Annotated in this window: 80 protein-coding genes, 1 tRNA gene, 1 rRNA gene and 1 pseudogene (1 of these 83 running past the window's edge); 47 read left to right on the top strand and 36 right to left on the bottom strand. The window is 61.5% G+C overall.

Annotated features, from left to right (window positions below; translation table 11 throughout):
- Positions 1-110: ribosomal RNA gene (gene rrf / locus IFT76_RS19630) — 5S ribosomal RNA — on the top strand; the annotation flags it as partial.
- A gap of 114 nt (positions 111-224) precedes the next feature.
- Here the strand turns inward: rrf and queD are convergent.
- The gene (gene queD / locus IFT76_RS19625) at positions 225-581 is read right to left on the bottom strand and encodes a 6-carboxytetrahydropterin synthase QueD (protein WP_192059901.1); all 357 of its coding nucleotides are present in this window, start codon (positions 579-581) and stop codon (positions 225-227) included.
- A gap of 234 nt (positions 582-815) precedes the next feature.
- Here queD and IFT76_RS19620 point away from each other — a divergent pair, with 234 nt between their 5' ends.
- From IFT76_RS19620 to mrdA, 6 genes are all read left to right on the top strand, one after another.
- Positions 816-1,124, top strand: a complete 309-nt coding sequence (locus IFT76_RS19620; protein WP_122477270.1) for a PepSY domain-containing protein — start codon at positions 816-818, stop codon at positions 1,122-1,124.
- A complete protein-coding gene (locus IFT76_RS19615) occupies positions 1,124-1,435 on the top strand; it encodes a PepSY domain-containing protein (RefSeq protein ID WP_122477271.1) in 312 nt (103 codons plus the stop codon). Before IFT76_RS19620 ends, IFT76_RS19615 begins: the two co-directional genes overlap by 1 nt.
- A complete protein-coding gene (locus IFT76_RS19610; RefSeq protein ID WP_122477273.1) occupies positions 1,435-2,103 on the top strand; it encodes a response regulator transcription factor in 669 nt (222 codons plus the stop codon). The genes IFT76_RS19615 and IFT76_RS19610 overlap by 1 nt, the downstream gene beginning before the upstream one ends.
- Complete coding sequence (locus tag IFT76_RS19605; RefSeq protein ID WP_122477274.1) at positions 2,100-3,416, top strand: ATP-binding protein; 1,317 nt, start codon at positions 2,100-2,102, stop codon at positions 3,414-3,416. The genes IFT76_RS19610 and IFT76_RS19605 overlap by 4 nt, the downstream gene beginning before the upstream one ends.
- 99 nt (positions 3,417-3,515) lie before the next feature.
- The gene (locus IFT76_RS19600; RefSeq protein ID WP_122477276.1) at positions 3,516-4,589 is read left to right on the top strand and encodes an AI-2E family transporter; all 1,074 of its coding nucleotides are present in this window, start codon (positions 3,516-3,518) and stop codon (positions 4,587-4,589) included.
- Positions 4,590-4,688: 99 nt separating this feature from the next.
- Positions 4,689-6,581 (top strand): penicillin-binding protein 2, encoded by a 1,893-nt coding sequence (mrdA, locus tag IFT76_RS19595; RefSeq protein ID WP_122477278.1) that lies wholly within the window; start codon positions 4,689-4,691, stop codon positions 6,579-6,581.
- Between the two features lie 5 nt (positions 6,582-6,586).
- Here the strand turns inward: mrdA and IFT76_RS19590 are convergent, their stop codons facing one another.
- Both IFT76_RS19590 and IFT76_RS19585 read right to left on the bottom strand, forming a co-directional pair.
- Positions 6,587-7,354 (bottom strand): SDR family oxidoreductase, encoded by a 768-nt coding sequence (locus tag IFT76_RS19590; protein WP_192059900.1) that lies wholly within the window; start codon positions 7,352-7,354, stop codon positions 6,587-6,589.
- 25 nt (positions 7,355-7,379) lie between these two features.
- Complete coding sequence (locus IFT76_RS19585) at positions 7,380-9,044, bottom strand: 4Fe-4S dicluster domain-containing protein (RefSeq protein ID WP_192059898.1); 1,665 nt, start codon at positions 9,042-9,044, stop codon at positions 7,380-7,382.
- Positions 9,045-9,616: 572 nt separating this feature from the next.
- Between IFT76_RS19585 and IFT76_RS19580 the strand changes: the two genes are divergently transcribed.
- The 9 genes from IFT76_RS19580 (at position 9,617) to IFT76_RS19540 (ending at position 16,584) form a co-directional block, all read left to right on the top strand.
- Positions 9,617-10,366: an electron transfer flavoprotein subunit beta/FixA family protein gene (locus tag IFT76_RS19580; protein ID WP_122477283.1), complete on the top strand. Its 750-nt coding sequence runs from the start codon at positions 9,617-9,619 to the stop codon at positions 10,364-10,366.
- Complete coding sequence (locus IFT76_RS19575; RefSeq protein ID WP_122477284.1) at positions 10,366-11,310, top strand: electron transfer flavoprotein subunit alpha/FixB family protein; 945 nt, start codon at positions 10,366-10,368, stop codon at positions 11,308-11,310. The genes IFT76_RS19580 and IFT76_RS19575 overlap by 1 nt, the downstream gene beginning before the upstream one ends.
- A 110-nt stretch (positions 11,311-11,420) precedes the next feature.
- The gene (locus IFT76_RS19570) at positions 11,421-12,248 is read left to right on the top strand and encodes a substrate-binding periplasmic protein (protein WP_192059896.1); all 828 of its coding nucleotides are present in this window, start codon (positions 11,421-11,423) and stop codon (positions 12,246-12,248) included.
- A gap of 9 nt (positions 12,249-12,257) precedes the next feature.
- Entirely contained in the window at positions 12,258-12,611 is a 354-nt protein-coding gene (locus tag IFT76_RS19565; protein ID WP_425311949.1) for a DUF4398 domain-containing protein, read from the top strand.
- A 14-nt stretch (positions 12,612-12,625) separates the two neighbouring features.
- On the top strand, positions 12,626-13,426 hold the full coding sequence (locus tag IFT76_RS19560) for an OmpA family protein (protein ID WP_122477288.1): 801 nt from the start codon (positions 12,626-12,628) through the stop codon (positions 13,424-13,426).
- Positions 13,427-13,538: 112 nt separating this feature from the next.
- Complete coding sequence (locus tag IFT76_RS19555) at positions 13,539-14,978, top strand: aminotransferase-like domain-containing protein (protein WP_122477290.1); 1,440 nt, start codon at positions 13,539-13,541, stop codon at positions 14,976-14,978.
- A 73-nt stretch (positions 14,979-15,051) separates the two neighbouring features.
- Positions 15,052-15,561: a translation initiation factor 2 gene (locus IFT76_RS19550; RefSeq protein WP_185793013.1), complete on the top strand. Its 510-nt coding sequence runs from the start codon at positions 15,052-15,054 to the stop codon at positions 15,559-15,561.
- 131 nt (positions 15,562-15,692) lie between these two features.
- Entirely contained in the window at positions 15,693-15,944 is a 252-nt protein-coding gene (locus tag IFT76_RS19545; RefSeq protein ID WP_122477294.1) for a YkgJ family cysteine cluster protein, read from the top strand.
- Between the two features lie 37 nt (positions 15,945-15,981).
- A complete protein-coding gene (locus IFT76_RS19540) occupies positions 15,982-16,584 on the top strand; it encodes an START domain-containing protein (RefSeq protein ID WP_192055611.1) in 603 nt (200 codons plus the stop codon).
- Positions 16,585-16,632: 48 nt separating this feature from the next.
- On the opposite strand, the gene gltA is transcribed toward IFT76_RS19540, so the two are convergent.
- The gene (gene gltA, locus IFT76_RS19535) at positions 16,633-17,922 is read right to left on the bottom strand and encodes a citrate synthase (RefSeq protein ID WP_192059894.1); all 1,290 of its coding nucleotides are present in this window, start codon (positions 17,920-17,922) and stop codon (positions 16,633-16,635) included.
- A gap of 349 nt (positions 17,923-18,271) precedes the next feature.
- Between gltA and sdhC the strand changes: the two genes are divergently transcribed.
- The 9 genes from sdhC (at position 18,272) to sucD (ending at position 29,623) form a co-directional block, all read left to right on the top strand.
- Positions 18,272-18,658: a succinate dehydrogenase, cytochrome b556 subunit gene (gene sdhC, locus IFT76_RS19530; RefSeq protein ID WP_185793015.1), complete on the top strand. Its 387-nt coding sequence runs from the start codon at positions 18,272-18,274 to the stop codon at positions 18,656-18,658.
- Entirely contained in the window at positions 18,652-19,020 is a 369-nt protein-coding gene (sdhD, locus tag IFT76_RS19525; RefSeq protein WP_043190640.1) for a succinate dehydrogenase, hydrophobic membrane anchor protein, read from the top strand. Before sdhC ends, sdhD begins: the two co-directional genes overlap by 7 nt.
- A 3-nt stretch (positions 19,021-19,023) precedes the next feature.
- On the top strand, positions 19,024-20,796 hold the full coding sequence (sdhA, locus tag IFT76_RS19520; RefSeq protein ID WP_122477298.1) for a succinate dehydrogenase flavoprotein subunit: 1,773 nt from the start codon (positions 19,024-19,026) through the stop codon (positions 20,794-20,796).
- Between the two features lie 11 nt (positions 20,797-20,807).
- On the top strand, positions 20,808-21,512 hold the full coding sequence (locus IFT76_RS19515; RefSeq protein ID WP_043193659.1) for a succinate dehydrogenase iron-sulfur subunit: 705 nt from the start codon (positions 20,808-20,810) through the stop codon (positions 21,510-21,512).
- Positions 21,513-21,756: 244 nt separating this feature from the next.
- Positions 21,757-24,588 (top strand): 2-oxoglutarate dehydrogenase E1 component, encoded by a 2,832-nt coding sequence (locus tag IFT76_RS19510; protein WP_122477300.1) that lies wholly within the window; start codon positions 21,757-21,759, stop codon positions 24,586-24,588.
- 42 nt (positions 24,589-24,630) lie between these two features.
- Positions 24,631-25,863, top strand: a complete 1,233-nt coding sequence (odhB, locus tag IFT76_RS19505; protein WP_192059891.1) for a 2-oxoglutarate dehydrogenase complex dihydrolipoyllysine-residue succinyltransferase — start codon at positions 24,631-24,633, stop codon at positions 25,861-25,863.
- Positions 25,864-25,963: 100 nt separating this feature from the next.
- A complete protein-coding gene (lpdA, locus tag IFT76_RS19500; RefSeq protein WP_122715781.1) occupies positions 25,964-27,397 on the top strand; it encodes a dihydrolipoyl dehydrogenase in 1,434 nt (477 codons plus the stop codon).
- 178 nt (positions 27,398-27,575) lie between these two features.
- On the top strand, positions 27,576-28,742 hold the full coding sequence (gene sucC, locus IFT76_RS19495; protein ID WP_122477306.1) for an ADP-forming succinate--CoA ligase subunit beta: 1,167 nt from the start codon (positions 27,576-27,578) through the stop codon (positions 28,740-28,742).
- Complete coding sequence (gene sucD, locus IFT76_RS19490; RefSeq protein WP_122477308.1) at positions 28,742-29,623, top strand: succinate--CoA ligase subunit alpha; 882 nt, start codon at positions 28,742-28,744, stop codon at positions 29,621-29,623. Before sucC ends, sucD begins: the two co-directional genes overlap by 1 nt.
- Positions 29,624-29,703: 80 nt before the next feature.
- Here sucD and IFT76_RS19485 read toward each other — a convergent pair whose 3' ends face one another.
- Positions 29,704-30,267, bottom strand: a complete 564-nt coding sequence (locus IFT76_RS19485; RefSeq protein ID WP_192059890.1) for a GNAT family N-acetyltransferase — start codon at positions 30,265-30,267, stop codon at positions 29,704-29,706.
- 471 nt (positions 30,268-30,738) lie between these two features.
- Between IFT76_RS19485 and mqo the strand changes: the two genes are divergently transcribed.
- Positions 30,739-32,391 carry a malate dehydrogenase (quinone) gene (gene mqo / locus IFT76_RS19480; RefSeq protein WP_192059888.1) on the top strand — a complete coding sequence of 551 codons (1,653 nt, stop codon included), beginning with the start codon at positions 30,739-30,741 and terminating at the stop codon, positions 32,389-32,391.
- 273 nt (positions 32,392-32,664) lie between these two features.
- On the top strand, positions 32,665-33,978 hold the full coding sequence (gene brnQ / locus IFT76_RS19475; protein ID WP_192059886.1) for a branched-chain amino acid transport system II carrier protein: 1,314 nt from the start codon (positions 32,665-32,667) through the stop codon (positions 33,976-33,978).
- A gap of 58 nt (positions 33,979-34,036) precedes the next feature.
- Here brnQ and IFT76_RS19470 read toward each other — a convergent pair whose 3' ends face one another.
- The 3 genes from IFT76_RS19470 to IFT76_RS19460 form a co-directional block, all read right to left on the bottom strand.
- The gene (locus tag IFT76_RS19470; protein ID WP_043190613.1) at positions 34,037-34,363 is read right to left on the bottom strand and encodes an Arc family DNA-binding protein; all 327 of its coding nucleotides are present in this window, start codon (positions 34,361-34,363) and stop codon (positions 34,037-34,039) included.
- A gap of 382 nt (positions 34,364-34,745) precedes the next feature.
- A complete protein-coding gene (locus IFT76_RS19465) occupies positions 34,746-34,931 on the bottom strand; it encodes a PA3371 family protein (RefSeq protein WP_185793019.1) in 186 nt (61 codons plus the stop codon).
- A 10-nt stretch (positions 34,932-34,941) separates the two neighbouring features.
- The gene (locus IFT76_RS19460) at positions 34,942-35,169 is read right to left on the bottom strand and encodes a hypothetical protein (RefSeq protein ID WP_185793020.1); all 228 of its coding nucleotides are present in this window, start codon (positions 35,167-35,169) and stop codon (positions 34,942-34,944) included.
- A 299-nt stretch (positions 35,170-35,468) separates the two neighbouring features.
- Between IFT76_RS19460 and IFT76_RS19455 the strand changes: the two genes are divergently transcribed.
- Positions 35,469-35,545: transfer RNA gene (locus IFT76_RS19455), tRNA-Arg, on the top strand.
- A 209-nt stretch (positions 35,546-35,754) separates the two neighbouring features.
- On the opposite strand, the gene IFT76_RS19450 is transcribed toward IFT76_RS19455, so the two are convergent.
- Entirely contained in the window at positions 35,755-36,681 is a 927-nt protein-coding gene (locus IFT76_RS19450) for an alpha/beta hydrolase (RefSeq protein WP_192059884.1), read from the bottom strand.
- Between the two features lie 121 nt (positions 36,682-36,802).
- On the opposite strand from IFT76_RS19450, the gene IFT76_RS19445 reads away from it, so the two are divergent.
- Entirely contained in the window at positions 36,803-37,735 is a 933-nt protein-coding gene (locus tag IFT76_RS19445; RefSeq protein WP_192059882.1) for a LysR family transcriptional regulator, read from the top strand.
- A 232-nt stretch (positions 37,736-37,967) separates the two neighbouring features.
- Here the strand turns inward: IFT76_RS19445 and IFT76_RS19440 are convergent.
- The 3 genes and pseudogenes from IFT76_RS19440 to IFT76_RS19430 form a co-directional block, all read right to left on the bottom strand.
- Positions 37,968-38,228: pseudogene (locus IFT76_RS19440) on the bottom strand (NAD(P)-binding domain-containing protein); the annotation flags it as partial.
- A gap of 229 nt (positions 38,229-38,457) precedes the next feature.
- On the bottom strand, positions 38,458-39,765 hold the full coding sequence (dctA, locus tag IFT76_RS19435) for a C4-dicarboxylate transporter DctA (RefSeq protein ID WP_122477318.1): 1,308 nt from the start codon (positions 39,763-39,765) through the stop codon (positions 38,458-38,460).
- A 101-nt stretch (positions 39,766-39,866) separates the two neighbouring features.
- Positions 39,867-41,036, bottom strand: a complete 1,170-nt coding sequence (locus IFT76_RS19430) for a mandelate racemase/muconate lactonizing enzyme family protein (protein ID WP_192059880.1) — start codon at positions 41,034-41,036, stop codon at positions 39,867-39,869.
- Positions 41,037-41,135: 99 nt separating this feature from the next.
- On the opposite strand from IFT76_RS19430, the gene IFT76_RS19425 reads away from it, so the two are divergent.
- Entirely contained in the window at positions 41,136-42,029 is an 894-nt protein-coding gene (locus IFT76_RS19425; RefSeq protein WP_122477321.1) for a LysR family transcriptional regulator, read from the top strand.
- Positions 42,030-42,066: 37 nt separating this feature from the next.
- Here the strand turns inward: IFT76_RS19425 and IFT76_RS19420 are convergent, their stop codons facing one another.
- On the bottom strand, positions 42,067-43,299 hold the full coding sequence (locus IFT76_RS19420; protein ID WP_244647981.1) for an MFS transporter: 1,233 nt from the start codon (positions 43,297-43,299) through the stop codon (positions 42,067-42,069).
- A 227-nt stretch (positions 43,300-43,526) separates the two neighbouring features.
- Between IFT76_RS19420 and IFT76_RS19415 the strand changes: the two genes are divergently transcribed.
- From IFT76_RS19415 to IFT76_RS19400, 4 genes are all read left to right on the top strand, one after another.
- Positions 43,527-44,384: an AraC family transcriptional regulator gene (locus tag IFT76_RS19415; RefSeq protein ID WP_244647988.1), complete on the top strand. Its 858-nt coding sequence runs from the start codon at positions 43,527-43,529 to the stop codon at positions 44,382-44,384.
- 467 nt (positions 44,385-44,851) lie between these two features.
- On the top strand, positions 44,852-45,427 hold the full coding sequence (locus IFT76_RS19410; RefSeq protein WP_244647987.1) for a (2Fe-2S)-binding protein: 576 nt from the start codon (positions 44,852-44,854) through the stop codon (positions 45,425-45,427).
- Positions 45,427-46,422, top strand: coding sequence for an FAD binding domain-containing protein (locus IFT76_RS19405; protein ID WP_192059874.1), 996 nt, complete (start codon positions 45,427-45,429; stop codon positions 46,420-46,422). Before IFT76_RS19410 ends, IFT76_RS19405 begins: the two co-directional genes overlap by 1 nt.
- Positions 46,419-48,650, top strand: a complete 2,232-nt coding sequence (locus tag IFT76_RS19400) for a xanthine dehydrogenase family protein molybdopterin-binding subunit (RefSeq protein WP_192059873.1) — start codon at positions 46,419-46,421, stop codon at positions 48,648-48,650. Before IFT76_RS19405 ends, IFT76_RS19400 begins: the two co-directional genes overlap by 4 nt.
- Before the next feature lie 54 nt (positions 48,651-48,704).
- Here IFT76_RS19400 and IFT76_RS19395 read toward each other — a convergent pair whose 3' ends face one another.
- From IFT76_RS19395 to IFT76_RS19385, 3 genes are read right to left on the bottom strand one after another with little or no spacing between them, the layout of a single operon-like run.
- A complete protein-coding gene (locus IFT76_RS19395) occupies positions 48,705-49,349 on the bottom strand; it encodes an RraA family protein (RefSeq protein ID WP_122477329.1) in 645 nt (214 codons plus the stop codon).
- A gap of 35 nt (positions 49,350-49,384) precedes the next feature.
- Positions 49,385-50,398, bottom strand: a complete 1,014-nt coding sequence (locus IFT76_RS19390; protein ID WP_197976981.1) for a hydroxyacid dehydrogenase — start codon at positions 50,396-50,398, stop codon at positions 49,385-49,387.
- The gene (locus tag IFT76_RS19385; protein WP_122477331.1) at positions 50,370-51,719 is read right to left on the bottom strand and encodes an MFS transporter; all 1,350 of its coding nucleotides are present in this window, start codon (positions 51,717-51,719) and stop codon (positions 50,370-50,372) included. Before IFT76_RS19385 ends, IFT76_RS19390 begins: the two co-directional genes overlap by 29 nt.
- A gap of 165 nt (positions 51,720-51,884) precedes the next feature.
- On the opposite strand from IFT76_RS19385, the gene IFT76_RS19380 reads away from it, so the two are divergent.
- Positions 51,885-53,429 carry an IclR family transcriptional regulator domain-containing protein gene (locus IFT76_RS19380; protein ID WP_342365586.1) on the top strand — a complete coding sequence of 515 codons (1,545 nt, stop codon included), beginning with the start codon at positions 51,885-51,887 and terminating at the stop codon, positions 53,427-53,429.
- A 3-nt stretch (positions 53,430-53,432) separates the two neighbouring features.
- Here the strand turns inward: IFT76_RS19380 and IFT76_RS19375 are convergent, their stop codons facing one another.
- Together IFT76_RS19375 and IFT76_RS19370 are read right to left on the bottom strand one after the other, a co-directional pair.
- The gene (locus IFT76_RS19375; RefSeq protein ID WP_122477334.1) at positions 53,433-53,762 is read right to left on the bottom strand and encodes a hypothetical protein; all 330 of its coding nucleotides are present in this window, start codon (positions 53,760-53,762) and stop codon (positions 53,433-53,435) included.
- A gap of 88 nt (positions 53,763-53,850) precedes the next feature.
- On the bottom strand, positions 53,851-54,219 hold the full coding sequence (locus tag IFT76_RS19370) for a histone-like nucleoid-structuring protein, MvaT/MvaU family (protein WP_192059869.1): 369 nt from the start codon (positions 54,217-54,219) through the stop codon (positions 53,851-53,853).
- Between the two features lie 239 nt (positions 54,220-54,458).
- Between IFT76_RS19370 and IFT76_RS19365 the strand changes: the two genes are divergently transcribed.
- The 3 genes from IFT76_RS19365 to hpxO all read left to right on the top strand — a co-directional run bounded on the left by IFT76_RS19365 (position 54,459) and on the right by hpxO (position 58,121).
- A complete protein-coding gene (locus IFT76_RS19365; protein ID WP_122477338.1) occupies positions 54,459-54,869 on the top strand; it encodes a DUF3597 domain-containing protein in 411 nt (136 codons plus the stop codon).
- A 207-nt stretch (positions 54,870-55,076) separates the two neighbouring features.
- A complete protein-coding gene (gene poxB, locus IFT76_RS19360; protein WP_185793029.1) occupies positions 55,077-56,795 on the top strand; it encodes a ubiquinone-dependent pyruvate dehydrogenase in 1,719 nt (572 codons plus the stop codon).
- A 168-nt stretch (positions 56,796-56,963) separates the two neighbouring features.
- The gene (gene hpxO, locus IFT76_RS19355; protein ID WP_192059867.1) at positions 56,964-58,121 is read left to right on the top strand and encodes an FAD-dependent urate hydroxylase HpxO; all 1,158 of its coding nucleotides are present in this window, start codon (positions 56,964-56,966) and stop codon (positions 58,119-58,121) included.
- A 16-nt stretch (positions 58,122-58,137) separates the two neighbouring features.
- Here hpxO and IFT76_RS19350 read toward each other — a convergent pair whose 3' ends face one another.
- On the bottom strand, positions 58,138-59,145 hold the full coding sequence (locus IFT76_RS19350; RefSeq protein WP_192059865.1) for a sensor histidine kinase: 1,008 nt from the start codon (positions 59,143-59,145) through the stop codon (positions 58,138-58,140).
- Positions 59,138-59,578 (bottom strand): response regulator, encoded by a 441-nt coding sequence (locus tag IFT76_RS19345; RefSeq protein ID WP_122477343.1) that lies wholly within the window; start codon positions 59,576-59,578, stop codon positions 59,138-59,140. Before IFT76_RS19345 ends, IFT76_RS19350 begins: the two co-directional genes overlap by 8 nt.
- Before the next feature lie 227 nt (positions 59,579-59,805).
- Here IFT76_RS19345 and glgX point away from each other — a divergent pair, with 227 nt between their 5' ends.
- Both glgX and IFT76_RS19335 read left to right on the top strand, forming a co-directional pair.
- The gene (gene glgX, locus IFT76_RS19340; protein ID WP_240998755.1) at positions 59,806-61,980 is read left to right on the top strand and encodes a glycogen debranching protein GlgX; all 2,175 of its coding nucleotides are present in this window, start codon (positions 59,806-59,808) and stop codon (positions 61,978-61,980) included.
- A 260-nt stretch (positions 61,981-62,240) separates the two neighbouring features.
- The gene (locus IFT76_RS19335) at positions 62,241-63,821 is read left to right on the top strand and encodes a GGDEF domain-containing protein (RefSeq protein WP_192059863.1); all 1,581 of its coding nucleotides are present in this window, start codon (positions 62,241-62,243) and stop codon (positions 63,819-63,821) included.
- A gap of 99 nt (positions 63,822-63,920) precedes the next feature.
- Here IFT76_RS19335 and IFT76_RS21095 read toward each other — a convergent pair whose 3' ends face one another.
- From IFT76_RS21095 to IFT76_RS19320, 4 genes are all read right to left on the bottom strand, one after another.
- On the bottom strand, positions 63,921-64,019 hold the full coding sequence (locus IFT76_RS21095) for a hypothetical protein (protein WP_446730936.1): 99 nt from the start codon (positions 64,017-64,019) through the stop codon (positions 63,921-63,923).
- Positions 64,020-64,147: 128 nt separating this feature from the next.
- On the bottom strand, positions 64,148-65,374 hold the full coding sequence (locus IFT76_RS19330; RefSeq protein ID WP_122477348.1) for a zinc-dependent alcohol dehydrogenase: 1,227 nt from the start codon (positions 65,372-65,374) through the stop codon (positions 64,148-64,150).
- A gap of 231 nt (positions 65,375-65,605) precedes the next feature.
- Positions 65,606-65,872 (bottom strand): DUF6555 family protein, encoded by a 267-nt coding sequence (locus IFT76_RS19325; RefSeq protein ID WP_122477350.1) that lies wholly within the window; start codon positions 65,870-65,872, stop codon positions 65,606-65,608.
- A 106-nt stretch (positions 65,873-65,978) separates the two neighbouring features.
- Entirely contained in the window at positions 65,979-66,239 is a 261-nt protein-coding gene (locus tag IFT76_RS19320) for a hypothetical protein (RefSeq protein WP_163007545.1), read from the bottom strand.
- A gap of 248 nt (positions 66,240-66,487) precedes the next feature.
- On the opposite strand from IFT76_RS19320, the gene IFT76_RS19315 reads away from it, so the two are divergent.
- The 3 genes from IFT76_RS19315 (at position 66,488) to IFT76_RS19305 (ending at position 69,649) form a co-directional block, all read left to right on the top strand.
- Positions 66,488-66,697 (top strand): hypothetical protein, encoded by a 210-nt coding sequence (locus IFT76_RS19315; protein ID WP_122477353.1) that lies wholly within the window; start codon positions 66,488-66,490, stop codon positions 66,695-66,697.
- A 142-nt stretch (positions 66,698-66,839) separates the two neighbouring features.
- Positions 66,840-69,035, top strand: a complete 2,196-nt coding sequence (locus IFT76_RS19310; RefSeq protein WP_244647980.1) for a TonB-dependent receptor family protein — start codon at positions 66,840-66,842, stop codon at positions 69,033-69,035.
- Between the two features lie 77 nt (positions 69,036-69,112).
- Complete coding sequence (locus IFT76_RS19305; protein WP_122477356.1) at positions 69,113-69,649, top strand: sterol desaturase family protein; 537 nt, start codon at positions 69,113-69,115, stop codon at positions 69,647-69,649.
- On the opposite strand, the gene IFT76_RS19300 is transcribed toward IFT76_RS19305, so the two are convergent.
- Genes IFT76_RS19300 through fni form a run of 5 tightly spaced genes read right to left on the bottom strand, consistent with a single transcriptional unit; the run spans position 69,531 to position 75,492 of the window.
- Positions 69,531-70,529: a phytoene/squalene synthase family protein gene (locus IFT76_RS19300; protein ID WP_192059861.1), complete on the bottom strand. Its 999-nt coding sequence runs from the start codon at positions 70,527-70,529 to the stop codon at positions 69,531-69,533. The two genes, IFT76_RS19305 and IFT76_RS19300, sit on opposite strands and share 119 nt — an antisense overlap.
- On the bottom strand, positions 70,526-72,016 hold the full coding sequence (locus IFT76_RS19295; RefSeq protein WP_192059859.1) for a phytoene desaturase: 1,491 nt from the start codon (positions 72,014-72,016) through the stop codon (positions 70,526-70,528). The genes IFT76_RS19300 and IFT76_RS19295 overlap by 4 nt, the downstream gene beginning before the upstream one ends.
- On the bottom strand, positions 72,003-73,178 hold the full coding sequence (crtY, locus tag IFT76_RS19290; protein ID WP_192059857.1) for a lycopene beta-cyclase CrtY: 1,176 nt from the start codon (positions 73,176-73,178) through the stop codon (positions 72,003-72,005). The genes IFT76_RS19295 and crtY overlap by 14 nt, the downstream gene beginning before the upstream one ends.
- On the bottom strand, positions 73,175-74,449 hold the full coding sequence (locus tag IFT76_RS19285) for a glycosyltransferase (RefSeq protein ID WP_192059855.1): 1,275 nt from the start codon (positions 74,447-74,449) through the stop codon (positions 73,175-73,177). The genes crtY and IFT76_RS19285 overlap by 4 nt, the downstream gene beginning before the upstream one ends.
- The gene (gene fni / locus IFT76_RS19280) at positions 74,446-75,492 is read right to left on the bottom strand and encodes a type 2 isopentenyl-diphosphate Delta-isomerase (protein WP_192059853.1); all 1,047 of its coding nucleotides are present in this window, start codon (positions 75,490-75,492) and stop codon (positions 74,446-74,448) included. The genes IFT76_RS19285 and fni overlap by 4 nt, the downstream gene beginning before the upstream one ends.
- A 223-nt stretch (positions 75,493-75,715) precedes the next feature.
- Here fni and IFT76_RS19275 point away from each other — a divergent pair, with 223 nt between their 5' ends.
- On the top strand, positions 75,716-76,621 hold the full coding sequence (locus tag IFT76_RS19275; protein ID WP_185793039.1) for a polyprenyl synthetase family protein: 906 nt from the start codon (positions 75,716-75,718) through the stop codon (positions 76,619-76,621).
- Between the two features lie 117 nt (positions 76,622-76,738).
- Here the strand turns inward: IFT76_RS19275 and IFT76_RS19270 are convergent, their stop codons facing one another.
- Positions 76,739-77,011, bottom strand: coding sequence for a hypothetical protein (locus IFT76_RS19270; RefSeq protein ID WP_122477368.1), 273 nt, complete (start codon positions 77,009-77,011; stop codon positions 76,739-76,741).
- 226 nt (positions 77,012-77,237) lie between these two features.
- Between IFT76_RS19270 and IFT76_RS19265 the strand changes: the two genes are divergently transcribed.
- The gene (locus IFT76_RS19265; protein WP_122477369.1) at positions 77,238-78,095 is read left to right on the top strand and encodes an SDR family oxidoreductase; all 858 of its coding nucleotides are present in this window, start codon (positions 77,238-77,240) and stop codon (positions 78,093-78,095) included.
- A gap of 158 nt (positions 78,096-78,253) precedes the next feature.
- Here IFT76_RS19265 and IFT76_RS19260 read toward each other — a convergent pair whose 3' ends face one another.
- The 4 genes from IFT76_RS19260 to IFT76_RS19245 form a co-directional block, all read right to left on the bottom strand.
- Positions 78,254-78,967 carry an ABC transporter ATP-binding protein gene (locus tag IFT76_RS19260; RefSeq protein ID WP_192059851.1) on the bottom strand — a complete coding sequence of 238 codons (714 nt, stop codon included), beginning with the start codon at positions 78,965-78,967 and terminating at the stop codon, positions 78,254-78,256.
- Positions 78,964-79,803: an ABC transporter permease gene (locus IFT76_RS19255; RefSeq protein ID WP_192059849.1), complete on the bottom strand. Its 840-nt coding sequence runs from the start codon at positions 79,801-79,803 to the stop codon at positions 78,964-78,966. The genes IFT76_RS19260 and IFT76_RS19255 overlap by 4 nt, the downstream gene beginning before the upstream one ends.
- A 4-nt stretch (positions 79,804-79,807) precedes the next feature.
- Entirely contained in the window at positions 79,808-80,785 is a 978-nt protein-coding gene (locus IFT76_RS19250) for an aliphatic sulfonate ABC transporter substrate-binding protein (RefSeq protein WP_192059848.1), read from the bottom strand.
- Between the two features lie 131 nt (positions 80,786-80,916).
- On the bottom strand, positions 80,917-82,212 hold the full coding sequence (locus IFT76_RS19245) for an MFS transporter (protein ID WP_122477376.1): 1,296 nt from the start codon (positions 82,210-82,212) through the stop codon (positions 80,917-80,919).
- Positions 82,213-82,788: 576 nt separating this feature from the next.
- Here IFT76_RS19245 and phnN point away from each other — a divergent pair.
- Together phnN and IFT76_RS19235 are read left to right on the top strand one after the other, a co-directional pair.
- Entirely contained in the window at positions 82,789-84,582 is a 1,794-nt protein-coding gene (phnN, locus tag IFT76_RS19240; protein ID WP_192059846.1) for a phosphonate metabolism protein/1,5-bisphosphokinase (PRPP-forming) PhnN, read from the top strand.
- Between the two features lie 163 nt (positions 84,583-84,745).
- Entirely contained in the window at positions 84,746-85,162 is a 417-nt protein-coding gene (locus IFT76_RS19235; protein WP_122477379.1) for a response regulator, read from the top strand.
- Here the strand turns inward: IFT76_RS19235 and IFT76_RS19230 are convergent.
- Together IFT76_RS19230 and IFT76_RS19225 are read right to left on the bottom strand one after the other, a co-directional pair.
- Entirely contained in the window at positions 85,155-85,757 is a 603-nt protein-coding gene (locus IFT76_RS19230) for a PqiC family protein (protein WP_192059844.1), read from the bottom strand. The genes IFT76_RS19235 and IFT76_RS19230 overlap by 8 nt on opposite strands.
- A protein-coding gene (locus IFT76_RS19225; RefSeq protein ID WP_122477383.1) for a PqiB family protein crosses the window boundary here: on the bottom strand, positions 85,754-87,352 show its 3' portion. Its footprint extends 84 nt past the window's final position; 1,599 of the gene's 1,683 nt are visible here — the last part of the coding sequence; its start codon lies beyond the right edge, outside the window; it ends in the stop codon at positions 85,754-85,756. The genes IFT76_RS19230 and IFT76_RS19225 overlap by 4 nt, the downstream gene beginning before the upstream one ends.

The raw sequence follows: 87,352 nt of genomic DNA, 5'->3' as shown, positions 1-87,352 counted from the left end.
GACCATAGAGCATTGGAACCACCTGATCCCATCCCGAACTCAGCAGTGAAACGATGCATCGCCGATGGTAGTGTGGGGTTTCTCCATGTGAGAGTAGGTCATCGTCAAGATTCAATTCCGAAACCCCTATCTGCGCGAGCAGGTAGGGGTTTTGTCTATGCGCTCGAAAGAACTGGCAAGCCAAAAAAAACCACCCGGTCGGGTGGTTTTTTTTATCGTGCATATCAGTCGCCGGTGTACTCGCAGCCACTGGTGCAGGTTTCGTGGATGCGGATCTTGGAAAGCTCGGGTAACAGCGGCTTGAGCTCGTGCCAGATCCATTTCGCCAGGACCTCGCTGGTTGGATTTTCGAGGCCAGGGATGTCGTTGAGATAGTTATGATCAAGGCGCTCGTAAAGCGGCTTGAACATCGACTTGATCTCGGAGAAGTCACGGATCCAGCCGGTATGAGGATCAACGTCGCCTTTCAAATAGACGGCGACCTTGAAGGAATGGCCATGCAAGCGACCGCATTTATGGCCCTCGGGTACATGAGGAAGCCGATGGGCAGACTCGAAAGTGAATTCCTTGAAAATTTCCACGTTTGTTCCAATGTGTTGATGGGGCAGTGCTGCAGTTTATCAGGTGTCCAAGCTGCACGGTAAGTGGGCTTGGGCAGATGGGGCCGGCATCGATCCAGCAGGATTGCGCACGGGCAATACAGCGCTGACATCATCGACAAGCTAGCGTTGTGCCATTAAGTTTGAGTTAAGTCACCTTCGGTATTGTGTCTTTCGTAAACCCCATATACCTCACACATACCGAAGGTGAACCAAATGAAAACTCTGACTGCTCTGCTGCTCGCTTCTTCCCTGAGTTTCGTGGCCATCAGTGCCCAGGCCAAAGATCTCGGACCTGACGAGGCGCTTCGCCTGCGTGATGCTGGTACCATCCAGTCCTTCGAAAAGCTCAATGCCGCAGCATTGGCCAAGCATCCAGGCGGTACCATCCACGAGACCGAGCTGGAAGAGGAATACGGCAAATACATCTATCAAGTCGAGCTGCGCGACAATAAAGGCGTCGAGTGGGATGTGGAACTTGATGCAACCACCGGCCAAGTGCTCAAAGACCATCAGGACACCTAATGAACATATCGCCAGCGGGTCGCGCAATGATGGTCGGGCTGCTGGCGTTTTGCTCATTGGCGGTGGCTCGCGATCTGGACCAGGATGAAGCGCTGCGACTCAGACAGGAAGGTGTAATCCTTCCTCTTGAACAATTGCTCGGTCAAGCCATGGCGCGTTACCCAGGGGCACGTCTGCTGGAAGCCGAGCTTGAAGAGAAGCAACAGAAGCTGGTGTATGAGGTCGAGTTGCTGACCACGGCAGGTGTCGTTCGCGAGATAAAGCTGGATGCGGCCACAGGCGATTTGCTCAAAGACGAGGAAGATGACTGATGCGCTTGCTGTTGGTGGAAGACAACGTCCCCCTGGCCGATGAGCTGAGCGCCAGCCTCAGTCGCCAGGGATACGCTGTGGATTGGCTGGCGGACGGTCGAGATGCGGTGTATCAGGGCCAGACCGAGCCGTATGATCTGATCATCCTCGATCTTGGACTGCCTGGCCTGCCTGGGCTGGAGGTGCTGGCCCAATGGCGAGCGGCAAACCTCTCTACCCCCGTGCTGATTTTGACCGCGAGGGGCTCATGGGCGGAGCGGATCGAAGGTTTGAAAGCGGGGGCCGACGATTACCTGACCAAGCCCTTCCACCCTGAGGAGCTGCAGTTGCGTGCCCAGGCACTGGTGCGCCGCGCCCGTGGCTTGTCCAACATGCCGCGCCTGGAAGCGTCCGGTCTGCACCTGGATGAGGGTCGCCAGTGCGTGCAGCAGGCCGGGGTCGATATTCAGCTGACGGCTGCCGAGTTTCGCCTGCTGCGCTACTTCATGCTCCATCCGGAGCAGATTCTTTCCAAAGGCCATCTGGCCGAGCACTTGTATGACGGCGAGACTGAGCGCGATTCCAATGTGCTGGAAGTTCACGTCAACCATCTGCGGCGCAAACTGGGTCGCAGTGTGATCGAAACCCGCCGAGGGCAGGGCTACCGCTTCGCTGGAGTCGTGCAGTGAGATCGATCCAGGCGCGATTGAGCGTCGGGTTGATCAGTGTTCTGGTGATCGTGGGACTGGTCCTTGCTCAATTGAGCCTGTGGTTGTTCGAGATGGGCCTGCAGCGCTATCTCGAAGCCGGTTTACGCAACGAAAGCGAGAACCTTCTGGTAGCGATGCAGCGTGGGCCGCAAGGTCTGCAGTTGGATCAGCACCGTATTTCTCCCGCCTACGAACGGCCGTTCTCGGGGCACTACTTCCGCATAGACTTTCCCGATGGGCATTGGCGCTCGCGTTCGCTATGGGATCTCGAGCTGCCCGTACCGGATCAGTCAGGGCTGTATTCGGGTTTGAAGCTGGGCCCGGAGGGTCAGTTGCTGCTGGTGTTGCGTGCCGATTACCGTCGGCTCGGGCAGCCACTGTCGATCATCGTCGCCCAGGACTACACGCCGGTACGCACCAGTTTTCAGCGGGTACGCCAGATTGGCCTGGGCATGGGCCTCGCTGCGTTGATTGCGGTACTTGTGCTGCAGCGCATCACGGTCACGCGTTCGCTCAAGCCACTGGAGCGCACGCGCGAACAGATCGCGCAATTGCAGCTCGGTCAGCGCTCGCAGCTGGACAGTGCAGTACCGGTGGAACTCGAGCCGCTGGTCGCGCAGATCAACCACCTGTTGTTGCACACCGAGGACAGCCTCAAGCGCTCGCGCAACGCGCTGGGCAATCTGGGGCACGCGCTGAAGACGCCGATGGCCGTGCTGCTGAGCCTGGCCAGCAGTGAACGGCTGCGGGACCAGCCGGAAGTCAGCCGCCTGCTGCGTGAGCAGTTGGAGCACATCCAGCTGCGGCTCAGCCGTGAACTCAACCGCGCGCGCCTGGCCGGCGACGCGCTGCCGGGTGTCCAGTTCGATTGCGCTGGCGAGATTCCAGGTCTGTTTGCCACGCTGGAAATGATCCACGGCGGCCATTTGAGCCTGAGTTACGAGGTGGCTGCGGATGTTCGCTTGCCGTGGGATCGGGAGGACGTGCTGGAACTGCTCGGCAACCTGCTCGACAACGCTTGCAAGTGGGCTGACGCGCAGGTCTGCCTGACGATCGTCGAGCACGAGCATGGGTATAGCGTCTGGGTGGACGATGACGGTCCGGGTATCCCCGAGGATGCGCGCCAGGCGGTGTTGGATCGCGGTTCTCGGCTTGATGAGCAGGTCGACGGTCACGGCCTGGGTCTGGGGATCGTACGGGACATCGTCGAAAGCTGGTCTGCTCGCCTGAGCCTGTCGGAAAGCCCCTTGGGTGGGTTGCGCGTCACTATCGAAATGGATAAACGCGTCTGACGCGGATTTATCTTGGCGATGACTAAACTCGCGCGCAGCTGGGAGGACTAAGTCACAGAGCCGAATGACGGCTCTGTAGCTTATCGACATGGATCGAACATGAACGAAACCAACCTGCAAAACAAAACGCTGTTGTTACTGTTGATCCTGGTCACCATCGCTTTCATCTGGATTCTTCTGCCTTACTACGGCGCGGTCTTCTGGGCAGTGATTCTGGGTATCGTATTTGCGCCGTTGCAGCGACTGGTCATGAGGAAGTTGAATCGGCGTCGCAACGTCAGTTCGTTGATAACCCTCACCATCACGTTGATCATCGCCATCCTGCCGGTGATCATCATCAGTGCCTTGCTGGTTCAGGAAGGTGCAGTGCTGTACAAGAACATCGAGAACGGCCAGCTCGACGTGGCGGGTTATATCGATCAGTTCAAGCAACTGCTTCCGGCTTCCGGGCAACAGCTGCTCGATCGCATGGGCATGGGCAACCTGGAGGGTCTGCGCGACAAGGTCGCCAAAGGTGCGATGCAGGGCAGCCAGTATTTCGCGACGCAGGCCTTCAGCTTCGGCCAGGGTACGCTGGATTTCGTGATCAGCTTCGGCATCATGTTGTACCTGCTGTTCTTCTTCCTGCGTGACGGCCCGGAACTGTCACGCAAGATCCGCACGGCTATCCCGTTGGCCGAGCAGCAGAAGCGCCGTTTGCAGCTCAAGTTCAACCGTGTAGTTCGCGCCACGGTGAAAGGCAATCTGCTGGTAGCGGTCACCCAGGGTGCCCTCGGCGGGATGATCTTCTGGTTCCTGGACATTCCCAGCGCATTGCTGTGGGCGGTGCTCATGGCGTTTCTGTCGCTGTTGCCTGCCGTCGGAGCCGGTATCGTCTGGGCGCCGGTGGCCGCCTACTTCCTGTTGAGCGGCTACATCTGGCAGGGGGTCACGCTGACGCTGTTCGGCATTCTGGTCATCGGCATGGTCGACAACGTGCTGCGCCCATTGCTGGTGGGCAAGGACACCAAGATGCCGGACTATCTGATCCTGGTCTCGACGCTGGGCGGCCTGGCAGTCTTCGGGCTCAACGGTTTCGTGATCGGTCCGTTGATTGCAGCGCTGTTCATGTCCAGCTGGGGCATCTTCGTCAGTACCAAGCGCCAGGTGCGTCTGCCCCAGGACCGCACCTGACATCTGCACTGTCCAACTCCCTTGGTCAGCCCGAGGGAGTCGGCGCTTGAGAGCAGGGGCCTGCTTGGTTACCATCGGCGCTTTTTCAGAGCAGTCCGCATGCCCCAGCCCATTCCTCTCAAAGATCATGGCAAGGAACAAGGTCTGGTCAACCGTCGGTTGATCGCTTGCGCCTTGCTGGTGCTGGCCTTGAGCATCGCCCTGGTCGGGCGTCTGTACTTCCTGCAGGTCATCGAGTTCACCTACAACTCCACAGTGTCCGAGAATAACCGGGTGCATGTGCTGCCCATCCCGCCCGAACGCGGTGTGATCTACGATCGCAATGGCGTGGTCTTGGCCGACAATCGACCTAGCTTCAACCTGACTCTCACACGCGAGCGCGCGGGCAATACTGCGCAGGTGCTCGATGAAGTGGCCAAGGTGTTGGAACTGGGCGATGAAGCGCGCAAACAGTTCGACAAGGATTTGAAGCGTGTGCGCCATCCGTTCGAACCGGTTACCTTGATGTACGAGTTGAGCGAGAACCAGATTGCGCGGGTTGCGGTGAATCAATTCCTGCTGCCGGGCGTCGATGTGGAACCTCAGTTCGTGCGTGAATACCCGCGCAAGGAGCACTTTGCTCATTCTGTGGGGTACGTGGGGCGGATCAACGAGAAAGAGTCCAAGACGCTGGATCAGACGCAGTACCGCGGCACCCAGTCGGTCGGCAAGACCGGTGTGGAACGCTTCTACGAGACCCAGCTGCATGGCCAGGTGGGTTACGAGGAAGTCGAGACCAACGCCCAGGGGCGCGTCATGCGGGTGCTCAACCACCATGACCCGGTGCCGGGCAAGAACATCGTGCTCAGCCTCGATGTGCATCTGCAGGAAGCCGCCGAGAAGGCTCTGGGCGACCGCCGCGGGGCGGTGGTGTGCATCGACCCGGAAACCGGCGATGTGCTGGCCATGGTCAGCAAGCCAAGCTTCGACCCCAATCTGTTCGTGACCGGTATCAGCTTCAAGGAGTACGCGGCGTTGCGCGATTCCATCGACCGGCCGTTGTTCAATCGAGTGCTCAGGGGCCTGTACGCGCCCGGCTCGACGATCAAGCCGGAAGTTGCCATCGCCGGCCTCGATAGCGGTGCGGTCACGCCGCAGACACGTGTGTTCGATCCTGGCTACTACGAGCTGCCCAACTACGACCACAAGTACCGCAACTGGAACCGCAGTGGTGATGGCTGGGTGGACATGGACGCGGCCATCATGCGCTCCAATGACACCTACTTCTACGATCTGGCACACAAGCTGGGCGTGGACCGCATGCACGATTACATGACCCGCTTCGGCCTGGGCCAGAAGGTCTCGCTGGACATGTTCGAGGAAGCGCCGGGGCTGATGCCGTCCCAGCAATGGAAGCGTGCCACGCGGCGTCAGGCGTGGTTTCCTGGCGAGACCTTGATCCTCGGCATCGGTCAGGGTTACATGCAGGTCACTCCGTTGCAGTTGGCCCAGGCCACCACGCTGATCGCCAGCAAGGGCGTGTGGCGTCGACCGCACCTGGCCGAGACGGTGGGCGGCCAGGTACCGGTGGACGACAACCCGATCCCCAATATCGTGCTGCGCGACAACCGCGAGTGGGATCAGGTCAACCACGGCATGCAGCTGGTCATGCACGATCCGCGCGGGATTGCCCGTCAGGCGGCGGCCGGGGCGCAGTATCGCATCGCCGGCAAGTCGGGTACGGCGCAAGTGGTTGCGATCAAGCAGGGCGAACGCTACAACCGGCTGAAAACGCTCGAGCGCAACCGCGACAACGCCTTGTTCGTGGGATTCGCGCCGGCCGACCGGCCAAAGATCGTGGTGGCAGTGATGATCGAGAACGGTGAAGCAGGCGGGCGTGTGGCCGGTCCCGTAGTGCGCGAGATCATGGATGCCTGGCTACTGGACAGCGAAGGTCACCTGAAGCCCAAGTACGCGGCGCCGGCCAAGGCGCCCGCGGACCCCAAGGTCTGACTGTTTCAGCAGAGGAAACCACCGTCCACGTTCAGCGCTGTACCTGTGGTGTAGCTGGCAGCCGAGCTGGCCAGGTACAGCACGGCCCCGGCCATTTCCTCCGGCTGGGCGACACGCTTGAGCGGGATCTGCGCCAGGGCCGTCTTGAGGATGGCCTGGTTCTCGACCAGGGCTGATGCGAAGCGGGTGTCGGTCAGCCCCGGCAGCAGGGCATTGCAGCGGATGTCGAAGCCGGCGCACTCCTTGGCGAAGGCCTTGGTCATGTTGACCACCGCAGCCTTGGTCATGGAGTAGACGCCCTGGAAGATACCGGGCGACACGCCATTGATGGACGCCACGTTGATGATGCTGCCACCGCCGTGTTCGCGCATCAATTTGCCGGCCTCCACCGACATGAAGAAATAGCCGCGGATATTGACGTCCACGGTTTTCTGGAAGGCGCCCAGATCGACTTCCAGCACACTGCCGAACTGGGGGTTGGTGGCGGCGTTGTTGACCAGAATGTCCAGGCGTCCGAACGTTGTCCGGACAGCGGCGAACAGCGCCAGAATCTGTTCCGGTTCGCCGATGTGACAGGCCATCGCAGTGGCTCGGTCGCCACCGGCGTTGATGCTGTCGGCGACGCGCTGACAGCCTTCCAGTTTGCGACTGACGACGATGACATGGGCGCCCTGCTGTGCAAGCAAGCGGGCAATGGCTTCGCCGATCCCGCGGCTGGCGCCGGAGACCAGCGCTATCTTGCCGTCCAGGTCGAACATCGTGGTCTTGGGCATATCCGCTCCTGCCGTGGCTGAAGGATCACATGTTCGGGTAGGTAGGTCCGCCCGAGCCCTCGGGTGCCACCCAGACGATATTCTGCGAGGGGTCCTTGATGTCGCACGTCTTGCAATGCACGCAGTTCTGCGCGTTGATCTGGAAGCGCTTGGCGCCGTCCTCCTGGGTGATCACTTCGTACACGCCGGCCGGGCAATAGCGTTGCGCGGGCTCATCGTACAGCGGCAGGTTCTTGCCGATGGGAATGCTCGGGTCCTTGAGCTTGAGATGGCACGGCTGTTCTTCTTCGTGGTTGGTGCCGGAGATGAACACTGAACTGAGCTTGTCGAAGCTCAGTTTGCCATCAGGCCGGGGGTAGTCGATGCGCTTGCTGTCCGCTGCCAGCTTCATGCAGGCGTAGTCAGGCTTGTCGTCGTGCAGGGTGAACGGGATCTTGCCCTTGAACAGGTTCTGATCGACGAAGTTGAAGGCACCACCGACGATGGCTCCCCACTTGTGGATGGCGGCACCGAAGTTGCGGCTGGCGAACAGCTCCTCGTACAGCCAGCTGGCCTTGAAACCGGACACGTAGCCGTCGAGCACATCACCGCCTTCCGAGCCCTTGAACAGCGCATCGGCCACCGCCTCGGCGGCGAGCATGCCGGACTTCATGGCAGTGTGGCTGCCCTTGATCTTGGAGAAGTTCATGGTGCCCAGGTCGCAGCCGATCAGGGCGCCGCCGGCGAAGACCATCTTGGGCAGCGAGTTGAAGCCGCCCTTGCAGATGGCGCGGGCGCCGTAGCTGACGCGTTTGCCGCCTTCCAGGTACTGCTTGAGAACCGGATGGTGCTTGAGGCGCTGGAACTCGTCGAAAGGCGAGAGGAACGGGTTGGCGTAGGACAGGTCGACGATGAGGCCCACCACCACCTGGTTGTTTTCCAGGTGATAGAGGAACGAGCCGCCGGTGTTCTCGGTGCCCATGATGTCCAGCGGCCAACCGGCGGTGTGGACGACCAGGCCAGGCTGATGCTTGGCGGGGTCGATGTCCCAGATTTCCTTCAGGCCAATCCCGTAATGCTGCGCGTCGGCATCGCTGTCGAGTTTGAAACGCTCGATCAGTTGCTTGCCGATGTGGCCGCGGCAGCCTTCGGCGAACAGGGTGTATTTGCCACGCAGTTCCATGCCGGGGGTGTACAGGCCGTCCTTGGGCTTGCCTTCGCGATCCACGCCCAGGTCACCGGTAATGATGCCGCGGACTACGCCGCTCTCGTCGATCAATGCTTCCTGGGCAGCGAACCCCGGATAGATCTCGACGCCCAGGTTTTCCGCCTGCTGAGCCAGCCAGCGGCACAGATTGCCCAGGGAGATAATGTAATTGCCTTCGTTGTGCATGGTTTGGGGCACGAAGGCATTGGGGATCTTGGAACCGCTCTCGGCGTTCTTCAGGATGAAGATATCGTCGCGCGTCACCGGCGTGTTCAGCGGTGCACCCAGGGCTTTCCAGTCCGGGAACAATTCGCTGAGAGCCCGTGGTTCGAAGACTGCACCGGAGAGGATGTGAGCACCGACCTCGGAGCCTTTCTCAACCACGCAGACGCTGATTTCCTGCCCGGCGTCGGCGGCTTTCTGCTTCAGTCGGCACGCAGCGGACAGGCCGGCAGGGCCTGCGCCGACGACGACGACGTCGAATTCCATGTATTCGCGTTCCACGGGGTCTCTCCTACTGAGGGCTCATCAGGCCTTTCTAATGGGTGAAGCTGCCGGAACGGTCATCCGGCGTGTAGCGGTAGTGCGCAACGTTGCGGGGTGTAACTCCGGCGGGCGGTACCGCTTCTGGACGGCCGCAGGCAGGGATGTGCGTGTGGGCAGTATATCTACACCACTCGGCAGGTCCAATACAAACGTTTGTTTGAATCCGCTGCAGCCCAGTAAAATCAAGGTGGCCAGGGGGCGTGACCGGTGAGTTCCGCGTATTGACCGGTCAGGGCACAGCGGTCAAGATACGGCCAGCTTCATGTTCGGTGCCGGTCCTGCGCGCAGTACCGGTTGCATCGAATCTCGACTCCGATCCAGGTCGCTCGCATGCGCCGGACGCACACACTGTCGAGTTTACACGTCATACTTGTTGAAGGCTGCCCCGTTTTGCTGGTCAAGGTCTTGAAAAATCAGGTTTTTGCCAGCACTACGCAATGCTGCAAACGTTTCAATGGTGCCCTTGCGCCCACGTCATCGTCCGGTCTGCCTGGGCGACATTCTTTTCACCGGAGAGTAACGAGGAATCCATGAAGGTTCTTGTAGCTGTCAAACGAGTGGTCGACTATAACGTCAAGGTTCGCGTCAAGGCGGACAACTCTGGCGTCGACCTTGCCAACGTCAAGATGTCGATGAACCCTTTCTGCGAAATCGCTGTTGAAGAAGCCGTGCGCCTGAAAGAGAAGGGCATCGCCAGCGAGATCGTCGTGGTCACCGTCGGTCCGGCCACCGCGCAGGAGCAATTGCGCACCGCGCTGGCCCTGGGCGCCGACCGGGCAATACTGATCGAGCATGCCGAGGAACTGAACGCACTGGCAGTAGCCAAGCTGCTCAAGGCCGTTGTCGACAAGGAACAGCCACAGTTGGTGATCCTGGGCAAACAGGCGATCGACAGCGACAACAACCAGACTGGCCAGATGCTGGCAGCGCTGAGCGGCTACGCGCAGGGCACCTTCGCCTCCAAGGTCGAAGTGGTTGGCGACAAGCTCAATGTCACGCGTGAAGTCGATGACGGGCTGCAGACCGTGGGCCTGACCCTGCCGGCTATCGTCACCACCGACCTGCGTCTGAACGAGCCGCGCTACGCCTCCCTGCCCAACATCATGAAGGCGAAGAAGAAGCCCCTCGAGTCTTTCACGCCCGAGGCACTCGGCGTATCCGTGACCTCCACCAACAAGACCCTCAAGGTCGAGGCTCCGGCGACTCGCAGTGCCGGGATCAAGGTCAAGTCGGTTGCCGAACTGGTCGAAAAACTGAAAAACGAAGCGAAGGTAATCTAATGACTATCCTGGTTATCGCCGATTATGTAACCGAAGGTCAGGTGAACACGGGTGTGGCACCTTCGACCCTGAACACCGTGGCCGCTGCGCAGAAGATCGGCGGCGAGATTCACGTACTGGTCGCCGGCGTGCAGGTCGCCAGTGTCGCCGAAGCCGCCGCCAAGATCGCCGGCGTGAGCAAGGTGCTGGTGGCGGACAACGCCGCTTATGCCCATCAGTTGCCTGAAAACGTCGCGCCGCTGATCGTCGAGCTGGCCTCGGGTTACAGCCATGTGCTGTCTGCCGCAACCGCCAACGGCAAGAACATTCTTCCACGGGTAGCCGCCCAGCTGGACGTCGACCAGATCTCCGAGATCATTTCGGTCGAGTCGCCGGACACCTTCAAGCGTCCGATCTACGCGGGCAACGCCATTGCCACCGTGCAATCGAGTGCGGCGATCAAGGTCATCACCGTGCGTGCCACCGGTTTTGACGCCGTGGCCGCCGAAGGTGGTTCGGCTGGCGTGGAAGCGGTAGGCGCGGCCCACGATACTGGCAAGTCGAGCTTCGTTGGCGAAGAGCTGGCCAAGTCCGATCGCCCCGAGCTCACCGCTGCCAAGATCGTCGTATCCGGCGGTCGTGGCATGCAGAACGGTGACAACTTCAAACACCTGTACACCCTGGCCGACAAGCTGGGGGCTGCGGTAGGTGCGTCGCGTGCAGCCGTCGACGCCGGTTTCGTGCCCAACGACATGCAGGTCGGGCAGACCGGCAAGATCGTCGCGCCGCAGCTGTACATCGCCGTGGGCATTTCCGGAGCCATCCAGCATCTGGCGGGCATGAAGGATTCCAAGGTGATCGTGGCAATCAACAAGGACGAGGAAGCACCGATCTTCCAGGTCGCTGATTACGGCCTGGTCGCAGACTTGTTCGAAGCGGTCCCCGAGCTCGAGAAGCTGGTCTGACTTAGCGGTTTCGACCGCGGTTGATTCAAGCCTGGTCGCGGTCTGTTGCCCATGGGCAGCAGACCGCGACCAGGCTTTTTTGCATGTGACAAGGTCGCACGAGGTTGAGCATGACTGGAAAAGGCGGTCTACGCCGTTTGGCGCTGTGCGTGGCTGCCGCGCTGCTGCCACTGGCGGCGCAGGGTGCAGGCAAATGTGAGCGGCTGATAGCCAGCGGCAGTCCCGACGCGCCGCCGTATCTGTGGCGGGACCCCCAGGATCCCGAGCGTCTGATCGGGGTCAACGCCGAGCTGCTGCAGCAGGTGGCGGCGCAGATCGGCGTCAAGCTCGACATCCTCTACGCAGGCAAGCGTTCGCAGGCGCTGGAAGAAGTGCGCACTGGGCGAATGGACCTGCTGGTGGATGTGCCATTGACCGTGACCGAGCTTGAGTCCCTGGATTACGTGCACCCTGCACTGGTTCCGAACGATTACCTGGTGTGGACACTGCGTTCGGCACCGCTGCAGTATCGCAGCCTTGCCGACCTGCACGGTCACGCCGGGGCGATATCGGCCAAGGCGCGACCCACGCAGGCATTCGTGACCCTGGCCGCCGAGCACCTGAAACTCGCCACCACCGAGAATCTGCAGCAGGCTTTCGACCGGCTGGTGCATGGCCAGGTTGAGTATGTGATCGCCGGACGCTATTCCGGGGCAGCAATGGCTCAGGCACAGGGTGTGGGCGACAAGTTGCAGAGCAGCGAGCTGCCGGTCGACCGACCGGGGTTGTACCTGGCGCTGTCTCACGACTCCGCCTGCAACGATCCCTGGCTGCGCGGACAGCTGGCGAAAAAAATGACAGAATTGACCGCTTCAGGTATCCCGGCCGAGGTGTTCTCGCGCAATGTCGAGCGCTGGAGAGCCCAGCAATCGCCCCCGCCTGCAGCCCCTCAACAGTAGGAATTTTTCGTGAACGTTCAAGCTATGACCGCAGGCTCGCTGCTCTTGCTGCTCGCTGGCTGTGCCAGTGATCCGGCGCCCACGCAGCAATTGCGTCTGGCCGACCAAACCGTCGAACAGGCGCGCGCAGTCGGTGCAACAGAAGAAAACCCGGCGATGCAGCTGGCGGTTGGCAAGCTCGCCCAGGCGCGTGCGCAAATGGCCGATGGCAACTACAAGGGCGCCCGGCTCAACGCCGAACAGGCCGAATTGGATGCGCGCCTGGCCGAGGATCAGTTGTTGACCGCCAAGGGGCAGGAGCAGCTCAAGGCCCTGGACGCTCGTATTCAACGCCTGCGTAAACAATTGGGGGACATGCAGTGAAGCAGTTGACGGCAATGCGCACGGGGCTGCTGCTGGCCGCCGGCTTGATGACAGTGGGTTGCTCCGGCCAGCGCGCCAACAGCGAGGCGGTGCAGCGTGCCGAGACTGCTTTCCAGGCCGTGCGCGATGATTCCAGCGTGCTGCGCAGCGCGCCCAAGGATGTCATCCGTGCAGGCGAGTCGCTGGCCCGTGCCGAGCGACTTGCCAGCTATTGGGGCACCGGCAGCGACGCCCAGCATTATGCCTATCTGAGCCTGCGCTACAGCGAGATCGCGCGCGAGCGAAGCGAGCAGTTGCTTAACCAGCAGCGCCTGACCAAGGCGCAGATGGACCTGCAGCGCCTGCAATTGGCCTTGCGCGACTCCAAGCTGGAAAGCGTGCAGCAGCAGGGCAAATGGCTCGAAGAGCAGATTCTGGCGCTGGCCAACGTCGAGGCGGACCGCGGCCTGGTCATGACCTTGGGCGATGTATTGTTCGATACCGGTGAGGCTCAGCTCAAGCCCCAGGCCAATCGCACGATCCTCAAGCTCGTGCAGTTCCTGCAGCTCAACCCCAAGCGCGTGGTGCGTATCGAAGGCTATACCGATAACACCGGAGAGAAAGCGTTCAACCTGCAGCTCTCTGCCGACCGTGCGCAGTCGGTGGCCGACACCCTGGTCGACCTGGGTATCGACGAGTCGCGCATTCAAGTGCAGGGCTATGGCGATGCCTACCCGGTGGACGCGAATGCTTCGGAGCGGGGCAGGGCGCAGAATCGGCGGGTCGAGATCGTCTTTTCCAATTCCAAGGGCGAGTTGGCGCTGCCCCGCGGTTGAACGCAAGGTTGCAAGTGGCCCGTGCAGTTGCAGGATCAGCTCTGCTATCCTGCCAGCTGTCCCCGTACAGTTCGTATCTGTAGGGGTCTTCTGGCACATCGAAGGTCCGGCCATGACCAATCTCTTGCTCTACCAGCGTATCGCCCAGCAGCTGGCTGATGACATCCGTCGCGGCGTGTACCAGCCAGGCGAACGCGTGCCTTCGGTGCGCAAGATGAGCGCCCAGCTCAATGTCAGCCATGCCACGGTATTGCAAGCCTATGCCAACCTCGAGGACCAGGGGTTGATCCGCGCGCGGCCCCAGTCCGGCTACTACGTGCACCAGACCCCGGCGCTGACCGCGCCTACGCCTGACATTGCCCGGGTAGAGCGTCCGGGATTGGTTACCCGCAGCAGTATCATCCAGCAGGTGCTCGACGAATCCCGTCGAGAGGGCGTATTTCCATTGGGGGCCGCAGTGCCCCATGTCGAATTTCTACCGGTACGCGCGCTGCATCAGCAGTTGGCCAAAGTCACCCGCTTCCAGAGCCCGCGCGCCTTCAGCTACATGTTCAGCCCAGGCTTCGAGCCTTTGCGCCGGCAGGTGGCGATCCGCATGCGTGATGCCGGTGTGGTGGTCGATCCCTCGGAGATCGTGATCACTCATGGCTGCGTCGATGCATTGCAGATGAGCCTGCGCGTGCTCACCCGGCCTGGCGACCTGATCGCGGCCGAGTCACCTACCTATTATGGCCTGTTGCAGCTGGCGGACCTGCTCGGCCTGAAGGTCATCGAGATTCCCAGTGATCCGTCCACCGGTATCAGCCTGGAAGCGTTGCAGCTGGCTGCCAACCAGTGGTCGATCAAAGCGCTGGTCCTGACGCCGCGCTTGAGCAATCCGCTGGGCGGAACCATGCCCGAAGAACGCATGAAGCAGCTGCTGCGGCTGTCTTCGGATTTCGATATCCAGATCATCGAAGACGATATCTACGGCGAGTTGATGTTCGAGCAGGGCAAGAGCAAGGCGCTCAAGGCATTCGACCGGCTGGGCCATGTCATCTATTGCTCCAGCTTCTCCAAGACGTTGTCGCCCGGCGTGCGCATCGGCTGGATGATTGCCGGCAAATACCAGGCCGAGGTCCAGCGGCTGCAGACGTTCAGTACCCATTCGGCGTGCAGCGTCACGCAGATGGGTGTTGCCAGTTATCTGGAAAACGGCGGCTACGACCGGCACCTGCGTTTCATTCGCCAGGAGTACCGCAAGAACCTGAGTGCTTTCCAGCTGGCGGTACAGCAGCATTTTCCGGAAGGTACGCAGATCACGCGGCCTACCGGAGGGTTCATCCTCTGGGTGAGCCTGCCCGGGCGGGTCAACACCCAGGAGCTGCATGTGCGTGCACTGGAGCAGGGAATCAGCATCGCGCCTGGCCTGATCTTCAGCAACACAGAGCAGTTCAACCACTGTATTCGGCTCAACTGTGGCGTGCCGTGGAACCGCGAGGCGGAGCGTGCACTGGCAACACTCGGCGTACTGGCGCGGCAACTGTGTCAGGAGTCTGGAGTTTCCTATTGAAACTGTACGAGGGGCTTGTCAGCACGACGCTTAACAGGGAGCATAGAGGCTTCGTCGTAGTTGTCGTGCCCCTATGAACACCAAGCGCCGTCTCGCATTGCTGGTTTTCTGCTTGAATCTGGGCTTCATTGCCGTGCCCGCTGTTCACGCGCAAACGCCGGACAGCCCGTCGGCTGCGACACGCTCGGCAGATGCCGCAAAGTCGACCGCCAAGGCTGATTCTGCGGCGAAGAAGCCTGCCGCGAAAAAGCCTGTGGTTCGCAAGAAGGCTGCCAAAAGCCGGTCGCGCAAGGAAGCGGACGTCATTGCCACGCCGGTGCCCAAGCCCAACCTGGATTTGAGCCTGCCCAAGGACATCGTCAAGGACCTCAAGCCGCCGACCCAGCCCGTCAACGCTGCCGTACACCCTGCGCCGCTGGCCGAGCCTGCACCCAAGCCAATTCTCCCTGCCTTCTTCAGCGACAAGGGCAGCGAAGACTTCCAGCTCAATGGTCGCCTGCTGAACAACGAGATGCAGCTGCAGCGGCGCAGCGATGGTCGTGAAGTCGAGGGCGCCGCGCTGGACTTCAATTTCAAGCAATGAGCCATGTTGGCCAGTTCAGTCGGCCGTTACACATGGCTCGACCGAATTATCGACGCAGGCATTTTCAAACGCTCGTTGGGTCACTACCATGGGTGCTCTACAACACTCTGTGCCTGTGAGGTCATGACGTCATGAAATGCCGCGAAGGCTGTGGCGCCTGCTGCATCGCTCCCTCCATCAGTTCGCCTATCCCCGGCATGCCTTTGGGCAAGCCGGCCGGGCAGCGCTGCGTGCAGCTGTCTCTGGACAACCTGTGTGCCCTGTTCGGCCTGCCCGAGCGGCCAGCAGTATGCTCGGCGTTTCATGCCGATCCCGAAGTGTGTGGCGACAGCGACCAGGACGCCGTGCGCATTCTGGGCTGGTGGGAGCAGATGACCGCGTAGACACAGTCTCGATCCTCGACAACAAGGAACAACAACAATGAGAGCGATGCATCGTATAGCGCTGGTTGCCCTGCTGGGCAGCGTTCACCTGTCTGCCCACGCCGAGCAGTGGTCGGTGGCCAAGGACGAGGAGGGAATCAAGGTTTCCCTGAGTGAAGTCGCGGGCTCCAAGTACAAGGCCTATAGGGGCGAAACCACGATCAAGGCCAGCGTGGCCAAGCTGCGTGCCATGCAGGAGGACGTCGCCGGGGCCTGTACCTGGATTCATGAGTGCAAGGCGCAGAAGCTGCTCAAGCATCAAGGCGATCAGACCTGGACCTACACCCAATTCAATACGCCGTGGCCGGTCACCCCGCGCGACTCGGTGCTGCATATCACCACGGTCGATGGCAGTGATGGCAGCGTCACCCGCAATCTGGCCGGGGCGGCCGACTATGTGCCGCAGGAGAAAGGCTTCGTGCGTGTGGCGCAAGTGGAAGGTTTCTGGAAGATGGTGCCCCAGGGTGCCAATCAGACCCAGGTGATCTACCAGGTGCACACCGAGCCGGGCGGCAGCGTGCCCTCCTGGCTGGCCAACAAGTTCGTCGTGGATGCCCCATTCAATACGCTCAAGGCATTGCGCACGAAAGCGGAGCAGTAGCAACGCAAAAGGCCGCCCGGAGGCGGCCTTTCGTTGTGACGCGAAGGCTTAGATGCGATCGTCCAGAGCGGTCACGTCGCGGCTTTTCTCGCCGGTGTACAGCTGGCGTGGGCGGCCGATCTTGTACGGGCTCGACAGCATTTCCTTCCAGTGCGAGATCCAGCCCACGGTACGCGCCAAGGCGAAGATGACCGTGAACATGCTGGTTGGAATGCCGATGGCCTTGAGGATGATGCCCGAATAGAAATCGACGTTCGGGTACAGCGAGCGCTCGATGAAGTAGGGGTCGGTCAAGGCGATCTCTTCCAGGCGCATGGCCAGTTCGAGCTGCGGATCGTTCTTGATGCCCAGTTCCTTCAACACTTCGTCGCAGGTCTGCTTCATCACAGTGGCCCGCGGGTCGCGATTCTTGTAGACGCGGTGACCGAAGCCCATCAGCTTGAACGGATCGTTCTTGTCTTTGGCCTTGGCGATGAAGGTGTCGATGTTGGAGACATCGCCAATCTCGTCGAGCATGGTCAGCACGGCTTCGTTGGCACCGCCGTGGGCAGGCCCCCACAGTGCTGCAATGCCGGCCGCGATGCAGGCGAACGGGTTGGCACCCGACGAGCCTGCCAGGCGCACGGTGGAAGTGGACGCATTCTGTTCGTGGTCGGCGTGCAGAATGAAGATGCGATCCATGGCCTTGGCCAGTACCGGGCTGATCGGTTTGATCTCGCACGGCGTGTTGAACATCATGTGCAGGAAGTTTTCCGCATACGACAGATCGTTGCGCGGGTACATCATGGGCTGGCCCATGGAGTACTTGTAGACCATGGCCGCCAGTGTCGGCATCTTGGCCACCAGGCGTACTGCCGAGATCTCGCGGTGCTGCGGGTTATTGATGTCGAGCGAGTCGTGGTAGAACGCGGACAGCGCACCGACCACGCCGCACATGATGGCCATCGGGTGGGCATCGCGGCGGAAGCCGTTGAAGAAGGTCTTCAACTGCTCGTGAACCATGGTGTGGTTCTTGATGTTGCCAACGAACTTGGCTTTCTGCTCGGCCGTAGGCAATTCGCCGTTGAGCAGCAGGTAGCAGGTTTCAAGATAGTCGGATTGTTCGGCAAGTTGCTCGATCGGATAGCCGCGGTGCAGCAGGATTCCGGCGTCGCCGTCGATGTAGGTGATTTTCGACTCGCACGAGGCGGTCGACATGAAGCCTGGGTCGAAAGTGAAGCGGCCCGTGGCAGTCAAGCTCCTGACGTCGATTACATCGGGACCAACGGTGCCGGTTAAAATCGGCAGCTCGACGGGGGCTGCGCCCTCGATGATCAACTGCGCTTTTTTGTCAGCCATGTGGCCTCCTATTAATGCTTGGAATCATCAGACAGACCCCCCACGCAGGGCCCGCACCACTATAGTGAGATAAATTCGAATGTCAATTTGCTTAAAGTAAGGCTCCAGAGCGCTGCGAGCGGGCTTTTTTCGCGAAATTACGCCCCGTTCAAACCTTTTGCCATGCATGCGCAATCCGCCGTCCGGGGCCTGCGGTGCGTTGTCATTAGTATCCTAACTGTCTATACTCGGCAGCCGACCGCCGGGGGCTTTTCCGAGCCATTTCGACGGGGTCGTCACCTCCTGGGTGGTGAGTACCTGACCAGTACACTTCCCTACAACTTGCCCTGCTTGCTAGGGGCTCTTCAGTGTGAAAAAAGCCGTGAATAGCCAACGACCTGTAAACCTAGACCTAAGGACCATCAAACTCCCTGTCACTGCTTACACGTCCATTCTCCATCGTATATCCGGTGTCATCCTGTTCCTGGGCATCGCTCTCATGCTGTACGCATTGGGCAAATCCCTGGGTTCCGAGGAAGGCTTCGGCGAGGTGAAGGCGTATATGACCAGCCCGCTGGCCAAGTTCGTGATCTGGGCCCTGCTGTCCGCCTTGCTGTATCACCTGGTGGCCGGTGTGCGCCACCTGATCATGGACATGGGCATCGGCGAGACGCTGGAAGGCGGCAAGCTGGGCTCTAAAATTGTTCTCATCATCTCGGTGGTGCTGATCGTTCTGGCAGGAGTTTGGGTATGGTAACCAACGTTACGAACCTTTCGCGTTCGGGCCTCTATGACTGGATGGCACAGCGTGTGTCTGCGGTCGTTCTCGCGGCTTATTTTCTTTTTCTGATCGGCTACATCGTTGCCAATCCAGGCATCGAATACACCCAATGGCACTCGCTGTTCAGCAGCAACTGGATGCGCATCTTCAGCCTTCTGGCGCTGGTCGCCCTCGGCGCCCACGCCTGGGTAGGCATGTGGACCATTGCCACCGACTACCTGACGCCGATGGCGTTCGGCAAGTCGGCCACGGCTATACGCTTCCTGTTCCAGGCGGTATGCGGCGTTGCGATGTTCGCGTACTTCGTCTGGGGTGTGCAGATTCTTTGGGGTATCTGATTCATGGCTAACATTAGTACGCTTTCCTTCGACGCCATCATCATTGGTGGTGGTGGTGCCGGCATGCGCGCAGCGCTGCAGCTGGCCCAGGGTGGTCACAAGACCGCCGTCGTCACCAAGGTATTTCCTACTCGCTCGCACACCGTGTCGGCGCAGGGCGGCATCACCTGCGCCATCGCCTCGGCCGACCCGAACGATGACTGGCGCTGGCACATGTACGATACCGTCAAGGGTTCCGACTACATCGGCGACCAGGACGCTATCGAGTACATGTGTTCGGTAGGCCCGGAAGCGGTCTTCGAGCTCGAGCACATGGGGCTGCCGTTCTCGCGTACCGAGCAGGGCCGTATCTACCAGCGTCCGTTCGGTGGCCAGTCCAAGGACTTCGGCAAGGGCGGCCAGGCCGCACGTACCTGCGCCGCTGCCGACCGTACCGGCCATGCGCTGCTGCACACCCTGTACCAGGCCAACCTGAAGGCCGGCACCGTATTCCTCAACGAGTACTACGCGGTCGATCTGGTGAAGAACCAGGACGGCGCGATCGTTGGCGTCATCGCCATCTGCATCGAAACCGGCGAGACCTCGTACATCCGCGCCAATGCCACCGTACTGGCTACCGGCGGGGCCGGGCGTATCTACTCGTCCACCACCAATGCCCTGATCAACACCGGTGACGGCGTGGGCATGGCCTTGCGTGCCGGTGTGCCGGTGCAGGACATCGAAATGTGGCAGTTCCACCCGACCGGCATTGCCGGCGCAGGTGTACTGGTCACCGAAGGCTGCCGCGGTGAAGGCGGCTACCTGATCAACAAGCATGGCGAGCGTTTCATGGAGCGCTACGCGCCGAACGCCAAGGACCTTGCCGGTCGCGACGTGGTTGCACGCTCGATGGTCAAGGAAATCATCGCCGGCAACGGCTGTGGTCCCGATGGCGATCACGTGATGCTCAAGCTCGATCACCTGGGCGAGGAAGTGCTGCACAGCCGTCTGCCAGGCATCATGGAGTTGTCCAAGACCTTTGCCCACGTCGATCCGGCCGTTGCGCCGATTCCTGTCGTGCCAACTTGTCATTACATGATGGGGGGTGTCGCTACCAACATCCACGGTCAGGCAATCACCCAGGATGCCAATGGCAACGACGCCATCATCCCGGGCCTGTTCGCCGTGGGCGAAGTGGCTTGCGTGTCGGTCCATGGCGCCAACCGCCTGGGCGGCAACTCGCTGCTCGACCTGGTGGTGTTCGGTCGTGCCGCAGGCCTGCACCTGGAGCAGGCGCTGAGCGAGGGTATCGAATACCGCCGCGCCAGCGACACCGATCTGGAAGTCGCCCTGGCGCGTCTGGACGGCCTCAACGCGCGCACCACGGGTGAAGATGTCGCCAGCCTGCGCAAAGAACTGCAGAGCTGCATGCAGAACTACTTCGGTGTGTTCCGCACCGGCGAGTACATGCAGAAAGGTATCGATCAGCTGGCCGGCCTGCGCGAGCGCATTGCCAACGTCAAGATCAACGACAAGAGCCAGGGCTTCAACACCGCCCGGATCGAAGCGCTGGAATTGCAGAACCTGCTGGAAGTGGCGGAAGCCACCGCGATTGCCGCCGAGCATCGCAAAGAGTCCCGCGGCGCTCACGCCCGTGAAGACTTCGAAGATCGCGACGACGAAAATTGGCTGTGCCACACCCTGTACTTCCCGGGTGAAAAACGTGTTGCCAAACGCGCCGTGAACTTCTCGCCGAAAACCGTTCCGACCATGGAACCGAAGATCCGGACTTACTGAGGGTGGCCGCCATGTTGCAAGTCAGTGTTTATCGCTACAACCCGGACCAGGACGCTGCGCCGTCCATGCAGGAATTCCAGGTCGACACCGGTGGCAAGGATGTGATGGTGCTGGACGTGCTGGCCTTGATCAAGGAACAGGACGAAGGCTTCTCCTATCGTCGCTCGTGCCGTGAAGGCGTATGCGGTTCCGATGGCATGAACATCAACGGCAAGAACGGCCTGGCGTGCATCACGCCGCTGTCCGCTGTCGTAAAAGGTAACAAGTTGATCGTGCGCCCGCTGCCAGGGTTGCCGGTCATCCGTGACCTGGTCGTGGATATGAGCATCTTCTACAAGCAGTACGAGAAGGTTAAGCCGTTCCTGCAGAACGACACGCCGGCCCCGGCCATCGAGCGTCTGCAGACTCCGGAAGAGCGCGAGAAGCTTGACGGTCTGTACGAGTGCATCCTGTGCGCCTGCTGCTCGACGTCCTGCCCTTCGTTCTGGTGGAACCCCGACAAGTTCCTCGGCCCGGCGGCGCTGCTGCAGGCTTACCGTTTCCTGGCCGACAGCCGTGACACCCGGACCAGCGAGCGCCTGGCGTCGATGGATGATCCGTTCAGCGTATTCCGCTGCCGCGGCATCATGAACTGCGTCAGCGTTTGCCCCAAAGGCCTGAACCCCACCAAAGCCATTGGCCACGTGCGGAACATGCTGTTGTCCAACGGCGTCTGATTCATCTGCTACACCGCAAGCCATCACAGCGCAGGATTGATCCTGTGCTGTGATGAAAACCCGAGCGTGGCTGCGTAAGGCTTCGCTTTTACTTTCGAAGAAACAAGACCAGCAGGGGCTCCGGGCTGGTACCCGGACTACCAGCGTACAACTGAGGTGGCTTGCACGGTCGCTGTACATGGACCGCGTCAGTACGCCCAAGGTGTGAGCGCCGGTGGTGTCCCCTAACCGAGGGTGACCAAGCATGCAAGAAAGCGTGATGCAGCGCATGTGGAACAGCGCCCACCTATCCGGTGGTAACGCTGCCTATGTGGAAGAGCTCTATGAGCTTTACCTGCACGACCCTAACGCTGTGCCAGAAGAATGGCGCACCTACTTTCAGAAGTTGCCTGCCGAAGGCAGCACTGCCACCGACGTTGCACACTCCACCATCCGCGATCATTTCGTCCTGCTGGCCAAAAACCAGCGCCGTGCCCAACCGGTTTCCGCCGGTAGCGTGAGCAGCGAGCACGAGAAGAAGCAGGTGGAAGTGCTGCGATTGATTCAGGCTTACCGGATGCGCGGCCACCAGGCAGCCCAACTGGACCCGTTGGGGCTGTGGCAACGGCCTGCTCCGGCAGACCTGTCAATCAACCATTACGGCATGACCAATGCCGATCTGGATACGACCTTCCGTGCCGGCGACCTGTTCATCGGCAAAGAGGAGGCGAGCCTACGTGAAATTCTCGAGGCTTTGCAGCAGACATATTGCCGCACCATCGGCTCCGAGTTCACCCACATCACCGATTCCGAGCAGCGCAGCTGGTTCCAGCAGCGCCTGGAAAGCGTGCGCGGTCGTCCATCGTTCTCGGCCGAGAGCCGCAGCCATGTGCTCGAGCGCGTCACCGCAGCCGAGGGCCTGGAGAAGTACCTGGGCACCAAGTACCCGGGCACCAAGCGCTTCGGTCTGGAAGGCGGCGAGAGCCTGATTCCGATGCTGGACGAGATGATCCAGCGCTCGGGCTCCTATGGCACCAAGGAAGTCGTGATCGGCATGGCCCACCGTGGCCGTCTCAACGTGCTGGTCAACACCTTCGGCAAGAACCCCCGCGACCTGTTCGACGAATTCGAAGGCAAGAAGAAGGTCGAGCTGGGTTCCGGTGACGTCAAGTATCACCAGGGCTTCTCGTCCAACGTGATGACCGCAGGTGGCGAAGTTCACCTGGCCATGGCGTTCAACCCGTCCCACCTTGAAATCGTGTCGCCAGTGGTCGAAGGCTCGGTGCGTGCCCGCCAGGACCGTCGCAACGACGCGGTCGGCGACAAGGTGCTGCCGATCTCGCTGCACGGCGATGCTGCATTCGCCGGCCAGGGCGTGGTCATGGAAACCTTCCAGATGTCGCAGACCCGCGGTTTCAAGACCGGCGGTACCGTGCACATCGTGATCAACAACCAGGTTGGTTTCACCATCAGCAACCCGTACGACGCGCGCTCCACCGAGTACGCGACCGACGTGGCCAAGATGATCCAGGCGCCGATCCTGCACGTGAATGGCGATGACCCGGAAGCCGTGGTGTTCGTCACCCAGCTGGCGATCGACTACCGCATGCAGTTCAAGCGTGACGTGGTCATCGACCTGGTCTGCTACCGCCGTCGCGGTCACAACGAAGCTGACGAGCCTAGCGGCACCCAGCCACTGATGTACCAGCAGATCGCCAAGCAGCGCACCACGCGCGAGTTGTACGCCGAAAGCCTGATCAAGGCCGGCGTGCTCGACGAAGGCAGCGTTCAAAGCCAGATCGACGAGTACCGCAACGCGCTGGATAACGGTCTGCACGTGGTCAAGAGCCTGGTCAAGGAGCCGAACAAGGAATTGTTCGTCGATTGGCGCCCGTACCTGGGCCATGCCTGGACGGCGCGTCACGACACCAGCTTCGACCTCAAGACCTTGCAGGAACTGTCCGCCAAGCTGCTGGAGATCCCGGAAGGCTTCGTGGTCCAGCGTCAGGTTGCGAAGATCTATGAAGACCGGCAGAAGATGCAGGCCGGTGGCTTGCCGATCAACTGGGGCTATGCCGAGACCATGGCCTACGCCACCTTGGCGTTCGAAGGCCATCCGATCCGCATGACCGGCCAGGACATCGGCCGCGGCACCTTCTCGCACCGGCACGCGGTGCTGCACAACCAGAAGGATGCGGCGACCTATATCCCGTTGCAGAACCTCTACAATGGCCAGCCGCGTTTCGACTTGTACGACTCCTTCCTTTCCGAAGAAGCGGTGCTGGCATTCGAATACGGCTACTCGACCACCTCGCCCAATGCGCTGGTGATCTGGGAGGCCCAGTTCGGCGACTTCGCCAACGGTGCACAGGTGGTGGTCGATCAGTTCATCACCAGTGGCGAGCACAAGTGGGGCCGTCTGTGCGGCCTGACCATGCTGCTGCCGCACGGCTACGAAGGGCAGGGCCCGGAGCATTCTTCCGCACGTCTGGAGCGCTACCTGCAGTTGTGCGCCGAGCACAACATCCAGGTGTGTGTGCCGACCACCCCGGCGCAGATCTACCATCTGCTGCGTCGCCAGGTGATTCGTCCGCTGCGCAAGCCGCTGATTGTGCTCACGCCCAAGTCGCTGTTGCGTCACAAGCTGGCCGTGTCGACCCTGGAAGACCTGGCCGAAGGCTCGTTCCAGACGGTCATTCCGGAAATCGATACCCTGGACGCCGCGAAGGTGACGCGTCTGGTGCTGTGCAGCGGCAAGGTCTATTACGACCTGCTGGAGAAGCGCCGTTCCGAAGGTCGCGAAGATGTGGCCATCGTGCGCATCGAGCAGCTGTATCCGTTCCCCGAAGACGACCTGATGGAAGCGATTGCTGCCTACACCAATCTGGAACATGTGGCCTGGTGTCAGGAAGAGCCGATGAACCAGGGTGCCTGGTACAGCAGTCAGCATCACTTGCGCCGCAGCATGAGCAATCACAAGAAGACCCTGGTCCTCGAGTATGCCGGCCGTGACGCATCGGCTGCCCCGGCTTGTGGTTACGCTTCGATGCACGCCGAGCAGCAAGCCAAATTGCTGCAAGATGCCTTCACCGTTTAATGCCAACGCGCACCTGAAACCGAATTTAAGGAAATACTGATAATGGCTATCGAGATCAAAGCCCCTACCTTCCCGGAATCGGTCGCCGACGGCACCGTTGCCACCTGGCACAAGCAGCCGGGCGACGCGGTCAAGCGCGATGACCTGATCGTGGACATCGAGACCGACAAGGTCGTCCTGGAAGTGCTGGCCACCGCCGACGGCGTGCTGGGCGCGATCGTCAAGAACGAAGGCGACACCGTTCTGTCGGACGAAGTCCTGGGCTCCATCGAGGCGGGCGGCGTCGCTGCTGCACCTGCTGCCGCACCTCAGGCCGCTGCTGCGCCTCAGGCTGCCGCACCGCAGGCGGCTCCGGCGCCTGCCGCTGGCGACGATGACGCCATTGGCGGCCCGGCTGCACGCAAGCTGGCCGAAGAAAACGGCATCAACCTGAACAGCGTCAAGGGCACCGGCAAAGACGGCCGCGTCACCAAGGAGGACCTGGTCGCCGCCATCGAAGCCAAGAAGTCTGCACCGGCCGCCAAGCCGGCCGTGCCAGCCGCTGCCGCTGCCATCGTGCAGAGCGTCGGCGACCGTACCGAAAAGCGTGTGCCGATGACCCGTCTGCGCGCCAAGGTTGCCGAGCGTCTGGTGGAAGCCCAGTCGAACATGGCCATGCTGACCACGTTCAACGAAGTCGACATGACCGAAGTCATGGCCTTGCGCTCCAAGTACAAGGACCTCTTCGAGAAGTCGCACAATGGCGTGCGCCTGGGCTTCATGTCGTTCTTCGTCAAGGCAGCTACCGAGGCGCTGAAGCGCTTCCCGGCCGTCAACGCCTCGATCGACGGCTCGGACATCGTCTATCACGGCTACGCCGACGTCGGTGTGGCGGTTTCCAGTGATCGCGGTCTGGTGGTTCCCGTCCTGCGCAATGCCGAGGCCATGAGCCTGGCCGAGATCGAAGGCGGCATCGCCACCTTCGGCAAGAAGGCGCGCGACGGAAAGCTGTCGATGGACGAAATGACCGGGGGTACCTTTACCATCACCAACGGTGGTACCTTCGGTTCGATGATGTCGACCCCGATCGTCAACCCGCCGCAGGCGGCTATCCTGGGCATGCACAACATTCTGCAGCGCCCGATGGCGATCAACGGCCAGGTGGTCATCCGCCCGATGATGTACCTGGCGCTGTCGTATGACCATCGCCTGATCGATGGCAAGGAAGCCGTGACGTTCCTGGTGACCATCAAGAACCTGCTGGAAGATCCAGCGCGTCTGTTGCTGGATATCTGATAAGGCAGCCACAGGTCCCGGGATCCGCCATCGAGCCCACGCAGCTTGATCCGGAACTCGGCACCTGGGCTTCAAGCATGCCGCTAATAGGAATCGTTTTATGACTCAGAAATTCGACGTGGTAGTGATTGGCGCAGGCCCCGGTGGCTACGTCGCTGCCATCAAGGCCGCACAACTGGGCCTCAAGACTGCCTGTATCGAGAAGTATCAAGACGGCGAGGGCAAGCTGGCCCTCGGCGGTACCTGCCTGAACGTGGGTTGCATTCCCTCCAAGGCACTGCTGGACAGCTCGTGGAAATTCCACGAAGCACAGGATGGCTTTGCCATCCACGGCATCAACCACGCTGGCGTGACCATTGACGTGCCGGCGATGATTGGTCGCAAGTCCAACATCGTCAAGAACCTGACCGGCGGCGTCGCCGGCCTGTTCAAGTCCAACGGCGTAACCGTGCTGCAAGGCCACGGCAAACTGCTGGCCGGCAAGAAAGTCGAAGTCACCGGCCCCAACGGTGTTGAAATCGTCGAGGCCGACAACGTCATCCTGGCGTCCGGCTCGCGTCCGATCGACATCCCGCCGGCCCCTGTCGACCAGAAGACCATCGTCGACTCCACCGGCGCGCTGGAATTCCAGCAGGTGCCCAAGCGTCTAGGCGTCATCGGCGCCGGTGTGATCGGCCTCGAGCTGGGTTCGGTATGGTCGCGCCTGGGTTCGGAAGTCACCGTACTCGAAGCACTGGACACGTTCCTCATGGCTGCCGACACCGCGGTGTCCAAGGAAGCCCTGAAGACCTTCACCAAGCAGGGCCTGGACATCAAGCTCGGCGCGCGCGTGACCGGTTCCGAAGTGCAGGGTGAAGAAGTCCTGGTCAAGTACACCGACGCCAACGGCGAGCAGACGATCACCTTCGACAAGCTGATCGTCGCCGTGGGCCGTCGCCCGGTCACCACCGACCTGCTGGCTTCGGACAGCGGCGTGGACATCGATGAGCGCGGCTTCATCTATGTCGACGACTATTGCACCACCAGCGTGCCTGGCGTCTATGCCATCGGCGACGTGGTGCGTGGCCTGATGCTGGCGCACAAGGCGTCCGAGGAAGGCATCATGGTCGTCGAGCGCATCAAGGGCCACAAGGCCGTGATGAACTACGATCTGATCCCTTCGGTCATCTACACCCACCCGGAAATCGCATGGGTCGGCAAGACCGAACAGACGCTGAAGGCCGAAGGCGTTGAAGTCAACGTCGGCAGCTTCCCGTTCGCGGCCAGCGGTCGCGCCATGGCGGCCAACGACACCGGCGGTTTCGTCAAGGTCATCGCCGATGCCAAGACCGACCGCGTACTGGGTGTACACGTGATCGGCCCGAGCGCGGCAGAATTGGTTCAGCAGGGCGCCATCGCCATGGAATTCGGCACCAGTGCCGAAGACCTGGGCATGATGGTCTTCTCGCATCCGACCCTGTCGGAAGCCCTGCACGAAGCGGCCCTGGCCGTGAATGGCGGCGCCATTCACATTGCCAACCGCAAGAAGCGTTAAACAATAAGAAACCACGGCGGCCTGCCCGTCGCATGTCCTGTCCACAGGACCTGCCGCGGAACGTCCGCCGGACTCACCTCGCCGGTCAACCGGCGAGTAGCAGTCACAGGTGGCGCGGCACTTCAATCATGAAGCGCAGCGCCGAAAAGCGCAGTACCTAACGAAGACGGTAATAAGCATGAATCTTCACGAGTATCAGGGTAAGCAGCTGTTCGCTGAATACGGCCTGCCAGTATCCAAGGGTTACGCGGTAGACACCCCGGAAGACGCCGCAGAAGCCTGCGACAAGATCGGCGGCAGCGAGTGGGTCGTCAAGGCCCAGGTCCACGCTGGTGGTCGCGGCAAGGCTGGTGGTGTGAAACTGGTTCGCAGCAAGGAAGACGCCAAGGCTTTCGCTCAGCAGTGGCTGGGCAAGCGTCTGGTGACCTACCAGACTGACGCCAACGGTCAGCCCGTCACCAAGATCCTGGTCGAGTCCTGCACCGATATCGCCAAAGAGCTGTATCTGGGCGCCGTAGTGGACCGTTCCAGCCGTCGCATCGTGTTCATGGCTTCCACCGAAGGTGGCGTGGACATCGAGAAGATCGCTCACGACACTCCCGAGAAGATCCTCAAGTCCACCATCGATCCGCTGGTCGGCGCGCAGCCGTTCCAGGGCCGCGAGCTGGCATTCCAGCTGGGTCTGGAAGGCAAGCAGGTTGCTCAGTTCGCCAAGATCTTCGTTGGCCTGGCCAAGCTGTTCCAGGACCACGATCTGGCCCTGCTGGAAGTCAACCCGTTGGTCATCAAGGCCGATGGCGATCTGCATTGCCTCGATGCCAAGATCAACATCGACGCCAACGCCATGTACCGTCAGCCGAAGCTGAAGGGTTTCCACGACCCATCGCAGGATGACCCGCGTGAGGCGCACGCCGCCAAGTTCGAACTGAACTACGTGGCCCTGGAAGGCAACATTGGCTGCATGGTCAACGGTGCTGGCCTGGCCATGGGTACCATGGACATCGTCAACCTGCATGGCGGCAAGCCAGCCAACTTCCTCGACGTAGGCGGTGGTGCCACCAAGGAACGCGTAACCGAAGCGTTCAAGATCATCCTGTCCGACACCAATGTCGCGGCCGTACTGGTCAACATCTTCGGCGGCATCGTTCGTTGCGACATGATTGCCGAAGGCATCATTGGCGCGGTGAAGGAAGTCGGCGTGAAAATCCCGGTAGTTGTGCGCCTGGAAGGCAACAACGCTGAACTGGGCGCTAAAGTACTGGCGGAAAGCGGTCTGAACATCATCGCAGCCACCAGCCTGACCGACGCTGCTCAACAAGTTGTCAAAGCTGCGGAGGGCAAGTAATGAGCGTCCTGATCAATAAAGACACCAAGGTCATCTGCCAGGGCTTCACCGGCTCGCAGGGTACTTTCCACTCCGAACAGGCCATCGCCTACGGCACCAAGATGGTCGGCGGCGTGACCCCAGGCAAGGGTGGTACCACTCACCTGAACCTGCCGGTATTCAACACCGTTCAGGAAGCTGTCGAGAAAACCGGCGCCACCGCTTCGGTCATCTACGTACCCGCTCCGTTCTGCAAGGATTCCATCCTTGAAGCAGCGTTCGGCGGCATCAAGCTGATCGTCTGCATCACCGAAGGCATTCCGACCATCGACATGCTGGAAGCCAAGGTCAAGTGCGACGAGCTGGGTGTCGTCCTGATCGGCCCTAACTGCCCGGGCGTCATCACTCCGGGCGAGTGCAAGATCGGCATCATGCCAGGCCACATCCACTTGCCAGGCAAGGTTGGCATCGTGTCGCGTTCCGGCACCTTGACCTACGAAGCCGTGAAGCAGACCACTGACGCCGGTTTCGGCCAGTCGACCTGCGTCGGCATCGGCGGTGACCCGATTCCAGGGTCGAACTTCATCGACATCCTGAAGTTGTTCCAGGAAGACCCACAGACCGAAGCGATCGTCATGATCGGCGAGATCGGTGGTTCTGCCGAAGAAGAGGCCGCAGCCTACATCAAGGCTCACGTAACCAAGCCGGTTGTTTCGTACATCGCTGGTGTGACTGCTCCTCCGGGCAAGCGCATGGGCCATGCCGGTGCAATCATCTCCGGCGGCAAGGGTACTGCAGACGAGAAGTTCGCTGCCCTGCAGGACGCCGGTGTGAAAACCGTGCGTTCGCTGGCCGACATCGGCAAGGCCCTGGCCGAGCTGACGGGCTGGGCAGTCAAGTAAGCTTCGCTTACCTGTTTGCTGGGTTGTTTGCGTAGTCACAAAAGCCACCTTCGGGTGGCTTTTGTGTTTTTGCCGCAGGCCTAGGTTTGCCGTGCCAGCCACTGCTCGCGCGTCAATTCCCAGACCTCTTCCTGCATGCGGCCGCACACGAAGTCCTGGTCTCGCCGAAGAACCACCTGCATGCCCTCGCGCATGGAGATCCGCCGGGACGCCTCGTTTGCCACTGCCTTGGCGACTCTCAAGACGGGTCTGTCCAAGGTCTGGAACCAGAAACGGGTCACCACCTCGCATGCTTCGCCAACCAGCCCCTGGTTTTGCCAGGGCTTGGCAATCCAGAAACTGCGGTTGTCGTCGCATTCGTCCATCAGGCTGATCACGCCAATAATGGTTTCGGGCGCGTCATGCAGCCGGAGTGTCCAATGCCATTCTTCTGCGTCGGCCATGGCAGGCAACGCATCCTCCTGGATGTAGCGCAGCCCCTCGCCGGCGGGGTAGGGCCACGGCATGTTGGCAGTGATGTAGCGAACCATGTCCCAGTCTGCGATCAACTCCTGGTAGCGCGGCGCGTCGGCCAGGGTGAGCGGCAGCAGCAGCAGTCTGCGGGTACTGAGCGCAGGTATGAATGGATCCGTACAGTCGGTCATCGTATGACACTCATGAAAGCGGAGGACTTTACTGGACTCACCAAGTCCCGCATGTAAGAAGCATCATTAAACGATGTAGGGGCTTTCCTTAATTGATATGACCATTTATATCGATTGAGGCAATCGACCACATTGATCTGGTTGCGGGTAGCCACTCTCATGTAATATGTCGACCCGCCATAATGTCGCAGCCCATGAACGAAAGTTCAGGTTGTGGATTCTGGCCGGCTGCCAGCAGTGACCTTGTGCTGCAAGGCATGCCAAGGTCGATGTCACTGAAGTCGCTGAAGACAATATTCAACAAGAAAGTCAGCACGCTAAGGACATGAATGTGAGGCCGATGCAACGAATTTGGCCTTCTATGCCATTTACACGGTTTGCCGACGACTCGTTTCGCGGCCCGCTCTGGGCAGCTTGAAACGTCAGCGTGGTCGGATCGAGCCAATGGCGTTCAATCCTAGGAATTTCTGTATGTTGAAGAAAGCGAACACAGCGCTGCTGGGTCTGGCTCTGTCCATCGGGATGGTGTCGGCACAAGCGGCCGAAGCGAAGAAAGTCGACGTCCTGCTGATCGGCGGTGGCGTCATGAGCGCCACGCTGGGCGTGCTGCTCAACGAGCTCGAGCCAAGCTGGTCGATGGAAATGGTCGAGCGCCTGGACGCCGTTGCCGAAGAAAGCTCCAATGGCTGGAACAACGCCGGTACCGGTCACTCTGCCCTGGCCGAGCTGAACTACACCCCGGAAGACAAGGACGGCAAGGTCCAGATCGCCAAGGCAATCGAGATCAACGAAGCCTTCCAGATTTCCCGTCAGTTCTGGGCGCACCAGGTCACTGCCGGTGTTCTGAAGAACCCACGCACGTTCATCAACTCCACCCCGCACATGAGCTTCGTGTGGGGCGACAACAACATCGAGTTCCTCAAGAAGCGCTACGAGGCGCTGAAGGCCAGCCCGCTGTTCGCCGGGATGCAGTTCTCCCAGGATCACGAGCAGATCAAGAAGTGGGTGCCGTTGATGATGGAGGGCCGTGACCCCAATCAGAAACTGGCCGTCACCTGGAGTCCGCTGGGTACCGACATGAACTTCGGCGAGATCACTCGCCAGTACGTCGGCCACCTGAAGGAGCAGAACGGCTTCGATCTGAAGCTGTCCAGCGAAGTGCAAGACATCAAGCGCAACGCCGACGGTTCGTGGCGCGTGACCTACAAGAACCTGAAAGACGGTACCAAGACCGAAACCGACGCCAAGTTCGTGTTCATCGGTGCTGGTGGTGCCGCGCTGCATCTGCTGCAGGATTCGGGCATTCCAGAGGCCAAGGAATACGGCGGTTTCCCGGTAGGTGGCTCGTTCCTGGTGACCGAGAACCCGACCGTGGCCATGCAGCATATGGCCAAGGCCTACGGTATCGCGTCGACTGGCGCGCCGCCCATGTCCGTTCCACACCTGGACACCCGCGTGCTGGACGGCAAGCGCGTGGTCTTGTTTGGCCCATTCGCGACCTTCTCGACCAAGTTCCTAAAGAACGGTTCGTACCTGGACCTGCTGACCAGCACCAACCTGCATAACGTATGGCCGATGACCAAGGTCGGTATCGAACAGTACCCACTGATCGAATACCTGGCAGGTCAGGTCATGCTGTCCGACGACGATCGCTACCAGGCACTGAAGCAGTACTTCCCCAACGCCAAGAAAGAAGACTGGCGTCTGTGGCAGGCCGGCCAGCGCGTGCAGATCATCAAGCGCGACGAAGAGAAGGGCGGCGTGCTGAAACTGGGTACCGAAATCGTGGTGTCCAAGGACAGCAGCATTGCCGGTTTGCTGGGTGCTTCGCCGGGCGCATCGACTGCAGCACCGATCATGATCAACGTGCTGGAAAAAGCGTTCAAGGACAAAATTGCCACGCCTGAATGGCAAGCCAAGCTGCGTCAGATCGTGCCGAGCTACGGGACTGCACTGAACAACTCGCCAGAGGCTGTGCAGAAAGAGTGGAACTACACCGCCAAGATCCTGCAGCTGGCTGTTGCACCGCCGGTGATCGACCAGGCCGCCGCTGCTGCCAACCCGATCGAAGGTCAGGCTGCACCGAAGGCTGAAAGCAATCCAGCGGTCGACATGGCCCTGTAATCCTAAAGCCCTCGGTTTTGGGGGCGGGAGGATTAGCTGTACCGTTTCCGCTGAGTCTTGCACCGATGCGACACACAGGTGCGCTCAGCGGACACTTCGCACTGCAACAGTGCGATGAGCGCGCATTTTCGCTACTCTACGCGCCGTTTTGCCCGGCTTGCCCACAAGGCTAAGGTCCGCGCACCAGGTCTGGCCTCATCCGGCCGACCGTGTTTCCCTCATCCATGGGGAAAACCTCTCTCAATTCCAATCTATTGACGTGGTTTCCTTCCAATGAAAGTGCTTAAAGGCCAGGATATTCTGGCGCTTGGATTCATGACATTCGCCTTGTTCGTAGGCGCAGGCAACATCATCTTCCCTCCCTTCGTCGGCCTGCAGGCTGGCCCGAACGTCTGGATGGCCGCGCTGGGCTTCCTGGTGACCGCAGTGGGTCTGCCGGTGATAACCGTGGTCGCGCTGGCCAGGGTCGGCGGCTCGATGGACGCGTTGAGCAGCCCGATCGGCAAAGTGGCGGGCGGGTTGCTTGCAGCGGTGTGCTATCTGGCCGTAGGGCCGCTGTTCGCCACGCCGCGCACGGCCACGGTATCGTTCGCCGTGGGTCTGGCGCCGCTGACCGGTGAGACACCCCTGGCACTGTTCCTCTACAGCGCGGTGTACTTCCTGCTGGTGTTTTTCGTTTCGCTTTATCCGGGGCGCCTGCTCGATACCGTCGGACGGTTTCTGGCGCCGCTGAAAATCATCGCCTTGGCGGTGTTGGGCATTGCAGCGTTTGCCTTGCCGGTAGGCCCCAGCGGTGACGCGGTACCCGAGTACGTTGCAGCACCGTTTTCCCTGGGCTTCATCAACGGCTACCTGACCATGGATACGCTGGGCGCTTTGGTGTTCGGCATCGTCATCGTCAATGCCATCCGCTCCAGAGGTGTCGAGTCACCCCAGCTGATCACGCGCTATGCGATCATTGCGGGTCTGATTGCCGGGGTAGGGCTGGCGCTGGTGTATATCAGTCTGTTCCGCCTCGGGTCGGGCAGCCACGCCGTGGCTGCAGGCGCCACCAATGGCGCAGCGGTGTTGCATGCCTACGTGCAGCACACCTTCGGAGCCCTTGGCAGTGGTTTCCTGGCCGTACTGATCTCGCTGGCCTGCCTGGTGACTGCAGTGGGTTTGACCTGCGCCTGCGCCGAGTACTTCAGCCGAGTGCTGCCGCTGTCCTATAAGACGCTGGTGCTGTTGCTCGCACTGTTCTCGCTGCTGGTCTCGAATCTGGGCCTGACCAAGCTGATCGCGTTTTCGATTCCAGTGCTGACAGCCATCTACCCTCCCTGCATCGTGCTGGTGGCGTTGAGCTTCTGCGCAGGGCTGTGGCATTCGCAGTCGCGCATTCTCGGGCCGGTGATGTTCGTCTCGTTGCTGTTCGGCCTGATCGATGCGATCAAGGGGGCAGGGTTCTCGCAGTGGCTGCCGACATCCCTGCTCGATCTTCCCCTGAGCGAGCAGGGCCTGGCCTGGCTGGTGCCTTCGGTGGCAACCCTGCTGGTGGCGGTGTTGGTCGATCGCGTGAAGGGCGCACGGGTTCAAGCAGCGGCTTGAGCTGAGCGTCGCCCACAAAAAAGCCAGCTCTAGAGCTGGCTTTTCTTTGCAGCGGTGTTCATGACGCTTCGGCTGCGGCCTCGACGTCATGGGCGATCAAGGACACCAGTGCGTTTTGCTGTCGGTGAGACAACTGGCGGAAACGCTGCAAAAGCTCGCGCTCGTGCAGAGACAGCTCCGGACTGTCCATCTTCATGCTCAACTCTTCGCCCAAGGCACCTTCCTGGATCAGGCTCTGTTCCAGGCGTGCGATGATCTCGGAGTTCATGCTTCGGTGATGGTTACGAGCCACCTCAGCGATCTGCTCACGCATCCCGTCGGGAAGACGTACTACAAATTTGTCAGCCGTGCGGCTGGAGTAAACAGCCTGTTTGAGTGGGCGCATAGTGTTGACCGATAAGTTCAGGGGGAGCGGTTCTCGAAGTAGGCCGCAGGATGTCGGTTAGGACACGCCGATCGGCAAATTGTTCCAGCCTGCCGATGCCGCGCTATGATGCCTTAGTTGCGACATAACCTTGACGCCAAATCTGTGACAAATAATGATCCGAATCGTGGCATTTGGCCAGTCCCCAGCGGCAGGTATTTTACAAGGCCGGTGGAAATTTGCGATCACGCCGTTCGAAAAAAGTCGAAGATTCGTTCGAGAGGTGCTCTGACCCGTCTTGTGCACACCGCGCACAGCACGTGCGAGCTACCCTTGGGCTAGCATAGTGACATTTGGGCCATTTGCTAGTATTGATTTTCGCTAAGCGGCAATTGGTTTGAAATCAATGCAGGTATGGATCGAATTTGATCCTGCGGCCTTTGACCATTGCCAGCAAAAATGCCACAGCGCTGATGCTGCCCAGCACTTGCAGCATTGTCCCCAAAGCGACGGCGTTCTGCTCGAGGGTAAGTGCGCCGATCCAGCACACGGCAGCCACAAACATGAACGCCAAGGCGTATCTCGACATCGACAACTCCTTAAAATATGTAGCGTTCAGACCGTTGCGTCGTCGCGGTCTCGTTGACACCCTGTGCAGCCATGACAGGTCGTTCAGGGCCCGAAGCCGCGACGCGGGCAACGGGCGCAGGGATTAGTCGAGCAGCGTCGATGTGGACAAGTGCAGGGTCGTCGGCTTGAGTGTGGAACTGAAAACCAATGAAGGTGACCAATGCCATAACATTGAGCATGACGAGGACGCTGTTCATTGGGACGCTCCATGGCTGGTGGTGGCAAATCAGTGTTCAGCCAGGAACATAGCAGGGCGCGTGCCAACTTTTTATTTAGCGAAATTTCTAGGTAATTCAGAGGCATACCAAGGAAGGCAGGCACATTGATATTGCATTCTGCATACCTGGGTCTCTGCAGGTATTGCAAAATGCATGACTGTCGCGTTCATCCTTGATCGGCATTTGCCACGGATAAAACTGTCCACGTTGCATGACAAACCGCGCGTGGCTGGGTAACATGCACGCCGTTCGTCGTGCCGCCTGGCACGACGCCGTGTGTCTCAGTAGCTCAATTGGATAGAGCATCCCCCTCCTAAGGGGAAGGTTGCAGGTTCGAACCCCGCCTGGGACACCATTCTTGCGCGTCAACTGTTTCAGCTGCGCAAGTGCCTTGAACATGCACTGCGAGGAGGCGAGTGTTCCCGTCTCAGCGACAGGGAGCCCAGACTTCACGTACTGAGCAGTCCGTTAGACGATGTTCTGATGAGGCCCGCCCGTCCGATGCAATGTCGTGAGCCCGTGTCAACTTATCCAATGATCCTTCTGCAGTGAGTGTTCTGGATTTCAGCCGTGGGCATCCGCCAGGCCTTTCTCGATGAAACGCACCGAACTCTCCATGGCCTGCTGACCCTCTGGCAAGATCGCGGCGTAAAAGTGCCAGGCGTGAAACATCGCAGGCCATACTTCCAGGTTGACGCGAACACGGTTATCGGCAAGGTGAGTTGCAAGACGCATGGCGTCAGTCAACATCAACTCGTTTTCGCCTATCTGCACCAGAATCGGCGGAAGGCCTGTGACGTCCGCGAAGACCGGAGAGGCCAGAGGATGATTGGCCAGCGTGTCGCCCAGAAACGCTCTGGCGAGAATATCCAGCACGGGCTTGGAGTTCAGCGGATCCAGTCCTTCACGATTACTCATGGCCGCGCCGGTATGTTCAAGGTTTGCCCACGGCGAAATCGAGGAGCCAACGGCAGGCAATGGCAAGCCTTTGGATTTTGCCGCCACCATTACGCTGACAACCATCGCGCCGCCCGCTGACTCGCCGGAAAAGGCAATCTTGCTGGCCGGAATGTTCTGCTCGAGCAACCACTCGTAGGCGCGCAATGTGTCGTCGATGGACGCTGGAAATGTATGCTCAGGGGCAAGGCGGTAGTCCGGCATGTATACACGAGCGCCCAGCATTTTCGCGTAATTGCCGCCGATCCCGTGGTAACCGTCTGGACGGCCAACGATGTAAGCCCCGCCGTGAATGTACATCACTACCGCGTCGGTTTTGATCTCCTGCGGAGTCACCAGGATGCCAGGCACTCCACCCATGTCGACTGCTTCGAACCTGACGCCATCGGGCGCTGGATTATGTCCGAGCATTTTTGCGTAGGCGTCGCGGATGTCGCTTAGCTTTGTGGTCGTATCGATTCCCTTGAGAACGGGTACCAGATCGCTAAGGCTGTTGGCCCAGGTTTGGACGGCTGCTTGGACTTCTATATTCATAATGACCTCAATTGATCTTTGGATGTGGATAAGCTAATCGAGATACTATGCTTGGTATTGGGGAATAGGGTTCCCCATTGAAGGCGCCAGCCCGCCCTGGCGGTGAGGACAGAGAGGCCATATGGAACTCCACAACCTAAACGATATCGCCGCTTTTGTAGGCTCGGTCAACGCTGGAAGCTTCACTGCGGCGGCCAAGCAACTTGGCCTCACTCGTTCAGCGGTAGGCAAATCGATAGTCAGGCTCGAGGCGCGTCTACAGGTACGTCTACTCAATCGCACCACGCGCAGTTTGAGCATGACGGATGACGGCCAGGTTCTTTATGAGCGTTGTGTGGGTGTTTTGCAGGACCTGGACGAGGTAGAGGATGCCCTTGCGTTTCGCCGTTCGACACCCAGTGGACGGCTGCGGATGAGCTTGCCTGTCGCGCTAGGCAGGCTTCATATCCTTGAGCACGTCGAGCGCTGTCTCGAAGAATGGCCTGCGCTGAGCGTCGACATCAGCTTTTCCGACAGGCTGGTCGATCTGATCGATGAGGGGTTTGATTTGGCCATGCGCATCGGTCCGCCCAAGGAAGACTCTGGTTTACTGACGCGCACGGTGGCCTACCAACAAATGATCACCTGCGCCTCACCCCAGTATCTGGCTGACCATGCAGAGCCTGAAACGCCTGAGGATTTATCCCAGCACCAGTGCCTGCATTTCGTGAGTGGTGGAAGATTGCTTCCCTGGAATTTTCGAGTGAATGGGCGCTGTGTATCGTTCACTTGTAGTGGAAGGCTGCAAATGGACAGCGCTGAGTCGTTGCACCGGTCTGTTGTCGCGGGGCTGGGCATCGCTACGCTGCCGTCTTACGTGATAAATGAGGATTTGAGAAACGGCAAGCTCGTTCAATTGCTCGCCGTATATGCAGAGGCCGCAGAGCCCATTCGGGTTATTTACCCCAGCAAGCGACACCTCTCTCCAAAGATTCGACTCTTCATCGATAAGCTTGTAGAGGCTTGGTCACCCTGCCCACCTTGGGAACAACGCGCTGGCGCTGCCCGACCTTGAGTACACAGGCCTTCCGTGGTTCGGCCTGCTTTTCAGGGGTTGGAGGCTCTGCGAGAGGTACCCGGCGGTGCCTAGGTTTGCCGCTGCCCTTCAGCGATATCGGACTCGGGCAGGGTCGGGATCGATGCAGGGGCCTATCCCCCTCGGTAAGGAGCTGCGGCAGGGGTTCATGGGTAGCTTTACTTGAGCCCCCGGCGACTCTGTCGCCTCAGGTCGCGCCGCCCAATGTTTGCTTGAGATCAGGGTAGTTGGCGAAAGGAATCGAAAGAATGACCACGTCCACTTCCAAGACCGCTTGTTCCTTGGTCACTGCGTGTACGCCTATCTCATGGGTGAGCGCCTGGATGCTGTCGGAGCGTTTGGAATTGGCCAGTTTGACGGTATGACCCACCGCTGCAAGTTTGCGCGCCAAGGTCGCGCCAATATTGCCGGCGCCGATTATTCCGATGTTCAATTTGTGTCTCTCCTGATTGTGTTGAGGGGGGGTTAAAATCCTCAGTCATTTGCTCCATGGCCAAGGGTGTCGAGCATGTGATGAAGCGCGTCCATGCCGCACTCATCGAGGTGGCAGGCTGACTTGATCTGGCGAGTGAAGGCTCGGACGGCCGCTTCCAGATTTCGTCTGTCGAGTCAGATCGACGACCACACGTCGCTCGTAAACGGCAGGTGATTGCTGTCAACCGGTGCTTTGAAACCCGCGCCAACGCCGGCTCGGCAATGGGTCATTTCTGCGCCAGCAGCGTTTTCCTGGCAGCCTTTTCGTCTTTCATGGCGGCTAGCTCACGCTGACACACCTCGACATCGAACGAGTTGTCCCACTTGGCGATCGCGATGGTGCCGATGCCATTGCCGATCAGGTTGGTGACAGCCCGGGCCTCGTTGAGGAACCGGTCGATGCCCAGCAGCAGGACAAGGCCAACCAGAGGAATGGAATGGATAGTGGTGAGCGTTGCGGCCAGCGTCACGAACCCGGCCCCCGCCACGCCTGCCGAGCCTTTGGACGTCAGCAGGAATACCGCCAGCAGAATCATCTGGTCCGCGAACGTCAGTGGGGTATTGGTTGCTTGGGCAATGAAGATCGCGGCCATGGTCAGGTAGATGCAGGTACCGTCTGCGTTGAAGGTGTATCCGGTCGGCAGAACCATCCCCACGACCGATTTCTTGCAGCCCAGTTTTTCCAGCTTGACCATCATGCGGGGCAACACGGCCTCGGTCGAACAGGTGCCCAGGGTGATGAGGATTTCATCCTTGAAGTAGCGCAGGAACTGCATCAACGGCATGCCTGACCACCTGGCGACCGTGCCCAGTATCACGACGATGAATATCAACGTGGTGATGTAGAGCGCCACCAGCAATTGCCCAAGTGAGAGCAACGTGCCGATACCGTATTTACCGATGGTGAACGCCATGCCGGCACCGGCGCCGAGCGGGGCCAGGCGCATGACCATGGCGACGATCTTGAACAGGCCTTGCAGGAACAGATCGATGGTATTGATCAGAGGCTTGCTGGTTTCGCCCAACTGAACCAGGGCAATGCCCATCAATACCGAGAGCAGTATCACCTGAAGCATCACGCCGTTGGAAAAGGCGCCGATGAACGTGTGCGGGATGATGTTGAGAAAGAACTCGACGGTGCCGCCTTGCTCGCTGGCGGCCTGGCTGTATTTATTGATGGCGCTGGCATCCAGGGCGCTGACATTGATGTTCATGCCGACGCCGGGCTTGACGATGTTGACCACGATCAACCCGACGACCAGCGCAATCGTCGACAGAATCTCGAAGTAGATCAGGGCTTTCACACCAATGCGCCCGACTTCCTTGATGCTGCCCATCTTGGCGATACCGACCACCACCGTGCCGAAGATGATCGGTGCCAGCAGCATTTTGATCAGTTTGATGAAGCCATCGGCAAACGGCTGCAGCTTGGCGCCGATGTTGGGTGCGAAGTAACCGATGGCGGCACCGATGACGATACCTATCAACACTTGCACGTACAGCTGGCCATACCAGCGGGTTCTGGAGATTTCCACGAGAGCACCTCATTTTATTGTTGTGATGGGCGTGTGGCGTGACGTCAGTGCCTGACGCCAGCGTTTGCGGCCTGTTTGGCACAGGCCGCAGAGGGAAGCGATCAGCCTTCGCCGAGCTCGCGCATGACGGCGTAGAGGGCCGACTTGGCTTCGAAACCGACACCGGGAATGTCCGGCAGGCCGACATAGCCGTTTTCGACCTGGATCCCGTCAGCGAAGCCACCGAACGGCTGGAACACATCCGGGTAGGATTCGTTGCCACCCAGGTGTAGGCCCGCGGCGATGTTCAACGACATTTGATGACCGCCGTGGGGGACCACGCGGCGCGACGACCAGCCCATGTCTTCCATTACTTTTAGAGTGCGCATGTACTCGACCAAGCCGTAGGACAGTGCGCAGTCGAACTGCAGAAAATCACGGTCGGGGCGCATGCCACCGTGGCGCAGCAGGTTGCGAGCGTCCTGGTGGGAGAACAGGTTTTCGCCGGTGGCCATGGGCAATTCGTAGTGATTGGCGAGCTCGGCCTGCAGGGCGTAGTCCAGCGGATCGCCGACTTCCTCGTACCAGAAGAGGTTGTACTTCTTGATGGCTTCCGCGTAGGCGATACCGGTCTGCAGGTCGAAGCGACCATTGGCATCGACCGCCAGGCGCCGGCCATCACCAACCACTTCGAGCACTGCTTCGATACGCCGGATGTCTTCATCCAGCGGCACCGCACCGATCTTCATCTTGACCACGTCGTAGCCACGGTCCAGATAGCTCTGCATTTCGGCCTTGAGCTTGGTCTGGTCCTTGCCGGGGTAGTAGTAGCCACCGGCGGCATAGACCCAGACCTTGTCGTCCGCCACGCCATTGCGATAGCGGTCAGCCAGCAGGCGATACAGCGGCTTGCCTTCGATCTTGGCGACCGCATCCCACACTGCCATGTCGATGGTTCCGACCGCCACCGAGCGCTCGCCGTGGCCTCCAGGCTTTTCGTTGGTCATCAGGGCTTTCCAGATGGCGAACGGGTCGAGGTTGTCGTTTTCATGATCGACAAGTGTATCGGGGTCGGCTTCGGTGATACGGGCAAGGAAGCGGTCGCGCATCAGCGCACCCTGGCCGTAGCGACCGTTGGAGTTGAAGCCGTAGCCGATGACCGGTTTGCCATCGCGGATCACGTCGGTGATCACCGCCACGACCGAGCAGGTCATTTTGGAAAAGTCGATGTAGGCGTTGGCAATGGGGGAGGCGATGGAAACGGTCTTCTCACGAATGTCGACGATGCGCATGGAGGGTTCCTCTTATGGGTTGTGGCCCCACGTTAGGCTTTGCGAAGTCACCCGCCCAATGCTATTAATGCCCAACCCTATGCACAGAAGGCATGGCCCTTGGAACTCGTCTGGCTCGAAGACCTTTCGGCGCTTGCCGAATACGGCAGCTTCGTGCGCGCCGCCGAAGCTCGCCACATTACCCAGCCGGCCTTCAGCCGCAGGGTCCGCTCGCTTGAAAACTGGATGGGCGTGGAATTGTTCATCCGCACGCCCCATGGCGCGACCCTGACAGAGGCGGGGAGGCAGATTCTGCCCGGTGCACAGGAGGCGGCGCGCCACCTGTATCGGCTGCGCAACGAGGCGCAGGAAGTGGCGGGCGTGTCGGCACGCTCACTGAAGTTCGCCGCCACTCACTCGTTGTCGTTCACGTTTTTCCCCAGGTGGCTGCGCAGCTCGGAAGCCGGTGCGCCTATCGAAGCGGTACAGCTTCACTCCGACAGCATGGCTGTCTGCGAGCAGATGCTGATACACGGCCAGGTCCAGTTTCTGCTGTGCCATCGTCATCCCGATGTTCCGCCGCTGCTGGCGCCCGATCAGTTCATCAGCAAGAAGGTCGCAGAGGACGTTCTGGTACCGCTCGCCAGTGCCTCCTCACACTTCGATACCTCGCCCGCTGCACTGCCTTACCTGGCCTATACCCATGAGTCGGGGCTGGGGCGGATCGTCGCCCACAGGTTGCGCGGCAAAGAGGACTATCTGCACTTGCAGCCGCTGTTCAGCAGCCACCTGGCAGCGGTGCTCATGTCCATGGCCCTTGAAAGCAAAGGCGTGGCCTGGTTGCCCAAGAGCCTGACCGAGCAGGAGCTTCACGAGGGACGCTTGGTGAGGGCGCTCGATGAGAGTTGGGACATACCGCTGGAGGTGCACCTGACCCGACCGAAAGCAAACCTGGGTCAGTCCGCCGAAGCGTTCTGGGCGAGAGCGGGTATGGATCTGCCATCTGTCACCTGACGCATCGGGGGTGCGATACGCCGAGTCGGCGTTTCGCCTACCTGGCAGCCGGTGCACAGGGCCGCGCTGCCCCCGACGTGCCGCCTGCAGCTGCCTGGGTTGCCGCGCGTCCCGCCAGAAAGGCAAGTACCGCTGCCAAGCCGAGCAACCCTGCGCTCGTTTCAAAGGTCGCCCGGTAGCCGCTTGCGTCGAATACCAGCCCGCCGACGATGGCCCCGGACGCGATTGCCAGTTGGATGATCGCCACCATCAAGCCACCGCCTGCCTCCGCATCGTTCGGAAGGGTTCTTGCCAGCCACGTCCACCATCCCACTGGTGCGGCAGTCGCAACCGCTCCCCAAAGCCCCAGCAGTACCGTAGTGATGGCCGTCGAGCTGCCGAATGACAACAGTGCCATGGCGATGGCGGCCATCAGGATCGGGATAACGGTCAGCGTTCGATGCAGGCCATTTTTCAGGAAGGCTTCGATCAGGAACGTGCCGGCAAGCCCGGCCAGGCCTAGCACCAGCAGCATCAACGAAAGCATGGAAACACTGACCTGTGTGACCGTTTCCAGAAACGGACGCAGATAGGTGAAGAGCATGAACTGACCCATGAAAAATACGCTTACCGCGACCATGCCCAGGGCGACCGGGGTGCGTTTCATCAGCGTGAGAACGTTGCCGGTGCCCGACTCGCTGCGCGCTTTCAGGGTTGGAAGGCTCACCAACAACCATGCACAGGCAATCACGGCCACGGGAAGAAGGGCCAGAAAGGCACCGCGCCAGCCGATCAGCGCGCCGAGAAAACTGCCCAGGGGCGCTGCCACGACCGTTGCCAGAGCATTGCCGCCGTTGACGATAGCCATGGCCCGGGTGACCTGGCCATCAGGCACCAGGCGCATGGCGGTCGCTGCCGACAATGACCAGAACCCGCCGATGGCGACGCCGATCAGAGCGCGTGCGCCCATGAATACCCAATAGTTGGGTGCAAAGGCAACGACGGCTGCGGAAACGATCATCAGCAGGGTAAGTGCAACGAGCAGCGGTTTGCGCTCGACCCGAGCGGCCACCGATGCGATCAGCAGGCTGGTGAAAAGCGCGAACAGCCCTGATACGGAGATGCCCTGGCCGGCCTGGCCCTCGGTGATGTGCAGGTCCGCCGCGATGGGTGTGAGCAGGCTGATGGGCATGAATTCCGAGGCCACCAGCACGAAAGCGGCGAGCGACATGGCGAACACGGCGCCCCATGATTCACCGGTGTGGGTGGCGGAGGTCGAAGATCGGTTCATTCGAGAGGTGTTCTCCAGAGATTTATCGATGGCCATTGTCTCGGTCCGATGAGTCTCTCTGTAGCGCATTGCACTGGATTACTTGCCTGATCCTATGAGTCTGCACTGGATGGCGGGACGTACGAGCAGAGGCGAGTTAGAGTTCGTGACACGGGAGCAAGGTGAATATGACGAACGAATTCGACACGACTGGTCCAAGCTCATCGACGCACGAAACGCTGACGCGGATGATCGCCTGGCACACCAAGGCGCCCGGTGATTACCGAACGGACATCGCAGGTCTTGGTTTTTTTCGACGCGACTGCCCGGCACCGCCCATGACCTGCATGGTCGAGCCCAGCATCATTCTGGTTGCTCAGGGCGAAAAGCAGCTGTGGGTGGGGGGCGAAGGTTATCGGTACAGCACCTCGAAGTTTCTGATCACGTCGCTGGATCTGCCTGCCAACTCCGAAGTGCTGGTGGCCAGCCACGAGCAGCCATGCCTGGGGCTGACGTTCAAGCTGGATATGCGCATGCTGGCCGAACTGATAGCGCAGGGTGATCTGCCGCCCATTCGCGATCGGGCCGCGGTCCAGGGCGTAGGTATCGGTTCGGTAACGCTGCCGTTGCTGGCCTCGTTCGAACGGCTGCTGGCGCTGTTCGATGAGCCACGGTCCATTCCTGTGCTGGCGCCACTGATCCAGCGCGAAATCCACTATCGCCTGCTGCAAGGCGACCAGGCGGGTCGGCTGCGGCAGATCACCTCGGTGGACGGCCAGGGTTATCGCATAGGCAGAGCGATCGATTGGCTGAAGTTGAATTACACGTCAGCGCTGCGCGTCGACGAACTGGCAGCCAGGGTGCAGATGAGTACCCCGACCTTTCATCATCATTTCCGTCAACTCACCAGGATGAGCCCGTTGCAGTATCAGAAGTGGCTGCGGCTCAATGAGGCAAAGCGGTTGATGCTCAATGAACATCAGGACGTGTCCAGCGCAGCCTTCAAGGTTGGGTATGAAAGTCCGTCGCAGTTCAGTCGCGAGTACAGTCGTCTGTTCGGCGCGCCACCCAAGCGCGACATCGCGGCCTTGCGCGGAAACGGCTAGCCTGCCCGCGTTATCGCATGCCTCGTCGCCTTCACTGAAATAGGCAAGAACGCCACTCGATTGGGCAAGTGGCGTCCCGCAGCCGACTGCATACTGAGTCGCCGGATCGGCGAACGGAGTGACATTTCCCGCAGCGCATGAGCGCCCACGCAGGTTTGAACCCGCTTTGCAAGACACCGGCAAAAACTGCCCTCGTTGCCATGTCGGGCATCGTGCGGGTCGTCAATGGCGTGATCCGCGACACGCTTTGAAACCATAGTGTCTTATCACCTGACGTACGACCTCAACCAATGGCGTGATCCAGGTGTCTGCACTAGACGCAGCAAGACCGTGATTCAAGACATAAAAAAATAGATGAGGACCGCAACATGACCGATCCGACCGAAAAGATTTCCTCCGAACCAGAGGGTTCCGGTGAGTTGTTCAAGGAACTGACCACGCCCTCGCGGCGCAATTTCCTGCGCACCATGGGCATCTCGGGCATGGCCGCTGCCACCGCCCCGGTGTGGGCCCAGGCCGCCCAGTTGGCGCCTATCGACGACAGTGACAAGCCGTTGGCCAAGGGCGAGCAGCGGATCACGCTCAAGGTCAATGGCCAGCCGCACACGCTCAACGTGCCCGGCAACGCCGTGCTGCTGGACGTGTTGCGCGACCGCCTGATGCTGACCGGCACCAAGAAGGGCTGCGACCACGGCCAGTGCGGGGCCTGCACGCTGCACATCAATGGTCAGCCGGTGAACAGCTGTCTGTCCCTGGCGGCCATGCACCAGGGCGATGACATCACCACCATCGAAGGCCTGGAGCGCAACGGTCAGTTGCACCCGATCCAGGAAGCGTTCTGGGCCCACGACGCGTTCCAGTGCGGCTATTGCACCTCGGGCCAGATGATGACCGCTGCGGCCATCATCAAGGACCCGGACATCGGCGCCGACGACGCCAGCGTGCGCGAGGCCATGAGCGGCAACATCTGCCGATGTGGCGCGTACAAGAACATCCTTGCCGCCGTGCAGGATGCCCGTGGCAAAGTACAGGGAGCCAGCTGATGAGAGCCTTGGAATACACCCGCGCAACCAGCCCCGAACAGGCCGTTGCGACCCATGCCCGCAATGAAGCCACGGCGTTTCTTGCCGGCGGTACGACCCTGCTGGATCTGGTCAAGATCGATATCATGCAGCCCGATCGGGTCATCGACGTGCATACCTTGGCGCTGGATCAGGTCGAAACCTTGAGCGATGGCCGGACCCGTATCGGCGCCATGGTCAGCAACACTCGTCTGGCCAATCATCCGCGCATCAAAAGTGATTACGCGGTGCTGTCCCAGGCGCTGCTGTCCGGGGCGACCACGCAACTGCGCAACAAGGCGACCACCGGCGGCAATGTCATGCAGCGGGTGCGCTGCAATTATTTCCGCGACGGCGTTTCCGCCTGCAACAAGCGCGTGCCCGGCTCGGGCTGTGCTGCCATCGGCGGGCATAACCGCAGCGTGCACGCGGTACTGGGCACCAGCGACCAGTGCATTGCCACCCATCCTTCGGACATGTGCGTGGCCATGGCGGCGATTGGTGCGACCGTGCAGGTGCAAGGCCCCAACGGCAAACGCGAGATCGACTTCCAGGATTTCCACTTGCTGCCGGGCGCCACGCCTTGGAAAGAGCATGCGCTGCAGCCTGACGAATTGATTACCCATGTAACGCTGAATGCGCCATTGGCCAACGGCAAGTCTGCGTACCTGAAGCTGCGTGATCGCGCGTCCTACCAGTTTGCGCTGGCTTCCAGCGCGGTGATTCTGGTCATGGACGGGCAGGTCATTCGCGAGGCCCGCATTGCCTTGGGCGGCGTCGGCACCAAGCCATGGCGTGCGCTGGAAGCCGAGCGCGCACTGCGCGGTGCGGCCGCTACCCCGGAAAACTTCGCCAAGGCCGCAGCCATCGCGCTGCAAGGGGCCAAGCCGTATGCACACAACGCCTACAAGATTCCCCTTGGGCAGCAGGCCATCGTGCGCAACCTTTCCACCCTGAGCACAGGAGCCATGGCATGAGCGAGTCAATCATGGGGGCATCCCCACGCCGCATCGACGGTCGCCTGAAGGTCACCGGCAGCGCGCAGTATGCGGCCGACCATCAGCCCAAGGGCATGGTCTTCGCCTACGGCGTCTACAGCACGGTGGCCAGTGGCTCGATCACATCTTTGGACATCGAGGCGGCGCGCCGCTCGCCCGGCGTGCTGGAAATTCTGCACCACGGCAACTTTCCCCAGGCGTTCCACACCTCGCCCGTGCCTTTCTCCCTGGCAGGGGTGCTGACAGGCTCGCGTACCGATGAGAAAAGGCTGCCGTTCGAGGACAATGTCGTGCGTTATGCCGGGCAGTTCGTGGCGCTGGTGGTTGCCGACACGTTCGAGCATGCGCGCGAAGCGGCCTACAAGGTCAAGGTCAGCTACAGCGAAAGCGCGGCTGCCGCCAATCTGGAGCAGGGACTGAAGCGGCGCGCAGCTGCCGACGGTGGGCAGGGCCACAAGCGTGGCGATCCAGCCAGCGCCTTCGATGGCGGTGCGCAGACGGTAGACGCCACTTATACGACGCCTGTGGAAACCCACAACCCCATGGAAATGCACGCCACCGTTGCGCTGTGGGACAACGGTCGACTGGTGGTGTATGAATCCACGCAGTCGGTCGTGGTTCACCGCAACACCCTGGCGCAGATCTTCGGCCTGCCCACCGAGCGCGTGGAAGTGCGTGCGCCGTTCATTGGTTCGGGCTTCGGCGGCAAGCTGTGGATCTGGCCGCACTCGGTAGCTGCCTGTGCGGCTGCCAAGATCGTCGGCCGACCGGTGCAACTGGTGCTGCCGCGAGCGCAGATGTTCACCACGGTAGGGCATCGCCCGGAGACCCGCCAGCGCATGCGCCTGGCGGCCGATGGCAAGGGCAAGCTGGTTTCCCTGCGTCATGAATCGCTCAACACCACCGGGATCGGCGACCAGTATGTCGAGAACTGCGGGGGCATGAGTGCCAGCCTGTACTCGTGTGCGAACGTCGAAGTGACCCATGGCACGGTGCAGGTCAACCGCGGCGCACCGACCTCGATGCGTGCCCCAGGCGCAGCCCCTGGCCTGTTTGCGCTGGAGTCGGCCATCGACGAACTGGCCGAACGCTGCAAGATGGACCCGCTCGCCTTTCGCCAGTTGAACTGGGCCGAGCAGAACGAGCAGGAGAAACTGCCGTGGTCCGGCAACCATCTGCGCGAAGCACTGGCCCAGGGCGCCGAGCGTTTCGGCTGGGCCAAGCGCACGCCGGGTATCGGCAGCATGCGTGATGGCCACGAGATCGTCGGCTACGGCATGGCGCAGTGCAACTGGGATGCCTTCCGCACGCCGTGCGAAGCGCGGGTCTCGTTGACCTCCGACGGTCGCGCCGTGGTGTACTGCGGTGCTCAGGACATTGGGACCGGCACCTACACGGTGCTTGCCCAGTGCGTCAGTGACATCACTGGTCTGCCGCTGGAGCGGATCACGGTAGAGCTGGGCAACTCGTCCTACCCGCCCGCGCCTGTTTCCGGCGGCTCGTGGATGACTGCCAGTGCCTTGCCAGCCGTGGCCGAAGCGACCCGCGCCGCGCTCACCCAGCTCAAGAGCTTCGCAGCCTCGGAAGAGGGCGGGCTGGCCAATGCCAAGCCAGAAGCGATCACGGTCAGCAACGGGCGCCTGCAGGACGGTTCGACCAGCCTGGAGTTCGCCGAAGTACTCAAGAAGCTGAAGATCGCCAGCGCCGAAGGCGAGGCCCATACCGGTATGGCCGATACCAAGAAGCATGCATTCAGCTCGTTCGGCGCGCATTTCGTCGAGGTGCGCTGGGATCCGGGTATCTCCCGCCTGCGCGTGTCGCGCGTGGTCAGCGCCATTGATGTGGGCAAGATCATCAATGCCAAGACCGCACGCAATCAGGTCGAAGGTGCCATCGTCATGGCCATCGGCATGGCGCTGTTCGAGTCGACCGACTACGACGAGCGCAATGGCATGCCGGTGAACAACAACTACGCGGAGTATGTGGTGCCGGTGCACGCCGATCAGCCGGACATCGATGTGATCCTGCTGGATTACCCCGACTACAACCTCAACGAGTACGGTGCGCGTGGTGTGGGTGAAATCGGTGTGACCGGTTTGGCGGCTGCTGTGGCCAACGCGGTCTACCATGCCACCGGCAAGCGTGTGCGTGACCTGCCGATCAGCCTGGAAAAACTGATGGATCAGGTGCCGACCGTCAGCGTTTGATCGCTCGTTGCCGCGCCGGGGGTTCTCTCGGCGCGGTATTGCCGGCTTCGTTGGCTATGCTTCGACGATGCTCGCCCTGATATTTTCCCTGAGCTTCGCTTCGATCCCGGCCTGGGCCTCAAGTCTATCGGCGAGCGCCGCAATCAGGTGGCGGCCAATGACGATGACGCCGTCCCTGTCTCCCACGATGGCATCACCCGGATTGCACACCACGTTGCCACACGCCACCGGCGTGCCGACCTGGCCTGGACCGTGCTTGGAAGGTCCGGCAGGATTCACGCCCCGTGCGTAGACAGGCAGCCCCATCACGCTCAGTTCTTCCACGTCTCGAACCGCGCCATCGATGACCACGGCGGCGACTTTACGCGCCAGGCATATTTCTCCGAGCAAGTCACCGAACACCGCGCGATTGATTTCGCCGTTGCCGTTGATCACCAGTACATCGCCTGGCTTGGCATCGTCCAACGCGCGGTGGATGGCCAGGTTGTCGCCTTCCCAGGTCTGAATCGGCAGAACCGTGCCATGAAACGATGCCTTGCCAGCGACGTGGTGGATGGCAGATGCCATCATCCCCATGCGTTGCAGCACGTCGCCGATCAGCGCGACGGGGTATTGTGATATTTCCTCGAGCTGCGCAAGACAAGCCCTGGGCCAGTCTTCGCTCACGGTGATGTTTGCAGCGGATGCATTGATGAACATGTTGACCTCGGCAGGGTTGCGTTTAGCGGGCGTCGTCAGTCGAACGCTCGGGAGACGGGCTCGTTGACCGGATGCAAGGGCGGCTCGCCACGCAACACGGCGCGAATGGCGTCCACAGCGCTCATGCCGACACGCAGCAACGACTCGTTGGTTTGCCCTGCGACATGAGGTGTCACGAGCAGATTGGGCAGGTCGGACACGGGGAACGTGTTGCAACTGAACGGATTGATCATGTCGGCGTTTTCCGCAGCCAGAACGTCGATCCCTGCGCCGCCCAGCTGGCCGCTGCGCAAGGCGTCGGCGACAGCCGCCTCATCGATGACCCCGCCGCGACTGGTATTGATAAGGATCGCGCCAGCCTTCATTTTTGCTATCTCGGGTCGACCGATCAGATTCCGGGTACTCGACTGTAGAGGCACGTGAAGGCTCACTACATCGGCCTTGGCCAGCAGGGTGTCGAGATCGACCAGCCGGGCGTCGAAGCTTGCGTCATAGGCAGGATCGGTCGCCAATACATTCATGCCGAACGCTTCGGCAACCGGCGCGACATGCTGGCCGATATCACCGAAGCCGATCAGGCCCAGGGTACGCCCCTCTAGCTCTATTCCGGTCAGGGACAGACGGTCCGCTGCCCAGACGCTGTCACGAGTCTGATCGGTGGCCAGTTGCAGCTTGCGGCTGACCCCCAGCAGCAGGGCAAACACATGCTCCACGACACTTCTGCGATTGGCCCCTGGCGTGTTGGTGACCCACACACCCCGTTCGGCAGCCGCCTTGTGATCGACATTGTCGTAACCCGCTCCGTGTCTGGCCACGATCCGCAGCTTCGGTGATGCCGCAATCATTTGCGCGGATATATGGCCACCACGCAGGAACACGGCATCGACCTGTTGCTGAATGTCGGTGTACGCGACTGCGTTCGGGCCGTAGCCGAGTCGCACCTCACCTGTAGAAGAAAGTGCCTGCAATACATCTGGATGAATCGGGCTTGTTACATAGATCAAAGGCATCATCGTCACCTCAGGAGAATTGGTGGGTGTTGGCATCATCGGTAGCCGCGGGCGGATTTCTGCGAACGGTCGAGATAACGATCAGTCCCAGAAGGCCTGATGCGCACAGGATGAATGCAGGCGTGGACTGATTGCCGGTGGCGCCGATCAGCCAGGTAGCCAGAAACGGGCCTGAGCCTCCGCCGATGACCGCACCTACGCTGTGCCCGAACGCCACCCCGGTGTGGCGGATGTGCATCGGGAAGAATTCGGGCATGACCGAGTAGGTACCGGCCTGGCAAAGCGCGTAGGGAATCATGCCCAGCGCCAAACCGGCCATGGCCAGATTCACCGAGCCTTGCTGCATCAACATGAAAGAGGGTATCGAGAGCACGGCATAGGCGACGTAGGCGTAGCGCAGGATGGACTTGCCGCCGCGATAGGAGCCCAGTTGTCCAGCCAGAGGTATCAGGAACGCGGCAAGAATCACCGCGACCAGCACGATGGTGGATGCCTGACCTTTCGAATAGCCCAGGATCGAACTGAAATAGGCTGCGATGAATACGGTGCCGATGTAGGTGCCGATGTTCTGCACCATCGCGATCATGATCACTTTGAGCAAAGGCTTGCGGTAGTCACGCAGCAACTCCGCGAAGGGCTGGCCTTGCTTGACTTCGGTATGGTTTTTCTTCGATGCGAACTCGGGGCTGTCCTCGATGCTCAGCCGCATGTAAAGGCCAATGATTCCAAGCGGAAGCGCCAGGAGGAAAGGAATGCGCCAGCCCCAGGCAAGCATTTCGGGATCCGTGAGGGTCGCCGCTGCGAGGCCTGCTATGGCTGCGGCCAGGCCTTTGCCGAATTGCGCGATGGAGGGCAGAAAGGAAATGTACAAGGCGCGGCGTTTGGGCGGCGCCCACTCGCGGATGTAGCTTGCGGCGCCGCCGATTTCGCCGCCTGCCGAGAACCCTTGGAGCATGCGCAGCACGACCAGCAGTATCGGCGCCCACACGCCGATCTGCGCGTAGCCAGGCAGCAGGCCGATCAGCGTGGCGGCAATACCCATGAGCGTGATACTGGCGATCAGGCTGAAGCGTCTTCCTACTTTGTCGCCCAGCCAGCCAAAGGCGATGGCACCCAAGGGCCTGACCAGGAATGCAGAGCCGAACACCAGGAAAGTGTTCAGCAGGCCTGTAGTCGCGTTGTCCGAGGGGAAGAAAACCAGCGCCAGGGTCGCAGCCACATAACCGTAGACGCTGAAGTCGTAGTACTCGACGAAGGTGCCGAACACCGCCGCTCTAGTGGCTTTCTTGGCTTTGCGCGTTTGCTCCGTCTGATCGACGGCAGACCGGACAGGCTCGGCCACAGCATTGTTGTTATTCATGGGCACCTCGGGTTATAGAACACTATCTATTCAAAAAATGGGACAGTGTCCTGATCTTGTTTTGGCTAGCTTCTAGAAGCTCGAGGAGCTTGTCAACAGTCACGTGTAATTGCCCTGCGGCAGCTTTACACCCCAGAATGGGGGCCCAAACCCTCGATTCGACTCATGATGTCCTCATCAAGCTGCTCTTCCGTCACTTCCTCGACTGCGGCAACTGCCTCCAGCCACACCCGATTGATTCAGGTCGTGGACGCGCTTGTCAGGCGCTCGGGCGCCGAGCCTTGGGGGGTGCGTGAACTGGCGGCAGAACTCGACGAGAGTCGCAGCACGGTCAATCGGATCCTGGCGTCTCTGGTCGAAGTAGGTTTGGCGACCGAGGCAGGAACGGGCAAGTACGCAGTAGGGCCGAGAGTCGATGTCTTGGCCAGGACGCTCAGTGATTCGAGCACGCTGCTGGGGCGCGGCTCACGATCGTTGGGTGATCTGGCAGCAGCATCGAGGTGCACGGCATTGGTGTCAGTCTGCTGCCCACGCGAAGGCGGGTACTTCGTCGCCGCCTGCAGCGAAGCCAAGGCGGCGCTCATATTCAGACCCGCGCTGGGCGCGCTTTATCCGCTCGCTTTCGGCGACATTGGACGCGCATTCCAGCGATTCCTTGCCGATGACCTTTCTTCCCAGGATAGGGAATCCGATGTCACTGCCTACGCGCTGTCCCAGCATGAACAGCTTGGGCTGTTGTCGGAATCCGAGTTTCCGCGCGCGTCGTCGATCTCGGTCAGGCGCATGGCGAATGGGCTGGTGGTAGCGGTTTCCGTTCACTGCGCGAGCAGCACGGAATCGGCGCAACCCCGAGCCTGGGAGGCAGATGCGCAGCACGTCATCGCTCGAATACAGGCAGACATGGAATCTGGAAGCGTCGAACGGATTCAACGCCTGCCTGATGTCATCGAGCCGGATAGCAAATCTACGGTGGGTCGTCTGGAGCGACTCCTGTTGCTGGCGTGCGCCTTCCCCCAAGGCGTGAAAAACTCCGTGGATCTGCACGACCAACTGCTGTGTAACGCGGCCACAGCCAAGCGATTGATCGAGTCAGGTAGTCAGGCCGGTGTCGTCAGGTGGGTTGCAGGCACGCTGTACCCAGGCCCGAAGCTCTATCAATGGGCGGCGCGAATCACCGCTGCAGACCGTGACCTTGCCGACATGACCCACCGGATCGTTTCTTCACTCGTTCAGGAAACCGGCGAGACCATAGCGCTGCTTTCCTATGACGAGGCTACTGGCACGGCTGAATTTCTCGACGTCATCCAAGGCTGGCGACCCATTCAATACAAGCTGCAGGTGAACGTGGAAGTGCCACTGTACGCGGGTGCGGCGGGTAAGGCGGTATTGGCCAACTGCGACAGTCAGGTAGCAGAATCTCTTGACCTGGTGAGGATCACCGACGCGACCATAACCTCCCGCGAGTTGCTCAAGGCAGACCTGGAAGCCATAAGAGCCAGAGGCTGGGCCACGGGTGAAGGTGAGCGTGTGTTGGGGGCTTTCGGTTTGGCTGTGCCGTTTTTCGTAGACGGTCGAATACGAGGGTCGATCTCGGCAACGATCCCGCAGTACCGCAAGAGCGAGCTTGATTTGCCGCTGCTGCTGACACGGATGCGCGAAGCTACCACCCGGATAGAGCGCCTGTTGTCATTGGGTGTGAAGGCCGCCTGAGGGTTACTTCTGTAGTGAAGCCTCATCCAGCCCGGCGTACCAATCCGCGTATTGTGTATTGCGCGCCATGCGTCGGTTGACGTCGGCGCTGCCGTCGTCCCACCACACTTCCCCGCGCTCGCCCAAGGCCTGCTTGGCGACATCGACCTGCGCGCGGGCTTTTACGAGAGCCTCGGGATCTTCCGAGTGCTTGGCGGCCTTGACCGCTCGCCGTGCATCCATGAGTACCTTGACCCAATGTTCGCGCACGGCTTCGGGCAGGGCAGGGTTGCTGCATCGCCAGAGCCGGCCGCGTACGACGAAATAGCGTCCATCGGGTGTGGTGGGATACATCGCGGGATCATCGACAAGGACGGTGTGAGGGGAGGGGGATGCGATCCGGCAAGCGGGCCGTATGTCGCTGCTTGCCGGTGGATGTGGCTTAGCTCAACCAGCTTTCGACAGTGTCGGAGCCGTATTCGGCTTTCCATTCCTTCAAGGTCTTGTGGTTGCCGCCTTTGGTTTCGACGACTTCACCCGAGTGGGGGTTCTTGTAGGTTTTCAGCGAGCGCGGCTTGCGCGTGGCTTTTTCAGGCGCTGCGCTGGCCTTGACTGATTTGCCGCCTTGCTGCGGGTCGAGAATGGAAACGATGTCCCTGAGGCTTTTATTGTATTCGCCCAACAGCGAACGCAACTTGGTCTCGAACTCGATTTCCTGTTCCAGGCCCTTGTCGCCTTTCATGGCCTCAAGTGCTGCAAGTTGTTCGGCCAGATGACGTTCGAGTTGACGGTATTCAGCAAGTTTGGACATGAGTATCCCCAGGCATGGATCGTGGATAAAAAGGTAAAGGTATCGAGGCGTGATTCTGGCGCAGTGTGCGCACCGATGCCACAACTAAATAACGTTTATTACAATATGTGGCCAGCTTCGTATCCGGTCGAGGATACGGAATGTCGCAGGCTCGATTAAACTTTTCGGCGACCAGGGGTGTCAGGTCTTAAGTAGGCTGTCGAATCCGCGGCAGCAGCCAAGAAATCTGGAGATACGAAATGAGCTTTTTCAGCAGCATCCTCGAGAAACTGGGTATCGGCAAGCACGCTGTTCCGGACGCAGACGCTTCTACACAAACTCCCGTTGCTCCTGCGCCAGGTGCATCGCCCACCACTACCGTCACGAACCAGCCTTCCGCTGCGCCGATCACTCAGGTGGATGTGGCCCAAAAGCTCGAAGCCATGGCGGCCAGCCACGGCGAAACTTTGAACTGGCGTACGTCGATCGTCGACTTGCTCAAATTGCTTGGCCTGGACAGCAGCCTGACCGCGCGCAAGGAACTTGCCGAAGAGTTGCACTACACCGGTTCGACCGATGATTCGGCAGCCATGAACACCTGGCTGCACTCTGCTGTGATGAAGAAGCTCGCTGAAAACGGCGGCACCGTGCCTGCGGAACTGCTGAACTGATATATCCCTCAGCGTGGTGCACTGCTTATAAGAAAGCCCGACCCCGGTCGGGCTTTCTTGCATTTGAATACCCGCTTGGCATGCAGCCTGGCGCGTTTTCGAGAACCGGCGGGACGATTCTATAATTTTTGTTAATAAACCCGGCGGAACACCATTGGCGTGTCGATACTCAGAGCCCTTGAACTTATATTTTCAAAGGAGCGCCAAATGTCCACTGCAGCCGATTTCATGGTCAATACCCTCAAGCACGCAGGTGTCAAACGCATCTATGGCGTAGTGGGTGATTCCTTGAATGGCCTGACCGATTCAATGCGTCGGTTGGGCGGGCTGGATTGGATACACATGCGCAACGAAGAGGCCGGGGCCTTCGCCGCTGGCGGCGAGGCGCACCTGACCGGTGAACTGGCGGTCTGTGCCGGCAGCTGCGGACCGGGCAACCTGCATTTGATCAACGGCTTGTTCGACTGTCATCGCAGCGGCGTGCCGGTGCTGGCGATCGCAGCGCACATTCCCAGCAGCGAGATCGGCATAGACTACTTCCAGGCGACCCATCCCGAGTCGTTGTTCAAAGACTGCAGCCATTATGTAGAACTGGTCTCGCGCCCCGAGCAATTGCCGCAGATTCTGGAGCGGGCCATGCGCGTTGCCATCAGTCGCCGCGGCGTTGCCGTGGTAGTGATTCCGGGCGATGTGGCGCTGAGCTCGCTCGACGCGCCGGTCAGCCAGTGGATTGCACCGCAGGCGCCGGTGGTCGTTCCGGCGCCGGGGCAACTCGACGAGCTCGCCCGGTTTCTCAACGGTGGCAAGCGCGTCACCCTGTTGTGCGGTGCCGGGTGCGCAGGTGCACACAGCGAAGTCGTGGCACTGGCCAAGCAGCTCAAGGCGCCCATCGTGCACGCCCTGCGCGGCAAGGAGCACCTGGAATACGACAATCCCTACGACGTGGGCATGACTGGGCTGATCGGCTTCGCTTCCGGCTTCAATGCCATGAAGGAATGCGACACTCTGCTGATGCTCGGCACCAACTTTCCGTACCGGCAGTTCTTTCCTGAGCACTCGCGCATTGCCCAGATCGATTTGCAGCCTGAGGCGTTGGGCAATCGCTGCCCACTGGCTATCGGTCTGATCGGCGACATCAAGCACACCGTGCAGCAACTGTTGCCACGCCTTGAAGAACGCACCGACACCATGCACTTGAACAAGGCGCTGGCGGACTACGACAGCGCGCGAAAGGGCCTCGACGACCTTGCCGAGAGCGGCCCGAACAGCACGATCATCCACCCGCAATACGTCAGCCGATTGGTCAGCGAGCTGGCCGCCGACGATGCGGTATTCACCTGTGACGTGGGCACGCCCACCGCCTGGGCCGCCCGCTACCTGAAAATGAACGGCAAGCGCCGCCTGATCGGCTCGTTCAACCATGGCTCGATGGCCAACGCCATGCTCCAGGCCATCGGCGCACAGGCGGCCTACCCCGACCGCCAGGTCGTGTCGATGTCCGGCGACGGCGGCTTCGCCATGATGATGGGTGACTTCCTGACCCTCAGCCAGGCCAACCTGCCGGTCAAGGTCATCGTGCTCAACAACGGCACGCTGGGCTTCGTCGAAATGGAAATGAAGGCCAGCGGTCTGGTGGACGTGGGCTGCGAGCTGAAGAATCCGAACTTCGCCACGTTCGCTCAGGGCATGGGTATCAAGGGCATCCGTGTGGAGAAACCGCAGGATCTGCGTGCCGCCCTGATCGAGGCGTTCGAGCATGATGGGCCGGTGTTGGTGGATGTGGTCAGCGAGCGTCAGGAATTGATCATGCCGCCGGAAATCACGGCAGCCAACGTCAAGGGCTTCGGCTTGTTCATGATGCGTGCGGTACTCGACGGGCGAGCCAAGGAACTGGTCAGTCTGGCCAAGAACAACCTCCTGCGCTGAGTCCAGACGCTGCAAACCGGTGCGCACGCGGCAGCGACGCACCGGTTTGACGCCAGCTTTCAATGGGCACACCTGGCTTGTCGGCGTAATCTCGGCTGATAACGGTTCCTGATCACTTGGACAGCTTTTTGCACGGTCTCGGATCGAACCGATCTCAGTGGAGAAGCCATGAAAGCCTTGAATATCGTCATTGCCGGTGCCGGCATGGGTGGCCTCAGTGCCGCTGCGGCCCTGCAACAGGCTGGTCACCGGGTTCACGTCTACGAACGTGCGGCCGAACTGGCGCCGGTCGGCGCGGCTATTTCCATCTGGCCCAACGGTGTGCGGGTGCTGGATGCACTGGGTCTTGGTGAGTCCATCGAGCGTGCAGGTGGCCACATGCAGAGCATGAGTTACAGCGACCACCAAGGCCGCCTGCTCACCCGTTTCGACCTGCAACCCTTGTATAGCCATGCTCGGCGGCGTGCGTTTCCGATTGCACGCGCACGCCTGCAAGGCATCCTTCTGGAAGCGGTCGGGATGCAGAACGTGACCTTAGGGGTTGCGTGCCTGGACTACGAAGAAAGCCAGACCCATGTGCAAATCATGCTGTCGACGGGTGAAACGGTGACAGCCGACCTGCTGATAGCGGCAAACGGCACCCACTCGGTGCTGCGCGACAAGATTGCCGGCCGACCGATTCCGCGGCGCTATTGCGGCTACGTCAATTGGAATGGTCGCATCCAGTCGGCTCCCGACCTGGCACCCGCCGATGAATGGGTGCAGTACGTGGGCGACCACAAGCGGGTGTCGTTGATGCCCATGGGGAACGGTGAGTTGTATTTCTTCTTCGACGTACCGTTGCCGGCAGGAACGGCCAACGTCCGTGAAGGTTATCGCGCCGAACTCGAGCAGCAATTCGCCGGCTGGCCCGACCCGGTGCAGCGTCTTCTGCAACGGCTGGATCCGGCCAGCGTCGCGCGAGTGGAAATCCATGACACCGAGCGAGTCCCCCATTTGGTCGGCACGAGGGTTGCGCTGCTGGGGGACGCGGCCCATGCAATGACCCCCAACATAGGGCAGGGCGGTTGCCAGGCCATGGAGGATGCCTGGGTGCTGGCCCGCTGCATCGAACGCGAGCTGACTCCGGCAGCCGCGTTGGCGGCCTATGAGGCTGCACGCGCGGAGCGGGTCGCCGGTCTGGTAGTGAAGGCGCGCCAGCGGGCGGCGATCATCCACGGCGAAGTGCCGGAAGAAACCCGGCAATGGTACGCAACGCTGGCAGGCAGCGATGGCAGCGACATTCTGGGTGGCTTGATCAAGACCGACGAGGGCAGCCCGCTGTAGCGCGCAACTGCACTGTCTAGGGGTGCGGCAAGGTCAAGGTAACCACGGCGCCCTCTGCGTTGCTGCGGTTGAGAACCGCACCGCAACGCTTGGCCAGCGCGCCGATCAACCCCTGGCCACTGAGCTTGGACCCCGACGTGCCTGCATTCGACAATTGCGCCGGGGAGAAGCCTGGTCCGCGATCGCTCACCGTCAACTGCAGGTCACCTGTACCGAGACGCTTGAGTGCAAAGTGGATATGGGTGGTGCGCTGGTTGCCGTGATGGATGGCGTTGGCCACCAGCTCGTTGACGATCAAGCCCAGGTCCGAAGCCAGCTTGAACGGGGCGTGGGCAGTTTCGGTATCGACGGTCAGGTGAATGCTGTCGTCGCGCTCTGCCTGGATCGATGCCCGTACCAGGTGAGGAAGGTAATGCGCCAGATCCACGGTGCCCGACGCACTGCGATACAGCTCGGCTTGTACCGTGCCCACGCCCTGGATACGAGCGATGGCCGATTCGAGCAGTTGCCGCGCTTCGTCGCCCTGGGCGCGCAGCTTGGACATCTGCAGGAAAGCGATGATCAGCTGCAGGTTGTTCTTGACCCGATGGTTGAGTTCGGAAACCAGAACGTCCTGGTGTGCCTCGAGCTCTTTCTGGGCGGTGATGTCGGTGCAGCTGCCGAAGTAGCCGGCGAACACCCCCTGGCGATAGAACGGCGCGCCGTGGTCGAGAAACCATCGGTAGCTGCCGTCGTGGCGACGCAGGCGATACGGGGTAGTGAAGGACTCGCGGGCGTCGAAGGCCTGTTCGTAATTGCGCGTGCACATCTCCAGGTCATCGGGGTGCACGTCGTCGCCCCAGCCATAGCCGCAGAGCTGGTCCTGAGTCTTGCCGGTGAAGTCGAGCCAAGGCTTGTTGAACCAGTCGCACTGTTTGTCGGTACCCGCGCGCCAGATCAATACCGGCGCGTTGTCAGCCAACTCGCGAAACTCGGTTTCACCAAGTCCTGGTCCCATGCCCGGGAGATCTGTGGGTTCACTCATGCTTCTTTCCATATAGGCCGCGCGATTCTGTGAAAAGCTTCAAGGGCACTGGCAGCGGTCGATTCAAGGGTAGTTCACCTTTGACCAGCGAATGCACGATGTGTGCGCTGCGCGACAGGTCATTGGGGCTGTAGGGCTTGGACAGCAAACCCAACGCGTAGCCGCTGTTGGCCTTGGCCACATCGATCTGGCCACTGACGAACAGCGAGTGGATCTTGAATTGCTCGTAGAGCGTCTGCGCCAGGCCTACGCCTTCGTCGTGTCCATCCAGATTGATGTCGACGAATGCAACGTCGATGACATGCTCGTGCGCCAGTGACAGCGCTCCGGCGACGTCATACGCAGGACCGATGATCTCATGGCCATCTTCCTCCAGAGCTATCTCGGCCAGTAGCGCCAGGATTGGATCGTCTTCTATCAGCAGGATACGCATTGAGTTAACTCATTCTCTTCAAGGGCGCTTGCGCTCTTCTTGCAAAGCTTGTTTTAAGAGCGTCAATAAACCAGTGCGTTCAATCTCGCGTTGTCGGCTGCTAACCACATCTTGATTCCACGCTGAAAAATATCCTGAACTGTTCGGCTGCGCGCGCTTCTATCAGTAGACCGTTTTGGTCGTCTACCTCAGAGCTCAGGCTCAACCTATTTCCGGAGTGTTTGATCATGTCTGATCAATCAATGAATGACAGTGCGTCAAGCCAGGAACGTCCCGCCAGCCGTGTCAGCGAGGGCTTGCCGTACCCATTGGGCGCGACCTGGGATGGGTCGGGCGTCAATTTTGCAATCTTTTCCGCCAACGCCACCAAGGTTGAGTTGTGCCTGTTCGATGCCGACGGCGTCGAAGAGATCGAACGCATCGCGCTGCCTGAATTCACCAACGAGATCTGGCACGGATACCTGCCCGATGCGCGCCCGGGCACATTGTACGGTTACCGCGTGCACGGTCCATACGACCCTGCCAACGGCCACCGTTTCAACGCCAACAAACTGTTGATCGACCCCTACGCCAAGCAGATCTCGGGCGAATTGAAGTGGGACGACGCGCTGTTCGGCTACACCGTGGGCCATGAAGACGGCGACCTGTCGTTCGACGAGCGTGACAGTGCACCGTTCATGCCACGCTGCCGTGTGATCGATCCGGCCTTCACCTGGGGCAACACAGCCAAGCCGAACGTGCCGTGGGAAAAGACCATTTTCTACGAAACCCACGTGCGCGGCTTCACCATGCGCCACCCTTCGGTGCGTGAGTCCGAGCGCGGTACCTTCGCCGCCTTCCACGAGAACGACGTGGTCGAATACATCCGTTCGCTCGGCGTCACGTCGGTAGAGCTGATGCCGGTTCACTATTTCCTTGATGACAATCATCTGCTGGAAAAAGGCCTGCACAACTTCTGGGGCTACAACACCCTGGGCTTCTTCGCGCCGCATGCCCGCTTCATGGCCGGCTCGTCGATCGCCGAATTCAAGGTCATGGTTTCGCGCTTCCACAAGGCCGGCCTGGAAGTGATTCTCGACGTGGTCTACAACCACACTGCCGAAGGCAACGAGATGGGCCCGACCCTGTCGCTCAAGGGTATCGACAACGCCAACTACTACCGCCTGATGCCAGACGATGCGCGTTACTACATCAATGACACCGGCACCGGCAACACCCTGAACATGAGCCACCCCTGCGTATTGCAGATGGTCACCGACTCCCTGCGTTACTGGAGTTCGGAAATGGGCGTGGACGGCTTCCGCTTCGACCTCGCGACGATTCTGGGTCGTGAAGCCCATGGCTTCAGCGAAGGCGGCGGTTTCCTCGACGCCTGCCGCCAGGATCCGGTGCTGGCCAAGGTCAAGCTGGTCGCCGAGCCGTGGGACTGCGGCCCGGGCGGCTATCAGGTGGGCAACTTCCCGCCGGGCTGGATGGAATGGAACGACAAGTTCCGCGACATCTCCCGTGCGTTCTGGAAGGGCGACGACGAGATGCTCGGCGATTTCGCGAAAATCTTCCTGGGCTCGGGCGACCAGTTCAACCGTCGTGGTCGCAAGCCGGCGTCGTCGGTCAACTTCATCACCGCGCACGATGGCTTCACCTTGAACGACCTGGTGTCGTACAACGAGAAGCACAACGAAGCCAACGGTGAAGACAACCGCGACGGCCACTCCGACAACCGCTCGTGGAACTGCGGCGTCGAAGGTCCGACCGACGATCCGGAAATCGTCGCGCTGCGCTATCGGCAGATGCGCAACCTGCTGGCGACGCTGTTTCTTGCCCAGGGCACGCCGATGCTGCTGGCGGGCGATGAGTTCGCTCGTACCCAGGGTGGCAGCAACAACGCCTACTGCCAGGACAGCGAAATCGGCTGGGTTGACTGGAACATCAGCGAGCAGAGCAGCGAGCTGCAGGACTTCGTCAAGTACCTGATCGAGCTGCGCAATCGCTACCCGCTGCTGCGCCGTAATCGCTTCTTCACCGGTGCCTACGACGAAAGCCTGGGCATCAAGGATGTCAGCTGGATCCAGCCCAACGGCAGCGAGATGGGCGTCGAGCAATGGCAGGACGGCAGCAACCGCTGCATGGGCATCCTGCTCGATGGCCGCACCCAGTCCAGTGGTATCCGCCGCGCCGGGGTCGACCATTCGTTGTTGATCGTGGTCAACGCGCACCATGACGTGGTTGGCTTCACCTTGCCGGAAGTGCCGGAAGGCAAGCGCTGGATCCTGCAACTGGACACCAACCAGACCGACTTCGAAGCCGGTGAGTCGTTCGACTTCGGCACCGAGTACGCCGTCACCGGACGTTCGGTACTGATGTTCGAACTGGCCAAGCCAGTGAGCAAGAAGCGTCGCTGATACCGCTGCAACTCGATGCCCCACGTTGGCCAGTCTTGGCCAACGTGGGGCATCTGTCCTTCCACGATAGCGACGAGACGCTGTAGACGCTGAGATGGCAATTTGCTAGCTTGCTCTGCAGGCGCTAGTCAATCCCTTGACTGGCAGCCATGTGTACCGTCGAACTCATCCTTTGCTGCCCTTTTGCAGCCACACATGACGACCTTCGACGACCCCGAAACTTGCTGCCCGTGCACGCCCGTGCGTTGGATATTGCCACGATGTTGATCAGACGCCGCCCATCGCTCGCAGGTTTTATCGGCCTGGCGCTCGGCTTGATCGTGTTTTCGGCGTTCTCGCTGTTGCGGTCCGAAATCCAGCGGCAGGAAACCCGCTTCTCCGAGTATGTACAGAGCATCGCCGGCACCGTACGCAATCAGCTCGACACCAACGATGCCGTACTGGCAGGTTTTGCGGCATTCCTGCAGGCGGTCAAGCAGAGCGATACCGATGCGGCAGCCCGCTACGGCGCGGCCGTGCTGGCGGCGTACCCGCACATCTACATGCTGGAAGTGGCGCGCAGTGTCCCGGTGGACGAGCAATTCGATTTCACGGCATTGCTGCGGCGCACCTGGCTGCCCGATTTCGAGTTGAAGAATTTCGAGGTCAAAGACGCGCACATGAAGGGCGTAGCGCCAGCCGAGCCTGGGGTCGGCGGGTCGCGAGCCATGGCGGAAGCGACCTGGCCCATCCTGTTCATGTCGCCGCAGCTGCCGCAGGCCAGCGTCATCTATGGCGTGCGCCTGGAAACCGTGCCGTACCTGGCCAACGCCCTGGCGCGTATTCGTCAGAACCCGCTGCCAGTGGTGTCGCCGGTGTTCGCCCTGCACGAAGGCGGCAACGCCTACATTCTCATGAAGTCGGTGTCGCGCCCCGATGAGGATACCCAGCACACCTTGCCGAATTTCTTCGGCAGCACCATGGTGGCCATGCTGCTGATCAAGACCGATGCACTGCTCGGTGCCATCGTGCGCCACAACAGCGACTCGCGTGTGGCAGTGAGTGCTCAGTTGCACAGCACAGACAGCCCCAGCCAGGTGGTCGCCATGGAGCCGGTGGCGGGGCGTTGGTGGGACGAACTTGCCTTGCCGCGGCTGACCGACAGTGTGTACGTGGACAGTCCTACGCAACCTGTTTCCCTCAGCTTTCAACGGCAACTACGCCTGATGGACGTGCTGGGTCCGGGAAATCTGTTGATTCTGGCAATCTTGATGGCGAGCCTGGTGGTGGTGCCGATGGTGCTGGTCAGGCATTTCTCGGCCATCGAGGCCGCCGAACTGGAGCATGAGCGCTCGGCATTCCTGGCCACCCACGACGTCCTGACCCAGTTGCCCAACCGTTACCTGCTGGCAGACCGCTTCACCCAGGCACTTCAGCATTGGACCGAGCAAGGCGTCCCATTCGCGGTCATGCTGATCGACCTCGACCATTTCAAGCAGATCAACGATGAGCACGGCCACGCGGTGGGCGACCAGGTGCTGCAGGCACTCGCCAAACGCATGCGCGAGACGGTGCGCCATTACGACACGGTCGCGCGTTACGGTGGCGATGAATTCGTCGCGCTGGTCTCCGATCTGACCAATCCGGACAGCGTGATCCTCAAGGCGCAGCAGCTGCTGGATGCGATCGAGTTGCCAATCGGCACCAGCGTCGGTGCGCTGTCACTGTCGGGCAGCGTCGGGATCTCGCTGTGCCCCGTACACGGTGAAGACCTGGACACCTTGCTCAAGGCGGCCGATCAGGCAATGTATCAGGTCAAGCTGGAAGGTCGGCAAGGGGTGGCGATGGCGGGCGCCGTTTGACAGGCAGTGGCGGGAAAGGCGGCTGACATTCTGGAGATAGCGGCGAGTGCACAGCGGCCCAGGCAGGGCAGGGGCACTCGATGAGTGCCCCGACAGGGTTCAGAAGACCAGCTTGAACAGGCCGATGACCACGACCAGGCCGATCAGGAAGATGATACCGACGGTACTGCCAAGAAACTTCAACATGGGATGACTCACATCAATGGGTGTTACTGCTCTAGACAGCGGCCCTCGGCGATCGTTTCATCCCATGTCGATCGGTTATCCCGGTCCGTTGCTTTGCAGTGGCCAAGGCCGGGCACTGCCCAGCCTTGTTGTGGGGTACCTCAAAGCGCCGGAATGACGCCTGCGGTAGGCTCGACAACCGGGGCTTCGATGGTCGGCTCGCCAGGCGTGAGAATGACCTTGCGGCAGTCCTCCTGTTTCTTGTCGAAGATCTTGTAGCCTTCGGCAGCCTGTTCCAGCGACATGCGGTGGGTAATGATGGTTTCAGGCGTCAGGCGGCCCGCTTCGATGTGCTCGAGCAGCTCCGGCAGATAGCGCTGCACGTGGGTCTGGCCCATGCGGAAGGTCAGGCCCTTGTCGAACGCATCGCCGAACAGGAAGCCGTGGATGAACCCGGCGTACACACCAGGCACGCTGACTACGCCACCACGGCGCACAGCGGCAATGCACTGGCGCAGTGCCTTGCCGCTGCTGCCTTCCAGCTTCAATGCCGCCAGCACGGTTTCAGTGGTGCTGCCCTTGGCTTCGAAACCCACCGCATCCACCACGCCGTCGACACCTCGTGAGCCGGGGGTCTGGCGAATGATGGTGTCGGCAGGGTCATCGTCTTCATCGAAGTTGATCGGAATCACGCCGTAGGCCTGTTGCGCATACGCCAGGCGGTAGGGATGGTGATCGACCATGAAGATACGCTCGGCGCCGAGCATTCGCGCCACGGCAGCGCACAGCAGCCCGACGGGACCGGCGCCGTAGATGGCAATGCTTGAGCCCTGGCCGATCTCGGTGTTCTTCACTGCCTGGAAAGCGGTCGGCAGGATGTCGGAAAGAAACAGTACTTTCTCGTCGGCCAGAGTGCCCGGCACCTTGAACGGCCCGGTATTGGCCTTGGGCACACGGACGTACTCGGCTTGCCCGCCGGGCACGCCGCCGTAAAGGTGGCTGAAGCCGAACAACGCCGCGCCTGGTGGAATCGACTTCTTGTTCAGAATTGCCCCGCGGCCGGTATTGGTCGTCTCGCACGCGGCGAACTGGTCCAGGTTGCAGAAGAAACAGCTGCCACAGGCAATCACGAAGGGGATGACCACCCGGTCGCCGGGGCTGACTGCAGTGACGCCGGTCCCGACTTCCTCGACCACACCCATGAACTCGTGGCCGAAGATGTCGCCGTGTTCGACCGTGGGTATCTTGCCGCGATACAGGTGCAGGTCCGAGCCGCAGATGGCGGTGGCCGTGACGCGCAGAATGATGTCGTCGGCATCCTGCAGCTGGGGGTCGGGAACGGTGTCGACCTTGACGTCGTGAGCGCCGTGGTAGGTAAGTGCTCTCATGTTCTTCAGCCTCTTGATCAGGGATGGTTATCAGCAGAGGGATACCAAAACCGGGAAGTTCAAGCGGATATGCTCAGCGGAATCAGGAATCATTCCGATGTTCGATGAGTGAGCGAGGGTGCGGCGAGGGTGACTGCGGATCGGCTGCGGGGGTTGCGTGGGCAACCCCCGGCATGGTCCTGCAACAGCGGATGATACCAAGGCGATGAAGCGAAGCGCAGATCGGACGGCTCAATGAGCCGTTTCGATTCCCAGTTCTTCACGTGCCTGCTGGCCGGACGGCCTCCAGCGCACATCGGTAATACCATACTGCTCGGCCTTGGGCTTGCTGACTTTCTGCACCCGTTCGCGGCCGAACTTGGGGATGACCCCGACCCCTGCATCACAACTTGCCCAATGCCAGGCATCGGCATTGTTCAGGGTCGGTAGACGGATGATGAACGACTTTTCCGCTCCATGGAGCCGGTAGTCAATGATGAACAGTGTTGGGTTCGGCATGGTGATCTCCTGCGTTGACTCATCATTGAGTTGTGATACGCAGGAAAGATTCAGAAAATGTGTGGCACAGCGACGAGCTGTCGCTTGCCTGGCGAGCCCTCTGCAATCAGGTGTGCGAGTCCCACTCGACGGCAGGCATCACTTCCAGTGGCGCATGGGACCCCTTGCCACGAATTTCGTTGACCGCATACAGCACCAGCAGGCGAAACGTGGTGCTGTCCTTGTATTCATGGGGCGACAGGCTGCGCATCACTTGCGCGGGGACATTGGGGTCGATCAGGGTCAGGTTGAGCAGCCCTTCTTCCATGTGGGTTTCATGTTTGAGGGGCGGGTCGAGCCCTGCTAGTACCGCTTCGATGGAAGCCATGGAGTCACCCTTGACGGTCGATGTTGAGAAGGCAGGGGAATAAACCGGCTGAAATTGCCCGGGGCTGTAAAAGCTATAGCTGATGTTGGCCGAAACCGCCTCCCTGCTGCCATTGGTTTTTCCACGGCTCGGCCGCAGCCGCCACTTCCATGCTCGAGATCCTCCAGCATGCTTTTTCCTGTGCCCTGGTCGATGCTTTTGAGTAAGCTGGCGGCACGTGCAATGGATGCAACGGAGGCTGGCTAGCGATGACGGAAGACCAGGCTAACTACAAGCGGCTGCTGACGCTGATAGAGAGCGCCCAATGGCAGGCATTCGGCAGCGAGGACGGTTTCGCCCTGCGCGCTTTGCTGCTGGTCGGTTACGTGGTTACCACGGTCACCCCAGATAGCCGGACGCGGCTGGCCCTCACCGTGCGCGGCACCCGCTATCTCGAGGAACTGCGCAGCGAAGTCTGACCGCTGCGGGGCATTTCACCCACCAATGTGCTCATTGGGCCATCACGAGCGTCAATCCTCCCCAACGGGCCCGAGGCTGGGGCCGCGCCGCTTGCCAGACCCGGACCGTTCTCGGGTATACCGCTCTTCAAGGATCCGTTCCATGCCGCAACCCTCTGCGCCCCGTCTTCATGTCGGGGGCCGTCCCCACTGCCTGTCTTCGATTGCCCTGTCACGCACGCCCAGATGGCCTGCCTTGGGCCTGGCAGCCGTGTTCGGCGCACCTTCGTGTGCCCTCGCGGCCCAGGTCATGGAATTGCCGGCTGTCGAGGTCAGCGAGGCCCGCGTGAGCGAGCTGGACGAGGCAGGTCTGGCATTGCACTCGGTCCCGGGCGGTACCAATCTGATCGACGCCGACGCGATTGAGCGCGGGCGGCTGGCGGGCAATGAAGACCTGTTCAGGAATCAGGCAGGCATCTATGCCCGCGCTGCCAACAACGAAGGTGCGAAAATCTCCATCCGTGGTTCGGGCATCAACCGCGGTCCCGGCGCGCATTCTTCGGGGCTGTACCAGATGTTCGACGGCCTGCCGCTGACCGGCCCTGGTGGCACGCCCTATGAGTTGCTCGAACCGCTGTGGCTGAGCCGTGTCGAGGTGCTGCGCGGAGCCAATGGCTTCGACCGTGGCGCGCTGGCCCTGGGCGGCGCCATCAACTATGTCACGCGTACCGGCTACGACGCCGCCAGATTGCAGCTGCGCTACGAAGTGGGCAGCCATGGCTACAGCAAGCGCCAGGTCAGTTCCGGCCAGGTTCTGGGGGATGCCGACTATTATTTCAGCGTGACCGATTCCAGCTACGACGGCTTCCAGGACCAGAGCGCCGGCGGCAGCCGTGGCGCTGCAGGCAACTTCGGCTATCGCTTCAGCCCGCAGTTGGAGACCCGGTTTTTCTTCCGCTATCGCGAGACCGACAACGACACGCCCGGCAGACTGACCCGCGGGCAGATCGCCCACGACCCTCGCGCGGCCAATGGCTTGAACCTGGCGCGCGACTCCAAGCGCATCCAGCCGGGCAGTACCTGGCTGGCCAACAAGACCACCTGGCACCTGGATGACGGTGCCCGCCTGGAAGCCGGGGTGGTCTATCACGACTACCCGATGGACCTGCGCGAAGGCACCAATCGGATGAAGGTGGCCTACACCGATGTCAGCGGCACGTTGAACTATGTGCGCCAGGACGACCTGCTCGGGCATGTCAGCAAGACCACAGTGGGGTGGCGCAGCACCAAGGCATTGCCCAATTCCGGCGTGTCGGAATTCGTCCGCGTGCCCGTCGGCAACACGGCTGGGTATGCACCTGGCACGCGCACCCGCGATTACAGCTACCAGGGCTCCGACCATACGCTGTACGTCAGCAACGAACTGGAGCTGCTGCCGGACCTCTGGCTGACCAGTGGACTGGCCGCCCTGTACACGCGTCGCGAGACGGAAGTCAGTTACCCGGTGACCAACGACCGCGTCAGCCTGCATGCCTGGGACTACGCGCCACGCCTGGGCCTGCGCTACGACTACAGCCCGCAGTTGCAGGTGTTCGGCAACCTCAGTCGTTCGGTGGAACCGCCGCACCCGTGGTCGATGATCTGGGGCTCCAACCGCTACTTCGCGGCGGGCAGCGGTGCGGCCACGGGTTTGCAGAGCAACGGCGTCGAACTCGACAACCAGAGCGCGACCACCCTGGAACTGGGCGGGCGAGGGGAGGCCTGGTTCGGCCAATGGGACCTGGCCTGGTATTACTCGCAGGTGCGTCACGAACTGCTCAGCGTCGAGACCCAGGCTGCCACGGCCACGCGCTCGCAAGTGATTGGCGAGGCCAATGCCAGCCCGACGGTGCATCAAGGTATCGAGCTGGCACTGGACAGCCCCTTGTGGGACGGCCACCAGGCCGGCCGCCTGGCACTGCGGCAAACCTATACCTACAGTGACTTCCACTACCGTAACGATGCGCGGTTCGGTGACAACCGTCTGCCCGGCCTGCCCGAGCATTACTATCAGGCCGAACTGCGCTACGACCACCCCAGCGGTGTGTACACCGGCCTCAACGTGCAACACGCCTCACGCATTGCCGTGGACTACGCCAATTCCTATTACGCGGCGCCGTATACCCTGTTCGGTGCCAGCCTGGGCTACGCCGCGCCGGGCGACACCTGGCAGACCTGGCTGGACGTTCGCAACCTGACCAACAAACGCTATGCCAGCACCGTCACTCCGGGCTATGACGATCAGGGCCGTGACGTGGCGCGCTCGACCCCCGGCGACGGCCTGGGTGTCTACGCGGGCATTTCCTGGACCTTGCGCTGACCAAGCGATGAGCAGGCGGCCAGGGTCGCGCCGGTTGCGTTAAGATAGTGGCCTACCCGCTTTGGCAGAGAGCAGCAGTGATCCTCAACAGCCTGGTTTTTTTCATCACCTTGGCGGCCATGGAAGGCGTTGCCTACCTGGCCCACAAGTACCTCATGCATGGTTGGGGCTGGGGCTGGCATCGTTCCCATCACGAGCCCCGCACCGGCTGGTTCGAGAAGAACGACCTGTACGCGGTGGTGTTCGCAGGGCTGGCAATCGTGCTGATTGCCCTGGGGACCCAGGGCCTGCATCCGCTGGAGTGGATCGGCGCGGGCATGACTGCCTATGGCGCACTGTATTTCGTGGTTCACGATGGGCTGGTGCACCGGCGCTGGCCGTTCCACCTGGTGCCCCGGCGTGGTTACCTCAAGCGCCTCTACCAGGCGCACTTGATGCACCACGCGGTAGAGGGCAAGGAGCGCTGCGTCTCCTTCGGCTTTCTGTTCGCGCCTTCTACGACGCGTTTGCGTGCTCAGCTTCGCGCACTGCACCAGGGGCCGCTGCGCAAGGCGGACGAGGCCGACTCCACAGCTGCGCAGGGCGCTGCGGCCACTGCCGCCAGCGAGCGCTGACGGCGCGCCATCCGCCCTGGCTCACGGCTGCCAGCTTCTCCGCCTTCGAGGTTGAAATGCGGGCATCCCAGGCATGGCTGCCCGCCGCAACCACCTTCACGCCGATCTGTCGGTACACCGCGGCGGCGGTCGCCACGGCCCAGGCCGAGCGCCAGGGCAGGGCCGCCAGGCCGGCCTGGGCGCTGGCGTAGTAGGGTTCGGCCAGGTTGACCAGGCGCTGGGCGAGCACTGCCACGGCCGGTCGGTGCTCAGGCGCGGCCAGTGCCTGCAGCGGAATGTTCAACTCGTCCAACCACTGCGCGGGCAGGTAGCAGCGGCCGATACGCGCGTCTTCGACGATGTCTCGGGCAATATTGGTCAGCTGGAACGCCAGCCCCAGGTCACAGGCCCGATCCAGGGTGCGTGGATCGTCAGTGCCCATGACCCGCGCCATCATCAGGCCGACCACGCCAGCCACGTGGTAGCAGTACTGCAGCGTGTCGTCCTGGGTGTGATAGCGGCGGTCCAGCACGTCCATTTCAAACCCGGCCAGGTGTTCCATTGCGTTGTGTTCGGGAATGCCGTGCTCGCGCACGACCTCGGCGAACGCGGCAAACGCTGGTTCGCCGGCAGGCTCCCCGGCGTACACCGCACGGGTCTGGGCCTGCAGCAGGGCCAGCCGCCGCTGCGCTTCTTCAGCGCTGATCGATACCGCGTCGTGGCCGGCCTGTTGTCCGTCGATCACGTCGTCGCAATGGCGGCACCAGGCATACAGCATCACCGCACTGCGCCGCGTGCGTTCGTCGAACAGCTTGGCGGCTGCAGCGAAGCTTTTCGAACCCACGGCGATGCTCTGCTCGGCATGTTCGCGCAGCGCCGGATCCGGCGCCGGCGTGCTCATGAATGCAGGTCCGCGATCATCAGCCCGGCAGTCGCCTTGGCCGAGCCGATCACACCCGGTACCCCGGCGCCTGGATGGGTGCCGGCACCGACCAGGTAGACGTTGTTCAACTGCGCATCGCGGTTGTGCGGGCGGAACCAGGCACTCTGCTGCAGCACCGGCTCGAGCGAAAACGCCGAGCCCAGGTGCGCGTTGAGTTCGCTCTGGAAATCATCCGGGGTGAAGATGCGGCAGGTGACCAGATCTTCGCGCAAGCCGGGAATGTAGTGCTCTTCCAGGTATTCGAAAATCCGGTCGCGGTACAGCGGGCCCTGCACCGACCAGTCGATGGCTGCATTGCCCAGGTGCGGAACCGGCGACAATACGTAGTGGCTCGAACAGCCCGGTGGCGCCAGGCTGGGGTCGGTGACGCAGGGCGCATGCAGGTACAGAGAGAAATCCGTCGCCAGTTCGGCGCCGTTGAAAATCTCGTGGATCAACGCCTGGTAGCGCGCACCGAAGCACACCGTGTGGTGTTGCAACTGCGGTTGTGGGCGCTTCAGGCCGAAATGGATGACGAACAGCGAGTTGCTGAAGCGCTTGCCCTTGAGGCGCTTGCCCTCGCGTCGACCGCGCGGGTGCTCGCCCAGCAGGTCGGCGTAGGTATGCACCACGTCGGCGTTCGAGGCCAGGCAGTCGGCGCGCCAGCTGCGGCCGTCGCGCGCATGCACTGCCGTGGCCCGATCGTGCTCGACGTCGATCTTCGCCACTTCGGCATTCAACTCCACGGTACCGCCCAGGTCCTGGAACAGCTTGACCATGCCTTGCACCAGCGCGCCGGTGCCGCCCTTGGGAAACCACACGCCCCATTCGCGTTCCAGGGCATGGATCAGGGTGTAGATGGACGAGGTGGCGAACGGGTTGCCGCCCACCAGCAGCGAGTGGAACGAGAATGCCTGGCGCAACTGATCATGCTCGATGAAGCTTGAAACCATCGAGTAGACGCTGCGCCACGCCTGCAACCGAGCCAGTTGCGGACCCGCCTGGAGCATGTCGCGAAACGACAGGAAGGGCACCGCGCCAAGCTTGAGGTAGCCTTCCTTGAACACCGCCTGAGAGTAGGCCAGGAAGCGCTGGTAGCCGGCGACGTCCGGTGGGTTCAGGGCATGGATCTGGCGGTCCAGTTCGGCCTGGTCGTTGGCGTAGTCGAACTTCGTGCCGTCTTCCCAGCACAGCCGGTAGAACGGCTTGACCGGCAGCAGATCGACGTAGTCGGCCATGCGCTTGCCACTGAGGGTGAACAGCTCTTCGATGGCCGAAGGGTCGGTGATCACGGTCGGGCCGGCGTCGAAGGTGAAGCCCTGGTCGCGGTAGACATAGGCTCGGCCTCCGGGCTGGTCACGCTTTTCCAGCAAGGTGGTGTGGATGCCTGCGGCCTGCAGACGGATCGCCAGGGCCAGGCCGCCGAAGCCTGCGCCGATGACGATGGCGGTTTTAGCTGGATTCATGGGGGTTCTCGAACTGCCGGGGAGAAGATCTGAGGGCGGCGCGCACGGCCTCGTCGACGGGCACGGGAGGCTTGCCGACGAGAATCCGGGCGCGGTCACGCCAGTGGTTTTGGCCTGCATAGAATCGGCTGATCAGCGCGGGCGACAAGCGGTAGAAGCGTTGCATCACCCGCCAGCGATCCTGAGGCTTGCCGGCCAGGAACAACATGCGGTTGAGCAGGCGATAGAAACCCTGCGCCTGCCATTGCTGGCGTGCGTGTTCGCGGATACCCGTGAACAGGCGGTCGGCGTCCATGTCGGTCTGCTCCTCCAGCCACTGGGCCAGGCGCACCGCATGGGGCAGCGAATAGCCGGTGGTGCAGTGAAACAGGCCGGCGCGCAGGCCGGAAAGGGGTTGGCCGGCGGCTTGCTGCCAGAACGCATCGAAATCGCCGGCCAGGGTGATCGGCAGCACGCCCTGTTCTTCGCGCAGGCACTCGGCGATTGTCCAGCCCTGCCAGCGCACGTAATCGGCGATATGCTCGCGCAACTGATCGCAGCTCAAGGTGTGGCGATCCACGTAATGGGTGTCTTCGACCAGCACCGTATCGGCCGAAAAGGGCAGCACGTAGACGAAGCGATAGCCTTCGCCCTGGCTGACCCGCGCGTCCATGATGATTGGCCCCAGCAGGCCGTGGGGCTGTTGCAGGCGCAGCAGCTGGCCGACGAATGCCTGCTGGCCCAGCACCAGGTGGCGGCTGGGCTGCACGCCGCGGCCGTCGATCACCGCCTGGGCCTGCAGCGTCTCGCCACTGGCCAGGCGCACGTGTCGCGGGCCCAGTTCGGCAATGGTTTCGCCCAGGCGCAGGCTCGAGCCCAGGGCCTGGGTGATGACCTCGGCAAAGCGCTCGCTGGTGATGCTGGCGTAGCCGCTGTCGAGTCGCCGCGAGACCTCGGCGAAATGTACCTGGTAGCAAGGCCAGCGCTTGACCACCAGGGGTTCGATCCAGTGGTGCTGCTCGGCGGTCAGGTCGCCATCGTGGAACGACCAGGTATGGTTGCCGCCCAGGCTCTGCTGCGAATCGATGCACAGTACCTTCAGTTCTGGGCGCACCTGGCGCAGTCGCCAGGCTATCAGGCCATTGGCCAGGCCGGCACCGGCGAGGATCAGGTCGTAGGTCATGACGGGGCTCCGGCCACTACGGGTTGCCGCGTGCGCACTGCGGTTTCGACGACAGCCGCCGCCTTGGCCGTGCCACCCGCGCTGGCCAGTTCTGCCTTCAAGCGGGCAAAGGCCGGTGTCGGCATGTCGAGTACCTCGCGCAGCACCTGGGCAATGCGCGAAGACCGCGCGCGGCGTTGCAAATGGCGGCCGAGGCCGTGATGGCGCACCCGCGCCGCCACGCCTGGCTGGTCGAAGGCGATGGGCATCACCAGCATGGGCGTCGAGCTGGCGATGGCATCCATGACCGTATTCAACCCGCCGTGGGTGATCACCGCATCGGCCTGCTCCAGGGCCCACTGCTGCGGGGCGAAATCGGTCACCCATGTTGCGCCCAAGCGGTGCAGGCGTTGCTCCGCAGCAGGGTCGAGCAGGCCGCAGTGGGCTATCAGCAATTGCACGTCGAGGTGGCGGCAGGCCTTGGCCATCTGCTTGAACATGCCCAGGCGCTGGCCTTGCAGCGTGCCCAGGCTGGCGAAGACGAACGGGCGTTGCGGGTCGATTGGCCAGTGCCCCTGGCCCTGAATGGCAGCGTTGCGCAGCGGGCCGACGGCGTGCAGGTGGGGCGGGGCGTGCTGGCGGGGAAAGTCGAAGCCGGCCAGGGTCTGGCTGATCTGCGCCAGTGGCGAAAGACATTCGTGCAACGCACTGCGTGGCGCCAGGCCGAGGGTTTTCGCAGCGCTCTGGATAGCGCGCGCATGGGGCTTCATCAACCAATCGTAGACCTGGGTGCTGCCGCGGTACATGTGCAGGCTGCGCTCGTCCGTGGCATAGGCGAAGGGCATCACCGGCAACGGCAGGCCCGGCTCACGGTTGACCGGCAGCGCGCAGGCGATCGACACGAAAGGCAGCCCCAGGCTTTCCGCGACCAGGCCGCCGGCAGCCTCCATCTGGTCGCACAACAGCGCGTCGACGCCGTGTTGCGCCAAGGCTGCGGGCAGCTCGTCACAGAACATGCGGGTGGTCGCTGCCAATTGCTCGATGATCTGCCGCAGGCCCCACGGTGTGCCTGGGTTTGCCGCCAGACGCAGGCTGCGCTGCAGGCTGCCGGGCGGATGGCTGGCCTGGCCCAGCACTGCGAAGCCGATACCGGGAGCCGTTACCCAGCGCGCGGCGTCCGCCTGGTGGAAGAACGTCACCCGGTGGCCTCGTCGCATCAGTTCCTCGGCCAAAGCTTGCAGGGCGTGAAAATGACTGTAGTAGGCGGGCACCACGACGCCGAAGTGGCTCATCGAGGCAGGGCCTGCGGACCCAGCAGGCGGGCATGGCGCAGGCCCGTCAGATTGGCCGAGCCGGTACAGAAACAGGCCACGCGCAGTTGGCGGATGACCACCTCGAAGTGTTCGATGACCGCTTCGGTGGACAGCGTTGCGCCTGGCAGCACGGCAGCGGCCTGGCCAACGATGTCCGCGCCCAGGCGAATGGCCTTGGCTGCATCGACGCCATCGCGGACGCCGCCCGAGGCAATCAAGCGTACCTGGGGCAAGGCCTGGCGCACGGTCTGGATGCAGGTCGCCGTGGGAATGCCCCAGCCGGCGAATGCCATGGCCACCGCACGGTCGGCCGCGCGGGTGGCACGTTCACCTTCCACTGCGGCCCAGCTGGTACCGCCTGCGCCCGCCACATCGATGACCTGCACGCCGGCCTCGACCAAGGTCTGCGCGACGCTGGCCGAGAGCCCGGCGCCGACTTCCTTGATCACCACCGGTACTTTCAGAACGGTCACTGCACGGGCGATCTGCGCCAGCACGCCGCGCCAGTGCCGGTCGCCTTCGGGCTGCACCGCTTCCTGCAACGGGTTGAGATGAATGATCAGGCCGTTGGCTTCGAGGGTGTCGACCGCACGATGAGCGAGGTCCATGCCGTCTTTCTCGAGCAACTGCGCTGCACCGATGTTGGCCAGTAGCGGGATGTCCGGGGCGATGCGCCGCAGGTCGCGGGTGAGCCCCTGGTCGTTGCCGGTCTGCAGGCTGACCCGCTGCGAGCCGACACCCATGGCGATGCCCAGCGCCTGCGCCGCTTCGGCGAGGTGACGGTTGATCGCCACGGAGCGCAGGGCGCCACCGGTCATGGAACTGATCAGCAAGGGTGCGCGCAGGGCGATGTCGAGCAACGAGCTGCTCAGGTCGATGTCTGCCAGGTCCAGTTCGGGCAGCGCACAGTGTTCGAACTGGACCACGTCCCAGCCGGCACCCGCCCGTGTGCCGGCCCTGAGCGGGTCCAGAACGATGTCCAGGTGGTCATCCTTGCGTCGACTCAACTCGTCGTGCTTCATGTCAGCTCCATTGCTCAGGAATCATTTACGGCCGCCTGCGGTCTGTCCATGGTAGAGAGTTGTACGGCGCGCTCATATTCGCATAACGTATGTCCATCTTCACAGGCTCAGGCATCGGCGCTGCGCAGTCGTTCCTTGTTTAGGAGCGCAGCTGCCCGCGCCAGGCCATGCCGATACCTCGTCTCCGGCGGCCGCAGGACTCGAAACAAGAACAGAGGGAACGATGACAGCTGACACGTCTGCGACCAGCGATAGCGGTTTCACCGAGCACATGGCCTTGTTGCGCACGACCATCGAAGCGCGCCTGGACGCCTTGCTGCCCACGGCGAGCAATGAGCGCGACCTCGTGGCCACGGCGATGCGCGATGGTGCCCTGGCGCCGGGCAAGCGCATGCGTCCGATCCTGTTGATCCTGGCGTCGAACGGCTTGGGGGCCAGCGACCAGGCGGCCCTGGATCTGGGCTGCGCGGTGGAAATGGTCCACGCCGCATCGCTGGTGCTCGATGACATGCCCTGCATGGACGACGCCAGGCTGCGCCGGGGCCGTGTCACCACGCATCTGGCGTTTGGCGAAGACGTTGCCATTCTGGCTGCAGTGGCGCTGTTGTCGCGGGCCTTCGCCGTGGTGGCGGGCATCGACGGGCTGAAGCCTTCGATTCGAACCCAGTTGGTGGAAATACTGGCCAACGCCATCGGTGCTCAAGGTCTGGCCCGGGGTCAGCTGCAAGACCTGCGCGAAGGCCTGCACCCGCGCACCGCAGAGGAAATTGCCGCCACCAACAACCTCAAGACAGGCGTGCTGTTCAGCGCAATCATGGACATGGCCTACCTGATCAGCGATGCACCACCGCCTACACGCGCCGTGCTGCAGTGCTTTGCCCTGGAACTGGGGCAGGCCTTCCAACTGTACGACGATCTTCATGATCACAGCCCAGCCACAGCCAAGGACCAGGGCAAGGACGACGGCAAGTCGACCTTCATGGCGCTGTGCGGTGAGGATGAAGTGAAGCGGCGCCTGCAGGAACACCTGGACAAGGCTCGCGCCTGCCTGGCCGACGCCTATGCGCAGGATGATCACATCAGCCGCTTCCTGCAGCTGATATTCGTCAAGGCCGCTACCTGCGCGTGACCGTTCACCTGTCAGTACTACTTCTTCCCGAATAAAGCCCCTTCACGACAAAGGGCATCGAGTACGCTCGATGCCCTTTGCTGTTCGATCGGGTTGAAGGTCTGCGCTACCTGATCGTCAGGCGTGCGGGTTGCTGCCTTTCTCCGCATCGTGTTTCTTCGCGGCGTCGACGCCTGCGCTGCTCAGTTTTATCGGGTATTCGAGCGCGGGTTCGTGGTCTTCGACCGTGACCGGCTTGCCCTGGATCAGGCCTTTTTCCTGCAGCGTCTTGATCATTCCGGCCACTGCCTTCTCGCCGCGGTAATTGTCGAGAATTTCCTTGCCCAGGCCGTGGGGATGCGCGTGCAGCAAACGGGTGAGTACTTCGTGCTCAAGTTCGACGTTGCTCATGAATGCCTCTCTGACTGCTGAATGAAAATGCATCGGTTACGCCATTGTGACTCGGTCAGGCGCGAGAGATTCCTTGCGTCTGCAATCACGCCTGCACAGGCGCCGCACAAAAAAAACAAACTTTTGCGCCGACAAGGAAGTCGACTTTGCACGCGTATCCATTTCGAGGGATGTTTTCGCAACGCATTTTTTGCGCCCCTTTTTTTGCCAACCTATGGAGATACCCATGGCCAACTATCCAACTCCGCCGTTCGAGCCGCAGCAGCAATCGGTACCTGGCACGCAGTCGAAGATGAATCCCGTTCCCGACTGTGGCGAAACCAGCTACAAGGGCTCAGGACGGATGGCCAACAAGGTCGCCCTGATCACCGGTGGCGACAGCGGCATTGGCCGCGCTGTGGCGATTGCCTATGCCCGCGAAGGCGCTGACGTTGTGATCTCTTACCTCGATGAGCATGAGGACGCCAAGGACACTGCCCGTTACGTCGAGGAAGCCGGACGCCAGTGCCTGCTGCTGCCAGGCGATCTGGCCGAGAAAGAGCAGTGCCTGGCCATCGTGGCGAAGACTGTCGAGCGTTTCGGCCGTATCGACGTTCTGGTCAACAACGCCGCGTTCCAGATGAGCCACGAAACCCTGGACGAGATTCCGGACGAGGAATGGGTGCGTACCTTCGATATCAACATCACGGCGATGTTTCGTATCTGCAAGGCAGCAGTGCCGCATATGCCGTCGGGTGGTTCGATCATCAACACCAGCTCGGTCAACTCGGACATGCCCAAGCCGACCCTGCTGCCCTACGCGACCACCAAGGGCGCGATTGCCAACTTCACCGCGGGCCTGGCGCAGTTGCTGGGCAAGAAAAACATTCGCGTGAACAGCGTGGCACCGGGCCCGATCTGGACGCCATTGATTCCGGCGACGATGCCGCCGGACGCAGTGAAGACCTTTGGCGAAGAAACCCCGCTGGGTCGCCCGGGGCAGCCGGTGGAGGTGTCGCCTATCTATGTGTTGCTCGGGTCTGATGAGAGCAGCTATATCTCTGGTTCGCGCTATGCGGTGACAGGGGGCAAGCCTATTCTGTAATGCTGCGCCCGGTTGGCGGTCCTTGTTTTGTCCGCTCGGGCCTCTTCGCGGGCAGAGCCCGCTCCCACATACTCCCAAGTCCACCCGGGACCCTTGTGGGAGCGGGGCGGGCGGCGAGCCCTCTGCCCGCGAAGAGGCGCTCCAGCCGTACATAAAGATCAAACCACATGAGCGACCTGCAGCTGCGTCAACGCCTGCACCTTCAACGTCGCAAACACAGGATCACGCCGATCCCTCGGCCGTGTCAGCCCAACCTCGATATCACTGCCAATACCAGTAGCCCGATGCCCCATCACCAACACCCGATCACTCAGATATAGCGCTTCATCCACGTCATGAGTCACCAGCAACAACGCGATGTCATGGCGCTCAGCCAAGTCCAGCAACAAATCCTGCAGCTTCATTCGGGTGAATGCATCCACGGCACTGAACGGCTCGTCCAGCAGCAACACCTTGGGCCTGGAATAAAGCCCACGGGCGATCGCCACCCGCTGCGCCATGCCGCCAGACAATGCCTTGGGCAGCGCCTTGGCAAACCCGCCCAGTCCCACTTCGTCTATCAGCTGCCGCACCCAGGCCGGGTCATAATGCCCATCATCGTGAAAGCCGATGTTGCGCTCTACATTCAGCCAAGGCATCAGCCGCGGTTCCTGGAACACGAACGCTACGGAGTCGCCCGCGCTGTCGAGCTCACCGGTGTAGTCCCGATCGAGCCCTGCGGCGATGCGCAGCAGCGTACTTTTGCCGCAACCACTGGGCCCCAGCAGGCTGACCCGCTCACCGGGTTGCAACTGCAGTTCCAGGTCCTTGAGCACCACCGTGTCGCCAAATGCTTTGCGCCGGACACGGAGGCTCAACAGGGCATCGTTCATGAGCGGTTCCCCGAGGCTTCACCGGTGAATGCATCGCGCCAGCTGACGCAGCGTCGCTCGAGGGCCGCAAGCAGGCCATCGCTGAGCTTGCCGAGCACCGCTAGGGCGAGGATCGCTGCCAGAACGATATCCGGTCGCGAGGTTTCGCGTCCGTCGCTGAGCAGGTAACCCAGGCCTTTGGTCGCGGCAATCAATTCGGCGGCGACCAGAAACATCCAGGCCATGCTCAGGCCGCTGCGCAGGCCGGTGAACAATCCCGGCATGGCTGCCGGCAACAGGATACGCACGGTCAGTCGGCGGGCGTTGAAACCATACATCTGGCCGACCTCGACCAGCTTGCGGTCGATGTTGCGAATGGCGGCAACGCCGTTGACGTACACCGGAAAAAACGCACCGATGGCAATAAGCACGATCTTGGACGTCTCGTCGATGCCCAGCCACAGCAGCAACAAGGGCACCCAGGCCAGGCTCGGTATGGCGCGCAGACCCGCGAAGGTCGGCTCCAGATAGGCTTCGGCTTCTCGGCTCAGGCCCACCCACGCGGCAAATACCAGGGCCAGCGACGCACCGATGACGAAACCTGCCAGCACGCGGCCCACGCTGGCGAGCACGTGCTTGCCCAGCGCGCCCTGCGCCAGTTCGGCGAGCGTCAGTGCCACATCGCTGGGCGCCGGCATCTGGTAGGCGGGAATCCAGCCGGCCCGCACCACGACTTCCAGCACTGCGACGATCATGCAGGGCAGCAGCCAGCCCTTGGCGCCGCGTCGCCAGGCCGTCGATACACGCCCAGGGGACGATGCGGCGCCCCTGGGCAGGGCTTTTTCCGAAGTGCTCATGAATTCATGGCTTCCCGATGACTTGCGCGCTGAAGCGCGGCTCGATCAGGCGATCGACCACCTCGTTGACGTCCACGCCTTTGCGCACCAGGCCTTCGGCGGTCAGGATCGGTGCGGCAGCCTTGAGGGCTTCGACCTGCTTGGGGCCTGGCTGTGCATCGCTGAAGTCGGTACGCGACAGCTGCAGCTTGGCCACATCCAGCGGCAAGCCGGATTCCTTGGCCAGCAGCGCTGCCAGATCGTCGGGATGCTCCCGCGCCCAGGTACGTGCCTGCTCGTAGGCCTTGATGACCTGCTCGACGGTGTCGGCGTGTTCTGCCGCGAATGTTTCGGTGACGCTGATCACCCCGTAGCTGTTGAACTCGATGTTGCGATACAGCAACTGTGAGCCAGCCTGCAATTGGCTGGCCGCCAGCAACGGGTCGAGCCCGGCCCAGGCGTCGACATCGCCACGTTCCAGAGCAACGCGGCCGTCGGCATGCTGCAGGTGGACCAGCTCCACATCACCCTTGCTCAGCCCAGCCTGCTGCAGGCTGCGCAAGGTGAACAGAAAAGGGTCGGTGCCTTTGGTGGCGGCGATCTTCTTGCCCTTGAGATCGGCCACGCCCTTAATCGGCGAGTCCTTGCGCACGGCCAGGGCCGTCCATTCCGGGCGGCTGGCGATGTACACGGTCTTGATCGGGCTGCCATTGGCGCGGCTCAGCACCGCCGCAAGGCCGGCGGTCGATGCGAAGTCGATACTGCCGCCGTTGAGGTATTCCAGGGAACGATTGCTGCCTTGGCTGAGCACCCAGTCGACCTTGGTACCGGGCAGGGCTTTCTCCAGCCAGCCGAAATGTCGCAGCACCAGACTGGTGGGCGAGTAGTAGGCGTAGTCCAGGCGAACCTCGGCGGGGGCTGCGGCCTGGGCGGTGCTGCCGAGGGCGGCCAGCAGCACGGCGGCAGCCAGCAGGGGTTTGGACAGGCGTGAGAACAGGGTCATGACGATCATTCCTTGGCAGGGGGCCGGCTGGCACGCCGGACCCCAAGCCTAAATGATCTAAAAAACCAACTGTAAATACCTTTTGGATCTTAGCTTAGACTGCTGGCTAGTCGCTCGCGGGTCACTCACCCTCAGCGATTGACGGTCTTGGCCGGCAGTGCCAGAACCAGCAGGCAACTGAGCAGCAGGCAGGCGGCGAAGATCCACAGGGCAATCTGCGGGCTGTGGAAGCGATCCATCACCACACCCATCAGGGAATTGCTGACCAGACCGGCAATGTTGGCCAGCGAACAGGCCAGGGCGAAACCGGTGGCCGCTGCGGTGCCCTTGAGAAAGGTCGCCGGCAGGCTGAAGAACACCGGCACTGCGCCAATGATGGCCAGCGAAGCCACCGAGAACAGCAGGACCGTGATCGCCACGTTCTGGGTGAAGAAGGTGCTGAGAAACATCGCTGCGGCGCCGACGATGAAAGGCACGATGATGTGCCAGCGCCGCTCGCGGTATCGGTCCGAACTGGCGCCGATGGCCAGCATGCCGATCAGCCCGGCAAGGCTGGGAATGGCGACCAGCAGGCCGATGTCGCCGGCATTCGCCACCCCGGCATTGCGAATGAACGTGGGCAGCCAGAACCCCATAGCGTAGGCGCTCAGCAGAATCGAGAAATCGATGCCGCCGAGCATCCACACCTTGATGTCGAAAAAGCCTGCACGAAACGAGTGGCCGCCGCGGTTTTCGCTCTCGTCCCTGGCCAGCACCGCCTGCAGTTGGTGTTTCTCGCGCTCGCTCAGCCATGTTGCATCGCCAATGCCATTGGGCAGGATGGCCAGGCAGAGCACGCCCAGTATCACAGTGGGAATGGCTTCGAGGAGGAACAGCCACTGCCAGTTATGCAGGCCGCCGACACCGTCGAAGCTGCCCATGATCCAGCCGGAAAGGGGGCCGCCGATCAGGCTCGACAACGGCAGGCCGATCATGAACAGGGCGATGATGCGGCTGCGTCGGTACGACGGGAACCATTGGCTCAGGTAGAACAGCACGCCCGGCAGAAACCCGGCTTCGGCGGCGCCCAGCAGAAACCGCAGAAGGTAGAAATGCCATTGGCTGGTGACGAACATGGTCAGCCCGGAGAGCACGCCCCAACTGATCATGATGCGCGCGATCCACAGGCGCGCGCCGACCTTCTGCAGCACCAGGTTGCTCGGCACCTCGAACAGGATGTAGCCGACGAAGAACAGGCCTGCGCCCAGTCCGTAGGCGGTTTCGCTCATGTGCAGGGTGTCGAGCATCTGCAGTTTGGCGAAGCCCACGTTGATGCGGTCGAGGTACGAGGCCAGGTAGCAGAAGCACAGGAACGGGATCAACCGCCAGACGATCTTGCGGTACGTTTCGGCGCTCGCGTGCTCGGGCAGGCCGGAGATGGATGACATGCAAGAACTCCTGAAGCATTGAGAAAGTCGGGATGTATCCCGTAGGAGCGGTCCATGGCCGCGAACGCCGCACTGCGGTCTGTCCGATACACCGCAGCGCCTGTTTCGCGGCCGATGACCGCTCCTACGGATGAACGCGGACCCCCGTAGGAGCGGTCCGTGGCCGCGAACGCCGAACTGCGGTCTGTCCGATACACCGCAGCGCCTGTTTCGCGGCCGATGACCGCTCCTACGGATGAATGCGGACCCTCGTAGGAGCGGTCCGTGGCCGCGAATGCCGCGCCGCGGTCTGTCCGATACACCGCAGCGCCTGTTTCGCGGTCGATGACCGCTCCTACGGATGAACGGGGACCCTGGTAGGGGCGGTCCATGCCGCGAACGCCGCACTGCTCGGTGCGTGGCGATGATAATCGTTGCGCTCGATGCATGCAGCACGGGTGCCAGCCTGGGGCGCAAATAATCGCGTAGACTGCCGGCGTCGGCGAGCAGGTTCGCGCCGCGTCGCTTTCATCCACACGCTCGATCCGGCCATACGCCGGACGGCATCGGTCCGGGCAAGGCGGAGCATCTTCTTCTATGGCGCAGGGCATTTTTTTCTTTGTAGTCGGCCCAAGCGGAGCGGGGAAGGACTCGCTCATCGAAGGTGCCCGCGCCCGACTGGGCGGCAGCGGTCGGTACCTGTTCGCCCGGCGCACCATCACCCGCCCAAGCGGCGCACCCGGCGAAGACCACACGGGAGTGACTGCCGAGCAGTTCCAGGCCAGCGTCGCGGCCGGCGAGTTCCTGCTCAGCTGGCATGCCCACGGCCTGAGCTATGGCTTGTCTGCCGATCTGCTGCAGGTGTTGGAGGCGGGTGGCCACGTCATCGCCAACGGTTCGCGCAGGATGATCCGCGAGGCCGCGGCGCGTGTGCCGCATCTGGTGGTGATCGAGGTCACTGCCGCGCCAGAGGTGCTTGCCGCGCGCATTCTGGGACGCGGGCGGGAGACCGCCGAGCAGGCCAGTGCGCGGGGGCTGCGTCAGGTGGACACACTGCCGGCGGACATCGAAACCCTGCGCGTCGACAACGACGGCACACTGGCCGCTGGCATCGAAGGTTTCATCGATGCCGTGCAGAGCGTCGCCCGACGTCACGCCGGGCTGCCGACCAGCCATCCACTGCTGGCGCGCAAGGTCCAGGGTCACGCGCTGGACGAAACGCAGTACGAATCGTTGTTGCGCGACATCATCGAGGGTCGCTATACGGACAGCGAGATCGGCGCCTTCCTGGTGAGTGCCAGCCAGCACCTGTCGGATGCCGAGGTGATGGCCTTGGCCAGGGTGCGCACGCGATTTTCACCGATCATGCGCTGGGACCGGCCCATGGTGGTCGACAAGCACTCGATGGGCGGCGTCCCCGGTAGCCGGATTACCCTGATCGTGGTGCCGATCGTTGCGGCGCATGGGCTGGCCATGCCCAAGACCTCGTCGCGGGCGATCACTTCGGCGGCCGGCACGGCCGACGCCATGGAAGTCCTCGCCGAAGTGGAACTGACGCCTGCGCAAGTGCGTCAGTGCGTGGCCGACACCGGCGCCTGCATTGCCTGGAACGGTCGCCTCAACCATTCACATCTCGATGAGGTGATGAATACCATCACACGCCCGCTGCGCATCGACTCCACACGTTGGGCCGTGGCCTCCATTCTGTCCAAGAAACTGACTGCCGGTTCGACCCATGTCATCGTCGATCTGCCGTTCGGCCCGCGTACCAAGCTTGCAAGCCGCGAGCAAGCGCAGGCACTGGGCGAGCTGTTCGAGCAGGTCGGTGCGTTGCTGGGCCTGACCGTGGTGGCGCTCGTCACCGATGGGTCGCGGCCGGTGGGGCGCGGTATCGGGCCGGCGCTCGAAGTGCGTGATGTACGCTGGGTGCTTGAAGGCGCTGTGCAGGCACCGGCCGACCTGCGCGAGAAAGCCCTGGTATTTGCCGCGCAGATTCTGGCCTGGGACCCGCAGGTCGGCAGCGTCGCCGCGGGTCGGCGACGCGCCGAGCAGCTGTTGGACGAAGGCTGCGCCCTTGCCGCGTTCGAGCGCATGATCGACGCCCAGGGGCGCAGGGTGCCGGTGATGCCCAGCGCGCTGACCTGCGCCGTCCGTGCACCCTGCGCAGGCCACGTGGCCCGGTTCGACGGCTGGCGCCTGGCGGAAATCGCACGGTGCGCCGGGGCGCCCCGGCACAAGGGCGCCGGCATCGACCTGAAGGTAGACAAGGGCACACAAGTGGCGCCGGGCGATGTGCTCTACGTTATCCATGGCGCGGGCGCTGACAGTCTGGAATGTGCGGCTCGGCTCGCCCATGCCTGCAGCGGAATCGAACTTGTGACCTCGTGCTGATCGCCGTTGCGGCGGTCGCGGCAGGCGGGCGGGTTACCGTTCGTCGGCGCAACCTCGACAAATGGAATTCGCAGGCTTTTCCGCTCTCCTAACCTGAGTGTGGGAGTCGCCATCGCGGCGGTTACTTTCCTCAATCAATTCAAGTACACAGAAGGATTTGGCAATGACTGATTCGCCGCGCATCGACGGCGCTTCCAAGGGAGCGAACCTGGTTCTGGTGGTGGAAGACGAAGCCGTGATTCGCGAATTCGTCTGCGAGCTGCTGACCGACGAGGGTTGGAAGACCGAGGGTGTCGAATCTGCGGATCATGCCCTCGCGTTTCTGAACCAGCATTCCAACGAAGTGGGTTTGTTGCTGACGGATATCCTGATGCCGGGCAGCATGAACGGCGCAGGCCTGGCCAACTATTCGGCACAGACCTGGCCCGAGATTCCGATCATGATCATGTCGGGGCACGAAACACCGGAAAGCTCCGGCGTGACCATTCCCGTCAGCTTCGTGCGCAAGCCTTGGACCCTGGGGCAGTTGCTCGACGGTGTCGAGAAAGCCCTGGCCACCGTGCCGCGCGCTGTCAGCTAGGGCAAGCGCCGCTGCCCTGCACCCACTGGCGAGCAGTCGTCGCGATCTGCTTCGCCAATTGATCGATCACGCGCTGGTGTGCCACCACCAGGCTGCTCAATTCCACTCCCGCCGTTTCGCGGATCTGACTCGCACAGGTCAAGCTACGGCGCGGCTGCGCACCCCCGCGCAGGCCCAGGCTCCACACCACGTCGACCAGTGCATATTGCCCCGGCAGCGAGTCGAAGCGCCGCACGTCGGTCTGCAACGACAGCACCGGGCGCTGTGGGTCCTTGGGTAACCCGGCCAGGTCTCGCGTGCCCAGCTGGCGTTCGAGGCGATCGGTCAGGGCATCGTGAAACTCATCGGCCAACGGCGCGCTCCAACGATCGTTTTCCAGAATGGCGAGGTTGCCCTGATTCTGCCGCACCACCAGTTGGGGCTGATCGACCTGCACCGGCATCCGCACGCCCAGCATCTCGAATTGGAACGACGGCGCGGCCAGGCGGGCCGGGGTGCTTGGTGCGGTGTCCTGCAACGTGTAGTAGTGGGTGACCGGCGAGCTGCAGGCACTCAGGCCCAGGCTTGCGGCCAGCATCAGGGTGCGTTTGATCATGGTTGAGCTTCCGGTTGGATTTCACGTGAAGTATTGCTCGGGCTGCGGAAGGCGTCCGGCTCGCCCTGCTTGGTGCGGCCACGGATCAGCGCTTCCGGGTTGCGGCTGAGGAAGTCGGTCAGTACGCGCACCGAGCGCGCGGTGCGCTGAACTTCGTCCATGGCCTGGCTCAGCTGCTGGCGCTCCGGCGAGTCGTCGGCAAACGTCGAATTCGCCGCGGCGAGCGTCTTTTGCGTCTGTTGCAGGGTGCCGCGCATCTGCGGCAGCACCTCGGCATTGACCTGACGCAGGGTCTTCTGCATCTCGCTCAGGCTGCCATTGAGGTTGGTGGCGATCTCGTCGAGTGGCAGCTTGCTGATCTTGTCGACCACACCCTGCAGTTGTTCCTGAACCTTGTCCAGGCTGCCCGGCACCGTAGGGATGCGCAGCGGGCGAGCGGCCATGTCGAAGGCCACTGGCGTGGCATTGGGTATGAAGCTCAGCGAGATATACAACTGGCCGGTGATCAGGTTGGCGCTGCGAGCCTGGGCGCGCAGGCCCTGCTTGACGAAGGCTGACATCAGCTGGGCCGAACGTTCGTCGTCCTCGGTGCCCATCTGCTTGAGCAGCTTTTCGTGCGCCTTGCCCAGGCGATCCGGGTAGATCACCGCGCCGACCACGCTGGGAAAACTCTTGGTCTTGGCATCGTAGTCCAGGTTGACCGAGACCACGCGGCCGATGTTGACGCCCATGAACTCCACCGGCGCATTGACCGTGAGGCCGCGCAGCGACTGGTTGAAGTTCATGCTGATGTAACGTGGATCACCGTCGGGCGGTGCCAGTGCGGTTTCCTGATCCCCGAACAGGTCGAAGCGCGAGCGTTCGGTGGCCGGCGTCGCGTTGGGGCTGTACTTGGGCTCGACGAAAGCGACACCGCCGGCAAGGATGGTCGACAGCGATTCGGTGTTCACCTTCAGGCCGCTGGCACCCACGGTCAGGTCGATGCCGCTGGCGTTCCAGAAGCGCGTGTCGGTGGTAACGAATTTGTCGTTGGGCGCATGCACGAAGATCTCCACGTCGACACCCTTGCCGTCCTCGGCCAGTTGGTACGACACCACCTGGCCGACTTCGATGCGGCGATAGTAGACCGGCGAGCCGATGTCCAGCGAACCCAGGTCTTCGGTGTGCAGGGTGAACCGCTTGCCTTGCTCGCCATAGGTGATCGGCGGTGGTGTTTCCTTGCCGACGAACTGCTTCTTGCGCTCCTCGGCGCTACCCGCGTCGGCGCCGATGAAGGCACCGGAAAGCAGGGTGTCGACGCCGGAAATGCCATTGGCACCGATGCGCGGGCGCACCACCCAGAACACCGAATCTTCGGCGGTGAAGCCTTCGGCGGACTTGTTCAGGTCAACCTTGGCCACCACATGGCTGCGATCGTCGCTGAGCGCGATGGCGGTCACCTGGCCGATCACCACGTTCTTGTATTTGACCTGGGTCTTGTTGGCTTCCAGGCCCATGGCGGTCTGGAAGCTGATCTCGATCTGCGGCCCGGCATTGAGGCCGTTGCTGATCAGCATCGAGGCGCCCACCACGGCGGCGATGATCGGCACGATCCA

This window comes from Pseudomonas sp. CFBP 13727 (assembly GCF_014841915.1).
Taxonomy (GTDB): Bacteria; Pseudomonadota; Gammaproteobacteria; order Pseudomonadales; family Pseudomonadaceae; genus Aquipseudomonas; species Aquipseudomonas baltica.
The sequence above is the reverse complement of the archived record's forward strand: the minus strand, read 5'-3'. Positions and strand labels throughout refer to the sequence as shown.

What these genes read in the sequence shown, in the direction of transcription:
- sucC (WP_122477306.1), top strand. Translation starts at nt 27,576, where the DNA reads ATGAATCTTCACGAGTATCAGGGTAAGCAGCTGTTCGCTGAATACGGC.
- crtY (WP_192059857.1), bottom strand. Translation starts at nt 73,178, where the DNA reads ATGACCTACGACCTGATCCTCGCCGGTGCCGGCCTGGCCAATGGCCTG.
- IFT76_RS19245 (WP_122477376.1), bottom strand. Translation starts at nt 82,212, where the DNA reads ATGTCATCCATCTCCGGCCTGCCCGAGCACGCGAGCGCCGAAACGTAC.
- IFT76_RS19320 (WP_163007545.1), bottom strand. Translation starts at nt 66,239, where the DNA reads ATGGCTTCCATCGAAGCGGTACTAGCAGGGCTCGACCCGCCCCTCAAA.
- IFT76_RS19430 (WP_192059880.1), bottom strand. Translation starts at nt 41,036, where the DNA reads ATGCGCATCGTCGACATTCGTGAGAAGACCGTTTCCATCGCCTCCCCC.
- IFT76_RS19560 (WP_122477288.1), top strand. Translation starts at nt 12,626, where the DNA reads ATGCGCACGGGGCTGCTGCTGGCCGCCGGCTTGATGACAGTGGGTTGC.
- IFT76_RS19445 (WP_192059882.1), top strand. Translation starts at nt 36,803, where the DNA reads ATGGAACTCCACAACCTAAACGATATCGCCGCTTTTGTAGGCTCGGTC.
- IFT76_RS19460 (WP_185793020.1), bottom strand. Translation starts at nt 35,169, where the DNA reads ATGAACAGCGTCCTCGTCATGCTCAATGTTATGGCATTGGTCACCTTC.
- IFT76_RS19610 (WP_122477273.1), top strand. Translation starts at nt 1,435, where the DNA reads ATGCGCTTGCTGTTGGTGGAAGACAACGTCCCCCTGGCCGATGAGCTG.
- glgX (WP_240998755.1), top strand. Translation starts at nt 59,806, where the DNA reads ATGTCTGATCAATCAATGAATGACAGTGCGTCAAGCCAGGAACGTCCC.
- IFT76_RS19370 (WP_192059869.1), bottom strand. Translation starts at nt 54,219, where the DNA reads ATGTCCAAACTTGCTGAATACCGTCAACTCGAACGTCATCTGGCCGAA.
- gltA (WP_192059894.1), bottom strand. Translation starts at nt 17,922, where the DNA reads ATGGCTGACAAAAAAGCGCAGTTGATCATCGAGGGCGCAGCCCCCGTC.
- IFT76_RS19235 (WP_122477379.1), top strand. Translation starts at nt 84,746, where the DNA reads ATGACTGATTCGCCGCGCATCGACGGCGCTTCCAAGGGAGCGAACCTG.
- IFT76_RS19385 (WP_122477331.1), bottom strand. Translation starts at nt 51,719, where the DNA reads ATGAATAACAACAATGCTGTGGCCGAGCCTGTCCGGTCTGCCGTCGAT.
- IFT76_RS19325 (WP_122477350.1), bottom strand. Translation starts at nt 65,872, where the DNA reads ATGCCGAACCCAACACTGTTCATCATTGACTACCGGCTCCATGGAGCG.
- sdhD (WP_043190640.1), top strand. Translation starts at nt 18,652, where the DNA reads ATGGTAACCAACGTTACGAACCTTTCGCGTTCGGGCCTCTATGACTGG.
- IFT76_RS19415 (WP_244647988.1), top strand. Translation starts at nt 43,527, where the DNA reads ATGATCGCCTGGCACACCAAGGCGCCCGGTGATTACCGAACGGACATC.
- IFT76_RS19350 (WP_192059865.1), bottom strand. Translation starts at nt 59,145, where the DNA reads ATGAGTGAACCCACAGATCTCCCGGGCATGGGACCAGGACTTGGTGAA.
- mqo (WP_192059888.1), top strand. Translation starts at nt 30,739, where the DNA reads ATGTTGAAGAAAGCGAACACAGCGCTGCTGGGTCTGGCTCTGTCCATC.
- fni (WP_192059853.1), bottom strand. Translation starts at nt 75,492, where the DNA reads ATGAAGCACGACGAGTTGAGTCGACGCAAGGATGACCACCTGGACATC.
- lpdA (WP_122715781.1), top strand. Translation starts at nt 25,964, where the DNA reads ATGACTCAGAAATTCGACGTGGTAGTGATTGGCGCAGGCCCCGGTGGC.
- IFT76_RS19465 (WP_185793019.1), bottom strand. Translation starts at nt 34,931, where the DNA reads ATGTCGAGATACGCCTTGGCGTTCATGTTTGTGGCTGCCGTGTGCTGG.
- IFT76_RS19550 (WP_185793013.1), top strand. Translation starts at nt 15,052, where the DNA reads ATGAACACCAAGCGCCGTCTCGCATTGCTGGTTTTCTGCTTGAATCTG.
- IFT76_RS19540 (WP_192055611.1), top strand. Translation starts at nt 15,982, where the DNA reads ATGAGAGCGATGCATCGTATAGCGCTGGTTGCCCTGCTGGGCAGCGTT.
- IFT76_RS19470 (WP_043190613.1), bottom strand. Translation starts at nt 34,363, where the DNA reads ATGCGCCCACTCAAACAGGCTGTTTACTCCAGCCGCACGGCTGACAAA.
- IFT76_RS19405 (WP_192059874.1), top strand. Translation starts at nt 45,427, where the DNA reads ATGAGAGCCTTGGAATACACCCGCGCAACCAGCCCCGAACAGGCCGTT.
- IFT76_RS19265 (WP_122477369.1), top strand. Translation starts at nt 77,238, where the DNA reads ATGGCCAACTATCCAACTCCGCCGTTCGAGCCGCAGCAGCAATCGGTA.
- IFT76_RS19270 (WP_122477368.1), bottom strand. Translation starts at nt 77,011, where the DNA reads ATGAGCAACGTCGAACTTGAGCACGAAGTACTCACCCGTTTGCTGCAC.
- IFT76_RS19365 (WP_122477338.1), top strand. Translation starts at nt 54,459, where the DNA reads ATGAGCTTTTTCAGCAGCATCCTCGAGAAACTGGGTATCGGCAAGCAC.
- IFT76_RS19400 (WP_192059873.1), top strand. Translation starts at nt 46,419, where the DNA reads ATGAGCGAGTCAATCATGGGGGCATCCCCACGCCGCATCGACGGTCGC.
- IFT76_RS19395 (WP_122477329.1), bottom strand. Translation starts at nt 49,349, where the DNA reads ATGTTCATCAATGCATCCGCTGCAAACATCACCGTGAGCGAAGACTGG.
- IFT76_RS19620 (WP_122477270.1), top strand. Translation starts at nt 816, where the DNA reads ATGAAAACTCTGACTGCTCTGCTGCTCGCTTCTTCCCTGAGTTTCGTG.
- IFT76_RS19255 (WP_192059849.1), bottom strand. Translation starts at nt 79,803, where the DNA reads ATGAGCACTTCGGAAAAAGCCCTGCCCAGGGGCGCCGCATCGTCCCCT.
- IFT76_RS19410 (WP_244647987.1), top strand. Translation starts at nt 44,852, where the DNA reads ATGGGCATCTCGGGCATGGCCGCTGCCACCGCCCCGGTGTGGGCCCAG.
- phnN (WP_192059846.1), top strand. Translation starts at nt 82,789, where the DNA reads ATGGCGCAGGGCATTTTTTTCTTTGTAGTCGGCCCAAGCGGAGCGGGG.
- IFT76_RS19485 (WP_192059890.1), bottom strand. Translation starts at nt 30,267, where the DNA reads ATGACCGACTGTACGGATCCATTCATACCTGCGCTCAGTACCCGCAGA.
- brnQ (WP_192059886.1), top strand. Translation starts at nt 32,665, where the DNA reads ATGAAAGTGCTTAAAGGCCAGGATATTCTGGCGCTTGGATTCATGACA.
- IFT76_RS19600 (WP_122477276.1), top strand. Translation starts at nt 3,516, where the DNA reads ATGAACGAAACCAACCTGCAAAACAAAACGCTGTTGTTACTGTTGATC.
- IFT76_RS19315 (WP_122477353.1), top strand. Translation starts at nt 66,488, where the DNA reads ATGACGGAAGACCAGGCTAACTACAAGCGGCTGCTGACGCTGATAGAG.
- sdhA (WP_122477298.1), top strand. Translation starts at nt 19,024, where the DNA reads ATGGCTAACATTAGTACGCTTTCCTTCGACGCCATCATCATTGGTGGT.
- sucD (WP_122477308.1), top strand. Translation starts at nt 28,742, where the DNA reads ATGAGCGTCCTGATCAATAAAGACACCAAGGTCATCTGCCAGGGCTTC.
- IFT76_RS19345 (WP_122477343.1), bottom strand. Translation starts at nt 59,578, where the DNA reads ATGCGTATCCTGCTGATAGAAGACGATCCAATCCTGGCGCTACTGGCC.
- IFT76_RS19230 (WP_192059844.1), bottom strand. Translation starts at nt 85,757, where the DNA reads ATGATCAAACGCACCCTGATGCTGGCCGCAAGCCTGGGCCTGAGTGCC.
- IFT76_RS19590 (WP_192059900.1), bottom strand. Translation starts at nt 7,354, where the DNA reads ATGCCCAAGACCACGATGTTCGACCTGGACGGCAAGATAGCGCTGGTC.
- IFT76_RS19615 (WP_122477271.1), top strand. Translation starts at nt 1,124, where the DNA reads ATGAACATATCGCCAGCGGGTCGCGCAATGATGGTCGGGCTGCTGGCG.
- IFT76_RS19510 (WP_122477300.1), top strand. Translation starts at nt 21,757, where the DNA reads ATGCAAGAAAGCGTGATGCAGCGCATGTGGAACAGCGCCCACCTATCC.
- IFT76_RS19275 (WP_185793039.1), top strand. Translation starts at nt 75,716, where the DNA reads ATGACAGCTGACACGTCTGCGACCAGCGATAGCGGTTTCACCGAGCAC.
- IFT76_RS19515 (WP_043193659.1), top strand. Translation starts at nt 20,808, where the DNA reads ATGTTGCAAGTCAGTGTTTATCGCTACAACCCGGACCAGGACGCTGCG.
- IFT76_RS19375 (WP_122477334.1), bottom strand. Translation starts at nt 53,762, where the DNA reads ATGTATCCCACCACACCCGATGGACGCTATTTCGTCGTACGCGGCCGG.
- hpxO (WP_192059867.1), top strand. Translation starts at nt 56,964, where the DNA reads ATGAAAGCCTTGAATATCGTCATTGCCGGTGCCGGCATGGGTGGCCTC.
- IFT76_RS19545 (WP_122477294.1), top strand. Translation starts at nt 15,693, where the DNA reads ATGAAATGCCGCGAAGGCTGTGGCGCCTGCTGCATCGCTCCCTCCATC.
- IFT76_RS19295 (WP_192059859.1), bottom strand. Translation starts at nt 72,016, where the DNA reads ATGAATCCAGCTAAAACCGCCATCGTCATCGGCGCAGGCTTCGGCGGC.
- odhB (WP_192059891.1), top strand. Translation starts at nt 24,631, where the DNA reads ATGGCTATCGAGATCAAAGCCCCTACCTTCCCGGAATCGGTCGCCGAC.
- IFT76_RS19450 (WP_192059884.1), bottom strand. Translation starts at nt 36,681, where the DNA reads ATGAATATAGAAGTCCAAGCAGCCGTCCAAACCTGGGCCAACAGCCTT.
- IFT76_RS19310 (WP_244647980.1), top strand. Translation starts at nt 66,840, where the DNA reads ATGCCGCAACCCTCTGCGCCCCGTCTTCATGTCGGGGGCCGTCCCCAC.
- IFT76_RS19570 (WP_192059896.1), top strand. Translation starts at nt 11,421, where the DNA reads ATGACTGGAAAAGGCGGTCTACGCCGTTTGGCGCTGTGCGTGGCTGCC.
- IFT76_RS19250 (WP_192059848.1), bottom strand. Translation starts at nt 80,785, where the DNA reads ATGACCCTGTTCTCACGCCTGTCCAAACCCCTGCTGGCTGCCGCCGTG.
- IFT76_RS19260 (WP_192059851.1), bottom strand. Translation starts at nt 78,967, where the DNA reads ATGAACGATGCCCTGTTGAGCCTCCGTGTCCGGCGCAAAGCATTTGGC.
- poxB (WP_185793029.1), top strand. Translation starts at nt 55,077, where the DNA reads ATGTCCACTGCAGCCGATTTCATGGTCAATACCCTCAAGCACGCAGGT.
- IFT76_RS19330 (WP_122477348.1), bottom strand. Translation starts at nt 65,374, where the DNA reads ATGAGAGCACTTACCTACCACGGCGCTCACGACGTCAAGGTCGACACC.
- IFT76_RS19420 (WP_244647981.1), bottom strand. Translation starts at nt 43,299, where the DNA reads ATGAACCGATCTTCGACCTCCGCCACCCACACCGGTGAATCATGGGGC.
- IFT76_RS19380 (WP_342365586.1), top strand. Translation starts at nt 51,885, where the DNA reads ATGATGTCCTCATCAAGCTGCTCTTCCGTCACTTCCTCGACTGCGGCA.
- IFT76_RS19335 (WP_192059863.1), top strand. Translation starts at nt 62,241, where the DNA reads ATGTTGATCAGACGCCGCCCATCGCTCGCAGGTTTTATCGGCCTGGCG.
- IFT76_RS19555 (WP_122477290.1), top strand. Translation starts at nt 13,539, where the DNA reads ATGACCAATCTCTTGCTCTACCAGCGTATCGCCCAGCAGCTGGCTGAT.
- mrdA (WP_122477278.1), top strand. Translation starts at nt 4,689, where the DNA reads ATGCCCCAGCCCATTCCTCTCAAAGATCATGGCAAGGAACAAGGTCTG.
- IFT76_RS19300 (WP_192059861.1), bottom strand. Translation starts at nt 70,529, where the DNA reads ATGAGCACGCCGGCGCCGGATCCGGCGCTGCGCGAACATGCCGAGCAG.
- IFT76_RS19575 (WP_122477284.1), top strand. Translation starts at nt 10,366, where the DNA reads ATGACTATCCTGGTTATCGCCGATTATGTAACCGAAGGTCAGGTGAAC.
- IFT76_RS19390 (WP_197976981.1), bottom strand. Translation starts at nt 50,398, where the DNA reads ATGATGCCAACACCCACCAATTCTCCTGAGGTGACGATGATGCCTTTG.
- IFT76_RS19580 (WP_122477283.1), top strand. Translation starts at nt 9,617, where the DNA reads ATGAAGGTTCTTGTAGCTGTCAAACGAGTGGTCGACTATAACGTCAAG.
- IFT76_RS19285 (WP_192059855.1), bottom strand. Translation starts at nt 74,449, where the DNA reads ATGAGCCACTTCGGCGTCGTGGTGCCCGCCTACTACAGTCATTTTCAC.